This is a genomic window from Lentzea flaviverrucosa (genome assembly GCF_003350445.1).
Classification (GTDB): domain Bacteria; phylum Actinomycetota; class Actinomycetes; order Mycobacteriales; family Pseudonocardiaceae; genus Lentzea; species Lentzea californiensis.
The window spans coordinates 165,932-264,279 of the sequence record NZ_QQAU01000015.1 but is presented as its reverse complement, the minus strand read 5'-3'; the positions used below and the strand labels follow the sequence as shown (position 1 = coordinate 264,279).

The 98,348-nt window shown below is 68.4% G+C and carries 109 protein-coding genes and 1 pseudogene (1 of these 110 cut by a window edge); 49 read left to right on the top strand and 61 right to left on the bottom strand.

Annotated features, from left to right (window positions below; translation table 11 throughout):
• Window positions 1–49 precede the first annotated feature (49 nt).
• The 3 genes from qcrA to ctaE are packed head-to-tail and all read right to left on the bottom strand — an operon-like array spanning window position 50 to window position 2,647.
• Window positions 50–1,177, bottom strand: a complete 1,128-nt coding sequence (gene qcrA / locus DFR72_RS36640) for a cytochrome bc1 complex Rieske iron-sulfur subunit (protein ID WP_090071027.1) — start codon at window positions 1,175–1,177, stop codon at window positions 50–52.
• The gene (gene qcrC / locus DFR72_RS36635) at window positions 1,174–1,986 is read right to left on the bottom strand and encodes a cytochrome bc1 complex diheme cytochrome c subunit (protein WP_090071025.1); all 813 of its coding nucleotides are present in this window, start codon (window positions 1,984–1,986) and stop codon (window positions 1,174–1,176) included. The genes qcrA and qcrC overlap by 4 nt, the downstream gene beginning before the upstream one ends.
• A 52-nt stretch (window positions 1,987–2,038) precedes the next feature.
• Entirely contained in the window at window positions 2,039–2,647 is a 609-nt protein-coding gene (gene ctaE, locus DFR72_RS36630) for an aa3-type cytochrome oxidase subunit III (RefSeq protein ID WP_090071023.1), read from the bottom strand.
• A gap of 93 nt (window positions 2,648–2,740) precedes the next feature.
• On the opposite strand from ctaE, the gene DFR72_RS36625 reads away from it, so the two are divergent.
• The 4 genes from DFR72_RS36625 to DFR72_RS36610 all read left to right on the top strand — a co-directional run bounded on the left by DFR72_RS36625 (window position 2,741) and on the right by DFR72_RS36610 (window position 5,652).
• Window positions 2,741–3,142 carry a hypothetical protein gene (locus tag DFR72_RS36625; protein ID WP_090071021.1) on the top strand — a complete coding sequence of 134 codons (402 nt, stop codon included), beginning with the start codon at window positions 2,741–2,743 and terminating at the stop codon, window positions 3,140–3,142.
• Window positions 3,143–3,208: 66 nt separating this feature from the next.
• Window positions 3,209–3,619 (top strand): hypothetical protein, encoded by a 411-nt coding sequence (locus DFR72_RS36620; RefSeq protein ID WP_090071019.1) that lies wholly within the window; start codon window positions 3,209–3,211, stop codon window positions 3,617–3,619.
• A 6-nt stretch (window positions 3,620–3,625) separates the two neighbouring features.
• Entirely contained in the window at window positions 3,626–4,666 is a 1,041-nt protein-coding gene (gene trpD / locus DFR72_RS36615; protein ID WP_090071017.1) for an anthranilate phosphoribosyltransferase, read from the top strand.
• Between the two features lie 305 nt (window positions 4,667–4,971).
• On the top strand, window positions 4,972–5,652 hold the full coding sequence (locus tag DFR72_RS36610; protein WP_090071015.1) for a lysophospholipid acyltransferase family protein: 681 nt from the start codon (window positions 4,972–4,974) through the stop codon (window positions 5,650–5,652).
• 140 nt (window positions 5,653–5,792) lie between these two features.
• Here DFR72_RS36610 and DFR72_RS36605 read toward each other — a convergent pair whose 3' ends face one another.
• Together DFR72_RS36605 and ctaC are read right to left on the bottom strand one after the other, a co-directional pair.
• Window positions 5,793–6,209: a cytochrome c oxidase subunit 4 gene (locus tag DFR72_RS36605; protein ID WP_090071013.1), complete on the bottom strand. Its 417-nt coding sequence runs from the start codon at window positions 6,207–6,209 to the stop codon at window positions 5,793–5,795.
• A 14-nt stretch (window positions 6,210–6,223) separates the two neighbouring features.
• Window positions 6,224–7,156: an aa3-type cytochrome oxidase subunit II gene (gene ctaC / locus DFR72_RS36600; RefSeq protein WP_245983783.1), complete on the bottom strand. Its 933-nt coding sequence runs from the start codon at window positions 7,154–7,156 to the stop codon at window positions 6,224–6,226.
• 181 nt (window positions 7,157–7,337) lie between these two features.
• Between ctaC and asnB the strand changes: the two genes are divergently transcribed.
• Window positions 7,338–9,266, top strand: coding sequence for an asparagine synthase (glutamine-hydrolyzing) (asnB, locus tag DFR72_RS36595; protein WP_090071009.1), 1,929 nt, complete (start codon window positions 7,338–7,340; stop codon window positions 9,264–9,266).
• Between the two features lie 43 nt (window positions 9,267–9,309).
• Here asnB and DFR72_RS36590 read toward each other — a convergent pair whose 3' ends face one another.
• Together DFR72_RS36590 and DFR72_RS36585 are read right to left on the bottom strand one after the other, a co-directional pair.
• Window positions 9,310–10,074 (bottom strand): class I SAM-dependent methyltransferase, encoded by a 765-nt coding sequence (locus tag DFR72_RS36590; RefSeq protein ID WP_090071007.1) that lies wholly within the window; start codon window positions 10,072–10,074, stop codon window positions 9,310–9,312.
• Between the two features lie 7 nt (window positions 10,075–10,081).
• Window positions 10,082–11,014 carry a carbohydrate kinase family protein gene (locus DFR72_RS36585; protein WP_090071075.1) on the bottom strand — a complete coding sequence of 311 codons (933 nt, stop codon included), beginning with the start codon at window positions 11,012–11,014 and terminating at the stop codon, window positions 10,082–10,084.
• 157 nt (window positions 11,015–11,171) lie between these two features.
• Here DFR72_RS36585 and DFR72_RS45970 point away from each other — a divergent pair, with 157 nt between their 5' ends.
• Window positions 11,172–11,345: a hypothetical protein gene (locus tag DFR72_RS45970; RefSeq protein WP_170176554.1), complete on the top strand. Its 174-nt coding sequence runs from the start codon at window positions 11,172–11,174 to the stop codon at window positions 11,343–11,345.
• A gap of 108 nt (window positions 11,346–11,453) precedes the next feature.
• On the opposite strand, the gene DFR72_RS36575 is transcribed toward DFR72_RS45970, so the two are convergent.
• Together DFR72_RS36575 and DFR72_RS36570 are read right to left on the bottom strand one after the other, a co-directional pair.
• The gene (locus DFR72_RS36575; protein WP_030474606.1) at window positions 11,454–11,822 is read right to left on the bottom strand and encodes a HesB/IscA family protein; all 369 of its coding nucleotides are present in this window, start codon (window positions 11,820–11,822) and stop codon (window positions 11,454–11,456) included.
• Window positions 11,823–12,004: 182 nt separating this feature from the next.
• Window positions 12,005–13,039 carry a glycerate kinase family protein gene (locus DFR72_RS36570; protein ID WP_090071003.1) on the bottom strand — a complete coding sequence of 345 codons (1,035 nt, stop codon included), beginning with the start codon at window positions 13,037–13,039 and terminating at the stop codon, window positions 12,005–12,007.
• 42 nt (window positions 13,040–13,081) lie between these two features.
• Between DFR72_RS36570 and DFR72_RS36565 the strand changes: the two genes are divergently transcribed.
• Genes DFR72_RS36565 through DFR72_RS36555 form a run of 3 tightly spaced genes read left to right on the top strand, consistent with a single transcriptional unit; the run spans window position 13,082 to window position 15,378 of the window.
• Complete coding sequence (locus tag DFR72_RS36565; RefSeq protein WP_090071001.1) at window positions 13,082–13,708, top strand: DUF3043 domain-containing protein; 627 nt, start codon at window positions 13,082–13,084, stop codon at window positions 13,706–13,708.
• Window positions 13,709–13,725: 17 nt separating this feature from the next.
• Window positions 13,726–14,358 (top strand): class I SAM-dependent methyltransferase, encoded by a 633-nt coding sequence (locus DFR72_RS36560; protein ID WP_090070999.1) that lies wholly within the window; start codon window positions 13,726–13,728, stop codon window positions 14,356–14,358.
• Window positions 14,359–14,391: 33 nt separating this feature from the next.
• Entirely contained in the window at window positions 14,392–15,378 is a 987-nt protein-coding gene (locus tag DFR72_RS36555) for an aldo/keto reductase family protein (protein ID WP_090070997.1), read from the top strand.
• Window positions 15,379–15,384: 6 nt separating this feature from the next.
• Here the strand turns inward: DFR72_RS36555 and DFR72_RS36550 are convergent, their stop codons facing one another.
• The gene (locus DFR72_RS36550; RefSeq protein ID WP_090070995.1) at window positions 15,385–15,585 is read right to left on the bottom strand and encodes a hypothetical protein; all 201 of its coding nucleotides are present in this window, start codon (window positions 15,583–15,585) and stop codon (window positions 15,385–15,387) included.
• Window positions 15,586–15,603: 18 nt separating this feature from the next.
• On the opposite strand from DFR72_RS36550, the gene cobU reads away from it, so the two are divergent.
• Genes cobU through cobS form a run of 3 tightly spaced genes read left to right on the top strand, consistent with a single transcriptional unit; the run spans window position 15,604 to window position 17,937 of the window.
• Window positions 15,604–16,143 (top strand): bifunctional adenosylcobinamide kinase/adenosylcobinamide-phosphate guanylyltransferase, encoded by a 540-nt coding sequence (gene cobU / locus DFR72_RS36545; RefSeq protein ID WP_090070993.1) that lies wholly within the window; start codon window positions 15,604–15,606, stop codon window positions 16,141–16,143.
• Window positions 16,144–16,153: 10 nt separating this feature from the next.
• The gene (gene cobT / locus DFR72_RS36540) at window positions 16,154–17,239 is read left to right on the top strand and encodes a nicotinate-nucleotide--dimethylbenzimidazole phosphoribosyltransferase (protein WP_090070991.1); all 1,086 of its coding nucleotides are present in this window, start codon (window positions 16,154–16,156) and stop codon (window positions 17,237–17,239) included.
• Entirely contained in the window at window positions 17,236–17,937 is a 702-nt protein-coding gene (gene cobS / locus DFR72_RS36535) for an adenosylcobinamide-GDP ribazoletransferase (protein ID WP_090070989.1), read from the top strand. Before cobT ends, cobS begins: the two co-directional genes overlap by 4 nt.
• Here cobS and DFR72_RS36530 read toward each other — a convergent pair.
• On the bottom strand, window positions 17,934–19,025 hold the full coding sequence (locus DFR72_RS36530) for a branched-chain amino acid aminotransferase (RefSeq protein WP_090070987.1): 1,092 nt from the start codon (window positions 19,023–19,025) through the stop codon (window positions 17,934–17,936). The genes cobS and DFR72_RS36530 overlap by 4 nt on opposite strands.
• 92 nt (window positions 19,026–19,117) lie before the next feature.
• Between DFR72_RS36530 and DFR72_RS36525 the strand changes: the two genes are divergently transcribed.
• Complete coding sequence (locus DFR72_RS36525) at window positions 19,118–19,387, top strand: hypothetical protein (RefSeq protein WP_090070985.1); 270 nt, start codon at window positions 19,118–19,120, stop codon at window positions 19,385–19,387.
• Here DFR72_RS36525 and DFR72_RS36520 read toward each other — a convergent pair.
• Window positions 19,326–20,561: an APC family permease gene (locus DFR72_RS36520; protein ID WP_090070983.1), complete on the bottom strand. Its 1,236-nt coding sequence runs from the start codon at window positions 20,559–20,561 to the stop codon at window positions 19,326–19,328. The genes DFR72_RS36525 and DFR72_RS36520 overlap by 62 nt on opposite strands.
• A gap of 199 nt (window positions 20,562–20,760) precedes the next feature.
• Here DFR72_RS36520 and DFR72_RS36515 point away from each other — a divergent pair, with 199 nt between their 5' ends.
• Complete coding sequence (locus DFR72_RS36515; RefSeq protein WP_090070981.1) at window positions 20,761–22,233, top strand: leucyl aminopeptidase; 1,473 nt, start codon at window positions 20,761–20,763, stop codon at window positions 22,231–22,233.
• 79 nt (window positions 22,234–22,312) lie between these two features.
• Here the strand turns inward: DFR72_RS36515 and DFR72_RS36510 are convergent, their stop codons facing one another.
• Complete coding sequence (locus tag DFR72_RS36510) at window positions 22,313–22,909, bottom strand: nucleotidyltransferase family protein (RefSeq protein WP_090070979.1); 597 nt, start codon at window positions 22,907–22,909, stop codon at window positions 22,313–22,315.
• A 136-nt stretch (window positions 22,910–23,045) separates the two neighbouring features.
• Here DFR72_RS36510 and DFR72_RS36505 point away from each other — a divergent pair, with 136 nt between their 5' ends.
• Window positions 23,046–23,510 carry an OsmC family protein gene (locus tag DFR72_RS36505; RefSeq protein WP_090070977.1) on the top strand — a complete coding sequence of 155 codons (465 nt, stop codon included), beginning with the start codon at window positions 23,046–23,048 and terminating at the stop codon, window positions 23,508–23,510.
• Here DFR72_RS36505 and DFR72_RS36500 read toward each other — a convergent pair.
• Entirely contained in the window at window positions 23,507–23,833 is a 327-nt protein-coding gene (locus tag DFR72_RS36500; RefSeq protein WP_030474592.1) for an oxidoreductase, read from the bottom strand. The two genes, DFR72_RS36505 and DFR72_RS36500, sit on opposite strands and share 4 nt — an antisense overlap.
• A 179-nt stretch (window positions 23,834–24,012) precedes the next feature.
• Here DFR72_RS36500 and lpdA point away from each other — a divergent pair, with 179 nt between their 5' ends.
• From lpdA to DFR72_RS36470, 6 genes are all read left to right on the top strand, one after another.
• Complete coding sequence (gene lpdA / locus DFR72_RS36495) at window positions 24,013–25,401, top strand: dihydrolipoyl dehydrogenase (protein ID WP_245983782.1); 1,389 nt, start codon at window positions 24,013–24,015, stop codon at window positions 25,399–25,401.
• A gap of 51 nt (window positions 25,402–25,452) precedes the next feature.
• Window positions 25,453–27,204: a 2-oxoglutarate dehydrogenase, E2 component, dihydrolipoamide succinyltransferase gene (sucB, locus tag DFR72_RS36490; RefSeq protein WP_090070975.1), complete on the top strand. Its 1,752-nt coding sequence runs from the start codon at window positions 25,453–25,455 to the stop codon at window positions 27,202–27,204.
• A 156-nt stretch (window positions 27,205–27,360) separates the two neighbouring features.
• Entirely contained in the window at window positions 27,361–28,251 is an 891-nt protein-coding gene (locus DFR72_RS36485; RefSeq protein ID WP_090070973.1) for a TIGR01777 family oxidoreductase, read from the top strand.
• Entirely contained in the window at window positions 28,248–28,826 is a 579-nt protein-coding gene (locus tag DFR72_RS36480; protein WP_090070971.1) for a phosphatase PAP2 family protein, read from the top strand. Before DFR72_RS36485 ends, DFR72_RS36480 begins: the two co-directional genes overlap by 4 nt.
• A complete protein-coding gene (lipB, locus tag DFR72_RS36475; protein WP_090070969.1) occupies window positions 28,783–29,511 on the top strand; it encodes a lipoyl(octanoyl) transferase LipB in 729 nt (242 codons plus the stop codon). The genes DFR72_RS36480 and lipB overlap by 44 nt, the downstream gene beginning before the upstream one ends.
• Before the next feature lie 53 nt (window positions 29,512–29,564).
• On the top strand, window positions 29,565–30,059 hold the full coding sequence (locus tag DFR72_RS36470; protein ID WP_143086928.1) for a hypothetical protein: 495 nt from the start codon (window positions 29,565–29,567) through the stop codon (window positions 30,057–30,059).
• A 20-nt stretch (window positions 30,060–30,079) separates the two neighbouring features.
• On the opposite strand, the gene DFR72_RS36465 is transcribed toward DFR72_RS36470, so the two are convergent.
• Genes DFR72_RS36465 through DFR72_RS36455 form a run of 3 tightly spaced genes read right to left on the bottom strand, consistent with a single transcriptional unit; the run spans window position 30,080 to window position 32,320 of the window.
• The gene (locus tag DFR72_RS36465) at window positions 30,080–31,012 is read right to left on the bottom strand and encodes an LLM class F420-dependent oxidoreductase (RefSeq protein ID WP_090070965.1); all 933 of its coding nucleotides are present in this window, start codon (window positions 31,010–31,012) and stop codon (window positions 30,080–30,082) included.
• Between the two features lie 10 nt (window positions 31,013–31,022).
• Window positions 31,023–32,021 (bottom strand): CaiB/BaiF CoA transferase family protein, encoded by a 999-nt coding sequence (locus tag DFR72_RS36460; RefSeq protein ID WP_090071071.1) that lies wholly within the window; start codon window positions 32,019–32,021, stop codon window positions 31,023–31,025.
• Window positions 32,018–32,320, bottom strand: coding sequence for an antibiotic biosynthesis monooxygenase family protein (locus DFR72_RS36455; protein WP_090070963.1), 303 nt, complete (start codon window positions 32,318–32,320; stop codon window positions 32,018–32,020). Before DFR72_RS36455 ends, DFR72_RS36460 begins: the two co-directional genes overlap by 4 nt.
• 92 nt (window positions 32,321–32,412) lie before the next feature.
• Between DFR72_RS36455 and DFR72_RS36450 the strand changes: the two genes are divergently transcribed.
• Entirely contained in the window at window positions 32,413–33,189 is a 777-nt protein-coding gene (locus DFR72_RS36450) for a cyclase family protein (protein WP_090070961.1), read from the top strand.
• Window positions 33,190–33,344: 155 nt separating this feature from the next.
• Here the strand turns inward: DFR72_RS36450 and DFR72_RS36445 are convergent, their stop codons facing one another.
• The 8 genes from DFR72_RS36445 to DFR72_RS36410 all read right to left on the bottom strand — a co-directional run bounded on the left by DFR72_RS36445 (window position 33,345) and on the right by DFR72_RS36410 (window position 39,936).
• A complete protein-coding gene (locus tag DFR72_RS36445) occupies window positions 33,345–34,262 on the bottom strand; it encodes an acyltransferase domain-containing protein (protein ID WP_170176570.1) in 918 nt (305 codons plus the stop codon).
• 64 nt (window positions 34,263–34,326) lie between these two features.
• On the bottom strand, window positions 34,327–35,541 hold the full coding sequence (locus DFR72_RS36440) for a ketosynthase chain-length factor (protein WP_030474580.1): 1,215 nt from the start codon (window positions 35,539–35,541) through the stop codon (window positions 34,327–34,329).
• Complete coding sequence (locus DFR72_RS36435; protein WP_030474579.1) at window positions 35,538–36,806, bottom strand: beta-ketoacyl-[acyl-carrier-protein] synthase family protein; 1,269 nt, start codon at window positions 36,804–36,806, stop codon at window positions 35,538–35,540. Before DFR72_RS36435 ends, DFR72_RS36440 begins: the two co-directional genes overlap by 4 nt.
• Entirely contained in the window at window positions 36,803–37,531 is a 729-nt protein-coding gene (locus tag DFR72_RS36430) for a beta/alpha barrel domain-containing protein (protein WP_090070957.1), read from the bottom strand. The genes DFR72_RS36435 and DFR72_RS36430 overlap by 4 nt, the downstream gene beginning before the upstream one ends.
• A 25-nt stretch (window positions 37,532–37,556) precedes the next feature.
• A complete protein-coding gene (locus DFR72_RS36425; protein WP_090070955.1) occupies window positions 37,557–37,742 on the bottom strand; it encodes a hypothetical protein in 186 nt (61 codons plus the stop codon).
• 9 nt (window positions 37,743–37,751) lie between these two features.
• Window positions 37,752–38,687 carry an aromatase/cyclase gene (locus DFR72_RS36420; protein ID WP_030474576.1) on the bottom strand — a complete coding sequence of 312 codons (936 nt, stop codon included), beginning with the start codon at window positions 38,685–38,687 and terminating at the stop codon, window positions 37,752–37,754.
• A gap of 28 nt (window positions 38,688–38,715) precedes the next feature.
• Window positions 38,716–38,967 (bottom strand): acyl carrier protein, encoded by a 252-nt coding sequence (locus DFR72_RS36415; protein WP_090070953.1) that lies wholly within the window; start codon window positions 38,965–38,967, stop codon window positions 38,716–38,718.
• A 159-nt stretch (window positions 38,968–39,126) separates the two neighbouring features.
• Window positions 39,127–39,936: an AfsR/SARP family transcriptional regulator gene (locus DFR72_RS36410; protein WP_090071069.1), complete on the bottom strand. Its 810-nt coding sequence runs from the start codon at window positions 39,934–39,936 to the stop codon at window positions 39,127–39,129.
• A 237-nt stretch (window positions 39,937–40,173) separates the two neighbouring features.
• Here DFR72_RS36410 and DFR72_RS45965 point away from each other — a divergent pair, with 237 nt between their 5' ends.
• From DFR72_RS45965 to DFR72_RS36385, 5 genes are all read left to right on the top strand, one after another.
• Window positions 40,174–40,332: a hypothetical protein gene (locus tag DFR72_RS45965; protein ID WP_170176569.1), complete on the top strand. Its 159-nt coding sequence runs from the start codon at window positions 40,174–40,176 to the stop codon at window positions 40,330–40,332.
• On the top strand, window positions 40,329–42,587 hold the full coding sequence (locus tag DFR72_RS36400) for a TOMM precursor leader peptide-binding protein (RefSeq protein WP_090070949.1): 2,259 nt from the start codon (window positions 40,329–40,331) through the stop codon (window positions 42,585–42,587). Before DFR72_RS45965 ends, DFR72_RS36400 begins: the two co-directional genes overlap by 4 nt.
• Before the next feature lie 26 nt (window positions 42,588–42,613).
• Complete coding sequence (locus DFR72_RS36395) at window positions 42,614–43,258, top strand: hypothetical protein (protein WP_143086927.1); 645 nt, start codon at window positions 42,614–42,616, stop codon at window positions 43,256–43,258.
• A 129-nt stretch (window positions 43,259–43,387) separates the two neighbouring features.
• Window positions 43,388–45,631 (top strand): sensor histidine kinase, encoded by a 2,244-nt coding sequence (locus DFR72_RS36390; protein WP_170176568.1) that lies wholly within the window; start codon window positions 43,388–43,390, stop codon window positions 45,629–45,631.
• 50 nt (window positions 45,632–45,681) lie between these two features.
• Window positions 45,682–47,832 carry a sensor histidine kinase gene (locus DFR72_RS36385; protein WP_143086926.1) on the top strand — a complete coding sequence of 717 codons (2,151 nt, stop codon included), beginning with the start codon at window positions 45,682–45,684 and terminating at the stop codon, window positions 47,830–47,832.
• Here DFR72_RS36385 and DFR72_RS36380 read toward each other — a convergent pair.
• Both DFR72_RS36380 and DFR72_RS36375 read right to left on the bottom strand, forming a co-directional pair.
• On the bottom strand, window positions 47,816–48,823 hold the full coding sequence (locus DFR72_RS36380) for a ketoacyl-ACP synthase III family protein (protein ID WP_090070939.1): 1,008 nt from the start codon (window positions 48,821–48,823) through the stop codon (window positions 47,816–47,818). The two genes, DFR72_RS36385 and DFR72_RS36380, sit on opposite strands and share 17 nt — an antisense overlap.
• A 5-nt stretch (window positions 48,824–48,828) precedes the next feature.
• Complete coding sequence (locus DFR72_RS36375) at window positions 48,829–49,416, bottom strand: flavodoxin family protein (protein WP_090070937.1); 588 nt, start codon at window positions 49,414–49,416, stop codon at window positions 48,829–48,831.
• Between the two features lie 108 nt (window positions 49,417–49,524).
• Here DFR72_RS36375 and DFR72_RS36370 point away from each other — a divergent pair, with 108 nt between their 5' ends.
• Window positions 49,525–50,130 carry a response regulator transcription factor gene (locus tag DFR72_RS36370; RefSeq protein ID WP_090070935.1) on the top strand — a complete coding sequence of 202 codons (606 nt, stop codon included), beginning with the start codon at window positions 49,525–49,527 and terminating at the stop codon, window positions 50,128–50,130.
• A 21-nt stretch (window positions 50,131–50,151) separates the two neighbouring features.
• Here the strand turns inward: DFR72_RS36370 and DFR72_RS36365 are convergent, their stop codons facing one another.
• The 3 genes from DFR72_RS36365 to DFR72_RS36355 are packed head-to-tail and all read right to left on the bottom strand — an operon-like array spanning window position 50,152 to window position 52,488.
• Complete coding sequence (locus DFR72_RS36365) at window positions 50,152–51,369, bottom strand: NAD(P)/FAD-dependent oxidoreductase (protein ID WP_090070933.1); 1,218 nt, start codon at window positions 51,367–51,369, stop codon at window positions 50,152–50,154.
• Window position 51,370: 1 nt separating this feature from the next.
• A complete protein-coding gene (locus tag DFR72_RS36360; protein WP_090070931.1) occupies window positions 51,371–52,150 on the bottom strand; it encodes an SDR family NAD(P)-dependent oxidoreductase in 780 nt (259 codons plus the stop codon).
• A 14-nt stretch (window positions 52,151–52,164) separates the two neighbouring features.
• Window positions 52,165–52,488, bottom strand: coding sequence for a 2Fe-2S iron-sulfur cluster-binding protein (locus tag DFR72_RS36355; RefSeq protein WP_090070928.1), 324 nt, complete (start codon window positions 52,486–52,488; stop codon window positions 52,165–52,167).
• A 171-nt stretch (window positions 52,489–52,659) separates the two neighbouring features.
• Here DFR72_RS36355 and DFR72_RS36350 point away from each other — a divergent pair, with 171 nt between their 5' ends.
• Window positions 52,660–54,078: an alpha/beta fold hydrolase gene (locus DFR72_RS36350; RefSeq protein WP_170176567.1), complete on the top strand. Its 1,419-nt coding sequence runs from the start codon at window positions 52,660–52,662 to the stop codon at window positions 54,076–54,078.
• A gap of 53 nt (window positions 54,079–54,131) precedes the next feature.
• On the opposite strand, the gene DFR72_RS36345 is transcribed toward DFR72_RS36350, so the two are convergent.
• Complete coding sequence (locus DFR72_RS36345; RefSeq protein WP_090070924.1) at window positions 54,132–55,364, bottom strand: cytochrome P450; 1,233 nt, start codon at window positions 55,362–55,364, stop codon at window positions 54,132–54,134.
• 30 nt (window positions 55,365–55,394) lie between these two features.
• Window positions 55,395–56,153 (bottom strand): SDR family NAD(P)-dependent oxidoreductase, encoded by a 759-nt coding sequence (locus DFR72_RS36340; RefSeq protein ID WP_090070922.1) that lies wholly within the window; start codon window positions 56,151–56,153, stop codon window positions 55,395–55,397.
• Window positions 56,154–56,252: 99 nt separating this feature from the next.
• On the opposite strand from DFR72_RS36340, the gene DFR72_RS36335 reads away from it, so the two are divergent.
• Window positions 56,253–56,582, top strand: a complete 330-nt coding sequence (locus DFR72_RS36335) for a hypothetical protein (protein ID WP_143086925.1) — start codon at window positions 56,253–56,255, stop codon at window positions 56,580–56,582.
• Window positions 56,583–56,629: 47 nt separating this feature from the next.
• Here the strand turns inward: DFR72_RS36335 and DFR72_RS47595 are convergent, their stop codons facing one another.
• Window positions 56,630–57,643 (bottom strand): MDR family NADP-dependent oxidoreductase, encoded by a 1,014-nt coding sequence (locus DFR72_RS47595; protein WP_090070920.1) that lies wholly within the window; start codon window positions 57,641–57,643, stop codon window positions 56,630–56,632.
• A gap of 14 nt (window positions 57,644–57,657) precedes the next feature.
• Window positions 57,658–58,872 (bottom strand): cytochrome P450, encoded by a 1,215-nt coding sequence (locus tag DFR72_RS36325; protein WP_143086924.1) that lies wholly within the window; start codon window positions 58,870–58,872, stop codon window positions 57,658–57,660.
• Between the two features lie 124 nt (window positions 58,873–58,996).
• Here DFR72_RS36325 and DFR72_RS36320 point away from each other — a divergent pair, with 124 nt between their 5' ends.
• A complete protein-coding gene (locus tag DFR72_RS36320) occupies window positions 58,997–60,121 on the top strand; it encodes an epoxide hydrolase family protein (protein ID WP_090070916.1) in 1,125 nt (374 codons plus the stop codon).
• Complete coding sequence (locus DFR72_RS36315) at window positions 60,118–61,524, top strand: MFS transporter (protein WP_090070913.1); 1,407 nt, start codon at window positions 60,118–60,120, stop codon at window positions 61,522–61,524. Before DFR72_RS36320 ends, DFR72_RS36315 begins: the two co-directional genes overlap by 4 nt.
• A 46-nt stretch (window positions 61,525–61,570) precedes the next feature.
• Here the strand turns inward: DFR72_RS36315 and DFR72_RS36310 are convergent, their stop codons facing one another.
• Entirely contained in the window at window positions 61,571–62,779 is a 1,209-nt protein-coding gene (locus tag DFR72_RS36310) for a cytochrome P450 (protein WP_170176566.1), read from the bottom strand.
• Window positions 62,780–62,922: 143 nt separating this feature from the next.
• Here DFR72_RS36310 and DFR72_RS36305 point away from each other — a divergent pair, with 143 nt between their 5' ends.
• On the top strand, window positions 62,923–63,759 hold the full coding sequence (locus DFR72_RS36305) for an NAD(P)H-binding protein (RefSeq protein ID WP_090070909.1): 837 nt from the start codon (window positions 62,923–62,925) through the stop codon (window positions 63,757–63,759).
• Between the two features lie 63 nt (window positions 63,760–63,822).
• On the opposite strand, the gene DFR72_RS36300 is transcribed toward DFR72_RS36305, so the two are convergent.
• The gene (locus DFR72_RS36300) at window positions 63,823–64,215 is read right to left on the bottom strand and encodes a hypothetical protein (RefSeq protein WP_147290346.1); all 393 of its coding nucleotides are present in this window, start codon (window positions 64,213–64,215) and stop codon (window positions 63,823–63,825) included.
• A 230-nt stretch (window positions 64,216–64,445) separates the two neighbouring features.
• Here DFR72_RS36300 and DFR72_RS36295 point away from each other — a divergent pair, with 230 nt between their 5' ends.
• A complete protein-coding gene (locus DFR72_RS36295; RefSeq protein WP_090070905.1) occupies window positions 64,446–64,670 on the top strand; it encodes an acyl carrier protein in 225 nt (74 codons plus the stop codon).
• A gap of 9 nt (window positions 64,671–64,679) precedes the next feature.
• Complete coding sequence (locus DFR72_RS36290) at window positions 64,680–65,720, top strand: ketoacyl-ACP synthase III family protein (protein ID WP_090070904.1); 1,041 nt, start codon at window positions 64,680–64,682, stop codon at window positions 65,718–65,720.
• Window positions 65,721–65,781: 61 nt separating this feature from the next.
• On the opposite strand, the gene DFR72_RS36285 is transcribed toward DFR72_RS36290, so the two are convergent.
• Window positions 65,782–67,260 carry an amino acid adenylation domain-containing protein gene (locus DFR72_RS36285; RefSeq protein ID WP_090070902.1) on the bottom strand — a complete coding sequence of 493 codons (1,479 nt, stop codon included), beginning with the start codon at window positions 67,258–67,260 and terminating at the stop codon, window positions 65,782–65,784.
• A gap of 139 nt (window positions 67,261–67,399) precedes the next feature.
• Between DFR72_RS36285 and DFR72_RS36280 the strand changes: the two genes are divergently transcribed.
• Entirely contained in the window at window positions 67,400–67,873 is a 474-nt protein-coding gene (locus DFR72_RS36280; RefSeq protein ID WP_090070900.1) for a hypothetical protein, read from the top strand.
• Window positions 67,874–67,989: 116 nt separating this feature from the next.
• Here the strand turns inward: DFR72_RS36280 and DFR72_RS36275 are convergent, their stop codons facing one another.
• From DFR72_RS36275 to DFR72_RS36265, 3 genes are all read right to left on the bottom strand, one after another.
• Window positions 67,990–69,738 carry a DHA2 family efflux MFS transporter permease subunit gene (locus tag DFR72_RS36275; RefSeq protein ID WP_090070898.1) on the bottom strand — a complete coding sequence of 583 codons (1,749 nt, stop codon included), beginning with the start codon at window positions 69,736–69,738 and terminating at the stop codon, window positions 67,990–67,992.
• A 246-nt stretch (window positions 69,739–69,984) separates the two neighbouring features.
• Window positions 69,985–71,064, bottom strand: a complete 1,080-nt coding sequence (locus DFR72_RS36270; protein WP_090070896.1) for an acyl-CoA dehydrogenase family protein — start codon at window positions 71,062–71,064, stop codon at window positions 69,985–69,987.
• Window positions 71,065–71,085: 21 nt separating this feature from the next.
• Window positions 71,086–71,511, bottom strand: a complete 426-nt coding sequence (locus tag DFR72_RS36265; RefSeq protein ID WP_211335647.1) for a nuclear transport factor 2 family protein — start codon at window positions 71,509–71,511, stop codon at window positions 71,086–71,088.
• A gap of 162 nt (window positions 71,512–71,673) precedes the next feature.
• On the opposite strand from DFR72_RS36265, the gene DFR72_RS36260 reads away from it, so the two are divergent.
• Window positions 71,674–72,156: an SRPBCC domain-containing protein gene (locus DFR72_RS36260; RefSeq protein ID WP_051768599.1), complete on the top strand. Its 483-nt coding sequence runs from the start codon at window positions 71,674–71,676 to the stop codon at window positions 72,154–72,156.
• Window positions 72,157–72,233: 77 nt separating this feature from the next.
• On the opposite strand, the gene ilvN is transcribed toward DFR72_RS36260, so the two are convergent.
• From ilvN to DFR72_RS36245, 3 genes and pseudogenes are all read right to left on the bottom strand, one after another.
• Complete coding sequence (gene ilvN, locus DFR72_RS36255; protein WP_090070894.1) at window positions 72,234–72,500, bottom strand: acetolactate synthase small subunit; 267 nt, start codon at window positions 72,498–72,500, stop codon at window positions 72,234–72,236.
• A pseudogene (locus tag DFR72_RS36250) lies at window positions 72,500–74,230 on the bottom strand (acetolactate synthase large subunit); the annotation flags it as partial. The gene ilvN and the pseudogene DFR72_RS36250, both read right to left, overlap by 1 nt.
• A complete protein-coding gene (locus DFR72_RS36245; protein ID WP_030474542.1) occupies window positions 74,227–75,042 on the bottom strand; it encodes an AfsR/SARP family transcriptional regulator in 816 nt (271 codons plus the stop codon). The gene DFR72_RS36245 and the pseudogene DFR72_RS36250, both read right to left, overlap by 4 nt.
• Window positions 75,043–75,585: 543 nt before the next feature.
• Here DFR72_RS36245 and DFR72_RS36240 point away from each other — a divergent pair.
• Window positions 75,586–76,569, top strand: coding sequence for a sensor histidine kinase (locus tag DFR72_RS36240; RefSeq protein WP_090070890.1), 984 nt, complete (start codon window positions 75,586–75,588; stop codon window positions 76,567–76,569).
• Window positions 76,570–76,877: 308 nt separating this feature from the next.
• Here DFR72_RS36240 and DFR72_RS36235 read toward each other — a convergent pair whose 3' ends face one another.
• From DFR72_RS36235 to DFR72_RS36225, 3 genes are all read right to left on the bottom strand, one after another.
• Complete coding sequence (locus tag DFR72_RS36235; protein WP_030474540.1) at window positions 76,878–77,483, bottom strand: response regulator transcription factor; 606 nt, start codon at window positions 77,481–77,483, stop codon at window positions 76,878–76,880.
• Window positions 77,484–77,758: 275 nt separating this feature from the next.
• Window positions 77,759–78,442, bottom strand: a complete 684-nt coding sequence (locus DFR72_RS36230) for an SDR family NAD(P)-dependent oxidoreductase (protein ID WP_143086923.1) — start codon at window positions 78,440–78,442, stop codon at window positions 77,759–77,761.
• Between the two features lie 67 nt (window positions 78,443–78,509).
• Window positions 78,510–79,100 (bottom strand): TetR/AcrR family transcriptional regulator, encoded by a 591-nt coding sequence (locus DFR72_RS36225; protein ID WP_090070887.1) that lies wholly within the window; start codon window positions 79,098–79,100, stop codon window positions 78,510–78,512.
• A gap of 89 nt (window positions 79,101–79,189) precedes the next feature.
• Between DFR72_RS36225 and DFR72_RS36220 the strand changes: the two genes are divergently transcribed.
• The 3 genes from DFR72_RS36220 (at window position 79,190) to lipA (ending at window position 81,607) form a co-directional block, all read left to right on the top strand.
• Window positions 79,190–79,498: a hypothetical protein gene (locus DFR72_RS36220; RefSeq protein WP_090070885.1), complete on the top strand. Its 309-nt coding sequence runs from the start codon at window positions 79,190–79,192 to the stop codon at window positions 79,496–79,498.
• Complete coding sequence (locus DFR72_RS36215; RefSeq protein ID WP_090070882.1) at window positions 79,495–80,385, top strand: oxidoreductase; 891 nt, start codon at window positions 79,495–79,497, stop codon at window positions 80,383–80,385. The genes DFR72_RS36220 and DFR72_RS36215 overlap by 4 nt, the downstream gene beginning before the upstream one ends.
• A 220-nt stretch (window positions 80,386–80,605) precedes the next feature.
• Window positions 80,606–81,607 carry a lipoyl synthase gene (gene lipA, locus DFR72_RS36210; RefSeq protein WP_090070880.1) on the top strand — a complete coding sequence of 334 codons (1,002 nt, stop codon included), beginning with the start codon at window positions 80,606–80,608 and terminating at the stop codon, window positions 81,605–81,607.
• A 127-nt stretch (window positions 81,608–81,734) separates the two neighbouring features.
• Here lipA and DFR72_RS36205 read toward each other — a convergent pair whose 3' ends face one another.
• From DFR72_RS36205 to DFR72_RS36170, 9 genes are read right to left on the bottom strand one after another with little or no spacing between them, the layout of a single operon-like run.
• Window positions 81,735–82,274, bottom strand: a complete 540-nt coding sequence (locus tag DFR72_RS36205) for a hypothetical protein (RefSeq protein ID WP_090070878.1) — start codon at window positions 82,272–82,274, stop codon at window positions 81,735–81,737.
• Window positions 82,271–82,789 (bottom strand): DUF6286 domain-containing protein, encoded by a 519-nt coding sequence (locus DFR72_RS36200; RefSeq protein ID WP_090070876.1) that lies wholly within the window; start codon window positions 82,787–82,789, stop codon window positions 82,271–82,273. The genes DFR72_RS36205 and DFR72_RS36200 overlap by 4 nt, the downstream gene beginning before the upstream one ends.
• Window positions 82,786–83,100 carry a hypothetical protein gene (locus DFR72_RS36195; RefSeq protein ID WP_090070874.1) on the bottom strand — a complete coding sequence of 105 codons (315 nt, stop codon included), beginning with the start codon at window positions 83,098–83,100 and terminating at the stop codon, window positions 82,786–82,788. Before DFR72_RS36195 ends, DFR72_RS36200 begins: the two co-directional genes overlap by 4 nt.
• 2 nt (window positions 83,101–83,102) lie before the next feature.
• Entirely contained in the window at window positions 83,103–83,279 is a 177-nt protein-coding gene (locus tag DFR72_RS45960) for a hypothetical protein (RefSeq protein ID WP_089922533.1), read from the bottom strand.
• Between the two features lie 11 nt (window positions 83,280–83,290).
• Window positions 83,291–83,731 (bottom strand): Asp23/Gls24 family envelope stress response protein, encoded by a 441-nt coding sequence (locus DFR72_RS36190; RefSeq protein WP_090070872.1) that lies wholly within the window; start codon window positions 83,729–83,731, stop codon window positions 83,291–83,293.
• Window positions 83,732–83,788: 57 nt separating this feature from the next.
• A complete protein-coding gene (locus DFR72_RS36185; RefSeq protein ID WP_090070870.1) occupies window positions 83,789–84,082 on the bottom strand; it encodes a hypothetical protein in 294 nt (97 codons plus the stop codon).
• Window positions 84,076–84,423, bottom strand: coding sequence for an Asp23/Gls24 family envelope stress response protein (locus tag DFR72_RS36180; RefSeq protein ID WP_090070868.1), 348 nt, complete (start codon window positions 84,421–84,423; stop codon window positions 84,076–84,078). The genes DFR72_RS36185 and DFR72_RS36180 overlap by 7 nt, the downstream gene beginning before the upstream one ends.
• 4 nt (window positions 84,424–84,427) lie before the next feature.
• Window positions 84,428–84,970, bottom strand: a complete 543-nt coding sequence (locus DFR72_RS36175) for an anti-sigma factor (RefSeq protein WP_090070866.1) — start codon at window positions 84,968–84,970, stop codon at window positions 84,428–84,430.
• On the bottom strand, window positions 84,961–85,518 hold the full coding sequence (locus DFR72_RS36170; protein ID WP_090070864.1) for an RNA polymerase sigma factor: 558 nt from the start codon (window positions 85,516–85,518) through the stop codon (window positions 84,961–84,963). Before DFR72_RS36170 ends, DFR72_RS36175 begins: the two co-directional genes overlap by 10 nt.
• A gap of 183 nt (window positions 85,519–85,701) precedes the next feature.
• Here DFR72_RS36170 and DFR72_RS36165 point away from each other — a divergent pair, with 183 nt between their 5' ends.
• Entirely contained in the window at window positions 85,702–85,908 is a 207-nt protein-coding gene (locus DFR72_RS36165) for a CsbD family protein (protein WP_090070862.1), read from the top strand.
• On the opposite strand, the gene DFR72_RS36160 is transcribed toward DFR72_RS36165, so the two are convergent.
• The 6 genes from DFR72_RS36160 to DFR72_RS45160 form a co-directional block, all read right to left on the bottom strand.
• Window positions 85,898–86,926: a saccharopine dehydrogenase family protein gene (locus DFR72_RS36160; RefSeq protein WP_090070860.1), complete on the bottom strand. Its 1,029-nt coding sequence runs from the start codon at window positions 86,924–86,926 to the stop codon at window positions 85,898–85,900. The genes DFR72_RS36165 and DFR72_RS36160 overlap by 11 nt on opposite strands.
• A 9-nt stretch (window positions 86,927–86,935) precedes the next feature.
• Window positions 86,936–87,229, bottom strand: a complete 294-nt coding sequence (locus DFR72_RS36155; protein ID WP_090070858.1) for a hypothetical protein — start codon at window positions 87,227–87,229, stop codon at window positions 86,936–86,938.
• 86 nt (window positions 87,230–87,315) lie between these two features.
• The gene (locus DFR72_RS36150) at window positions 87,316–87,801 is read right to left on the bottom strand and encodes a GNAT family N-acetyltransferase (protein WP_090070856.1); all 486 of its coding nucleotides are present in this window, start codon (window positions 87,799–87,801) and stop codon (window positions 87,316–87,318) included.
• 13 nt (window positions 87,802–87,814) lie between these two features.
• Window positions 87,815–89,017 carry a cytochrome P450 gene (locus DFR72_RS36145; protein WP_090070854.1) on the bottom strand — a complete coding sequence of 401 codons (1,203 nt, stop codon included), beginning with the start codon at window positions 89,015–89,017 and terminating at the stop codon, window positions 87,815–87,817.
• 48 nt (window positions 89,018–89,065) lie between these two features.
• A complete protein-coding gene (locus tag DFR72_RS36140) occupies window positions 89,066–89,428 on the bottom strand; it encodes a hypothetical protein (RefSeq protein ID WP_090070852.1) in 363 nt (120 codons plus the stop codon).
• Between the two features lie 477 nt (window positions 89,429–89,905).
• Entirely contained in the window at window positions 89,906–91,264 is a 1,359-nt protein-coding gene (locus DFR72_RS45160) for a PIN-like domain-containing protein (RefSeq protein WP_143086922.1), read from the bottom strand.
• A 386-nt stretch (window positions 91,265–91,650) separates the two neighbouring features.
• Between DFR72_RS45160 and DFR72_RS36135 the strand changes: the two genes are divergently transcribed.
• From DFR72_RS36135 to DFR72_RS36105, 7 genes are all read left to right on the top strand, one after another.
• Window positions 91,651–93,384, top strand: coding sequence for a pentapeptide repeat-containing protein (locus DFR72_RS36135; protein ID WP_143086921.1), 1,734 nt, complete (start codon window positions 91,651–91,653; stop codon window positions 93,382–93,384).
• Between the two features lie 513 nt (window positions 93,385–93,897).
• Window positions 93,898–94,149 carry a hypothetical protein gene (locus DFR72_RS36130; protein WP_090070848.1) on the top strand — a complete coding sequence of 84 codons (252 nt, stop codon included), beginning with the start codon at window positions 93,898–93,900 and terminating at the stop codon, window positions 94,147–94,149.
• The gene (locus DFR72_RS36125; RefSeq protein ID WP_170176565.1) at window positions 94,146–94,760 is read left to right on the top strand and encodes a sigma-70 family RNA polymerase sigma factor; all 615 of its coding nucleotides are present in this window, start codon (window positions 94,146–94,148) and stop codon (window positions 94,758–94,760) included. Before DFR72_RS36130 ends, DFR72_RS36125 begins: the two co-directional genes overlap by 4 nt.
• Window positions 94,757–96,115: an ATP synthase subunit B family protein gene (locus tag DFR72_RS45155; protein ID WP_143086920.1), complete on the top strand. Its 1,359-nt coding sequence runs from the start codon at window positions 94,757–94,759 to the stop codon at window positions 96,113–96,115. Before DFR72_RS36125 ends, DFR72_RS45155 begins: the two co-directional genes overlap by 4 nt.
• 353 nt (window positions 96,116–96,468) lie before the next feature.
• Window positions 96,469–96,684: a hypothetical protein gene (locus tag DFR72_RS36115; RefSeq protein ID WP_090070841.1), complete on the top strand. Its 216-nt coding sequence runs from the start codon at window positions 96,469–96,471 to the stop codon at window positions 96,682–96,684.
• Window positions 96,685–97,805: 1,121 nt separating this feature from the next.
• On the top strand, window positions 97,806–98,129 hold the full coding sequence (locus DFR72_RS36110) for a pentapeptide repeat-containing protein (RefSeq protein ID WP_090070839.1): 324 nt from the start codon (window positions 97,806–97,808) through the stop codon (window positions 98,127–98,129).
• 101 nt (window positions 98,130–98,230) lie between these two features.
• Window positions 98,231–98,348, top strand: partial view of a hypothetical protein gene (locus DFR72_RS36105; protein WP_090070837.1) — the beginning only. It continues 203 nt past the right edge of the window; only the first 118 of its 321 coding nucleotides appear in the window; its start codon is at window positions 98,231–98,233; its stop codon lies off the right edge, out of view.

Sequence of the window (98,348 nt, the reverse complement as noted above, 5' to 3'; positions counted from 1 at the left end):
GCGACGCGCGCGGCGGCGTTGGCCGGCTTCGTCGGCGTGGTGATGGCACTCATGACTTCCGCTCCCAGAACGCCGGACCCACAGCCTCGATGAAGTCGCTGCGGGCTACCAAGTATCCGTCTTCGTCCACAGTGATCGGAAGCTGCGGAAGGGGACGGGTTGCCGGACCGAACCGCGGCTTGGCGTATTCGAAGACGTCGAACTGCGACTGGTGGCACGGGCAGAGCAGCAGACCGGTCTGCTGCTCGAAGAGCGACGTCGGGCAACCGAGGTGCGTGCAGATCTTCGAGTACGCGTACAGGTCACCGTAATTGAAGTCTTCCTGGCCTGCACGCTTGGTGACCGCCTGGTTCGGGCGCAGGCGGATGAGCATCACCGGCGCGTCGGCCCGCTTGAGGGCGGCGACCAGGGCGTGCTCGTCCTCGCGCTCGGACTCCCGGAACGGGAACACCGTCTCGAAACCGCCCGGCTCGACGTCCTCGGGACGCACCAGGGAGACCTCGTGGAAGTTGCCGGTGTGGCGGCGCAGGTAGACCTTCTCGCCCTTTTCGGCCTTCCAGCCGGTGTGCCACAGCGAGTTCTTGGTCTCGCTGTCCGAGTGCGGGTTCTTGATGAGCGCGCCCAGCGGAACGGCGGTGACGCCGAGACCCAGCACGCCGGCGCCGAGGCCCGCGGTGCGCTTGATCAGGCTGCGGCGGCCGATGCCGCTGCGCTCACCCGCGTCGGCGAGCTCGGCGACCAGCGTGGCGCGGTCGACCTGGGCCGACGGGCCGTCGTGGCGCTGCTGCACCGCGAGCTCGTCCGGGATGAACTTCTTGGTGTAGAGCAGCGCTCCAACACCCAGGCCCGTCACCGACAGACCCAGGAACAGGCCGATCAGCGGGTTGTACAGCATGTGCAGCAGGTGGCCCTCGGCGTTCGAGGGGGACTCGTACTGCCACGGCCAGAACAGGAACACGCCGAGGAAGGCGAGGCCCGCCACCGCGGAGATCACGAACCACAGCGCGACCGCGCGCTGGGCGCGGCGCTCGGCACGGGTGCCGGGGACCGGGAACTTCTCCTCGTAGTGGACGAGCTCGACGCCGTCCATCTTCGTGCCGAGCTTGACGAGGTCGTCCCGGCTCATCTCCGCGAGCTCTGCCTCGCTGGGCAGCTCGATCGGCTTGTCGCCGCTCATGCCTTGGCTCCGATCCAGAGGGTCACGCCGATGAGCGCGGCGATGCCCACGATGAACGCGATCAAGCCCTCGGAAACGGGTCCGAACCCGCCCAGGGGGTTACCTCCGGAGTTGTTGTTCCCGTCGGTGACCGACTTGACGTACGCGATGATGTCTTTCTTCTCTTCCGGCGTGAGCTGGCGCTCGCCGAACTTCGGCATGTTCTGCGGGCCGCTCAGCATCGCCGTGTAGATCTGCTCCTCGGACACGCCGTCGAGCGCCGGCGCGAACTTGCCGGACGACAGCGCGCCACCACGACCCGTGAAGTTGTGGCAGCTGGAACAGTTCAGGCGGAACAGCTCGCCGCCGCGGGCGGGGTTGTCGCCGCGCAGGCCCTCACCGGTTTCGGAGGGCTTCTTCGGACCCTCGCCACCGCTGGCGTCGATGTAGGCCATCAGCGCGTTGATCTCCTCGGGGGAGAGCTTCGCGGGCTTGCGGATGGCCTGTGCCTCCTGCCGCGCCATGGGCATGCGGCCGGAGGAAGTCTGGAAGTAGACCGCGGCGTCGCCGACGCCGATCAGGCTCGGCCCGCGGTCCTTCACGCCCTCGAGGGACTTGCCGTGGCAGCTCTGGCAGGTGTTGAGGTAGATCTGCTCGCCCTGGCGCACCAGGGCGTCCTGCTGCTGCGCCTGGGCGGTCTGCGCCTGGGGCGCGAAGGCGGCGAACAGCATGCCGGCGCTCAGCAGGCCGAAGCCCAGTGCGAGCAGTCCGGCGACCCGGCGGCGCAGCTTGGTGCGGGCGCCGCGGGGGCGTTTCGTCGTGGTGGTCATGGTGTGCGGCAACCCTTGCTGTCAGTTCGGGAGCTCGTGGCTGGGGAGCAGGTCAGGGCACGATGTAGATGATGGCGAACAGCCCGATCCACACGACGTCGACGAAGTGCCAGTAGTACGACACGACGATCGCGGAGGTGGCCTGTGCCGGCGTGAACTTGCTGAGCTTCGTCCGGATCAACAGGTAGACGAACGCGATCAGACCGCCGATGACGTGCAAGCCGTGGAAGCCGGTCGTCAGGTAGAAGACCGTGCCGTAAGCCGAGGACGGGATCGTGGTGCCGCTCTCGACCAGCTCGATGTACTCGCCTGCCTGCCCGCCGACGAAGATCGCGCCCATGATCAGGGTCACGATGTACCAGCGACGCAAACCGAAGACGTCACCTCGCTCCGCCGCGAACACGCCCCACTGACAGGTGAAGGACGACGCGACCAGGATGATCGTGAAGACCGACGCGTAGGGGATGTTCAGGTGCGTGGGAGGTGGAGGCCATGGCCCCTCGTTCTGGGCCTTCACCGTGAAGAACATGGCGAAGAGGCCAGCGAAGAACATGAGCTCGCTGGACAGCCAGACGATCGTGCCGACGCTGACCATGTTCGGGCGGTTCAGCGAGTGCACGCGCTGGCCGATTGAAGGCGCTGCCGTGGTCACGAGCAGCATTATTGCCTGCGCTATTTCCGTCCGCCCATCGGGTCCTGGGCAGATCATGGGTCGGCTGGGTCACACGCAGGGTCATCGCGAGGAGATCAACGAATGGGCTTGCTGAGCCGATTGCGGGACTTGCTGCACCGACAGGACGAGCCGGCGCTGTCGGTGGACGACCCGGCGCTCGTCGTCGTGGTCGAGGCGTTCGACATCGCGGAGGCCGATTCGGCCGCTCTGGCGCGTTCCCCGCAGTGGCGCGCGGACGAGCTCGCGGTGCTGCGGCACCACGTGCGCATCCCCGCTGAACAGGTAGAACGTGCGCGCGAACTGCTCACGCCGGACGGCTGGGTCCTGGTGGCCGGTGAGATATCGCATATCAGCCGGGTGCAGAAGCTGGACGCGTTGCACTGCGCCCAGGAGCGGTCGCGGATGGCCTCGCTGGCGCAACGGCTCGGCGGTGAGGCCCTGGGGTGGGACGCCCTGCAGAAGGCACCCGAACCGGCCCGATAGCATCACGGCGACCTTGGTCACTTTCTTCAGGGACCGCAGTCGGCAGTCGCAGCGGAGGATCCAGAGATGAGCACGCAGACCACGAAGATCCTGGTGTTCAGCCACCGGCCCGAGGTGCGTGAGACGATCATCACTGCGGTCGGCCGCCGCCCGGCGCCGGACCTCGCGCGCGTCGACTACGTCGAGGCCGCGACGATCGCGGACGTCCTCTACGAGGCGGACGCCGGCACCGTCGACCTGCTGATCCTCGACGGCGAGGCGCAGCCGACCGGGGGCATGGGCCTGTCCCGCCAGCTCAAGGACGAGATCACCAACTGCCCGCCGGTCGTCGTCGCGGTGCGCCGCAAGGACGACAGGTGGCTCGCGACCTGGTCGCAGGCGGACGCGGTGCTGGTGCACCCGCTCGACCCGCTGGCCGCCGCCGAGACCGTGGCCGAGGTGCTGCGGGGCTCGGCAGTGCCCGTCGTCAAGGGCTGATCGGCCATGAGCCAGCGCACCTGGCCCTCGCTGCTCAACCGCCTGCTCGACGGCGTCGACCTCACCGCGGACGACACCGCCTGGGGCATGGACCAGGTGATGTCGGGCGAGGCGACCTCGGCGCAGATCGCGGCGTTCATCGTCGCGTTGCGCGCCAAGGGTGAGACGCCGGAGGAGGTCGACGGCCTCGCGACGATGATGCTCGAGCACGCGAACCGGTTCACGGTGGACGTGCGGGCGACCGACATCGTGGGCACCGGAGGCGATCATTCCGGTTCGGTGAACATTTCGACGATGGCCGCGATCATCACGGCCGCCGCGGGTGTGCCCGTGGTCAAGCACGGCAACCGCGCGGCGTCGTCGCAGTGCGGCACGGCGGACGTGCTGGAGGCGCTGGGCGTCGCGATCGACCTGCCCGCGGACGGCGTGCGGGAGACCGTGCGCGAGCTGGCCATCGGTTTCTGCTTCGCGCCGGTGTTCCACCCCGGCTTCCGGCACGCGGGCCCGGTGCGGCGCGAGATCGGCATCCCGACGTCGTTCAACCTGCTCGGCCCGCTGACGAACCCCGCGCAGCCCACGGTCGGCCTGATCGGCTGCGCACGGGCGTCGGCGGCGCCGTTGATCGCCGGCGTGTTCGCGCGCCGCCGCAACACCGCGCTGGTGGTGCGGGGTGACGACGGCCTCGACGAGATCACCACGACCACGACGACGTCCGCGTGGCTCGCGCAGGACGGCGTGGTGCGCACGGAGACCATCGACCCGGCGGTGCTCGGCGTGAAGCCCGCCCGCGAGGAGGACCTGAAGGGTGGCGACTCGTCGGTCAACGCCCAGGTGGTCCGCGACCTCGTGGCCGGCAAGACGGGGTCTGTGCGGGACGCGGTGCTCGTGAACGCCGCGGGCGCCATCGCGGCGCACGGCGGGTTCTCCGACGACCTGCACGCCGACCTGACGGCCTCGCTGGGCCGCGCGGCGGACGCCATCGACTCGGGCAGGGCGGCGACGCTGCTGAACCGGTGGGTGGAGCTCTCCCAGGCTCTGAAGGGCTAGGCGGTGTCTGACAATTCGTTCGGTGAGAGGCGCGGGCGAGCGATCCGCGGACGGTGTCGCCGCGACGGCCTCATACCGGGCGTATTCGGGCGTTGCGGCGGCGCCGTCCGCGGATCCCTCGGCCGCCACTATCGCCCGACGGAATTGTCAGACACCGCCTAGAACGTGGTTGCGGTCACGCGTCGTCGCCGACGCGTGACCCTGCTCGCACGGCCGCCGCATCGGCGTAGTCCGAGCGAGTGATGGGCCCGAGATGCGCGCCACGTGGTAACGCCGTGGCAATCGCCACCTGGAATGCTGGGGACATGGCCCTCCTCTACCCGGTGATGAAGCACGTCGTCGCGCGCACTGCCCGTCTCGTCTACCGCCCTGTGGTGGACGGTCTGGAGAACATCCCCACCGACGGCCCCGTCATCCTGGCGGCCAACCACCTCAGCTTCATCGACAGCGTGGTCATCCCGATGGTCGTGCCGCGCCGCGTGTCTTTCCTCGCGAAGGCGGAGTACTTCACGGGCACCGGCCTGAAGGGCTCGCTGTCGCGCCGGTTCTTCTCCTCGCTCGGCCACGTGCCGGTGCACCGCGGCAGCGGCCGTGACGCCCGCGCCGCGCTCGACACGGCCGCCGAGATCCTGGCCCGCGGGGACGCCTTCGCCATCTACCCCGAGGGCACCCGCTCGCTCGACGGCAGGCTGCACCGCGGCCGCACGGGCGTGGCGCGCATGGCGCTCGAGTCCGGTGCCCCGGTCATCCCGGTCGGCATCATCGGCACCGACAAGGTGCAGCCGGTCGGCAGCAGGTTCCCGAAGATCGTCCCCGTGACGGTCCGCTTCGGTGAGCCGCTCGACTTCAGCCGTTACGACGGCATGCAGGACTCGCTGCCGGTGCTGCGCAGCGTCACCGACGAGATCATCTACCGCATCCTCGACCTGAGCGGCCAGGAGTACGTCGACGCGTACCAGAAGACCCCGGTCGCCGCGGCGGCGTAAGCCCCGCGCAAGACCTGCGAAGGCCCCTTCCCGCGACGACGGGAAGGGGCCTTTCTCGTGCGACGTGTCACGTGCTGGGCGTCGGTTTCGGAGACGACGAAGGCCCCCTCCGCAGCGGAGGGGGCCTCGGTCGTGCTGCATCAGTCGTGGTTCGGACCGGTGTGGTACTCGAACACCAGGCCACCGACCGCGACCAGCACCAGGACGATGGCGATCACGAGCAGCCACACGTGCCAGAACGCCACCGCGACACCCGTGGTCGCCGCCGCGGCGGCCAGACCGACCGGCCAGTACGAGCCGGGGCTGAAGAAGCCCAGCTCACCGGCGCCGTCGGACACCTCGGCGTCGGGGTTGTCCTCCGGCCGCACCTCGATGCGGCGGGCGACGAACCGGAAGTAGGTGCCGGTGATGAGGGCCAGGCCGCCGGTCAGCGCGAGCGCCACCGTGCCGGTGGGCTCGACGTGGCCGGTCGCCAGGTGCGTCCAGTAGCCGTAGACGACGGCCATCAGGAACGAGAAGGCCATCACCAGGTCGAATACGCGAGCTTCGATCTTCATCGCGGGGCGTGTCCCTACTTCTGGCCCGCGCCGGAGGCCTCGCGGGCCGTCCGGTCGGTGTTGAACGGGGTCGTCGTCGTGGCCAGCGGTGAGCACCACTCGTCACAGTTCACCTGAGAGAGGGCTTCGGCCGTGGTGTACGGCTTGCCCGTCTTCTCGTTGACCTGCTTGCGCAGCTCGATGTACTTCTCGAAGTCGGCTTCCTCGAGAGCGCGGACCTCGAAGTTCATCACCGCGTGGTACGAACCGCAGAGTTCGGCGCAACGACCGACGAACGCACCGGGACGGTCGATCTGGTCGATCTGGAAGACGTTGTCCTGGTTGTTCTTCTTCGGCTCCGGGAAGACGTCCCGCTTGAAGTGGAACTCCGGCACGAAGAACGAGTGGATGACGTCCGTCGAGCGCAGCGTGAACTGGATGCGCTTGCCGGCCGGCAGCACCATGACCGGGACCTCGCCCGAGGTGCCGACCGTGCTGACGACGTTGCCCTCTTCGGTCTTGTGGTCCGGGTACTGGAACTCCCAGTTCCACTGGAACGCGATCACGTCGACATTCACGTCGGGCTTGCCCGACTTGTCCGTGACGTAGTTCTGCGTCACGGCGGTGAAGTAGAACAACACCGCCACGATCACCGTCGGCACGACGATGAGCACGATCTCCAGCGGGAGGTTGTACGCCGTCTGACGCGGCAGTTCCTCCGACTTCTTGCGGTGGAACGCCACCGACCACAGGATCAGACCCCACACGATGACGCCGACGACGAGCGCGGCGATCACGGACCAGGTCCAGAGCTCGCGCATCGCCTCGGCCTGCGGCGTGACGGCCTTCGGCCATCCGAAGCGCAGCACCTCGTCCGTGGAGCAACCGGTGGCCCCGATGCCGACCAGGCTCACAAGCCCAGCGGTCTTCACCAGCCGGGATGCCCTGGTGCCCTCCTTCAGGCCCACTGCTCGCCCGCCTCCTCGTTCCATGCCAACGGATCAAGCGGGAGCGTAGCCCAGCGCAACCGCGCTCACCCCTTGGGGGCACCGCCGCTGCGGTGCAGTTTCGGTCACACAGAGCCCCTTCGGCATACTGGGGACTTCCCCGTGGTCTTCCCCTTCATGTCTTTTGAGAGGTGCGAGAGCCTTGTGCGGCCTGGCAGGACTTGTATGCCCTAGCGAGAACGAGGCCGAGAACGCGCGCCCGGCCGTGGAGGCTGCGCTGCGCTGCATGCGGCACCGCGGACCGGACGAGAGCGGCACCAGGCGGGTCGACGAGGTCGTGTTCGGCTTCAACCGGCTCGCGATCATCGACATCGAGCACTCCCACCAGCCGTTGACCTGGGGTCCGGCGGAGTCGCCGAGCCGGTACACGATCAACTTCAACGGCGAGGTCTACAACTACCTGGAACTGCGGGCCGAGCTCACCGAGAAGCACGGCGCGGTGTTCCACACCGACGGCGACACCGAGACCATCGTCGCCGCGTACCACTACTACGGGCCCGCGGCGATCACGAAGCTGCGCGGCATGTTCGCGTTCATGATCTGGGACTCCGAGCGCGAGATCGTGTTCGGCGGCCGCGACCCGTTCGGCATCAAGCCGCTGTACTGGGCGCAGGGTCAGAGCGGTGTCGCGTTCTCCAGCGAGAAGAAGATCCTGCTGGAGCTGGCGCCGTCCATCGGCATCGCGCCGAAGATGAACGTCAAGGGGCTGCAGCACTACCTCACGCTGCAGTACGTGCCGGAGCCCGCCTCGCTGCACGACCACATCCACCGCGTCGAGTCCGGCCACTCGTTCACGCTGGTACCGGGTGAGGCGCCGAAGTTCGAGCGCTACTTCCCGGCGGAGTTCAAGATCCGCACGGTCCGCAGCGAGGCCGAGGCGAACGCGCTGTACGACGAGATCACCGCCGCGCTGCGCGACTCGGTCGCCAAGCACATGCGCGCGGACGTGACGGTCGGCTCGTTCCTGTCGGGCGGCATCGACTCCACCGTGGTCGCGGCGCTGGCCAAGGAGCACAACCCGGACCTGATCACGTTCACCACCGGGTTCGAGCGCCAGGGCTTCTCCGAGGTCGACGTGGCCGCGGAGTCGGCGGCGCTGATCGGCGTGAAGCACGTGGTCCGCACGGTGAGCGCGCAGGAGATGATGGACTCCCTGCCGCTGATCACCTGGTACCTCGACGACCCGGTGGCCGACCCGGCGCTGGTGCCGTTGTGGTTCATCGCCCGCGAGGCGCGCCAGCACGTGAAGGTCGTGCTGTCCGGTGAGGGCGCGGACGAGCTGTTCGGCGGGTACACGATCTACCGCGAGCCGTTGTCGCTGGCGGGGTTCGAGAAGGTGCCGGGCGCGCTGCGCAAGGCCATGGGCAAGGTCTCGACGAAGATCCCGCACGGCGTGCGAGGCAAGGACCTGTTGCGCCGTGGCGCTTTGACGCTGGAGGAGCGCTACTACGGCAACGCGCGCATCTTCCTAGACGACCACCTGCGCCAGGTGTTGCGCACGTACGACCCGGCGGTGTCGCACATGGACGCGACGGCCGGGCCGTACCGCGAGTCGCGCAACTGGGACCCGGTCACGCGCATGCAGCACGTCGACCTGTTCACGTGGCTGCGCGGCGACATCCTGGTCAAGGCCGACAAGATGACCATGGCGAACTCGCTGGAGCTGCGGGTCCCGTTCCTCGACCCCGAGGTCTTCAAGATCGCGTCGCAGATCCCGAGTGAGTTGAAGATCACGAAGGACACCACGAAGTTCGCGCTGCGCAAGGCGATCCGCGACATCGTGCCGGCGCACGTGCTCAACCGCCGCAAGCTCGGCTTCCCGGTGCCGATCCGGCACTGGCTCAAGGACGAGATGCACGACTGGGCCGTCGACATCGTGCGCAGGTCGCAGACCGACCAGTACATCGACAAGAACGCGGTGCTGCGGCTGATCGAGGAGCACCGTTCCGGCGTGCTCGACCACAGCCGCCGCATCTGGGCGCTGCTGGTGTTCATGATCTGGCACGGCATCTTCGTCGAGGGCCGCATCCAGCCGGTGGTGCCGGAACCGCACTACCCGGTCAAGCTCTAGGTCCGACGCGTCAGGGCCCCTCCTCGGAGGGGCCCTTTCGTTTTCAGCGACGGCCTTGCGCGCTGCAGATCGCGTACGAGCTGACGACGGTCTCCGGGGACTCCATCAGCTCCAGGTAGCGGTCGAACTCGGCGTCGGTGAGCGGCAGCTTCGCGCGCACCAGGCGTGCGGTCGTGGCGAGCAGGCGGCACCCCGCGGAGCCGCCCTCCCACTCCTGCACGTCGCGGGACCCGCTGACGTCGTTCAGACCGGCGTCGCGCAGGGCCCTCTCGACACGTGCGCCCCACGCCAGCTCGGCTCCGGCGTGGTCGAGCATCGTCAGCAGGGCGTTCTTGACCCGCATGATCAGCTTCGCGTCGTCGGGAGCGGCGGAGAGGACTTCGAGCGGCAGGCAGTCGAACTCTTCGAGGACGAGCCAGCCGCCGGGCCGCAACGCGTCGCGCAGCTTGCGCAGGACGAGGTCGCGGGCGGGGAGGTAGAAGAGCACCAGGCGGGCGTGGACCAGGTCGAACGCGTTGCCGGGCAGGATGCCGGACACCACGTCGTGTTCCAGGACGGTGACGTTGTCGCGTTCCTCGAGCCTGGTGACGTCGATGTCGGTGACCGTCACGTGCCCGGCCGGGGCGACGACGTCGGCCAGCCAGTTCGCCACCGATCCCCCGCCACCTCCCACTTCGAGGCAGCGCCAGCCGTCCGAGACGCCCAGCTGCTCGACGCGGGTGAAGGTGCCCGCGTCGAGCAGTGAGCTCAGCGCGTCGAACTTCGGATCGAGCGACTCACCGGTGTCGCCGAACAGGTACGTCCCCATTGTCCGATCATGGCAGGACGGGAGCGATCTCCTCAGCGGCTTCCGCACCAAACGCGCCACGAATGCGGGCGAGCGCCGCCTCGCGCTCGATCACCCACTCCTGCGTACCGACGGTCTCGAGCACCTCGACCGCGATGAACGAGCCGAGCTGAGCTGCGCGTTCGATGCTCAGGCCCGCGGTGATGCCGGCGAGGAAGCCCGCGCGGAAGCCGTCGCCGACTCCGGTCGGGTCGGTCTTCGCGACCTCGGGGACGGCGGGGACGTGCAGCGCGAAGCCGTCGCGGTCGACGATCTCGACGCCCTTGGCGCCGAGCGTGGTGACGCGCTTGCCGACGCGGGCGAGGACGTCGGCCTCGGTCCAGCCGGTCTTCTGCAGCAGCAGTTCCCACTCGTAGTCGTTGCTGAAGAGGTACTCGGCGCCTTCGACGAACGCGCGAGCCTGCTCGCCGTCCATGCGGGCGAGCTGCTGCGACGGGTCGACGGCGAACCTGTAGCCGCGCTGACGGCACTCGTCGGCGTGCCGGAGCATGGCCGCGGGGTCGTCCGGGCTGATGATGACGAGCTCGAGGTTCTCGACTCGGTCCGCGATCGGCGCGAGCTCGATGTTGCGCGACTCGGCCATCGCACCGGCGTAGAAGGAGGCGATCTGGCACATGTCGTCGTCCGTCGTGCAGACGAACCGCGCGGTGTGCGCGACCTCGGACACGTACACGCCGGACGTGTCGACGCCGTGCCGCTCCAGCCACGAGCGGTAGTCGTCGAAGTCCTTGCCGACGGCACCGACGAGCACCGGCCGCACCCCGAGCACACCGAGGCCGAACGCGATGTTCGCACCGATGCCACCACGACGGACCACGAGGTCGTCGACCAGGAAGCTCAGTGACACGCGGTCGAGACGCTCCGCGACCAGCTGGTCCGCGAAACGACCCGGGAAGTGCATGAGATGGTCGGTCGCGATGCTGCCGCACACGGCTAGGGGCACGTCGGCTCCTCTTTTCTTGTTGCGCTACGTGACAACTCACCCGGACGAGTACCGCGGTGAAGACTACTGTTTGGTAGGGCTACCGCAGGTCAGACCGCCGTCATACGGTCGGGAGGTGACGATCCCAGAGGCGACCACGATGAGTGAACTGATCGAGGACTGCGCGCAGCTCCCCTTCGCTCTGACCCACCCCGAGCACCCCCTTCCCGCCCCGCGCGACGCCGCGCCCTGGCAGGTCGACGAGCGGTGCGCCCACCAGGTCGAAGGCCTCGCCGAATACGGTGTCTAGCGTCGGCTCACGGGTCCGTCCGGGCAATACCTGAAAAATTTTCACGTTCACACGCGGAGAGGCCGCGTTCCCGTCGATGCGGGAACGCGGCCTCTCCGCGTGTTCGCCTTAGTGGAACGAGTCGCCGCAGGCGCAGGACCCGCCGGCGTTCGGGTTGTCGATCGTGAAGCCCTGCTTCTCGATCGTGTCCACGAAGTCGATGACAGCACCCTCGACGTACGGGGCGCTCATGCGGTCGACGGCGACCTTCATGCCGTTGAAGTCGACCATCGCGTCACCGTCGAGCGCGCGCTCGTCGAAGAACAGCTGGTAACGAAGACCAGCGCAACCACCGGGCTGGACGGCGATGCGCAGGTGCATGTCATCGCGGCCCTCCTGGTCGAGCAGCGCCTTGGCCTTGACGGCGGCCGCATCGGTCAGCGTCACGCCGTGGCTGGGCGCCTCAGTGGTCGAAGCGGCATCCTGAGCGGTCGTCATGGCTCTCCTAAGAGGTCCTTTGCGGGCGGTTCACCCATCAACAACACGGGCGTTCCCCGCCTTGTTCCGCTTCCCATGGTCCCACAACGACGGCTCATGTCGCCCTAGGTGTCGACTGTCACGTAGACCACGCTCGAGCGAGCCGATATATCAGCTACACCCTCCAACCGGGTTCTCGCACCTCAGCGCGACCACTGCCGCGCCACGTGCTGCGCCGTTGCGATGAGACTTTTGCGGGCGTCCGCAATCGACTTGTGCACAGAGCCGACGTGCTCGGAGACCGAGTAGGCGGCCTGGACGCCGGCGGCGCCCATCTCACGGCGGCCGACGCTGACCTGGCCCGCGATGGCGATGCACGGGATGCCGCGTTCGGCGGCGCCCCCGGCGACGGCGGTGACGAGCTTGCCGCGCAGCGACTGCCAGTCGAAGCTGCCCTCGCCGGTGATGACGACGTCGGAGTCGTCGAGGGCGGCGTCGAGACCGGTGAGGTCGCGGACCAGGCGCGCGCCCGACGTCATCGTCGCGCCCAGCGAGAGCAGCGCGGCGCCCAGGCCGCCCGCTGCCCCGGCACCCGCCATGTCGGACACGGGCTTCAGGACGTCCATGGCGGCCAGTTTCACTTCGAGGCGTTCGACGGCTTCCGGGGACGCGCCCTTCTGCGGGCCGAACGTGCGCGCGGCGCCGTGCGGGCCGAGGAGCGGGTTCTCCACGTCGGAGGCGGCGACCAGCGCTGTGCCGGTCAGGTCCACACCCGCGTCCGACAACGCGGCGAGCATGCCGGCGCCTCCGTCGGTCGTGCCGGAACCGCCCAGGCCCACCGTTACGACATCGTTGTCAGCCGCCGCTGCCGCGATGAGCTCGCCCACGCCGCGCGTGGTCGCCGTCTCGCAGGTCTGCGGGCGGAGCTCCGCGGGGATCAGGTGGAGACCGCACGCTTCCGCGGACTCGACGTAGGCAACGCGTCGACCGTCGGCGTGCACGCTGAGCCAGCGCGCTTCCACCGGTTCGCCCAGAGGGCCGGTGACGCTGACATGCCGGATGTCGCCGCCCGTGGCGGCGTGCAGCACGTCGACGAAGCCGGGGCCTCCGTCGGCCAGTGGGCGCTCGGCGACGACGTCGCCGGGCTTGGCCTCGCGCCAGCCGGTGGCGATGGCGTCGGCGGCCTCGCGGGCGGTCAGGGTGCCGCCGAAGCAGTCCGGAGCGATGAGTACGCGCACCTCGCGAAAGGTACAGAAGAACCACTGTCCTACCCTGTCGTCGTGAGGTTCCTGCGCCGCAACGCCGCCGACACCGATGCCACGGCCACCGAGTCGACCGACGAGGTCGCCGACTCCACCCGTTCCGCGGGCAAGGGCAGGCCCACGCCCAAGCGGCGTGAGGCGCAGGGCAGGCGTTCCGGGCCCGTGCCCCCTCCTCCCCGCACGCAGCGCGAGGCGTTCAAGCGCATGCGCGGCAACAAGGTGAGCAAGGAAGAGCGCCGTGCCGCGGCCACCGAGCGCCGTCAGCGCATGATGGCGGGCGAGGACAAGTACCTGCTGCCGCGCGACCGCGGTCCGGTGAAGGCGTACATCCGCGACCTCGTCGACTCGCGGCGCAACCTCATGGGCCTGTTCATGCCGCTCGCGATCCTGGTGTTCGTGGCGCTGCTGACGCCGTCGCTGGCCGTGCAGCGGTACGCGACGCTCGCGACGACGTTCATGCTGATCGCGATGGTCATCGAGGGCATCGTGCTCGGCCGCCTCGTCACGCGGAAGGTGCGGGCGAAGTTCCCGACCGAGCCGATCAAGGGCCTGTCGATCGGCTGGTACTCGTTCATCCGCGCGAGCCAGATCCGCAAGCTGCGCGTGCCCAAGCCGCGCGTGAAGCCGGGCGACGCGATCAAGTAGCCGGTGATCGACTAGCGGTGCGCGAGAAGCAGCGCAAGCTCCAGCTGCCGGAGAAGCTGCGGTGGAACCACAACGAGTGGTACCGCCGCTGGCTGCTCCGGCAGTTGCCGTCGCGGGCCGCATCGGCGCTGGACGTCGGCTGCGGCCTCGGTGACCTGGCGCGGCGGATCAGGGCGGACGAGGTCACCGCGATCGACGCCAGCGCCCGCATGATCGAACGGGCGAGCGCCACCACGGACGAGGTCCGATGGGTTCACGGCGATGTGCTCACCCACGACCTCGGGCGGTACGACGTCGTCACCGCCGAGGCGAGCCTGCACCACCTGCCGTTGCGCGAAGGTCTCACCAGGCTCGCCGCGCTGACGAGGCCGGGCGGAACGCTGATCGTCATCGGGCTGTACATGACGGCGAGCCGGGCCGATCGGGCGATGGAGCTGGTGACGTTGCCCGCCAACGCCGTCGTCGGGCTCGCCAAGGCCCTCAACGGCACCGGCGGCACGCCGCACGACGCGGAGATGCCGGTGGTGATGACCGCGCCGACGCTGGACGAGATCCGGGCGGCGGCAGCGGAGATCGTGCCGGGAGCGCGGATCCGCCGGCGCCTGTTCTGGCGGTATTCCATGGTGTGGCACGCTCCCGAAGTTCATTAGCAGCACGAACGATTTCGGTTTAAGCTCCGATGTATGAAGTTCCGTCGACTCGGCCGCAGCGGCCTGTCCATCAGTGAGATCTCGTACGGCAACTGGCTCACGCACGGTTCCCAGGTCGAGGAGGAACAGGCCCACGCCTGTGTGAAGGCGGCGCTGGAGTCGGGGATCACGACCTTCGACACCGCCGACGTCTACGCCAACACGGCCGCGGAGTCGGTGCTCGGCCGGGCGCTGCGGGGTGAGCGGCGCGAGTCGCTCGAGATCCTCACCAAGGTCTACTGGCCGACCGGTCCCGGTGGTCCCAACGACCGCGGACTCGGCCGCAAGCACGTCATGGAGTCGGCCAACGCGTCGCTCAAGCGCCTGCAGACCGACTACGTCGACCTGTACCAGGCGCACCGGTACGACTACAGCGTCCCGCTCGAAGAGACGATGCTCGCGTTCGCCGACCTCGTCCGGCAGGGCAAGGTCCTCTACGTCGGCGTCTCCGAGTGGACCGCCGAGCAGATCACCCGCGGTGCCGCGCTGGCCCGCGAGCTGAACGTCCCGTTCGTGTCGCACCAGCCGCAGTACTCGATGCTGTGGCGCGTCATCGAGCCGCAGGTCGTTCCGGCGTGCGAGCGCGAGGGTCTGAGCCAGATCGTCTTCTCCCCCGTCGCGCAGGGCATCCTGACCGGCAAGTACCTGCCGGGCGCCGAGGTGCCGGAGGGGTCACGCCTGGCGGACGCGCGTGGGTCGCAGATGATCGCGCGCTGGATGCGGGACGACGTGCTCAACGCCGTTCAGGCGCTCAAGCCGATCGCCGAGGAGGCGGGCATCACGCTGGCGCAGCTCGCCGTCGCGTGGGTGCTGAAGAACCCGAACGTCGCGTCCGCGATCATCGGCGCGTCACGTCCCGAGCAGGTCTTCGAGAACGTCAAGGCCATCGACGTCGAGCTCGGCGACGACGTGCTCACGCAGATCGACAAGGTCCTCGAAGGCGTCATCACCGACGACCCGAGGCTCACCGCCCAGGGCTGAGCCAGCTCATTGGGCGGGGTGCAGGCTCATCGGGCCGTACACCTCGGTTTCCGACCGCAGCAGCGTGACCTGTTCGACCCCGGCGTCGAGCAGGTCACGCCACCCGGCGCTGAACCACTCCTCGGCCTCGGTCTGGTCCGCGAACATCACATCCGGGCCCGCGACGTCGCGTCCCTGTGCATCCTGGTAGCGCCAGCGGTATTCCACGGACGAAGGCTAACTCTCTTGTCACCTCGCACGCTCGTGCTCGGCGGAGCACGTTCGGGCAAGTCAGCGCACGCGGAAGGTCTGCTCACCGAGGCGACCGTGACCTACGTCGCCACCGCGCGCCGGTACCCGGACGACCCTGACTGGGACGCGCGCATCGCGCTGCACGTCGCGCGGCGCCCGTCCACCTGGCACACGGTCGAGGCGTCCGCGCCGGCCGACCTGCCCGCGTTGCTCACGGCGACGCAGTACGAGGACCCGCCGATCCTGGTGGACGACCTGTCCACGTGGCTGGTGGGCGTGCTCGACGAGGCCCAGGCGTGGGAGGGCGACGGCGCCGAGGCCATCGCGCGCGACGTCGACCACCTCGTGCGTTCGGTCGCCACGTGCCGGGCGCGGCTGGTGCTCGTGACGGCGGAGGTCGGGCTCGGCGTCATTCCGTCCACGCGCTCTGGCAGGCTCTTCCGCGATCACCTCGGTGCGCTCAACGCGCGCGTCGCCGAGGTGTGCGACGAGGTCACGCTCCTCGTCGCCGGCATCCCCCTGAAACTGCGATAGGAGCGACCAGGTGAGCACCGAGTTCCCGCCGGTTGTACCGCCGGACGAGACCGTTCTGCGCGAGGCCGAGGCCCGGCACGCGGTGCTGACCAAGCCGGTCGGCTCCCTCGGGCGGCTCGAAGAGCTGGGCAACTGGATCGCCGCCTGCCAGGGCTCCGTGCCGCCGAAGCCGTTCGTGCGGCCGCGCGTGGTCGTGTTCGCGGGCGACCACGGCATCACCGCGCAGGGCGTGTCGGCGTTCCCGAGCGAGGTGACCGGCCAGATGGTCGCGAACTTCATGACCGGCGGCGCCGCGGTGAACGTGCTCGCGCAGGTGGCGGGCGCCACCGTGCGCGTGGTCGACATGGCCGTCGACGCGGACACCCCGGCCGGCGTCAGCCAGCACAAGGTGCGGCGTTCGTCCGGGTCGATCGACCGCGAGGACGCGCTCACCCGTGAGCAGTGCGAACTGGCGATCGCGGCCGGTCGCGCACTCGCCGACGAAGAGGTCGACGCGGGTGCCGACGTGCTCGTCGCCGGCGACATGGGCATCGGCAACACGACGCCCGCCGCCGTGCTCATCGCGTCGCTGACCGGGTCGGAGCCCGTCGCGGTCGTCGGGCGCGGCACCGGTATCGACGACCAGGCGTGGATGCGCAAGACGGCGGCGATCCGGGACGCGCTGCGCCGGGCCCGCCTCGTGATCAGCGACCCGGTCGCGCTGCTCGCCACGGCCAGTGGCGCCGACATCGCCGCGATGGCCGGGTTCCTCGCGCAGGCCGCCGTGCGCAAGACCCCTGTCGTGCTCGACGGTGTCGTCGTCGGTGCCGCCGCCGTCGTCGCCGAGGAGATGGCGCCGGGGGCGCGCGAGTGGTGGGTGGCCGGGCACCAGTCCGCCGAGCCCGCGCACGCGATCGCGCTCGGGCACCTGAACCTGAAGCCGCTGCTGGAGTTCGAGATGCGGCTCGGCGAGGGGTCCGGTGCCGTGCTGGCGCTGCCGTTGCTGATCTCGGCGGTGAAGGTGCTCGCGGAGATGGCGACGTTCGAGAGCGCCGGTGTGACGAACCGCGAAGACCTGACCCGGGAAGAACCAGCCCCGGAAGACCCGGCTGAGTGAAGCTCGCGTTCTCCTGGCTGACCGTCCTGCCGCTGCGGGTCGACGACGTCGACCGCAAGGCGGCAGGACGGGCCATCGCGGCCACACCCCTCGTCGGCCTCGTGCTCGGCGCGTTCGTCGTCGGCGTGCTCGAGCTGCTCGCGGTGTCCGACGTGCCGGCGCTCGTGGCCGGGTTCCTGGTCGTCGGCGCCGTCGCCCTGGCAACGCGGGGCATGCACCTCGACGGGCTCGCCGACGTCGCCGACGGGCTCGGTTGCTACGGGCCGCCGGGGCGGGCGCTCGAGGTCATGAAGGACGGCGGCGCGGGACCGTTCGGCGTCGTCTCGCTGATCGTGGTGCTGGGTGCGCAGGCCGCCGCTCTCCCCCACGCCCACTGGGGTGTCGTGCTGCTGGCGTTCGCGACGAGCCGGGCGGCGTTCGGCATCTGCTGCCTGCGCGGCGTGCCCGCGGCACGGCCCGAGGGGCTTGGTGCGCTCGTGGCCGGGACACAGCATCCGTTGCTGGTCATCGGTACTTGGGTGTTGCTCGCCGCGGCGGCGATTCCGCTCGGCTGGCGCGCGGTCGTCGCCGTCGTCGTCGCGTTCGCGCTCGTGTGGCTGCTGGTGAAGCACACCGGAAAGCGTTTCGGCGGCATCACCGGTGACGTGCTCGGTGCTGCCGCCGAAATCGCGCTTCTGGCCGTGCTGGTGATCGCTTAGGCCTTGAGGGTCGTCATCCACCCGTGGGTGTCGGCGACGTGGCCGTGCTGGAGGCCGGTCAGGCTCTCGCGCAGCTTCTTCGTCACCGGGCCGGTGCCGCCGTCGGCGATGTCGAACTCGCCACCGGCGTGCTTGACGTGGCCTACCGGCGTGATGACCGCCGCGGTGCCACAGGCGAAGACCTCGGTGAGCTCACCGGAGGCGTTGGCCTTCTCCCACTCGTCGGTCGAGATGCGGCGCTCCTCCACGGACAGGCCGAGGTCGGAGGCCAGCGCCAGCAGCGAGTTCCGGGTGATGCCCGGGAGCAGCGTGCCGGTCAGCTCGGGCGTGATCACCTTGTCCCCGAAGACGAAGAACAGGTTCATGCCGCCCATCTCCTCGACCCAGCGGCGTTCCACCGCGTCGAGCCAGACGACCTGGTCGCAGCCCTTCTCGGCGGCCTGCGCCTGCGCCACGAGGGACGCGGCGTAGTTGCCCGCGAACTTGGCCGCGCCGGTGCCACCGGGGGCCGCGCGGACGTACTCGGTCGAGAGCCACACGCTCACGGGGCGGACGCCGCCCGCGAAGTAGGAGCCGGCGGGAGAGGCGATCAGCACGTAGAGGTACTCGGACGAGGGTCGCACGCCGAGGCCCTTCTCCGTGGAGATCATGAACGGCCGCAGGTAGAGGGACTCCTCCTCGGCCGAGGGCACCCAGCGGTCGTCCACCGCGAGGATCTGCCGCACGGACTCCAGGAAGAGCTCGTCGGGGAGTTCGGGCATCGCCATGCGGCGGGCCGAGGCGCGGAAGCGCTCGGCGTTGGCCTCAGGGCGGAAGGACGCGATCGAACCGTCGGGCTGCCGGTAGGCCTTGAGCCCTTCGAAGATCGCCTGGCCGTAGTGCAGCACCATTGCCGCGGGGTCCAGTGCGAGGGTGGAGTACGGGCCGACTTCAGCGTCGTGCCAGCCCTTCTCGCGGTTCCAGCGGATCGTCACCATGTGGTCGGTGAAGTGCTGCCCGAAGCCCGGCTTGGCAAGTACCTCCGCTACGCGCTCCGGGGTCGCCGGGTGCGGGTGGGGAGTCCGGGTGAAAGGCAACTCGCTCGTCATGGGAGCACGGTAACCCGCAGGTGGGGATACGGAAAATCCTCTTCCCAAAACTCGGACGTCCTACTAGTTGAACCTCGATAGAGTCCCCGGCCATGACCGCGCCGGAAAGATCTTCGAAGGGTGCTGACGTCCGCACCGTTTTACAGGCCGCACTGCTCGTGCTGGGCACCGGCATGACGTTTCTCGACGGTTACGTGCTCTGGGGTGGCGGCGGCATCGTCACGGCGGTGTTCGTGGCCGGGATCTTCCTGTTCTGCTACTGGTCGATCACCAAGGAGAAGCCGTCCACCAACGGCCGCATCATCGGGCTTGCCGTGTGTGTTGCCGTGACGCTGCTCGTTTTCCTCTCAGTGACGCTGTAAGCCCGATCAGACCCGTGCCGACGCCCAAGCCCGCGATCGAGACGAGCATCGCGGGCACCGGCAGGCTCATGGCGAGCAGCACCGAGAGGCCGAGCCCGAGACAGGCCGTGCGCATGGGCCACGTGCGGTCGTTCTGCAGCAGCACCCGGGCCGACGCGTTCGTGAAGGCGTAGTAGAACAACGTCCCGCAGGCCGCCACGCCCAGTGCCAGCCCCAGCGGCATCAGCACCACGGCGAGCACCGAAGCGACGACCACGACGAGCGACAGCGCGCCGGGCTTGAGGCGAGTCGGCAGGTCGCCGTCCTCGGCCAGCCCGGTGAGCGTGCGGTGCGCGGACGCGAGGACGAAGTGCAGCGCGGCCACGCCGGCCACCGCCGCGGCGACCTGCACCAGCGGCACCAGCGCGGCCGAGTCCGCCGCGACGAGCGCGTCCCGCAGCGGGGCAGGTGACAACGCCAGGCGCGCACTGCCGAGCTGGCGGAGCACACCCGCGCCCACGGCCAGGTAGACGGCGAACGACAGTCCGACCAGGACCGGGATCGCGATCTTCAGCACGGCCGGTGAGTGCGGCTGCTCGCCGCGGTGCGGTGCGGTGACGCGTTCGAAGCCGGCGAACGCCATGAACATCAGGCCGGCGACGCCGACGAGCTCGTTGACGGTGCCCGCCTCCCCCGCCGACGGCACGGGCGCGATCGAGAAGCTCGCCGCGACGACCAGCGCCAGCACGCCGAGCAGGACCACCGACACCAGCACGCTGACACCGGTGGTGAAGCGGAAACCGGCCGCGCCGAGCAGCGCCGTCGCGACGACGAGGGCGACCGCGCCGATCATCGGCTGGTCCGGCACCACGTACGCGCCGAACATCAGTGCCACGGCCGCGGCCATGGCGCACCGGCCCAGCAGGTGCGCACTCGCCGTCATCCTTGCGGGCCACACGCCGAGCTGGGCTCGTACGTATCCGTAACCGCCGCCGATGTCCGGATAGGCCCGGGACTGGTCGGCGGTGGAGAAGGCGCAGCACAGGGCGGCGAGCGCGGAGATGGCCAGCGCCGGGAGCACCCACCAGCCCGCAAGGCTTGCGGCTGGGGCGAATCCGGCGAAGACCCCCGCACCGAGCACCGCGGGGAGACCGAGCGCGACCGTCGTGACGATCTCGCGAGGCGTGTGGGTCACGGGTACACGTTCTCAGATGCGGCATCCGGCCGTAACCACCCGGTCGACTGACGCGTGAAACGGGCGAATCGCCACTGTGCGCAACTGTCAACGTCACGGATTGCGGCGATCGTGGCGGGGCTGGGCATTGGTGGGACAGTCCGACCTTTAGCATGAGTCACGATTCCGAGCCCCGCCCGCAACAACCCTGGAGCAGCACGTGACAGCCCCGAAGCTGGCCCTCACCGAGGGTGACCTGAGCACCACCGCCGCGGACGCAGTCGTCGTGGGCACCCTGCAGGGTGCGGACGGTCTGGAGCTCGCACCCGGTGCCGAAGCTGTCGCCGCCGCGTTCGACGGCGCGCTGCTCGACGTGCTCGGCACCCTGCGCGCGTCCGGCAAGGCCGACGAACTGGTGAAGGTGCCGACCTTCGGCAAGATCACCGCCCCGCTCGTGCTGGCCGTCGGCCTCGGCAAGACCGCCGGCGAGGAGCAGGTGCGCCGCGCGTCCGGTGTCGCCGCCCGCGCGCTGGGCGGCAAGAAGCGCGCGATCAACACGCTCGCCGCCCTGCACGTCGGTGCCGCCGCCGAGGGCACGCTGCTCGGCGCCTACTCGTTCACCGAGTACAAGTCCGACAAGGGCGAGGGCCCGGTCGTGAAGGTCGACCTGCACGCCGCCGGTTCCAAGGAGAACAAGGCCGCACTGAAGGCCGCCGTCGCGATCGCCGAGTCCGTCGCCATCGCGCGTGACTTCATCAACACGCCGCCGAACGACCTCTACCCCGCCTCGTTCGCCGCCCGCGCGGAGAAGCTCGCCACCGCGGCCGGCCTCGACGTCGAGGTCCTCGACGAGAAGGCGCTGAAGAAGCAGGGCTTCGGCGGCATCCTGGGCGTCGGCGTCGGTTCGACGCGCCAGCCGCGCCTCGTGCGCATCTCGTACAAGGGCACGAAGGCCGTCAAGAAGGTCGCCCTGGTCGGCAAGGGCATCACGTTCGACACCGGCGGCATCTCGATCAAGCCGGCCGCGGGCATGGACGAGATGACCTCGGACATGTCGGGTGCCGCCGCGATCGTCGCCACGATGGTGCTCGCCGCGAAGCTCAAGTACCCGCTGGAGATCATCGCGTCGATCCCGATGGCGGAGAACATGCCGTCCGGTGACGCGTACCGCCCCGGCGACGTGCTGACCATGTACGGCGGCAAGACCGTCGAGGTGCTCAACACCGACGCCGAGGGCCGCCTGATCCTGTCCGACGCCATCGTGCGCGCGTGCGAGGACAACCCGGACTACCTGATCGAGACCGCCACGCTGACGGGCGCGCAGGTCGTGGCACTGGGCAAGCGCACCTCGGGCGTCATGGGCTCGGACGAGTTCCGCGACCGCGTGGCCGCCATCGGCACCGCCGTCGGCGAGTCGGCGTGGGCCATGCCGCTGCCCGAGGAGCTGCGCGCGGACCTCGACTCGCGCCTGGCGGACCTCGCGAACGTCACCGGGCACCGCTGGGGCGGCATGCTCGCGGCCGGCCTGTTCCTGCGCGAGTTCGTGGCCGAGGGCGTGCAGTGGGCGCACATCGACATCGCCGGCCCGGCGTTCCACACGGGCGGCCCGTACGGCTACACCTCGAAGGGCGGCACCGGTGTTCCGGTGCGGACCATCGCGGCCGTGCTGGCGGACATCGCGGCCAACGGCTGAGTCCTGCTTTCGACGGCTGAGTCCTGCTCTCGGCGGAACGGGCGGAGATCCTTCAAGGGGTCTCCGCCCGTTCGGCGTTTCAGGGCCACGGGAGCACGGTCAGGGTCGGCCATTGGGCTCGCCACCTGGACGTTTTGGTCTCGTAGACGTGGCGGGGAGCCAGCACGGGGTTGGGTCGCACGACGAGGTTGAACACGTCCGCGAGACCATGCGGCGCGTAGACCCGCCACCGCCCATCGGGTTCTGACCGGATGCCGACGCAACACGTGGTGGCGGCGAACGAGTCGATGGCCGCCTCAGTCGAGTCGTGGGGCGGACAGGGCACCCCGAACTTCTCCTCGTACCAGAGGTGGACGCGCGCCTCGTTGCGGATCTCGACGGTCGCGGGCACTCCGGCGAACCGCTCCCGGCCGGCCTGGATGACCGCGTCCTCGGCCTCCCAGGACAGGTCGGACGCGTCGAAGTAGAACAGGTCGTAGTCGAGGACGCCCTCGGCCGCGGGCCGGCCGGTCACGACGTTCCACACCGTCTGGAACACGCATCCCGCCGTCAGGTACCAGCCCGGCAGGCGCAGTCCGGCCGCTCCGGCGAGGACGTCGGTCAGCACCTCGTTGCGCCCGAGGACGGCCCGCAACGCCTCGACCTGTTCGTCGACGGGCAACCGGCCGGGTCTCATCGCAGTCCCAAGTAGACGACCATGGTGCACAAAGGAGCGTTCATCCGAATTCCTTGTTCCACGAAGGGAATGATCCCCAAATCCAAGTCCTATGTGGACTGTTGCCGACAGCCCGGAGAGAGAGGAGGATTTCCACATGGGGACGCATCACTACGAGGCCGACGTCGTGTGGACTGGCAACACCGGGAGCGGCACTTCCGGGTACAACTCCTACGAGCGCGCGCACGAGGTCCGGATCGAGGGCAAGGAGACGATCCTCGGCTCGTCCGACCCGTCGTTCCGGGGCGACCGCAGCCGCTACAACCCCGAAGAACTGCTGGTCGCGTCGCTCTCGCAGTGCCACATGCTCTGGTACCTGCACCTGGCGTCGACCAACGGCGTCGTCGTGACCGGCTACCGCGACCACGCGACCGGCACGATGGCCGAGCACCCGGACGGGTCCGGGCGGTTCACCGAGGTGCTGCTCAACCCCGTCGTGACCGTCGCGGACCCCGCCACCAAGGAAACGGCGCAGGCGTTGCACGAGAAAGCGCACTCGCTGTGCTTCATCGCGGCGAGCGTCAATTTTCCCGTGCGGCACGAACCGACCGTGGAGTTCTAGAGATCGCCCGAGGCTTTCTTGCGCGCGGTGTAGTCGCGCATGCGCTTCGGGTAACCCACGATGCCCGCGTCGTAGATCGGCATGCCGAGTTTGCGTGCGAACGACCTCGCGGCGTCCGGTGACGCGACCCGGCGGCGGGTCCACTCCCCGTCGTGAGCGACCAGGACCACAGTGGTCTCGGTCACCGTGGTCTTCGGCTCCACATAGGCCTCGACACCGTGCCGGCTCTTCGTCCACTGTTCGAGATGGCTCGTGTCCTGGCCTGAGGCGGTGCGTAGCACACCTGGGCGTGGCTTCCTGCGGAAACGATCGAACAGCCCCATCGAGCACCTCCTGTGCTTCCCTCCACCATGGTGCCAGGTAAGGGTGTTATGAGTAGGTGAATGATCAGCATCGGGCATGGTGTCGGATGCCGGATCACCACGGTCCGGCAACTAGTGACAAGATGGCCGCGTACCTCGCGCGCACCCGCGCGTAGTAAGTAATCCCGAGGAGATCCGAAGTGACTTCGCCGGAACTGGAGTCGGCCACCAACGCCGATCTCGTCATCCTCGGCGGTGGTTCAGGTGGCTACGCCTGCGCGTTCCGCGCGGCAGAGCTCGGCCTGTCCGTCGTCCTGGTCGAGAAGGACAAGCTGGGCGGCACCTGCCTGCACCGCGGCTGCATCCCGACCAAGGCGCTGCTGCACGCGGCCGAGGTCGCGGACAACGCTCGCGAGGGCGACCAGTTCGGCGTGAAGAGCTCGCTCGAGGGCATCGACATCGCCGGTGTCAACTCGTACAAGGACGGCGTCGTCTCGCGGCTCTACAAGGGTCTGCAGGGTCTCGCGAAGGCCAACAAGGTCACCTTCGTCGAGGGCGCGGGCACGTTCGTCGGCCCGAACACCGTCGAGGTGAACGGTCAGCGCTACGTCGGCAAGAACGTGGTCCTCGCGACCGGTTCGTACGCCCGCAGCCTCCCCGGCCTGGAGATCGGCGGCCGGGTCATCACCAGCGACCAGGCGCTCAACCTGGACTTCATCCCGGAGAAGGTCGTCGTCCTCGGCGGCGGCGTCATCGGCGTGGAGTTCGCGAGCGTGTGGCGTTCGTTCGGCGCCGAGGTGACCATCGTCGAGGCCCTGCCCCGCCTGGTCCCGGCCGAGGACGAGTACGCCTCCAAGCAGCTGGAGCGCGCGTTCCGCAAGCGCGGTATCAAGTTCAAGACCGGCGTGAAGTTCACCGGCGCCACCCAGTCCGACTCGGGTGTGTCGGTCACTCTGGAGAACGGCGACGTCCTCGACGCCGACCTGCTGCTCGTCGCGGTCGGCCGCGGCCCGAACAGCGCGGGTCACGGCTACGAGGAGGCCGGCGTCAAGATCGACCGCGGCTTCGTCGTCACCGACGAGCGCCTGCGCACGAACCTGGAGAACGTGTACGCCGTCGGCGACATCGTTCCGGGCCTGCAGCTCGCGCACCGCGGGTTCCAGCAGGGCATCTTCGTGGCCGAGGAGATCGCCGGCCAGAACCCGAAGGTGATCGACGAGGCGGGCATCCCGCGCGTCACCTACTGCAAGCCCGAGGTCGCCTCCGTCGGTCTCTCCGAGGCCGCCGCCAAGGAGAAGTACGGCTCCGCCGAGGTTTTCGTCTACGACCTCGCGGGTAACGGCAAGAGCCAGATCCTCAAGACCGCCGGTGGCGTGAAGCTCGTCAAGGCTCCCGACGGCCCGGTCGTCGGCATCACCATGGTCGGCGAGCGCGTCGGCGAACTCATCGGTGAAGCACAGCTGATCTACAGCTGGGAGGCTTACCCGGAAGACGTGGCTCCGTTGATCCACGCCCACCCGACCCAGACTGAAGCCCTCGGCGAGGCGTTCCTCGCCCTGGCCGGCAAGCCGCTGCACGTGCACGGCTGACCGTTCCCCACACAAAGTCAGCCACACGAGAGCACGAGGAGTCAGCGAACAATGGCCTTCTCCGTCCAGATGCCCGCACTCGGTGAGAGCGTCACCGAGGGCACGGTCACCCGGTGGTTGAAGCAAGAAGGCGACCGGGTCGAGGTGGACGAGCCGTTGCTCGAGGTGTCCACCGACAAGGTCGACACCGAGATCCCGTCCCCGGCGGCCGGCGTCCTGCAGAAGATCGTCGCGCAGGAGGACGACACCGTCGAGGTCGGCGGTGAGCTCGCGGTCATCGGTGACGGTGACGGCGGTTCCTCCGGCTCGGCACCGGCTCCTGCCCAGGAGTCCGCGCCCGAACCCCAGGAGGAGCCCCAGCAGACGCAGCCGTCCACGGAGCTGCCCGCCGAGGAAGAGCAGGAAGCTCCGGCACCCGCGCAGTCCGGTGGGTCGGCCGAGGGCACCGACGTCACGATGCCCGCGCTCGGCGAGTCCGTCACCGAGGGCACCGTCACCCGCTGGCTCAAGCAGGTCGGCGACAGCGTCGAGGTCGACGAGCCGCTGCTCGAGGTGTCCACCGACAAGGTCGACACCGAGATCCCGTCGCCGGTCGCGGGCACGCTGCTCGAGATCAGCGCCGGTGAGGACGAGACCGTCGAGGTCGGCGGCAAGCTCGCCGTCATCGGTTCGGGCAGCGCGGCCTCGGCCGCCGCTCCCGCGCAGGAGTCCAAGCCCGAGCCGAAGCAGGAGTCCGCTCCGGCCCCGGCTCCGAAGCAGGAGTCCGCACCTGCTCCGCAGCAGGCCGCCCCCGCGCAGCAGGCGGCTCCGGCCGCTCCGGCTCCGCAGGCCGCGCAGTCCACTTCGGACGACGCGAACGGCGCGCCGTACGTCACCCCGCTCGTGCGCAAGCTCGCGTCGGAGAACGGCATCGACCTGGGCTCGCTCAAGGGCACCGGCGTCGGTGGCCGCATCCGCAAGCAGGACGTGCTGGCCGCCGTCGAGGCCAAGAAGGCCCCGGCTCCCGCGCCCGCCGCCGCTGCTCCGGCCGCCGCTCCCGCCTCGCGCACCTCGGCTCCGGCCGCGGTCGACAACTCGGGCAAGCGCGGCACCGTGCAGAAGCTCCCGCGCCTGCGTCAGATCGTCGCGCAGCGCACGCGTGAGTCGCTGCAGGGCTCGGCCCAGCTCACCCAGGTGTTCGAGGTCGACGTGACCAAGATCGCCCGGCTGCGCAACCAGGCCAAGAAGGCGTTCGAGGCTCGCGAGGGCGCGAAGCTCACGTTCCTGCCGTTCTTCGCCAAGGCCGCCATCGAGGCCCTCAAGGCCCACCCGGTGCTCAACGCGTCGATCGACGAGGAGCGCAAGGAAGTCACCTACCACGGTGCCGAGCACCTCGGTCTGGCGATCGACACGGAGCGCGGCCTGCTCAACGCCGTGATCCACAACGCCGGTGACCTGAACCTGTCGGGCATCGCCCACAAGATCGGTGACCTGGCGGCGCGCGCCCGCTCGAACAAGCTCACGCCCGACGAGCTCGCCGGCGGCACGTTCTCGCTGACCAACCTCGGCAGCAACGGCGCGCTCTTCGACACCCCGATCATCCAGCAGCCGCAGGTCGGCATCCTGGGCGTCGGCGTCGTGAAGAAGCGCGCGGTCGTCCTGACCGACGAGGACGGCAACGACACCATCGCGATCCGCTCGATGATGTACCTCGCGCTCACCTACGACCACCGCCTGGTCGACGGTGCCGACGCGGGCCGCTTCCTCACGACGGTCAAGAACCGTCTCGAGGAGGGCGCGTTCGAGGCCGATCTCGGTCTCTGAACGCCTGAGCAGGACTGATGTCCGATATGTCGGACATCAGCAGAACGTGTGACCTGAAGGCCACCCCGGTTTGCCGGGGTGGCCTTCGGCACATCCTGGGTCGGATGTACCGGGAGTGGCTGTGCACGCGGTGCGTGAGTGGGGAACGATCTACCTATGCGAGTCGTCATCGCGGGATCGTCGGGCTTGATCGGAACGAGCCTGGTGGCGTCCATGCGCGCCGCCGGCCACGAGGTGCTGCGGCTGGTGCGCCGCAAAGCCGCCGCGCCCGACGAACGCGGCTGGGACCCCTACGCCGGACGCATCGACGACGGAACCTTCGAGGGCGTCGACGCCGTCATCAACCTGTGTGGTGCGGGCATCGCCGACAAGCGGTGGGACGACGCGCGCAAGCAGGTGCTGCACGACAGCCGGGTCGTGCCGGCCGAGGTGCTGTCGGCGGCCTGCGTCGAGCACGGGGTGCCGGCGCTGGTCAGCTCGTCGGGCGCCCACTTCTACGGCGACACCGCGTCGCGCCTCGTGGACGAGGACGCGCCGGGCGGCCACACCTTCATGTCGCGGCTGACCCAGGACTGGGAGGCGGCGACGTCCGCGGCGCGGGAAGGCGGCGTGCGCGTCGTGCTCATGCGCACCGCTGTCGTCATCTCTCCGTCGGGCGGTGTGTTCGGCCGGTTGAAGCCGGTGTTCCAGTTCTTCCTGGGCGGCAAGCTCGGCAGTGGTGAGCAGTTCTTCCCGTGGGTGTCGCTGGACGACGTCGTGTCCGCCTACCGGTTCGTCGTCGAGCACGAGGAGGTCAGCGGGCCGGTGAACGTCGCGGGCCCGGCTCCGGTGACGAACGCCGAGTTCACCAAGGCCGTCGCGACGGCGCTGAGCCGGCCGGCACCCTGGACGGTGCCGGCGTTCGCGCTCAAGACGTTGCTCGGCGGTGAGATGGCGCAGGAACTGCTGCTCAGCGGTCCGGGCCTGACGCCGAAGGTGCTGGAGCGAAACGGGTTCCACTTCCTGCACCCCACGCTGCCGGCGGCCCTGAACGCGGCGGTCGCATGACGCGAGCGGTGGCGGCGGTCCTGGTCATCTCGTGGGTCCTGCTGGGGCTTCCCGAGATGACGAGCCTCGACGTGTGGGTGCACGACGGGCTGCCGCGGCCCGAGTGGCTGCGGGCGACGGCGTTCGTGGTGAGCCTCGTGCTGGGGCCGACGATCGGGTGGGCGTTCGCGGCGGTGCTGTTCGTGCTGGCCTGGCGGCGGCGCGACCCGCGGTTGTGGAAGGCCCTGGCGTTGCACGCGCTGTGCTGCGCGACCTTGCTGACGCGGTTCCTGTTCGACCGCGTCCGGCCCGTCGAGTACCACCTGCCGAGCTATCCGAGCGGGCACACGGTGGCGGTCGCGTCGGTCGGTTTCACGATGGTCGTGCTGCTGAAGCGCGGTGTGCTGTGGGCGGTGCTCGCGGTGCTGGTGGCGGGGTTCGCGAGGATCGTCCTGGAGATGCACTGGGTCACCGACGTCGTCGGCGCCGTGCTGGGTGTGACGGGCGTCGGACTCTTGGCGGCCATGCTCCTGGGGTTGGTAACGTCGGGTCGTGAACTCGTGCCGGACCTCGTCAGACCCCGTCGTCATCCGTGAGCTGGGGCTCATCGACTACATGGCGGCGTGGGACCTCCAGAAGGAGATCGCGGAGGCGCGCGCGGGCGGCACCAGCCCGGACACCCTCCTGCTGCTCGAGCACCCGCCCGTCTACACCTGCGGCCGGCGCACCCTCGACGAGGAGCGCCCGCGCGGTGGCGACACCCCGGTCATCGACGTCGACCGCGGCGGCAAGATCACCTGGCACGGTCCGGGCCAGCTGGTCGGCTACCCGATCGTCAAGCTCGCCGATCCGATCGACGTCGTGGAGTACGTGCGGCGCGTCGAGCAGGGCCTGATCGACGTGTGCGACCGGCTCGGCGTGCACACCGGCCGGATCGAGGGCCGCAGCGGCGTGTGGCTGCCCGCCGACGACCGGGGCCCGGAACGCAAGGTCGCCGCCATCGGCATCCGCGTGCAGCGCGGCGTGACCATGCACGGCTTCGAGATCAACTGCAACGCGAGCCTCGACGCGTTCGGCGACATCATCCCCTGCGGGATCAAGGACGCGGGCGTCGCTTCCCTCTCGCACGAACTGGGCCGCGACGTCACCGTCGCCGAGGTCCTGCCGCTCGCCCGTGACGCTGTGCTCGCGGCGCTCGACGGAACGCTCCCCCTGACGGACCGCACTTTGGCCCGCACTGGCCCCGTTGCTCCGGGTATCACCTTCGCTAGCATTCCGTAGCCCCGCGGCGGGACCAGCGGCGTCTCCCGGGGGAATTCGGAGGAGGGTGCGTCGTGAGGTTGTCCCGACGCCAGTTGTTCACGGCGGCCGGCGTAACGGCGCTGGCAGGCGTGACCAGTTCGACCGGGTCGGTGGCGGCGGCCGCTCCCGTGCGGACGTGGAGCGGTGAGATCCAGGTCAGCGACTGGGAGCAGCACTACCTCGGACTGGACGGCGGAGCGCACCAGAAGGCACTGAGCGCGCTGGGCATCGCCCATCGCGACGGAGTTCGTGCCGACGAGCAGTACCTGCTGGTGCCGGTCGAGTCCGTCCGGCGGGCCGCGCTGGAGTTCGGCGACCACGCGGCCGCCGACGTGCTGCGGGCCCGCTTCGACCTCGACTCGCCGTCGATGCTCGGACGCGGGTTGAAGCTGGTGCTGGGGCAGGACGGGCTGGAGAAGCGCTACTTCGACGAGCCCGGCCTGCAGCTGCGCTACATCGGATACCGGCGGCGGTTCGCGAACCACGTCCTGCCGATGCCGTCAGCGGTGCGCAAAGCGCTCGCCTGACATCCGAGACTTCAGTTCGGTCAGGCCAACTGCGGTGCCACGTCCGACGCGATCTCGGTGATGTGGTCGAGGTCGGCCAGGTCCAGGGTCTGCAGGTAGACGCGCTGGACGCCGGTCGCCTCGCGCCACGCGCCGATGCGGTCGGCGACCTCCGCCGGGGAGCCGGCCAGGCCGTTCTCCCTGAGTTCGGCGACCTCACGGCCGATGGCGGCGGCACGGCGGGCGACATCGGCGTCGGTGCGGCCCACGCACGCGACGAGCGCGACCGAGCGGATGAGTTCCTTCGGATCGCGGCCGATCTCCTCGCACGCGGCGTCGACGCGGGCGAACTGCTCAACGGCGGCGTCGATGCCGACGAACGGCAGGTTGAACTCGGTGGCGTAGGACGCGGCCAGAGCAGGCGTCCGCTTGGCACCCATGCCGCCGATCAGCACCGGGACGCGCTCCTGCGCCGGCTTGGGCAGCGCGGGCGAGTCGGTGAGCGTGTAGTGCTTGCCCTCGAACGAGAAGGTGCCGCCGACCGGGGTCTCCCACAGGCCGGTGATGATCGCGACCTGCTCCTCGTAGCGGTCGAAGCGCTCCCCCAGCGACGGGAACGGGATGCCGTACGCGTTGTGCTCGGCCTCGTACCACCCGGCACCGATGCCGAACTCCACGCGGCCGCCCGACATCTGGTCGACCTGGGCGACGCTGATGGCCAGCGGCCCGGGGTGGCGGAACGTCGCGGCGGTCATCAGCGTGCCCAGTCGGATCGTCGACGTGTCGCGGGCCAGCCCGGCGAACGTGATCCACGGGTCGGTCGGGCCGGGCAGTCCGTCGCCCGAGCCCATCTGGAGGTAGTGGTCGGAGCGGAAGAAGGCGCCGTAGCCGGCGTCCTCGGCCGTCCTGGCCACCCGGAGCAGGTCGTCGTAGCTCGCCCCCTGCTGGGGCTCGGTGAAGATGCGCAGTTCCACGAACCCGAATCTAGTCCGAGGAAAAGCGCGGTGCAGGAACGGCCGCCCCTTCGGTGGTGAACACCCCGCGGGCGACCAGGTGCGGATGTGAGGCCGCCTCCTCCAGACTCAGCACCGGGGTCACACAGGCGTCGGACGAGGCGAACACCTCCGACCACTCGTCGCGCGTGCGGGTCAGGAACGCCTCGGCGAACGTCTTGCGCAGCAACGGCCAGGAGTCCCGGTCCATCTGCTCGGGCAGGTCCGCGGCGGTCAGCCCCAGACCGGCCAGCAGCAGGGCGTAGAACTGCGGCTCCAGCGACCCCACCGCGACGGACCGGCCGTCCGCGCACTCGTAGATCGAGTAGAACGGGCACCCGCCGTCGAGCAGGTTCGAGTCCGGCGCGTCCTCCCACACCGACTGCGCCTTCATCGACCAGATCATCTGCGCGAGCGAGGCCACCCCGTCGACGATCGCCGCGTCGACGACCTGGCCGAGGCCGGTGCGCTGCCGTTCCCACAACGCCGCCAGCACGCCCAGCACCAGGTAGAGCGAGCCACCGCCGAAGTCGCCGACCAGGTTCAGCGGCGGTTTGCCGATCGCGTGCAGCACGCCGGTGACCGACAGGTAGTTGATGTCGTGCCCGGCGCGCTGGGCCAGCGGACCGTCCTGGCCCCACCCGGTCATCCGCGCGTAGATCAGGCCGGGGTTGACCGCCAGGCAGTCGGACGGCCCGAGCCCGAGCCGTTCCAGCACGCCGGGGCGGAAGCCCTCGATCACCACGTCGGCCGACGAGACCAGCGCCAGCACCGCGGCCCTGCCGTCCGCGGACTTCAGGTCGGCGGACACCGAACGCCTGCCGCGCAGCAGGAAGTCGCGGGAGGCGTCCGGCACCACGGACAGCCCGCCGGACGGACGTTCGACGCGCACGACCTCCGCGCCGAGGTCCGCCAGCAGCATCGCGCCGTGCGGGCCGGGACCGATGCCGCCGAACTCGACGACCTTCAGCCCGTCGAGCGGACCCATCAGGCTTCTGCGGAGGCTTCGAACGACAGGCGCGGGTTGAAGATCGCGCCCGTGGACTCGGCCAGGCCGCGCATGGCCTTGGCGTGGTTGCCGAAGTCCGGGTGGGCCAGGGCCGCGCGCAGGGCGTCGGCGCTCTCCCACAACGCGATGTTGATGTACGACGCCGGGTCGTCCAGCTGCCGCGAGAGCGTGTACTGGATCAGGCCCGGCTGCTCGCGCAGGAAGGCGGCCGTCTCGTCGAAGGCCTTCTCGAACTCCTCGGGGTCACCGGTGAGCGTGAAGCGGTTCAGGAAGGTGATCATGAGAAAGCTCCTCAAAACGGTGTCAGACTGGGGAAAACTCTGCCCACCGCCTCTTGAGACGTGCTCAAGGAACGCCCGCCAAGCTCTGCTGCATGCGCATCATCGATCTGTCTTCCCACATTGACGCATCCGCGTACGAAGCGGACCCGGTGACGCACGAGGTGCTCACGGCCGCCCAGGGTGCCGAACACATGGCCGAGCAGCTGAGGGCGCGGCTCGGCATCGAGTTCGACGTCTCCGTGCTCCGGGACTCCGAGTTCCTCACCCTGGACCGCATCAGCCTCACCTCCCACACCGGAACGCACGTCGACGCGCCGTCCCACTACGGCTCGAAGACCACGTACGGCAACGGAATCCCCCGCCACATCGACGAGATGCCGCTGGAGTGGTTCCACAACCCCGGCGTGAAGCTCGACGTCCGCGGCCACGGCACCGGCGTCATCGGCGTGGAGGTGCTGGAGAAGGAGTTCGCCCGCATCGGCTACACGCCGAAGCCGATGGACATCGTCATCCTCGACACCGGCGCCGCCGAGCACGCGGGCACCCAGACCTACTTCACCGACTACACCGGACTCGACGGTCCCGCCACGAACTTCCTGCTGGACCTGGGAGTCAAGGTGATCGCCACCGACGCGTTCAGCCTCGACGCGCCGTTCCCGGACATCGTCAAGCGCTACCTGGCGACCAAGGACGAGAGCGTGCTGTGGCCCGCGCACTTCGCCGGCCGCGACCGCGAGTACTGCCAGATCGAGCGCCTGGCGAACCTGGAGGCGTTGCCGGACTTCGGGTTCACCGTCGTCGCGTTCCCGGTCAAGATCAAGGGCGCCGGCGCGGGCTGGACGAGGGCCGTCGCCCTGCTCGACGACTAGGTCTCAAGTGAGAGCTGAATCACCGTACTTACCTTCGTAGGTATGGAAAACAGCGATTGGCCACCGGAGAACGAAGACCACATCGTCCGCGGCATCGACTAGAAGCAGTTAAAGGGCCGCCCTCCAGGAGAGGGCGGCCCTTTTATATCTCCCGGTCACACCAGACGAGCACGGGCGGCGTCGACGGTGTCCGAGGAGTCCAGCAACGGCAACACCTGCGAGGCACCGGACCGCACGGCCTTGGTGCGGCGCGCGAACGACGTCAGGGTCTGGCCGGGTCCGGCCTCCACGAGCAGCACGTCGTACATCGCCACGAGCTCGTTCAGCGCCGGTCCGAAGTAGACGGCGTCGGTCAGCTGCCGGGTCCAGAAGCGCGCGGACAACGCGTCCTCAGGAGTCATCAGCTTGCCCGTGTAACCCGAGTACAGCGGCATCTGCGGCGTACGGGGCGAAGCGCTCCACGACGCCAGTGCCTCGTCCACGGCGGGCTGCATCGCCGGGCTGTGGAACGGCGTCGACGCCGGCACCGTCACGACGATGTACTCGTCGGCCTCCAGCCGCGCCCGCACCCGTGCCAGCGGCTCGTCGGAGCCGGCCAGCATCGTCTGCCGGGCCGAGTTCACCGCCGCGATCGCCACATCGCCTTCCAGGTACGGCAAGAGGTCGGCCTCGGAGGCCGCGACGGCCAGCATGCCGCCGGAAGGGATCGGCACGGCGGACAACACCCGGTCCCGCACCAGGGACACGGCTTCCTCCAGCGTGAACACCCCGGCGAGCGTCGCCGCGACGACCTCCCCCGCGGAGTGCCCGATCAACGCGACGGGCTTGACGCCCCAGGACAGCACGGTGCGCCCCAGCGCGTAGTCGATCGCGAACAGCAACGGCTGCGCCCGCGACACGTGATCGACGTCGGCCCCGGACAGCCAGTCCTCGCAGGCGAGGGAGCCGACCTCGCCGAACAGTTCGAACACCTCGTCGATCACCGAGGTGAACACGGCATCCGTGCCGTACAGGGACGCCGCCATCCGCGGGTACTGCGATCCCTGGCCCGGAAACATCAGTGCTACGTCCACAACACGCCTCCAGAAACGGCTCAAGGCCGTGAAGGGAACACCTTCACGGCCTTGAGGCATGACATCACCTGTACTCGCGGACCACCATGGCGGAGTTGTAGCCGCCCTTGCCGCGACCGAGCACGAGAGCGGCCTTGATCTTGCCGTGCCGCGCCTCGTTCATCACGAGGTCGAGCTCGTACTCCGGCACGAGGTTCTCGACGTTGACGGTCGGCGGGATCGCGCTCCAGTAGATGGAGAGGATCGCCGACGCCACGTCCAGGGAGCCACCACCGGCGAACAGACGCCCGGTCATGGTCTTCGGCGCCGTCACCGGCACGCCGTACGGCCCGAAGATGCCCTTGATCGCCTCGGCCTCGGCCTTGTCGAGCTCGGGGATGCCCGCCGCGTCGGCGAACACCACGTCGATCTCCGAGGCGTCCATGCCGGCGTCGCGCAGCGCCAGCTCGGCCGCCCGCTTCAGACCCGGTTCCCGTGACGGCATCTTCGAGTCGAACGTCGCGGCGTACCCGACGATCTCACCGTAGATGCGCGTACCCGGACGTCCCGCCGCCGACTCCGGCGTCTCGACGACCATGATCGCGCCGCCCTCTCCCGCGACGTACCCGGAGGCGTCGCGGTCGAACGGCAGGTAGGCGCGCTTCGGGTTGTTGTTGCGCGACAGGCAACCCGACGCCTGGTGCGCCACCCAAGCCCACGGGCAGAGCGACGAGTCCATGCCGCCGGTGAGGGCGAGCTGGACACCCTTGCGCAGCTGGCGCCGGGCGTGACCGATGGAGTCGATGCCACCGGCCTGCTCGGACACCACCACCGCGCCGGGACCACGCGTGCCGTGCCGGATGGAGATCTGGCCGGTGTTGACCGCGTAGAACCACGCGAACGACTGGTACGCCGAGACGTACTCCGGACCCTGGTGCCACAGCTTCTGCAGTTCGCGCTGCCCGAACTCGTACCCGCCGGCGGTCGCCGCGGTGATCACCGCGATGTCCGTGTCGGGGATGTCGTTCGGCTGCACACCCGCACCACGCAACGCCCAGTCCGTGCCGACCAGTGTCAGCCGCGTCATGTGGTCCGTCTGCGGCAGCAGGCGACCCTGCAGGTGCCGCCCTGCCTCGAAGCCAGGCACCTCACCGGCGATCTTCGCCCAGTAGTTCGCGCTGTCGAACCGGGTGATCGGCTTGATCGCCGCCTCCCCGTGCAGGGTCGCCCGCCAGTACGCGGTCGGCCCCAAACCGTTCGGCGACGCAATGCCGATTCCCGTCACCACCGCCCGAGTCACCGGCCTGCCCCTTCCACCTTTTTGAGCACCATCGCGCTCTGGAATCCACCGAAGCCACTGCCCACGGTCAGGAGGGTGTCGACCTTCTTCTCACGCGCCACCAGTGGCGTGTAGTCGAGGTCGCACTCGGGGTCCTGCTCGTGGAGGTTCGCCGTCGGCGGGATCAGGTCCTGCTCGAACGCCAGCAGCGAGCCGACGATCTCCAGCGAACCGATCGCGCCCAGCGAGTGCCCGATCATCGACTTGAAGCCGGAGACCGGGGTCTTGTAGGCGTGCGCACCCAACGAACGCTTGAAAGCCGCCGTCTCGTGCAGGTCGTTCTGCTTGGTGCCCGACCCGTGCGCGTTGATGTAACCGACGTCCGTGGCATCCGCACGCGCCTGCTTCAGCGCGATGTTGATGGCGTCGGACATCTCGATGCCCTCGGGGTGCAGGCCCGTCATGTGGTAGGCGTTGCACCGCGAGGCGAAGCCGGCGACCTCACCGTAGATGTGGGCACCGCGAGCGCGGGCGTGCTCCAGCTCCTCGAGCACGATGATCGCGCAACCCTCGCCCAGCACCAGGCCGTCGCGGGTCTTGTCGAACGGCCGGCACGCCGTTGTGGGGTCGTCGTTGCGGGTGCTGGACGCACGGATCACGTCGAAGCACACCACGGTGATCGGGGAGAGCGGGGCCTCGGTGCCGCCGGTGACGACGACGTCCGCGGAGCCCTCCATGATCAGCTCGGCGGCGTAACCCACCGAGTCGAGACCCGAGGTGCAGCCCGTGGAGACCACGGAGACCGGTCCTTCGGCGCCCACCGTCCACGCCAGCTCCGTCGCCATCGAGGACGGCGTGAAGTAGTCGTAGAGGTGCGGGACGGCGTAGGACTGGTCGACCTCCCAGTACTTGCCCCGGTCGGAGCCGACGATGAACTCGCGCTCCAGCGAGGTCGTGCAGCCGACCGCGGTGCCGAGCGAGACACCGATGCGGCCTGGGTCGAGCTGGTCGAACTCGATGCCGGAGTCGGACATCGCCTCACGACCCGCGACGACCGCGAACTGCGCGGCCCGGTCGAGACGGCGGATCTCCTGCGGCGTCAAGCCTTCGCGCACTGGATCGAAATCTGCTTCCCCCGCCATGCGGGAGCGGTACGGAGACGCGTCGAAGTGCGTGATGTTGCGAGTCGCCGTACGCCCTTCGGACAGCAGTTTCCAATACGCCTTCGTTCCGATGCCACCAGGTGCGACCACGCCCACCCCGGTGATGACGGCGCGACGACTCATCGGACACCTCCAATCGCCTTCTGTGCGGACACGGTCTGCTCCAATCTCGGACAGGGCACGGGAGCGATACCTGTCTCTGCCGAATGAACCGATGGTGAATCGGCCCGATCGAGGCCACCTCGAACGACGGCGTAGGACCCCTGTACGAGTCCCGCCCCCGCATCGGCAGCGAACAGCTGTTTCGCGGCCGTTCCTCCGTCGTCGTGACATCCAAATCCAAGGGGTACACCGGTTTCCGCGACCGACTCGACGATCTCGCCGATCTGGTCCGGCCACAGCTTTCCCGCTGTGTCGTGCAGCAACACGGTTTCCGCCCCAGCCTCCGCGGCTGTCAGCACGACCTCCAAAGCGTGTTCGGGGTCGATCAGCCAGCCGTCGAAGAAGTCCCGCGCCTCGACGACCACTCGTCGTTCGGCGCGCACGAGTTGACGCACGGCTTCCCGGACCATCGAGATGCCGTGCCCTTGGACGACTACCGCCACCGCGGGGGTTTCCGCGGCCAGCAGTGCGGTCAGGTCCTCCGCACCGCCCGAGGCGATGAGGGTGGCGACCCGCAACCGGAGTTCGATCGCCGCCCTGCCGAAAAATCCTCTGGGGTAGAACGACCGGGCGGGCCTGCCTCCGTCGACGAACGCGACTCCGAGCGCGTCGAGGCGCCGCGCCGCGACCAGTCTGTCCGAAATGGACAGGCTGGTGCGACGCAGCGAGATGTCGTAAAGCTTCATCTGCGAACCCCTCGCGCTTCGACGTTCAGAAGCCCGACAGCAGCACTCGGGAAGCCTCGATCTCGTAAGCGCAGTGCCCCACTTCCGAGGGACACCCCTTGCGCTGGTGCTCGACCGCGGCTTTCTCCAGGTACATGGAGACCACGTAAAGTCCGTTGCGGCTTGCAGCGCGTGCCGCGGCGGTCAACAAGTCCGCGCCACCCAACCCCATCGCGTCACCTCATCCGTTCTCGGCGAATTCCTTGGCGTGCCGGAGCGTCGTGAGGCTGTTGGTGCCCAGCGCGTGACGGATGAGCTCGCGAGCGCGCTCGATCGTCCCGTCCGCCCCCAGGACGTCGGGGATGACCTCGGGCCGGATGACGACGGTGTGGTGCGACGTCGCCTCGATGCCGGCCTCGATGCCGTCGCCGATGTCCCTGAACGTCCACCGGCCGACGTGCGCCGCCATGATCGGCGGTGTGTGCGTCTGCTTGTAGACGATGCCGTCGTACGGGGTGCAGACCCTCACCGAGTGCGTGGTGTGGATCGACCCGTCCGGGCTGCGCGTGTCCATCTCCATGGACTGCACGCCGGTGACGGCTTCCGTGAGGTCCAGCCGCGCGACGTGCGGCAGGCGTTCCGGCCACAGGTCGGAGCGGTACAGGAACTCGTAGACGTCCTTGCGGCTCGCGTGGATCGTGATGCTGTCCGAGAACGACAGCACCAGCTTGTCGTAGTCGTCGCCGTACTCGGCCGCCCGCTTGAGGGCGGCGAGCTCGGCGTCGCTGTTGTTGTTGACGGCGTTCAGGATGAGGTCGACCGCCTCGGGCTGCGCCGCGGTGAAGTGGTGGAGCAGATCGACCCGGGTCGCCGAATCGGCGATCGGGACGATCCGCCACTCCCCACCCATCGTCTTCACCGGGGCAGCCGAACGCTCCTGCTCGAACTTGATGTGCAGGTTCGCCGGGTCGAGCTCTCGCCGGGACGTCCACGTGCGCACGTCACCGTTGGCGAACGCGTGCAACCGCAACCGCTCCGTCGAGCCGTCCCGTTCGAACACCTCGGCCTGAACCGTGGGTCCGAAGATGTACGGCCAGGTCGTCACGTCCGCGACCAGGTCGTACACCACCTTGGCGGGAGCCCCGATCATGACCGTGTGCGTGGTGGTGTGCGTCATGTCCGTCTCCGTATCCGAGTCGCCGGCGTCAGGCCGCGATCTGTCCGTTGACCTTGTCCAGCAGCTGACGCGGCGTCTCGATGTACGCCAGCTCGTCGTCGGAGATGGCGGCACCGTGCTTGCGCTTGATCAGCGCGACCGTCTCCAGCAGGGCGAGGGAATCGAAGCCCAGCTCGAGGAACGGGAGGTCGAGAATGTCCTGGCCCGGCTTGAACGAGTCGTCGTCGCCCGCGGCCTCGTTGAGGATCTCTTTGAGGCCCTCGATGGTCAGTGCGCTCACGGCTAGCTTCCTTTCCTCCAGCGGGCGGTTTCCGCGCGCCCACGACTGAGGTTGTCACCGCGCACCTGTAAGCCACTGGAGAGATTCTCGAAGAAACCGTTGCCCGACAAGCAAAAACGGCCCGCGCCACAGTGTGGCGCGGGCCGTTGGAGCATTGCTTCAGGCGAGAAGGCGTTGCAACTGACGGGTTTCGGCGCTGTCGAGGCGCGGATCGGACGTCAGGATCGCGTGCTGCAGCGACTGCAGGCGCGACGACGGCTCGACGCCGAGCTCCTCGATCAGGGTGTTGCGCAGGGCCTTGAACGAGTCGAGCGCCTGCCACTGCCGGCCCGCGCGGAACAGCGAGATCATGTACTGCGCGCACAGGTTCTCGTTCATCGGGTTCTGCACGGTCAGCACCGACAGCTCGCTGAGCAACGCCTTGTGCTTGCCCATCCGCAGCTCGGCGTCGATGCGTGCTTCGAGCACACCCAGCCGTGCCTCCTCCAGGCGCACGATCTCGATGCCGAGCGGCATGCCGGGCCGCACGTCCACGACCGCGGCGCCGCGCCACATCTCCAGCGCCTGGCGCAGCAGCCGGGAGGCCGAAGCGTAGTCCTCGACGTCGTAGGCCTGCTGGCCCGCGCGGGAGAGGCGTTCGAACTCGTGCACGTCGACGGCCTCCGGCGGCACGTCGAGCAGGTAGCCGCCGTACCGGGTGACGAGCACTTCCTTGGCCTCGCCCTCACCGGACGTCGCCAGCGCGTCGCCGATGAGCTTGCGCAGCTGCAGGATGTAGGTCTGCAGGGTGGTTCGGGCGCTGCGCGGCGGGCGGTCGCCCCACAGCTCCTCGATCAGCGTGGGAACGGACACCACCTGCCCGGAGTGCAGCGCGAGCAGCGCCAGGATCTGCCGTGGCTTGGCCGCGGTGGGCGTCACCGAGCGACCGTTCACCTTGGCCTCGACGGGCCCCAGGACCTTGATCTGCATCGCGACCCCTCCTTCGGTTCCGAGCACGGGATTAGTCTGCTCGGCCCAACGGCGCGGCGTTAGTGCACAGGCCATCGATGTCAGGTGAGTTCTGCCCGTGCCGGGTATGAAAACTTCATACGAAGGCGCATTAGCCGGTAACTACCGATCCATTAGCGCTGGTCCGCATCATTACCCACAACAAATCACACGCAAACATCGGAGCTGAACATGTACCCCACCGTCACCGTGGAGCACTTGTCTTCCGTCACCACCGCCACAGACGACTCCGACGACATGAAGATCTACCAGTTCGACCGTGAGGCCTCGATGGACTGGCTGTTCCCGTGGGGCTGGTGCACCACGACCGGTTCCGGCCAGGGCTGCGTGGCCTACGACGAGGTCCTCGCGGCATGAGACCCGAACTGGCCGAACCCGGCGAACAAAGAATTGGGTTCAAACGCCATCTCCGCCCGCAGATCGTGCACGGCGAGGCCGTTTACCTGATCGGCGAGTCAGGGGTCACCGCGATCCAGGGCTCGCACGTGGAGGCACTGGCACCGCTGCTCGACGGCACCAGGGACCTCACGGCCCTGCTGCGGGACGTGCCCGCCGGCCTGACCGCGGACAGGGTCGAGCGGATGCTCACCCGGCTCGCCGCGGCCGGCCTGATCGGCAGGCGCGGCACGGAGGACGGTTCGGCCACGACCGAGGCCTCGCTCGCGTACTGGGACGCGGCGGGTCTCGACCCCGCGGACGCGGTGGCGGCGACGACGACGTCGCTGGTCTCCGTCGTCGCGATCGGCGACATCGATCGCGACGCGCTCGCGGAAACTCTGCACCGCAACGGACTCACGGTCGCCTCGGGGAGTGGTGACCTGACGGTCGTGGCGTGTGCGGACTACCTGGAGCCAGAACTCCGTGCCATCGACGAGGCCCACCGCGCGTCCGGCACACCGTGGTTGCTGGTCAAGCCGGTCGGCGCGCAGGTCGCCGTCGGCCCGTTCTTCACCCCCGGCGACGGCCCGTGCTGGCGTTGCCTCGCCACCCGCCTGTCCGCGAACCGGACGGCGGAGGCGCACGTACGGGCGCGGTGCGGGCAGAAGGGCCCGGCCCCTCGCCCCCTCATCGGCCTGCCGTCGCTGCACGCGATGGCGGTGGAGATCGCGTCGGTCGAGGCGGCCAAGTGGCTCGCCGGCCTCCGGCACGAGACACAGCGCTCCATCTGGAGCTACGACAGCCTGAGCATGAAGGTCACCCAGCACGAGGTGCGGCACCGTCCGCAGTGCGGCGGCTGCGGTGACCCGGAAGTTGTCGCGCGCACGGCGTTCGAGCCGGTCGAACTCACGAGTCGCGTGAAGCGCTCCTGCGACGGCGGCGGGCACCGCGCGTCGCCGCCGCAGGAGATGCTCGACAGGTACCGCCACCTCATCGGCCCCGTCACCGGGGTCGTGCGGGAGATCCGCCGGGCGGAGGGTCCCGCGTTCTTCAACTCCTACCGCTCCGGCGCGAACATCGCGGCGGGCGGCGAGGGCCTCGAGGGTCTGCGTTCGGCGTTGCGCGCGGACACCGGCGGCAAGGGCGTGACCGCGCTCGACGCCGAGGTCGGCGCGCTGTGCGAGGCCGTGGAACGCCGCAGTGGCGCGTTCTTCGGCGACGAGGCCCGCGTCAGCGGCAGTTTCACCTCGCTGGCCGAGAGCGCGATCCACCCCGACTCCGTGCAGCAGTACCACCCGCGCCAGTTCGAGACCCGCGACGAGTGGAACTCCGAGCACGCCGACTTCCAGTACGTCACCACGCCGTTCGACGAGCACGAGGTGATGGACTGGACCCCGCTGTGGTCGCTCACCGAGCGACGCCACAAGTTCCTGCCCACCGGCATGGTCTACTTCGGCGCCCCCTGTCCGCCGAGCATCGTGTCGAACTCCAACGGCTGCGCGGCCGGCAGCAGTCTCGAAGACGCGGTCCTGCAAGGGTTGCTGGAACTGGTGGAACGCGACGCCGTCGCGATCTGGTGGTACAACCGCACGCCGGTGCCCGGTGTGGACCTCGACTCGTTCCACGACTCGTGGATCCGCGAACTGCGCCAGGTGCACGCGGGCCTCGGCCGCGAGGTGTGGCTGCTCGACGTCACGTCGGACCTCGGTGTGCCGACGATGGTCGCGATCTCGAGGCGGACCGGCGGCGAGCGGGAGGACATCATGCTCGGCTGCGGCTCGCACCTGGACCCGCGGCTCGCCGCGCGCCGGGCGCTCACCGAGCTCAACCAGTGCATGCCGATGGTGTGCGGGCCGATGGACCTCGGCACGTTCGACGTCGACATGCGGCGCTGGTTCGAGACGACGAAGCTGGCGGAGCAGCCGTGGCTCGCGCCCGACCCGTCCGCGCCACCGCGGGACGCGTTCCACCACGGCTACCTGTTCCGCCAGGACCTGACCGACGACGTCCGCGCGCTCCAGCACGTTCTGGAGCAGCGGGGCATGGAGGTTCTCGTGCTCGACCAGACCAGGCCCGACATCGAACTTCCGGTCGTGCGGGTCGTGGTGCCGGGCCTGCGGCACTTCTGGTCGAGGTTCGCTCAAGGGCGCCTCTACGACGTGCCGGTACAAATGGGGCGACTGACCCGCCCCAGACGTTACGAAGAGCTCAACCCGATCCCGCTGTTCATGTGATGCTCACCTGCCAGAGCGGAGGCGCCGTGGTGCCCACGCAGTCGCACATCCCGGCCGGCCGGCCGCTGTGGTCGTTGCTGGAGGACGCCTTCGTCGACGAAGGCGTCGAGCACCTGACCGTGCACGGCAGATGGGGTGCGATCGAGATCGCGGACACGAGCCCGCTCGTGCGCGAGGCGTTGCACCGCATGAGCCTCGGACCGGTGGCGCTGGAGAACATCTCCGCCCTGCACGAAAACTTCGTGCGGTGGAAGACCGGCTCCGGCCCGTGCCTGATCTGGCGCAAGCTCAAGAACACGCTCGACCAACTGGGTGGTTGTGTCGTGCCCTCGCTCGGTCTGAACGACGGAGCCGGCCCGATCCTCTCGGTCGTCGCCGTCACGCGCGACGCCGTGTTCGCGTTGCCGCACGTCGAGGAGGGCACGGTCGTCAGCATGCGTCCGCGCACCGAGATCGAGCGCCTCAACGGCGACCAGGCACTCGCCTGTCCCGGCCTTTCCTACCAGGTGATCCTGCACGGCGCGCCTGCCACCGAGATAGCGAAGTCGTTGCTGCACACCGAGAGCACGATCGCACAGGTGTCGGAGTCGTTGCAGGTGGAGAAGACGCTGGTCGGAGATGTCATCGCTTATCTCGCGGGGGCGGGACTCGTAGTCGTCCGGGAGTGTTGAGCCGTCGCCATGTTGCTCCGATCGCGGATCGCAAAACGCGAGAATTCCCAGGATGCGCCCGTATCATGGCCGCGTCCCGACCCTCGCGTGGGAGCTGCTGCTGTGACGCAACGACAGGAACGCTCATCGGTGTCCCGTCGTTTGGCGTACGTCGTGATCAGCGTGGTGTTCGCCAACTACCTCGGCAACGCCTTCTTCTACGTGCTGCAGGTGTCGGCCACGCTTCCCCGGATCGTGTCCTCGCTCGCCTGCCTGCTCACGATCGGGTTCCTCCAGTTGCGGGTGTTCTCGCGGCCGGGAGCGGACCTCCGTTCGGGCCGGGCGTACCTGGCGCTGGGCGCGATGGCGGCCCTCGTCTACGTGCCGATGTACTTCTTCCCCGCCGCCTGGCCGGGCATGCCGGGCTTCCTCGCGGGCAGCGCGCTGCTGGTGCTGCCGAACCGCGTCAGATGGCTCGCGTTCGCCCTGGTGGCGCTCAGCAACAGCCTGATCCAGACGTTCTACCAGCCGGCTTTGCCGTTGCTCGGCCAGATGTACTACGTGGTGACACCCATGGTCGCCGGCCTGGTCGTCTACGGCCTGTCGCGGCTGCCGTCGCTCGTGCTGCAGCTGGAGACGGCCCGCTCGGAGCTCGCCGAGCTCGCGGTGTCGCAGGAACGGCTGCGATTCGCCCGCGACCTGCACGACCTGCTCGGGTTCAGCCTCTCGGCGATCACGCTGAAGGTGGAGCTGGCCCGCAGGCTGATCGGTGAGCACACCGACAGGGCGTTGCGTGAACTCGCGGAGATCCTCGGTATCGCCCGCGAGGCCCTGACGGACGTTCGTGCGGTGGCTTCGAGCTATCGCGAGCTGTCGCTCACCGACGAGATCGAGTCCGCGCGGTCCGTGCTCACGGCCGCGGGTGTCGGCACGACGATCGAGACGGACCACGCCGACCTGTCGCCGCGGTCGAGGACCGCGCTCGCCACCGTGCTGCGCGAGGGCGTGACGAACCTCCTGCGGCACAGCGACGCGACCCGGTGCTCGATCACGATCAGCGGCACCGACCAGTTCGTGTCGATCGACATCGTCAACGACGGCGCGCCTGCCGAAGTCGGTACCGAGCGCGGCAGCGGCCTGGCGAACCTCGCCACCCGCACCACCGCGATCGGCGGCTCGCTGCTCGCGCAGGCCAACCCGGACGGCACCTACCGCCTGCACGCCGAGGTGCCGGTCGACCCGGTGCCGGAGGAACCTTCGGGACGGCGCCGGCGCCTGGCGGGCCCGACGATCGCCACGAAGTTCGCCCAGGTGCTGGTCACGTCGGTGGTGGTCGGCTACGTCATCACCACGGCCACGCTCGTGCTCAACGAGTACGTCCGGATCGGCACGACCGGCATCGTGCTGGCGTCGGCCGGTGTCGCCGGCACCGCGGCGCTCGTGCTGGGTCTGGTGAGCCGTCCGCGCGTCCGGCTGAGCGTGGCCAGGCGCTTCGGGGTGCTCGCGGCGCTCGCCGTGTGCGTGTACGTGCCCCAGGTCGTGTACGGCAATCCGTACCTCGGTCTGCCGGGCTTCCTCGCCGGCTCCGTGGCGCTGATCCTGCCGATGCGCGCGGGCTGGCCCGCCGCCATCGCGGTGGTCGCCGGGCAGGGCGTCATCTTCGGCGCCTACGGGTTCGGCGCGGTGGACATCGCCTACGGCGTCATGGCCACGACGAACCACGGCCTGGTGCTGTACGCGTTGTCCCGGCTGCGGTCGATGGTGACCGAACTGCACGAGGCCCGCGAGGAGCTGGCGGCGGCGGCGGTCACGCAGGAGCGGCTGCGGTTCGCGCGCGACCTGCACGACCTGCTCGGCTACAGCCTGTCCGCGATCACGTTGAAGAGCGAGCTCACGCACCGGCTGGCCTCGATCGACCCCGGCCGGGCCCGCCAGGAGCTCACCGAGGTGCTGGAGATCTCCCGGCAGGCGCTGGCGGACGTGCGGTCGGTGGCGTTGAGCTACCGCGAGCTGTCGTTCGACGAGGAGACCCAGTCGGCGCAGGCGCTGCTGTCCGCGGCCGACATCGCGGTGACGGTCCGCATCGACGCGTGCGACCAGCTGCCCACGGACGTGAAGGTGACGCTCGCGACGGTGCTGCGCGAAGGCGTCACGAACCTCCTGCGGCACAGCAAGGCCGAGCACTGCGAGATCGTGCTCTCCAGCTCGAGGCACCTGGTCACGATGGACATCGTCAACGACGGGATCCCCTCGATCGAGCGGAGGTCCCGTGACGGCAGCGGGATCGGCAACCTGACCACGCGCGTCCGCGCCCTCGGCGGCGACCTGCACGCCGGGCTCACGCCCGAGCACACCTACCGGCTGCGCGCCGAGATCCCGCTGCCGTTCAACTGAGGCCCCTGCGGAACGGGTGAATCCGCAGGTCGCGGGCCTATCATGCCGCCGTGGCACGAAGACCGGAGCACTCGGCGGTGTCCTCCCGGCTGGCGTACGCCGTCGTGAGCGTGGTGTTCGCGAACTACCTCGGCAACGCGTTCCTCTACGTCCTGGAAGCCGGTGCCACGCCGGTGCGGATCGCGAGCTCACTCGCGGTCCTGCTCGCGATCGCCTGCCTGCAGCTCGGGGTGTTCTCCCGGCCGGGCACGAACCTGCACTCCCCCTGGGCGTACGCGGCACTGGGCGCGCAGGCACTGCTGGTGTTCGCGCCGGTGCCGTTCTTCCCCACGGCGTGGAGCGGCATGGTGGTGTTCCTCGCGGGCAGCGTGCTGCTGGTCCTGCGCGGCGGCACGCGGTGGTTCGCGTTCGCCGCCGTGTCGGTGGCCAACCCCCTGAGCAAGACCTCGTACGACATCCCGCCGAGCGTGTTGGGCTACTACACGGCGTCCTCGCTGACCGCGGGTCTCGCCGTCTACGGCCTGTCCCGGTTGCCGTCGCTCGTGGCCCAGCTGGAGACGGCCCGCTCGGAGGTCGCCGACCTGGCCGTGACGCAGGAACGGCTCGGGTTCGCCCACGACGTGCAGAACCTCCTCGGTCTCAGCCTCGCCGCGATCGCGCTGGAGGCCGGACAGGCCCGCCGGATGATCGGCGACCACACCGGCCGGGCGCTGGAGAAGACCGCGCGGATCATCGCCGCCTCCCGCGAGGCGCTCACGGACGTGCGGGCCGTGGCGTCGAGCTACCGCGGGTCGTCGCTGGCCGACGAGATCGAGTCGGCCCGGTCCGTGCTGACGGCGGCCGGGATCGTCACGACCATCGAGTCGGACGCCCCAGAGCCGTCACCGAGGTCGCGCACCGCGGTCGCGACGGTGCTGCGCGAGGGCGTCTCGAACCTCCTGCGGCACAGCGGGGCGACCCGCTGCGAGATCACGATCAGCGGAGACGGCCGGACGGTGACGATCGACGTCGTCAGCGACGGCACGTTCCGGCTGCACGCCGAGGTGCCGGCCACGACGGAACCGGCGCGGCGGCCGTTGTTCGCCGGTCCGCCCATCGCGACCCGGTTCGCGCGGGTGCTGCTCGCCGCGGTGGTGGCCGGGTACGGCGTCATGGCGACGCTGCTGGCCGCGTACTACCTGCCCGCGATCGGCTTCGGCGGGATCCTGGTCTGCGCGGTGAGCGGCGCGGTGACCGGGGCCCTCGTGCTGGGCTTCGTGAGCCGCCCGCACGTCCGCCCGGCCCTCGGCCACGCGGCGCTCGCCGGGATCGCCGTCTGCGTGTACGTGCCCCAGTTCGCCTACGGGCACCCGTACCTGGGCGGTGTGCCGGGCTTCCTCGCGGGCGCCGCGGTGCTGCTCCTGCCGCGATGGGCGGGCTGGGCCGCGTTCGCCGTGGTCGTCGCAGGCCAGGGAGTGCTGCAGGCCGTGTGGGGCTACCCCCAGAGCGACGTGGTGTGGGCGCTGATGGCCACGACCAACCACGGACTCGTGCTGTACGCGCTGACCCGGCTGCGGTCGATGGTGACCGAACTGCACGAGGCACGGGAGGAGCTCGCGACGGCGGCGGTGACGCGGGAACGGCTGCGGTTCGCGCGCGACCTGCACGACCTCCTCGGCTACAGCCTCTCGGCCATCACGTTGAAGAGCGAGCTCACGCACCGGCTGGCCTCGATCGACAGCGGCCGGGCCAGGCGGGAGCTCGCCGAGGTCGCGGAGATCTCCCGGCAGGCGCTCGCGGACGTCCGGTCGGTCGCGCTGAGCTACCGCGAGCTGTCGTTCGACGAGGAAACCGTTTCGGCACAGGCGTTGCTGTCCGCGGCCGACATCGAGGTGACGGTCCGGATCGACGCGCACGAACTGCCCGGCGACGTGCAGGTGACGCTCGCGACCGTGCTGCGCGAAGGCGTCACGAACCTACTGCGGCACAGCAAGGCCGAACACTGCGAGATCACGCTGTCGTCGTCACCGGACCTCGTCGCGCTGGACATCACCAACGACGGAATCCCCGCCGTTGAAAGGAAGTCCTCCGACGGCAACGGGATCGGCAACCTCACCACCCGCGTCCGCGCGCTCGGCGGCGACCTGCGCGCCGGTCCGACCCCCGAGCACACCTACCGGCTGCGCGCCGAGATCCCGTTGCCCGTCACAGCATCTCGATGACCGCGCAGCCCCAGCTGTAACCGGCGCCCACGCCGAACATCACGATCCGCTGACCGGACTTCGCCTTGCCGGTCTGCACGAGGTGGTCGAAGCTCGCGAACTGGTCGCCGGCGCCGAGGTGCCCGACCGTGCGGCTCCAGCTCCACGTCGTGCGCTCCGGCTCGATGTCGTACGGGCGCAGGTAGTTCACGTCCAGGCGGCGGCGGCCGAAGTGCGGCAGGATGATCCAGTCCGCGTCACCGATCTTCATGTCGGCGTCGGACAGCGCCTGCTCCACGGCGAGCGCCTGGCCCGCGTTGGCCTTGTTGATGCCGTAGGAGAGCCCGAACTCGCGGCTGAACGTGTGCTTGGCCTCCTCGAAGTCCACCGGGATGCGGTGCGAGAACGGCGCGAGGCCGAACGGCACGTCGCCGCGGTGCAGCGGCTCCAGGTCGGAATCAGCGTTGATGGCCAATGAAAGCAGTTTCGCGTAGCCGCCGCGGGTGGACAGCACGAGAGCCGACGCACCGTCGCCGTAGGGCGTTCCGGGGTCGGTCCTCCAGCGGTCGATCCCCGGCAGGCAGAAGCGGTCGGAGGACGTGAGGAGGGCGTCCCTGCCGGGACGGGCGATCAGGTAGGACACCGCGAGGTCCATCGCGGCCAGGCCGCCGTTGGACATCTGCCGGATCTCCAGCGCCAGGCACGAGTTCCGCACCGTCTCGCGCTGGATGTAGGAACCGACCGGCCAGAGGTCCTGGCCCTGGTGGTAGGTGGTGGCGTGCAGGATCAGGTCGACGTCGTCGGGAGCGGATCCCGCCCGTGCCAACGCGACCCGTGCCGCCTCGACCGCCATCTCGGCCGCGGACTCGTGCGGGGACACGGACACGGACTCGACGTCCGTGCGCGCGACGAGCTTCGGCTCGCAGTCCCCCGACGCGATCGCGTCCGCGACGTTCAGCGTCGAGGGCAGGCGCACACCGCTGCCGTTGACGAAAACATCCTTCACTCGCACCGCGGTCAGACCTCCTTCAGCGCGCGTGCCACGCGCACGACGCGTTCCGCCTGGATCTGGGCCGCCTGCAACGCGATCTCGTCGACCGGCACGTTGCCCGCGCCCAGGACGTGAGAGGTGCCGTAGGGGTTCAGGTCTCCTCCCGGCGGCACGATGATCCCGCCGAAGTGGCAGACCATGTTGTAGATCGACACGAGCGTGGTCTCCATGCCCCCGTGCAGGCTGCCGCCGGAGGTGAAGGCGCTGTACACCTTGTCGGCGAGCAGGCCGCTGAACCAGGCGGGCCCCAGCGTGTCGATGAACTGCTTGAGCTGCGCGGACACGTTGCCGAAGCGGGTCGGCGTGCCGAAGACGACGGCGTCGGCCCACAGCACGTCGTCGACCGAGGCGATGGGGACGTCCGCGGTCTCCTCCAGGTGCGCCGCCCAGGCCGGCCGGGACCGCCACGCCGCCTCCGGAGCCAGCTCCGCAGCCCGTACCAGCCGCACCTCGGCGCCGTGCTTCTCGGCCGCCTCGGAGATCTCCGTGGCGATCCGGTGAATCGTTCCCGTCGAGGAGTAGTACACGACTGTCACGTTGACGCTGCGTTCCATGACGCATCCCTTCGCGAGGCAGCTCGGTTCACCCTTGCCGGGCCGCCTTGATGTGGCGTGGAGCGCGACATGAACGTTGGGAGATATGGTGTCGCGCGGAGGGGCGCGATGATCAGGGTTCTGCTCGCGGAGGACATGCACATGGTGCGCGGTGCTCTCATCGCGCTGCTCAACCTCGAACCGGACATCGAGGTCGTGGCCGAGGTGAGCTCGGGCGACAAGATCGTGCCGGCCGCTCGCCAGCACGGTCCCGACGTCTGTGTGATCGACATCGACCTGCCGATCCTCGACGGGCTGAGTGCCGCGTCGACGATCCGCGAGACGATGCCGCAGGTCAGGACGTTGATGCTGACGTCGCTGGGCCGTCCGGGGACGTTGCGCAGGGCGTTGGCGGCCCGCGTGGACGGGTTCCTGCTCAAGGACGCGCCGCCGACGGAGCTCGCCGACGCGATCCGCCGGGTCGCCGCCGGGGAACGCGTCGTGGACAGCCAGCTCGCCCTGGCCGCGTGGGACCGCGGCGAGTGCCCGCTGACCGACCGCGAGCTGGAGGTCCTCCGGCTCGCGGCGAACGGCGCCGACGCGCCTGACATCGCTGTCGCGCTGTCGCTTTCGGTCGGGACCGTCCGCAACTACATGACGACGATCATGACCAAGCTCAACGGGCGCAACCGGGTGGACGCCATCCGCATCGCCGAGGAAGCCGGCTGGCTCTGACGGCTCTGCGGACGGCATCTCTCAGGCTGCCTTCTGCTGGCTGGCGCGCAGGTCGAAGCCCGGCTGGGCGACGATCTCAGGGGTGAGCGAGTTGCCGCCCTCGAGGATCCGGCGCCCCATCAGGAAGTCGATCGGCCGGTTGTAGGCCTCGATTCCAATCAACCTGTCATTTTTGAAGCAGAACACCGAGAACCGGCCCTCCGCCGGGTCGCCGACGGTGACCGTGCGGTCGTGGCCGTTGGTGAGGCCCGCGGTCTGCAGCTTCACGTCGTACTGGTCGCTCCAGAACCACGGCAGGGCGGTGTAGGGCTCCGCGCTGCCCATGATGGCCGCCGCGACCGTGGTGCCCTGGTCCGTGGCGTTCTGCACCGATTCCAGGCGGATGAGGCCGCCGGCGTGCGTGCTGGCGAACCGCGCGCAGTCGCCGACCGCGTAGACGCGCGGGTCGACCGTGCCGAGGTGCGCGTCCACGACGATGCCGTTGTCGACGGAGAGCCCGGCGCGCTGGGCGACCTCGGTGTTCGGGATGACGCCGATGCCCGCGACCACGAGGTCCGCGACGAGCACCGTGCCGTCCGCCAGTTCCACCAGGCCTTCCCTGACGGCGGCGACGCCCGTTCCGGTGAGGATCTGGACGCCTTCGCTGCGGTGGCGGCTGACGAGGTGCTGGGCCGTCTCCGCGGACACCGCCCGTTGCATCACCTGCGGCTGCGCCTCGACGACGGTCACCTCGTGGCGCAGCTTCCGCACCACGGCGGCGAACTCGAGCCCGATGAACCCGCCGCCGATGACGACGACGTCGAGCCCGATCTGGCCGTCGAGCCGCTGCCTGATCGCGTCCGCGTCGGCGACCGTGCGCAGGTTCAGCACGTGCTCGGCACCGGGGATGGGCAACGGCCGCGGCCGCGCTCCCGTCGCGAACACCAGGTGGTCGTAGCTGATCGTCCGGGCACAACCCAGCACCGCCACCCGCGCCTGGCGGTCGACCCCGATCACCCGCTCGCCGCGCACGAGCTTGATGCCGTGGTCCTCGTAGTACGAGTCCTGCCTGAGCACCAGCCCGGCGAGGTCGGTCTCCCCCGCCAGGTAGGCCTTGGTGAGCGGCGGCCGCTGGTACGGCGCCGCCTGCTCGTCACCGATGAGCGTGATCGGTCCGCGGTGTCCCTGCTCGCGCAGGGACACCGCGACCTGGCAACCCGCCTGCCCGGCCCCGACGACGACTACCGACTCGCCGCGCATGTCAGTAGTTGCCCAGCCCGCCGCAGACGTTGAGCGCCTGTGCGGTGATCGAGGACGCGGTGTCCGTCGTCAGGTACGTCACGAGACCGGCGACCTCTTCCGGCGTGCTGTACCGACCCAGCGGGATCTTGGCGTTGAACTTCTCGAGGACCTCTTCCTCGGTGACGCCCCAGTGGTTCGCGTACCCCTGGCGCACCCGGCTGGCCATCGGCGTCTCGACGTAGCCGGGGCACACCGCGTTGACGGTGATGCCGGACTTCGCGAGCTCGATGCCGACGGCCTTCGTGAAGCCGACGACGCCGTGCTTGGACGCCGAGTAGGGCGCGGCGAACACGACGCCCTGCTTGCCGCCGGTGGAGGCGATGTTGATGATCCGGCCCCAGGTCTGCTCGACCATCTTGCCGGTGGACAGCACCTCTTTGGTGAAGCGGAAGACACCGTTGAGGTTGGTGTCGATGACGTCCAGCCAGAGGTCCTCGTCCAGCTCGGCGGTGATGCCACCGCCACCGCGTCCGGCGTTGTTGACGAGGATCTCGATGGGCCCGAACACGTCCACGGCCTTCTGCACCGCGGCGCGGATCTCCTCCGTGGACGTCACGTCGGACGACGCGCCGTCCGCCTCGATGCCCTCTTCACGGAGCTGCTTCACCGTGGTCTGGACGTTCTCGGCGTTGCGGGCCACGACGAAGACCGCGTGCCCCTCCTTGCCGAGGCTGCGCGCGACCTCGAGACCGATTCCACTGGTGGCGCCCGTGACCAGGGCGACCCGTCGCTGGCTCATGCTTCTTCTCTCCCTCAGAGTTGCTTCTCAGGCATGTGCACGACGAGCCCGTCCTGCTCCTCGGTCACGGGGATCTGGCAGCTCAGCCGGCTGTTCTCCTTGCGCTCACAGGCCGTGAAGTAGAGGAGCTCGTCCTCGACCTGGTGCATCTGCGACAGCGGCTTGGTGTTCTCGGGGTCGACGTACACGTGGCACGTGCCGCACGAGGCTCCACCACCGCACTGGGCGACGATTCCCTTGATGCCGTTGAGAACCGCGCCGCGCATCACGGTGTCGTTCTGGGCAACGTCGACAACGGTCTCAACCCCGTCGTGCGCTACGTAAGTGATCTTTGGCATGGCAGTTCTCCCACGGATCTGCGGCTCGCCGGACGAGGTTCACCTTGAACGGCGGCGCTTTGCACGTGGTGGAGACCACCTTGAGCGTTGTGCCCGTGCTGCTCCGCTGGCATTCGAGCCCTTCTTGCGACTCTGCGGTGTCGGCGTACACCCACACGCGGAGGTTCCACCGTGCCCCTCAAGGAGTTCTACGACCAGCAGGTGAACTGGTCACCGCCGTTCGAGGACGGCCTTGAACGCGCGACGGTCGTCGTGCCACGCGACTATTCCGACCCGGACGGCCCGAAGCTCACCATCGCCGTCGCCCGCCTCAAGGCGACGGACCCGTCGAAGCGGCGCGGCGTCCTGCTGGCCGTCAACGGCGGACCCGGCGGTGACGGTGGCGACGGCCTCGGGCTGATCAAGCGCCTCGGCAAGCGGGTGCGGACCGCCTACGACCTCATCGGGTTCGACCCGCGCGGCTACGGCGAGTCCACCAAGCTGTACAGCGAGGTGACGATTCCCAAGGCGCCCTTCGACTCCCGGCCGCCGGACTCGTTGTTCGAGCAGCTGGCCGAGGACATGCGGCTGCGCGAGCTCGGCTGCGAGAAGGGCGGCGGTGAGCTGCGCCCGCACATCACGACGCGCAACACCGCCCGGGACATGGACCTGATCCGGGTCGTGCTGGGCGAGGAGAAGATCTCGTTCGTCGGGTACGCGTACGGCACGTACGTCGGCGCCGTCTACGGCACGATGTTCCCGGAGAACCTCGACCGCACGGTCCTCGACTCGTGCATCAATCCACAGTGGACGTGGCGCGAGCAGTTCGTCACGCAGGCGGAGGCGGTCTACCGCAACGTCGCGCTGTGGGCGGAGTGGACCGCGCAGCGCGACGGGCACTTCCACCTCGGCACCAGCTCCGAGCAGGTCATCGCCGAGATCGAGGCCGTCGTCGAGAAGCTCGAGGAAGGCGACCAGATCCAGCTCCGCACGCTGTTCGACGGCGCGGTCGGCACGCGGTCGACGGACCGGGCGCAGTGGGACTCGCTGGGCTACCTCATCGGCGACCTCCGCACCACGTTGCAGGACGCCAACTACGACAAGGCGCGGTCGCTGATCGTCGGGCAGGCCACGTGGCGGCCGCAGGACTCGGAGGGCGACCTGCGGGTCGGCGTGCTGGAGGCCATCACGCTGGAGACCTACTGGCCGCAGGACCTGGAGGTCTACTACGCCGACGTCCGCAAGCACCGCGCCCAGCACCCGTACGGCTACGGCGTGCTGCGGGCCCAGCCGTGGGTCGGCGCGTTCCGGACGTTCGAGAGCCTGGAGCCGCCGACGAAGCTCGCGCAGCCCGGCTACCCCAAGGGTCTCGTGGTGCAGGCCGACGGCGACCCGATGGACCGCGTCGAGGGCGGCATCGAGCTGGCCGCGCTGCTGGACCACCCGCTCGTCCTCGTCGAGGACTCCGGCGACCACGAGGTGTACGGGCTGGCGGGCAACGAGGTTCTCGACTCGCTGGTCGACGACTACCTCGTCGACGGTGCGCTGCCGGCGAGCAAGCACACCAGGGTTCCCGGGCACGTGCAGCGCCCGAACATCCCGAAGGACTGACGGCACAACGCAAAGGGGCCCCGCACCGAGGTGCGGGGCCCCTTTCGCGTTCTCTAGTCCTCGGCGGGGAGGTCCCAGGTGACCGGCAGCTCCCAGAGGCCGTAGATCACGGCGCCCTCCTTGCGCGGGATCTCCAGGAACGGCTTCGCCAGGCGCAGCGACGGGATGCGCTGGAACAGCGTCGACCACACGAGCTGCATCTCCAGGCGGGCGAGGTCGGCACCGATGCAGTGGTGCAGGCCGTGGCCGAACCCGAGGTGCTTGCGGGTGCCGCGCTCCAGGATCAGCTTCTCCGGCTCCGGGAAGATCTCCGGGTCGCGGTTGCCGTTGAGGCCCAGGCACAGGATGCCGTCGCCGGCCTTGATGGTCTTGCCACCGATCTCGATGTCCTCCAGCGCGACGCGCGGGATGGCCGTGTCACCGATGGTCGCGAGGCGCACGAGCTCCTCGACTGCGGGCTCGATCATGCCCTCGGGGTCGTCCAGCAGCAGCTTGAGCTGGTCGGGGTTCTCCAGCAGCGCGGCGGTGCCGAGCGACAGCATCGAGGCCGTGGTCTCGTGGCCGCCGTTCATCAGGAGGCGGATCATGTTGAACAGGTCGCGGCGCGTGTACTCCTCGCCGGACGCGGCGTACTCGGCCATCGCGCGGCTGAGCAGGTCCTCGCCGGGCTCCTGCTCCTTCTGCGTGATCAGCTTGTCGACGTAGGCGTTCACCTCGACGATCGCGGCCTGGCGCTGCTCGGGCGTCGAGTGACCGCCGAGCAGACACGTGCCGTGCTCGATGAAGAAGTCGTGCTCGTCCTGCGGGATGCCGAGCAGCTCGCAGATGACCGTCATCGGCACGGCGAGCGAGAACTCGCGGTGGAAGTCGATCGGCGGCGTCATCGTGAGGATCTTGTCGATGTACTCGTCGACGATCTCCTGGATGCGCGGGCGCAGCCGCTTCACCTGGCGGTTGGTGAACGTCACGGCCGCCTTGCGCCGGGTCTTGGTGTGCTCCGGGTTGTCGTAGCCGATGAACGACGTCTCGGTGCGGAACTCCGGCGGCGCGATGAAGTAGAACGGGAAGTTGTCGTGCTTGCGCGAGGCGCTGATCCGCGGGTCCGTGAGGAGCTGCTTGATCGTGTGGTAGCCGCTGATCGTCCAGATCCGGAGCCCGGAACCGGTCAGCGTCACCTCGACGACGTCTTCCTCGGCCATCTCGGTGTACTGCGCGGGCGGCGTGAACGGGCATGTGCGCTTGTACGGGAACGTGTCCACACCTGGCTCGGTGGCGCTGCTGGTCATCTGGGTCTTCCTCCTAGTCGAGAAGTTGGCTCACGCCAGGTCAGCGCCGCCATCGAGCGTGATGACTTGACCGGTGACCCACGAGCTCGCGGGCTCGGCGAAGCGGGTGATCCACGGAACGACGTCGTCGACCTCGCCGGTGCGCCCCAGCGGCGTCTGCGAGGCCTGGAAGCCGAAGTAGCCCTCGACCTCCTCGGGGCTCAAACCGTTGGCGGAGTAGACCTCCGTGCGCACCGCGGCAGGGGCGACCGCGTTGACGCGGATGCCCTGCGGGGCCAGTTCGAGGGCCCAGCTGCGCACGAGGCTGTCCACGGCAGCCTTGCTGGCGCCGTACACGCCACCGCCCGGCACCGCGATGTGCCCGGCGTTGCTCGAGACGAACACGATGCTGCCGCCCGGCGAAGTCAGCTGCGGCAACAGCTTGGCGGTCAGCACCAGCGGGCCGACCAGGTTGGTCTCCAGCACGTCGCGCGCGGTGGCGAGGTCGAAACCGGCGACCGGCGTGAAACGGAAGATACCGGCGTTGTGCACCAGCACGTCCACCTTGCCGCCGCCCAGTTTCACGGCGTCGGCGACCTTCTGGGCGCCTTCGTCCGTCGTCACGTCCGCGACGACGGCGGTGATGGCGGGGTGCAGTGCGACGACCTCGGTGAGCCGGTTCTCCCGGCGGCCTGTGATGATCACGTTCCCGGCGCCGAGGTCGGCGAACGCCAGCGCCGCCGCGCGGCCGATGCCGGTTCCCCCACCCGTCACGACGACCTGCTGTCCGGCAAATGGTGCGTCCGACATGACGCCTCCAGCTTCTTTCCACTCGGTAGGGCAGTCACCGTCAACCCTGCTGGTTGAACCTTGAGTCCAGGTCTAGCTGGGGCGGAAACCCTGGGGAGCATGGGAATTCTTGCGGTGGGCAGGTGGCGCGCACGGGTCGGCAGACCCGGCGGCGACACGGAGAGCGAGTTCGAGTTCGCGCGCGACGGCACAGCGGCGCTGGTCGTGGGCGGAAAGGGAGCCGGGACGTGGACCCAGACGGGTCCCGACACGTTCAGCTACCGGATCCAGGAGGAGCTGACCGAGGCTCCGGGCACGATCGAGATCGCACAGGACGCCGTGCTGCGCGGCGACGAGTTCGTCAGCAACGGCAACGCGGTGGTGCGCCTCGCGAACGGCACGACAGCACGTGAGGCCGCGATCCGGATCACGGCGCAAAGGCTCGGATGACCTCGAAGGGGGCGCCAGTGAAGGCGCCCCCTTCTACAACACGCGCGTCAGGAGCACTTGACCGTCACGTTGCCGGTGTACTTGCCCGCCAACAGCGACAGCAGCGCCTGCGGCGCGGTCTTGACCCCGCCCTCGTCGACGATCGTGTGCGGGAAGACGAACTTGCCCTCCTGCAACCACTGTCCGAAGTGGACGACCCAGTCCTGGATCTGCTCCGGCAGGTGGTAGCAGGCGAACGGGCGGATCTCCAGGTGCTTGGTGATCGCCGTCATCAGGTCGATCCGCGGGTGCTCGGCCGTGCCGTCGTTCTGGTTGGCGAGCGCGCCGCACAACGCGAAGCGGGCGTGCGGGCGGGCCGCCTGGATGGCTGCCTCGAACTGCTCGCCGCCCACGTTGTCGAAGAACACGCTGATGCCGTCGGGAGCGAGCTCGCGCAGCCGGTCGGCCGCGGGGCCGTCCTTGTAGTTGAACGCGGCGTCGAAGCCGAGCTCGTTCACCAGCCAGTCGACCTTCTCCTGGCTGCCGGCCGAGCCGATCACCTTGGCGCCACGGGCCTTCGCGATCTGCCCGGCGAGCGACCCGACGCCACCGGCGGCACCGGTGACGAACACGACGTCACCCTCGCCCGCCTGCGCGATGGTCGCCATGCCGTAGTAGGCCGTCGGCCCCTGCGACAGGAAGTAGACCGGAGAAGGCACGTAGTGCGGGTTCTGCTTGATGAACTGCTGCGCCGGCCCGGACCAGTACTCCTGCCACGGCCCGAACGACTGCACCAGGTCCCCGACCTCCAGGTCGGGGCTGTTCGACTTGACCACGGTGCCCACGCCGCCGGCACCGGCCGGCTCGCCGACCTTCCACGGCGGCACACCGGGGATCTGGCAGTCGGACCTCATGAACTCCTTGAAGGCGGCGGCCACCGACACGTAGTCGACGCGCACCAACACCTCACCGTCACCGGGCTCGGGGACGGCCACCTCGACGACGTCGAAGTGCTCGAGGGTCAGGTCGTCCTCGACGTGCTTGGCGAGCCTGACCTCCCACTGCTTCTCGGGGATGCTCATGGCTCTCCTTCTGTCTATCCCCAGGTGACGGGGAGGCTGACGAGTGAGTGGTTGATCTCGCCCTGGTGCCACACCAGGTCCTCGTACGGCACGGCGAGCCGGAGGTCCGGGAACCGGCGGGTCAGGCCTTCGATGGCGATCGCCATCTCCATGCGCCCCAGCTGCTTGCCGAGGCAGTAGTGCACGCCGTGCCCGAACGCGATGTGCGGGTTCGAGGCGCGGTCGATGTCGAGCTGCTGAGGGTTCTCGAAGACGTCCTCGTCGCGGTTCGCCGACGACAGCACGAAGAACACCGCGTCGCCCTTGGCGATCTTCTGCCCGCCGAGCTCCAGGTCCTCCGCCGCGATGCGGTGGAAACCCGTGGTGTCGGTGGCGAAGAGGTTGACGTGCCGCAGGAGCTCCTCGACGGCCGCGGGGATCAGCGACGGGTCGGCGACGAGCCGCTGCCACGTGTCCGGGTGGTCGTGCAGCAACGCCAGCACCGAGTTGGAGATCTGGTTCGCGGCGGTGTCGAAGCCGGCGCCGATGAGGGTGAACGCGAACGTCACCAGCTCCTGCTCGCTCAGCTTGTCGTCGTTGTCCCGCGCGGAGATCAGGTCGGACAGCATGTCCTGGCCGGGCTTCTCGCGCTTCTGCGCGATCAGGCCCATGACGTACCCGGCGAGCCGCCCGAACGCGCGCATCGGCGCCTCGGGGTCGTTCTCGTCGAACGTCGCGAACGCCCGCGCGTCCGTCTCGAAGATCTTCAGGTCGTCGGTCGGCACGCCGAGCAGGTCGCCGATGATCGTGAGCGGCAGCGGAACGCACAGCGCTTCGACGAGGTTGACCGGCGCGCCCTTGAGCTCGATCGCGTCGAGCAGCTCGTCGGCCACCTTCTGCACGCCCGCACGCATCGCCTCGACCTTGCGGACGGTGAACGCCCCCATGACCAGCTTGCGCAGCCGGGAGTGCTCGGTCCCGTCCAGCGAGATGATCATCTCGGGCGTGGTGGTCATGGCGCCGCCGACCTGGGGAGCACCCTCGACGCACGTCAACGCGCGGCTCAGCCTGGAGTCGGCGAGCCCGGCGCGAACGTCCTCGTACTTGGTGATCACCCAGGTCGGCGTGCCGGAGTTGGTGGGTACCTTGGCAACGGGGCACTCGGCGCGCAGCTCGTCGTACTTGGGGTCCGGGCCGCGGTAGGAGGAACCGCTGAACGGGAACTCCTCGTCCAGTTCAAGGGGCAGCACGCAGAACACCTCCGGGGATCACTGTCGGCCTGGCCTCGCGCCGAACAGTGCTACGCGCACCTCGAAGGCGGCTCGAAACCTGGATGTCGACCGGGATTTGAGCCCCCGTACCTACCTTCGCGCCATGGACACTGCACTCGTGCCGTTCCGGGTCGAGGTTCCCGACTCCGAACTGGCGGACCTCACCCGGCGGCTGGCAGCGACCAGGTGGCCGGACGCGGAGACCGTGGACGACTGGTCGCAGGGCATGCCGCTGGCCTATGCCAAGGAACTGGCCGAGCACTGGGCAGGCGTCTACGACTGGCGCGCCACGGAAGCCCGTCTCAACGCCATCCCCCAGTTCAAGACGGAGATCGACGGCGTCGGCATCCACTTCCTGCACGCGAAGTCGCCGCACGCCAACGCGAAGCCGTTGCTGCTCACGCACGGCTGGCCGGGGTCGGTCGCGGAGTTCCTCGACGTCATCGAACCGCTCACCAACCCGCCGGACCCGGCCGACGCCTTCCACGTCGTCGCGCCCTCGTTGCCCGGCTACGGTTTCAGCGACAAGCCGACCGGGACCGGCTGGACGCTGGAACGCATCGCCGCGTCGTTCGTCACGCTGATGGGCCGCGCCGGCTACGACAGGTTCTACGCGCACGGCAACGACTGGGGCTCGTTCATCACGGGCATCCTCGGCCACATCGCGCCGGACCACGTCGAGGCCATCCACCTCGTGATGCCGTTCGCTCCGGCGCCCGAGGCCGAAGTCCAGCTGACGCAAGAGGACTACAAAGGACTCGGTGCGCTCAAGGAGTTCGCCGCCAAGGAGTCCGCCTACGCGGCGGTCATGAACACCAAGCCGCAGTCGCTGGCATACGGCCTGACCGACTCCCCCATCGGTCAACTCGGCTGGGCCGGCGAGAAGTACTGGTCGTGGAGCGACCACGACGGGGACGCGGAGAAGATCATCTCTCGCGACCGGATCCTCGACATGGTCTCGGTGTGCTGGTTCACCGCCACGGCCGCGTCGTCGGGCCGGTTGTACTGGGAGAGCTACAACAAGTCGCCGCTGACCCAGGTCGGCGTGCCGACCGGCTTCTCGGTGTTCCCGGCCGACGCGCGGATGCCCAAGGCGTGGGCGGAGCACCGTTTCACCGATCTGCGCTACTGGAAGGAGATGCCGTCCGGCGGCCACTTCCCCGCGCTGGAGAACCCCGTCGTCCTCGTCGAGGAGCTGCGGACGTTCTTCCGCCTGGTGCGCTCATGACGGCCACCCTCGACAAGCCGGGCACGAAGCTCGGCCTCGTGCTGGCCGTCTGCTGCCTGGCCCAGTTCATGAACGTGCTGGACGCGTCGGTCATGAACGTCGCCCTGCCCTCGATCTTCGAGGAGCTGAGGTTCGAGCGGCACGACCTGCAGTGGGTCAACAGCGCGTACACGATCGCGGTGTGCGGCTTCCTGCTGCTGGGCGGACGGCTCGCCGACCTGTTCGGCCAGCGCCGGGTGTTCCTCTTCGGTGCCGCCCTGTTCACGGTCGCGAGCGCGGTCGGCGGCATGGCGACCTCGCCCGGCGCCCTGATCGCGGCCCGCGGGTTCCAGGGCCTGGGCGCGGCCGTGATGGCACCGGCGTCGCTGACGGTGCTCGGCACCACGTTCCGCGATCCCACCGCCCGCGCGAAGGCCTTCGGCTGGTGGAGCGCGGTGTCCGGCACGGGCGGGGCGGCCGGCGTGCTGCTCGGCGGCATCGTCACCGAGTCCCTCGGCTGGCGCTGGGTGCTGCTGATCAACGTGCCGCTCGGCATCGCGCTGGTGGCCATGATCCGCGGCGCCGTGCCGGAGACCCCGAGCAACGGCGGGCGCAAGGCCCTCGACGTCCCCGGCGCATTCACCGTGACACTCGGCCTGATGGCGCTGGTCTACGGCATCGCGCAGTCGCACGAGCTGGGCTGGAGCTCCTGGCAGGTCGCCGGTTCGCTGACGCTGGCCGTGGTGCTGTTCGCGTTCTTCCTGCGCCAGCAGACGGTGTCCGACCACCCGCTGATGCCGCTGGGCATCTTCCGCAACCGCGCGGTGACGGCGACGAACATCGTGGCGTTCTTCGCGATCGCCGCGCTGTTCAGCACCTTCTACTTCCTGACCCTGGTGCTGCAGCAGGTGATGGACTTCAGCGCGCTCCAGACCGGCCTCGGCTACCTGCCGCTGTCGATCGGCATCGCGCTGGGCGGCTTCGGCGTGGCGAGGATCGTGCCGAAGATCGGCCCGCGGCCGGTGCTGATCGCCGGTCTGCTCACGGCGACCGTCGGCCTGCTGTGGGTGTCCACAGCGGACGAGAACTCGACGTTCCTGGGCTCGATCCTGGTGCCGACCACCCTGCTGGGCCTGGGGATGGGCGCGGTGCTCAACGCGACCACGAACGCCGCCACCTCCGGTGTGCCGCGCGAGCAGGCGGGCCTCGCGTCCGGTCTGCTCAACACGATCCGCCAGATGGGCAGCGCGATCGGCCTGGTCGTGCTCGCGACGATGTCGTCGGCCCGCGCGGACTCGTTGCTGGCTCAGGGCGAACCGCTGCGGCACTCGCTCGGCTCCGGCTACGGGCTCGCGTTGCTCGGCGCCGCCGCCTTCACCTTCTGCGGCGCGCTGGCAGCACTCGCCGTGCCCCGCAAGAAGTAGTCCGCACGGTAGAAGGCCCCCGGTCGTCCCGGGGGCCTTCCGCGTTTCAGAAACCCTTGCCGTGCAGGTCGACCGGCAGTGCGACGAGCCGGTGGTTCATGTCGGCCTGCTGCCACTGCAGGTCCTCCTCGGCGACGGCGAGCCGCGCGGCCGGGAAGCGCCGGGTCAGTTCCTCGAACGCCGTGGTCAGCTCGATGCGCGCGAGCGGGGCGCCGAGGCACCGGTGGATGCCGTACCCGAACGCGAGGTGCGCGTTGTCGGTCCGCGTGAAGTCGAGCGCGTCGGGATCGGTGAACAGCGTCTCGTCCCGGTTCGCCGAGTTGGTCGACACGAACACCGCGTCGCCCTTGGGGATCGTGACCCCGAACAGCGTCACGTCCTCCGTCGCGATCCGCGGCAGGCCGGTCGTGTCGTTGGTGGACAACGTGATCCACCGCAGGAGCTCCTCGACCGCCGCCGGCACCTCCTCCGGCCGCTCCCCCAGCCGCACCCAGGTGTCGCGGTGGTGCCCCAGCAACGTCAGGACCGAACTGGCCAGGTGGCAGGCCGTGGAGTCGCCGCCGGCGCCCAGCAACGTGTATCCGAGGCCGATGAGTTCGCCGACCTCCAGCTTGTCGTCGCCGATGCGCGCCTCGGTCAGCGCCGACAGCACGTCGTCACCGGGTGCCGCCATCTTCCCGAACACCAGCCCGGCCATGAACTCGCCGAGCTGCTCGCCCGCCGCGGCCGCCAGTTCCGGCGCGTCGACGGCGGCGAACTCGCGGATCAGCCGTGCGAACGTGTCGCGGTCGCCGGCGGGCACACCCAACAGGTCGCTGATCGCGATGATCGCCAGGGGGAACGTGAACTTGCCGAGCAGGTCGACCGGTCCCTCGAGGGCCTCCTCGTCGGCCTGGTCCAGCAACGCTGCCACCAGCTGCTCGATTCTTGGTCGCATGGACTCGATGCGGTCGGCCGAGAACGCCTGCGAGACGAGGTCGCGCAGTCTCGTGTGGGCGGGCGGGTCGAGCGAGATGATCATTCCGGGCGGCGCCTGGAACAGTCCGGGGAAGGTCGGCGCCGCCGGTTCGTAGGACGCCGCACGGGAGAACCGCACGTCGTCGAGCACCACGCGGACCGCGTCCTGCGTGGTGGCGATCCAGCAGTGACCACCGCCGTTCGCGGGCAGGCGCACGACAGGGCTCGACGCGCGGAACCCGGCGAACTCCGGCGCCGGACCGCGGTAGCTGGATCCGGGAACGGGAAAGGAAACCACCGTGCGCTCCTCGCGACTCTGGGGAATGTTTCCGCAGGTTAGGAGCCTTGGCCTGAAGCCCGATCTAGTGCCGTTCGAGTGACCGGGTGAACGCTGAGCGTGATCGCCCATTCCAGGCGACCCACCCAGTCCGGGAGATTCACATGACCATCCTCGTCACCGGGGCGCGCGGCAACGTAGGCCGTCGCGTGCTCCAGCGGCTTTACGCGGCGGGTCACAGCCTCCGCGCGTCCGGCCGGAACCCCGCGGAACTCGACGTCCCAGAAGGTGTGGAGACCGTCGCGCTCGACCTCAACGACCCGGAGACGTTCGTCGCGGCCCTCGCCGGTGTCTCCAAGGTGCTGCTCTACGCGGAGCCGGACGGCATCGTGAAGTTCCTCGACGAGGCCGAGAAGGCCGGCGTCGAGCAGATCGTGCTGCTGTCGTCGAACACCGTCGGCCTGCCGGGCGCGGACCAGGACCCGCTGGCGCACCACCACGTGCTCGTCGAAGAGGCCGTGGTCGGCTCGGGTCTGAACTACACGATCCTGCGGCCGGGCGCTTTCATGAGCAACGCGTTCGGCTGGAGCTACTCGCTGCAGCAGGGCGACACGATCGACCAGGTCTTCCCCGAGGCGCAGGTGGCCCCGGTGCACGAGGACGACATCGCCGACGTGGCCGTGGTCGCGTTGACGGAGAAGAAGCTGCAGGACGAGATCGTCGACCTCACCGGTCCCGAGTCGCTGACGTTCCGCCAGGAGCTGGAGATCGTCGGCGAGGTGCTCGGGCGCAAGCTCGTGATCAACGGGCTGACGCGCGAGGAGGGCGAGGCGCAGATGAGCAACTTCGTGCCGCCGCCCGTGCTGACCTCGCTGCTCAACCAGTGGGAGGCCGCGGTCGGCGTCGTCGCGGACACCAGCGCCACGGCGGAGCGGATCACCGGCAAGCCGGCCCGCACGTTCCGCCAGTGGGTGGAAGAGCACGCCTCGTTCCTGGTGTGACCCGCGCGGACCAGGAGTCGGGACGAGGGCGGCGGACCCGTCCCGACTCCGTCCGCGCGTGCGCTAGACGCGAGCCATCGTGAACGTGATGTTCGAGGTGCCCAGGTTCGTGCCGTCCGCGAGGAAGAACGTGGACGGGCCGGAGCTGGTGAAGTTGTTCGGTCCACTTTGGACGGCGTCCTGGTCGAAGTCCACGTACGCGAAGTAGGCTCCGTTCTCGTCGTAGACCTTCTCGCCGCGGAACTTGTAGTGGAACGTGTTCACGCCGGTCGGCCACCAGGTGCCCTGGGTGGTGGTGTTCTGCTCATTGGTGACGAACACCTTGCCGTTGGCCTTGAACTGCAGCTTGGTCGGGTGGTCCCCGTCCGTCCGGGTCACGTACCCGGTCCACGTGCCGACCGGTGTGCAAGTCGCGTGCGCCGCGGTCGTCATGCCCGTCAAGGCGAGCAGGACCACGGCTGTGATCGCTCCTGTGCGTGCGAAGGCCGAACGTTTCGGAGTGAACGTCTGCATCTGCGTGGCTCCTGATCCGGGTTGCGTGCGACGGACGCGCGCTACCGTGGGCGCCCTTCCTCGACGCAAACTTCAGAACGGCTCGAACGCGCGGTTTTCCGTTGCGGCCCAAGCTCATCTCGACTCGGGTAACGCAAAGTTTTCGTTACTCATGAGCTGACAGGGAGGACGCCGTGGCCGAACGCGAGACAGAGCTCTGCGATCTGTTCGGGGAGGTGCTCGGGGTACCGGGGATCGAGCCTGACGACCACTTCTTCGATCTGGGAGGCCATTCGCTGCTTGCGTCGAAGCTGGTCAAGCAGGTCCACGAGCGGTACGGCGTCCGCGTCCCGTTGCGCAGCTTCTACGAGGACCCGACGGCGCGCGCCGTCGCCAAGCAGCTGGACCAGGCAGCCTAGGAGTTCGAGATGCGATGGAATGACCTGTACATCGCCGGTGTGGGCACATATCTGCCCGAGCAGGTCGAGACGGTGGACGACGCCATCGCGGCCGGCCGGTACACAGAAGAGAAGAAGGCCATGAACGGCTACCGGGAGCTGCGGGTCGCCGCTCCCGGTGAGACCGGGCCCGTCATGGCCGCGAAGGCCGGTCTGGAAGCGGTGGAGCGCTCCGGCCTGAGCCCGCTCGACTTCGGCCTGACCGTGCACGCCTCCCTGTCCCACCAGGGCCTCGACCTGTGGACGCCGGCGAGCTACGTGCAGGCCAACACCGTCGGCGGCACCGGACCGGCCTTCGAGGTCAAGCAGGGCTGCAACGGCTTCATGGCCGCCGTGGACCTGGCCGCCTCCTACCTCTCCTCGCACCGGGACCTGCCGGCGGCGCTGGTGACCGCGGGCGACGCGTTCCACCTGCCCTACTTCGACCGGTGGGCCTCGGAGGAGCAGAACGTCAACGGCGACGGCGCGGGGGCGTTCGTCCTGTCGAACCGTTCCGGCTTCGCGCGGATCCGCTCGATCCACTCGCACGCCGACTCGACGCTCGAGCAGATGTCGCGCGGCTACCAGGAGTGGACCACGGGGCCGTTCGCGGACGGCCAGACCCTGCAGCTCAACAGCGGCGTCGAGGACTTCCTGCAGAACGCCGACGTCGACCTCGACGACATGATCGCGCGCATCGGCGGCGGAGTGCGGCACTCGCTCAAGATGGCGCTGTACGAGGCGGAGATCGAACTCGCCGACGCACGTTTCTTCCTGCACCAGCAGCTCGCGGAGACCATCGTCACGCACGGCATCTGCGGACTGCTCGGCGTCGACCGCGCCTCCACCACGTACGACTGGGCCAAGCAGTACAGCATGGTCGGTACCGCGGACATCGCCCTGGGACTCGACCACGTGCTGGCCGAGCGCGACCCGCGGCCGGGTGACCTGGTCGTCCTGCAGTCCTCCGGCGCGGGGTACGTCTGGACCGCGGCCGTGATCGAGATCCTCGAAGTTCCCTCCTGGGTCTAGAGAACGCGGAAGGGGCGGGCTCGCAGAGTTGTTCCTGCGAGCCCGCCCCTTCGGCGTGGGTTCAGACGTAGAGCGACTTCGAGCTCCAGTCCGGTTCCGGCAGCGCCTTGCGGTCGGTCTTGCCGTTGCTCGTGATCGGCAGTTCGTCCACGACGACGAACCCGGCCGGCACCATGTGTTCGGGCATGGTCGCTCGCATGTGGGCCTTGAGCGCCCGCTTGTCCAGCTCCTCACCCGACTTCACGACCCACGCGATCAGCCTGCGGTCCCCGCCGGGGTGCGTGCGGAGGCTGACCGCGGCGGTGCGGACCTGCGGGTGCTCGGTCAGCGCGTTCTCGACCTCACCCGGTTCGATCCGGAATCCTCGCAGCTTGAACTGGTCGTCGATCCGGCCGAGGAACTCGGCCACGCCGTCCGCACGCATCCGCCCCTGGTCGCCGGTGCGGTAGTAGCGCTCGCCGTTCCAGCTGCCGCGCACGAACTTCTCGTCCGTGAGGTCCGGCCGCTTCCAGTAGCCGCGCGCCACCTGCGCGCCGCCGATCCACAACTCCCCCGGCGTGCCCGCCGGTGCGGGCTTCCCGTCCGCGTCGACGACCACGACCTCGACGTTCTGCAGCGGCGTGCCGATCGGCACGGCGCCGCCCAGGTCCTCCTCCGCTCCGATGCGGTGGCAGGTGGCGAACGTCGTGGTCTCGGTGGGCCCGTAACCGTTGACGACCTGCAGCTCCGGCACGGCTTCCCGCAACTGCCGCACGTGCGGGACGGAGACGACGTCCCCGCCGGTCATCACGGTGTGCAGGCCCTTGAACGCGGCCACGTCGACGTCGATCTGCCGGTGGAACAGCGCCGCGGTCAGCCACAGGACGCTGATCTCGTTGGACCGCAGCAGGTCGCCGAGCTCCTCCGCCTGCACCACGCCGGGCGGGGCGAGCACGACGCGGGCGCCGTTGAGCAGCGCGCCCCAGATCTCGAACGTGGCGGCGTCGAACGCGACCGGCGCGAGCTGCAGGATCCGGTCCTCGGCCGTGATGTCGACGTAGTTCGGGCCGGTGACGAGGTTGGTGATGTTGCGGTGCTCGACCATCACCGACTTCGGCCTGCCCGTCGACCCCGAGGTGTACATGAGGTAGGCGAGGTCCTCCGGCGCGACCACGGGAAGCTCCACAGTGGACCGGCCCGCGGGCGGTGGCACCCTGATCGTCGTGAAGCCGGCGAAGAACTGGCCGATCACCAGCGACACGTCGGCGTCCGCCAGCATCATGGAGACCCGTGACTCGGGGTCCTCCGGGTCGATCGGCACGTAGGCCGCGCCGGCCTTGAGCACTCCCAGCAGCGCGACGACGAGCTGCGGCGACCGTTCCAGGCACACCGCCACCCGGTCCCCGTGCCGCACCCCGGACTCGACGAGCTCACCGGCCAGGGCGTCCGACCACCTGTCCAGCTCGGCATAGGTCAGGGACCCCTGTTCCGCGGACAGCGCCACCGCGTCAGGCGTTCTGGCCGCCCGGCAGCGGAACGCGTCGGTCACCGTTGCAGACATGCGCCAGCTCCTCTCATTTCGCCCATCCTCCGCAACCCGCCTCGAAACCAGCTCGGGTCACAACTGGCGCTACAGGGGTGTTTGAGCTGCTCGAACAACACTCAGGCGTCCGCTGCCCACCTCACCGGAGGCATCCCCCATGAACGTCCGCAAGAAGGCAATCGCCGCCGTGGCCGCCTGCGTGCTGGCCGCCCCCGTCGTCGCCGCCGCTGGTGCCACCGCGAAGCCCAACTACGACACGGCACTCGTCGGCCGCTGGGACCTCACCGTCACCATCCACATCGAGGAACCGCCGCTGCTCACACCGCTGTTCTGCGACTTCACCGCCGACTACCAGCTGCACTGCGAGACCAAGCCCGGTTACCCCGACCACCTCGAGGGCCGGGGGATCTGGACGATGGCCAAGGACGGCCAGTTCAGCTTCTGGATCACGCACCACGCCCACCGCGACGCGAACGGCAACCCGGTCGGCTCGATCAACGCGAGCCACCTCGGCAAGATCAGCACCAACAAGAAGAAGTTCAGCACCAAGGCGCACACCTACATCGACATGAACGACGGCACCCCGTGGCAGGGCCCCGTCGACATCGAGGGCGCCGCGTTCCGCATCTGAGCGTCCACACCCCAGAAGGCCCCTCGCAGTCCGCGAGGGGCCTTCTGGGGTGCCGGGGACATGCACCGGGGCCCCAGGCGGATCGCCTGGGGCCCCGGTGTTCCAGCTGGGAGGAACTACGCCTTGGCGGTCTCCTCGGAACCCTCCTCAGAGGCTTCCTCGGCCGGCGCGCCCCACTCCTCCTGCTTCAGCCAGCGAGGCAGGAAGGAGGCGAGCAGCAGCGCCAGTGCGGCGAAGCCGAAGCCGACGTACAGCGTGGTGCTGAACGCGTCCGTGAAGGACTGGCCCGCGGCCTGGTGCGTGTACTTGTCGGCGATCGCCTTGGCCTGCGCGTCGTTCTGGACCGTCGCACACGCCGCGGCCTCGGGCTTGCCGGCGAACGTGCTGGCGGCACAGGACTGGAAGGCACCCGCGAGCTCGGTGGCCTTGGCGTCGGCGACACCGGCGGCCACCAGTTCCTGGCGGACCTGCGGTGCCAGCGACTCCGCGTTGCTCGCGCCGTTGGAGGCCAGCGGTGCGAAGAACGCCAGGGTCACGATCGAGATGCCGACCGCGAAACCGAGCTGCTGCTTGGTGTTGATCAGGCCGGATGCCGCACCCGCGTCCTCGTGCGGCACCTCCTGCAGTGCGAACAGCGCAATCGGGGTGGCCGTCATGCCGAAGCCGAGACCGATCAGCAGCAGCCCGGGCACGAGGCCCCAGCTGGTGACGTCGGGGCTGATCGTCAGCAGCATCACCGCGACACCGACTGCGATCACGACGGCACCGACCTGCAGGACGGCGCGGCCGAACTTCGGCACCAGCGCGATGACCGAGGCCGACGCGGTGATGAAGGCACCGATGCAGAACGCCAGCAGCGTGACACCGGTCCGCAGCGGCGAGAAGCCCAGACCCTCCTGCAGGTACAGGTAGAGCGCCAGCATGAACATGCCGGTGAAGCTGAACATGCCCAGCATCAGCGCGAGGGCCGCGGAGAAGCTGCGGGACTTGAACAGGCTCAGCGGCACGAGCGGCATGCCGTCCTTGCGCTGCTTGGCGCGCTCGTAGGCGACGAAGCCGATGAAGCCCACCACGGAGGCGGCCATCAGCACGAAGCCCCACGCCGGCCAGTCCATCTCACGGCCGAAGGTCAGCGGGAACAGCAGGGCCGTGAGGCTCAGCGTCGCGATGACGACACCGATCAGGTCGAGCCTGATGCGGCTCGGCGCCTTCGACTCGTTGATGTACTTCCAGCCGAGGACGTAGCCGATGATCCCGATCGGGACGTTGACCAGGAAGATCGTCCGCCATCCCCAGTCGAAGACGTTCGCGGCGACGAGCACGCCACCGACGAGCGGTGCGATCGTGGCGGCGAGACCACCGATGGTGCCCTGGATGGCGAAGACCGCGCCCTTCTCCTTGTCGGGGAAGGTGACGTGGATGATCGACATGACCTGCGGGACCATCAGACCGGCCGCGAGACCCTGCGCGAGGCGGGAGGCCACGAGCATCTCGGGGTTGGTGGCGATACCGCACAGGAACGACGTGACGACGAAGCCGAGCACGCCGAGCTGGAACATCTTGCGACGTCCGTAGATGTCGCCGAGTCGGCCACCGGTGATCAGCGTGAGCGCGAACGCGAACACGTAACCGGCGGTGATCCACTGCAGCTGCACGAAGCTCGCGCCCATGCCGTGCTGGATCGCGGGAAGCGCGACGTTGACGATGCTGCCGTCCAGCATGTCCATGAACGTCGCGACGGTCATGATGATGAACGCGATCCAGCGACGCGGATCGGCCGCCGGCGCGTCAACGACCGGAGCCGCCTGCGCGCCGGCAGTCGCCGACGGCGACTCCAGGTCGTGGTTGGTGTTGGTGGAGGTCACGATTTCTCCTCAGAGGACTTGATTTCGCTGCGCACGACAGGCGATGGCTCAGGACTACTCGTTGTGGCGGAATGCCGGTCGAGTTGAACGAGGTCCCACCTCCTGCCTGAAAAAACGACTGCCGGTCGATGCCCCCAGGGTGATCCCCTCCGCTTGAGTCCCGGTCAGGTCGCGGCGGAGCGTTTCGGGCGCATGCCGAAGGCCCTGGTGCCGGGGAGGTGGGCACCAGGGCCTGTCGATTCCGGGTCAGCCGTACAGCGACGCCGGATAGGTGCGCACGGACGCGGTCTCGTACCGCAGCGCGACGTGGCTGGAGCAGCTCACCACGTCACGCCAGAACCGTTGCAGCGCACCGCCTTCCGCGAGTCCGCTGGTACCGGCGGCCCGTACCAGGCCGCCGGCCGCGTCGACCAGGACCTCGGCCGCGTAGGCGACGTTGCGCTCGTTGCGCGCCATCGCGGCCGGGGTGAACTCGCGGTCGTCGAGCACCTTGGCGTTCTGCTCCACGAGCAGCTTCGCCGACTCGATCTGGCCGGACGCGCGGACCAGGTCGACCGCGGACGTCACGGACTGCTTCTTCCCCGACAGCACCGCGACGCACGCGTCAAGTGCCCCCATCGCCGCACCGACGGCCGGAGCGGCGAACGTGAGGCCGCCGACCGCCTGGAACGGGACGTTGTGGCTCGGCACCGGTGACCAGCTGGTGCCCGTGATGAGATCCACCCGGTCGAACGAGAGGTGCGCCGGCACGAAGACGTCGTCCACCACGACGGAGTGGCTGCTGGTGGCCTTCATCCCGACGCTGTCCCACGTTTCGAGGACGGTGAAGTCCTTGCGCGGCAGCGCGAAGAAGCGGCCTTCGGTGCCGATCATCCCGCACAGCAACGCCCAGTCGGCGAAGTCCACGCCACTGACGTAGGCCCACCGGCCGCTGAGCCGGTGCCCTCCGTCCACGACGGTGCCCTTGCCCATGGGCGGCTGGCCGGTCACGACGAACGTGTCCGGGCCGTCCGCCCAGATCTCGTCGTGGCCCTGCTGCGGCAACAACCCCGCGAACCGCGACGACAAAGCCGACAGCGACGCGCACCACGCCGTGGCCGAACAGCCCTGGCCCACGGTGAGGACGGCCTCGGTCAGTTCCGCGAAGGTCCCTTCCGAGCCACCACGCCCGGCGGCGACGAAGTGCCGCGCGAACCCGGCTTCGCGCAGTGCCTCCACGACCTCGGGAGCCAGCCTGCGGGTGGCGTCGGCCTCGGCCGCGTGTTCCGCGGCGATCAGCTTCACCTTCTCCGCGGCTGCGGCCAGCCCGGTGTTTTGAGCAGTCACCTCGTCACCTCCTGATGAGCTTCACGCAGCCTGAACAGGCAGGTCGCGGTGAATCGTGCGGGACTTGGTGTAGAGCTCCCCGTCGATGCGCACGAGCACGTCCTCGATGGAGAAGGTCGGCTCGAAGCTGACCACGCCCTCGGCGGTCGTGCGGGTGACGAGCGACGCGTAGCTCACGTTCAGCGTGTTCTCATCGACCTCTTCGATCAGGTAGTGGTCGTTCCAGTGCCGCACGGCGACGCCCTTGTAACGGGGCAGCGCGGCGCTGGCGCCGGCGATCAGGGCCGCCCGGCCCTCGACCTTCTCGCTCCGGTGGGCGTGGTCGGTGACCCCGTCCTCGGTGAACGTCTGGGCGTAGCCCTCCACGTCCAGCGCGTCGAGCAGCCGCATCTGCTGGGCGTAGAACGTCTGGACCTCGATGTGGACCGCAACATTGACTGGGGGCACGACAACTCCTCGGTCTGCCGGTTTCGCTACCCGCGAATATGGGTGCGGCCGCTGGACATCCGGTCGAGCCGTCCTGGTTCGACCGCGGTTCCAGGTGGGGTTGAGACAAAGCGGGCACGGTCTTGCGAGACATCTCCCTTTCTATTTCGCGAGGAGGGCCACATGGCCTCAACTCCCGATGTCGCCAAGTCGGTGACGGTCGAGGCGACGATCGAGCAGGCGTTCGCGATCTTCGCGTCGAAGCCGATCGAGTGGTGGCCGGAGTCGCACGTGTTCGTGAAGGACCGGCAGGCCATCACGATCGAACCGTTCGTCGGCGGGCGCTACTTCGAGCGCGGCGCGGACGGCGAGGAGATCGCCTGGGGCACCATCACCGAGTGGGACCCGCCGAAGCGCCTCGTCATGACGTGGCGGGTGGGCCCCTACTGGCAGCCGATCTTCGACGACGAGAAGGCCTCGTTCATCAAGGTGGACTTCGAGGTCGTCGGCCCGACGACGACGAAGGTCACGCTGACCCACGCCGACCTGCACCGCCACGGCGACATCGCCGAGGGCATCCACAAGGCGCTGGACGGTCCTTCCCCCGGCGAGACGCTGGAGACGTACGCCCGCGTCATCGAGAAGCACATCCCGAAGGCTGCCTGAGCAACCCCGGAAGTTCCTCAGGCGAACAGAGAATCGGCCGCCCCAAGCCTCCGGGGCGGCCGATTCTTCTTGCGTTCCTAAGCTCCGAGTTCGAGAGCCTCGTCGTGCGTGCGGTCGACGACGTTCTTGACGTCCACGACCCGGCCGAGCTGCTTGATCAGCTGGACGACGGTGCGGCCCGGCTGCAGGTCGACGATGACGTCCAGGCGGGAGAGGTCACCCCGTTCGGCCGGCGCGAGGCTCAGCGACTCGACGTCGACGCCCCGGCTGGAGAACAGCACGACGATCCGTGCCAGCGCGCCCGGTTCGTTGCGCAGGAGAAGGGAAAGCGAATGTCTGGTCATCACTCTTCCTCGTCGAACAGGGGCCGGATGCCCCGTGCGGCCATGATCTCGTCGTTGCCCGTGCCCGCGGCGACCATCGGCCAGACCAGGGCGTCCTGCCCCACCACGAAGTCCACGACGACGGGCCGGTCGCGGACCGCCATCGCCTCCAGGATGGTGCCGTCCACTTCGGACTGGTCCTCGCACCGCAGCCCGACGCAGCCGAGCGCGTCGGCCAGCTTCACGAAGTCGGGGTGGCGCTGGTGCGTGCCGAGCCGGGTGTTGGAGTACCGGCCCTCGTAGAAGAGGGTCTGCCACTGGCGGACCATGCCGAGGTTGCCGTTGTTGATGATCGCGACCTTGATCGGGATGCCTTCGGCGGCACACGTCGCGAGTTCCTGGTTGGTCATCTGGAAGCAGCCGTCACCGTCGATGGCCCACACCGTGCGGTCCGGTGCGCCGGTCTGCGCGCCCATCGCCGCCGGCACCGCGAAGCCCATCGTGCCCGCGCCGCCGGAGTTGATGAACGAGCCGGGGCGTTCGTACTTCACGTACTGCGCCGCCCACATCTGGTGCTGGCCGACACCCGCGGTGTAGATGGCCTCGGGACCCGCGAGCTTGCTGATGCGTTCGATCACGTACTGCGGCGCGAGCATGCCGTCCGCCGGCCAGTCGTAGCCGAGCGGGTAGGTCGTGACCAGGCCGCCGAGGTAGTTCCACCACTCCGTGAGGTCGGTTTTCCGCGTTATCACCGCTGAGAGCGCTGCCATGACGTCGCGGCAGTCGCCGACGATGCCGACGTCCGCCTTGCGGTTCTTGGAGATCTCGGCGGGGTCGATGTCGGCGTGGATCACCGCGGCGTGCGGGGCGAACTCCGGCAGCAGACCGGTGACCCGGTCGTCGAACCGGGTTCCGAGCGCGATCAGCAGGTCGGCCCGCTGCAGTGCCGCGACGGCGGGCACCGTGCCGTGCATGCCGGGCATGCCCAGGTGCAGCGGGTGCGAGTCGGGGAACGCGCCGCGGGCCATGAGCGTGGTGACGACCGGGATCCCGGTCCTCTCCGCGAGTTTCCGGAGCTCCTGCGCCGCGCCGCTGCGGATCACGCCGCCGCCGACGTAGAACACCGGCCGCCGGGACGACCCGATGAGCTGGGCGGCGTTGCGGATCTGGACCGGCGAGAGCACCGGCCGCGACGGCAGGGCGAGCTTCGGCGGTGTGTAGGTGGTGGCGGTGGCCAGCATGTCCTTGGGCAGGTCCACCAGCACCGGGCCCGGCCGCCCCGTTGACGCGAGCATGAACGCCTCGGCGATCACCCGCGGAATGTCGGCCGGGTCGTGCACCTGGAAGCTGTGCTTGGTGATCGGCAGCGTGATGCTGCGGATGTCCGCCTCCTGGAAGGCGTCCGTCCCGATCACCGACCGTGCCACCTGGCCGGTGATCGCCACGATCGGCACCGAGTCCATGTAGGCGTCCGCGAGAGGCGTCACCAGGTTTGTGGCTCCTGGCCCCGATGTCGCCATGCAGACGCCCACTCGTCCGGTCGCCTGCGCGTACCCCTGGGCGGCGTGCCCGGCGCCCTGCTCGTGGCGCACCAGCACGTGCCGGATCTTCGAGTCGAACAGCGGGTCGTACGCGGGCAGGATCGCGCCCCCCGGCATCCCGAAGATCACCTCGCAGCCGACGTCCTCGAGCGCCTTGATCAACGCACCTGCACCGGTGGTATCCACGGTTGCTCCCCGAACGGATCTCAGCCCGCGAGCTGGCGCTCCAGCTGGCGAGGCGACAACGGCTTGTCGAGCGACGGCTCGGAGCTCAGGATCGCCCGCTGCAACTGACGCAGCCTTTCGGACGGCTCAAGCCCCAGCTCTTCGATCAGCGTGTCGCGCAGCGACTGGTAGGCCTCCAGCGACTTCCACTGCCGTCCCGCCCGGTAGAGCGCGAGCATGTACTGCGCGCACAGGTTCTCGTGCATCGGGTGCTGCGCGGTGAGCACCGACAGCTCCGACAGCAGCGACTGGTGCTTGCCCAGCTGCAGGTCGGCCTCGATGCGGGTCTCCAGCACGCCGAGGCGGCTCTCCTGCAACCGGGTGACCTCCATGCCGAGCCGGACGCCGATCTGCACGTCCACGAGCACCGGTCCGCGCCACACCTCGGCGGCGCTGCGCAGCAACCTGCTGGCCGACTCCAGGTCGCCGATCTCGAACGCCCGCTGACCCGCACTCGCGAGCCGCTCGTAGCTGCGGACGTCGACGCTCTCCGGCGGCACGTCCAGCATGTAGCCGCCGTAGCGGGTCACCAGGACGTTCTTCGCGACACCGGGACCCTCCCCCGGCATGGCCGCCTCGATGCGCCGGCGGACCTGCAGCACGTACGTCTGCAGAGTCGTGAGTGCGCTGCGTGGCGGTGTCATTCCCCAAAGCTCTTCGATCAGCGTCGGGACCGTCACGACGTGTCCTGCCTGCAGTCCGAGCAGCGAGAGCACCTGCCTGGGCTTCACCGCGCTCGGCGCGATCGAGACGCCGTTCTCCCGTGCCTCCAGCGGTCCAAGAACCTTGATCTCCATTGGAGCTCCCCTGCTCAGCGGCGGACGACTTGGTCGTGCCACCAAGTTCACCTGAGCGGGGCTATCGAACGCCACGTATGCGGGCATGACTCTCGGATGGCGAACTACTGCGCCCGGCGTGAGATATTCATATACTCGGACGAACCCAAACCGTCCCGGCCGGTAATCGCATGAACACATGCCGTGACCGTTAGTCAGAAATACTCGTCCATTGGCGTGAAATTGAGCGGCGAGTCAATGCGAGTTCGCATTCTGAACCGATTCAGTTGCCGTCCCGAACTGCCTTCGCATGTCTAGTATTCGGCCTGGGCGCGCGCCGTGCGAGGTCTTTGACCGGCGTTGACTCCCAGAGTTTGCTCTGGAGCGGTTGCTCTTGGGGGGCACGTGAATGCTTCGCCTGCGATACCGAGATACCGCGCGATCATCGTCGCGGTGTTCGCCGCGGTCTGCCTGACCGACCTGACCCGCGCGCTACTTCTCGCAGGCGAAGTCACCGAATTGGCGGTGTCGGTCATTGATTTAGCGGTACTTGTCCTGCTGCAAGTGTCGTATTTCCGGCCTCTGAGCGCACTGCGCCGGCACCTCGCACTGGCCGCCCAGGCGGCACTGCTGGTCCTGCCCTACGTCCTCTTCGGCCATTCCTGGGCGGGCGTCGCGGGCCTGGTGGCCGGCAACGCCCTGCTGGTCCTGCGCCCGGTCTTCGGCTGGTCGATCTTCGTCCTGACGGTGGTCGCCACCGGCCTGGCCCAAGCCGTCCACGGCGAGGCGATGATGGCCACCGCGGCCACCGCGCTGCTCCTCGCGGGCCTGGCCACGGGCTTCGCGACCCACCGCGACTGGCCCGCCGCCCCCGGCCTCGCGCCGTCCCCCGCTCCAGCCGCCCCGGAGATCGCCGTCCCGGACATCACGGTCACCACGACCGCGGCCGTGACCGCCGAACGCGTCCGCGTGGCCCGTGACCTGCACGACCTGCTCGGCTACAGCCTCAGCGCCATCAAGCTCAAGAGCGAACTGGCCCACCGGATCGTCGCCGACCGCCCGGACCACGGCTGGGAGTTCATGCAGGAGCACATCACCGACATCCTGGACATCACCCACCACGCCCTGGCCGACGTGCGCTCCCTGGCCCGCGCCTACCGCCCGCTGTCCCTGGCGGACACCTCGGACTCGGCCAAGGCGATGCTGGCGGCGTCGAACATCGACGTCCGCGTCGAACTGGCGCACGACCCGCTCCCGGAGCCGATCGAGACCGTCCTGGCCGCCGTCCTGTGCGAGGCCGTCACGAACGTCCTGCGCCACAGCGACGCCAGCACCTGCACCATCGGCGTGCACCAGCTGGGCGCCACGATCCTGCTCGACGTCATCAACGACGGAGCCGCCGCCCGCCCGGTCTCGGCCGACTGCAACGGCGTCCGCAACCAGGCCGAACGCGTCAAGGCGGCCGGCGGCACCTTCACGGCCCGCCACATCGGCGACGGCTCGTTCCACGTCCACGCCGCCATCCCGGCCGCCGCCCCGAAGCCTTAGGGCGTGTCCCGTAAGTCTCATCCGCGACAGTCGCGGTCGAGGGCCCGGAGGCGGTGCCGCCGCAACACCCGGATACGCCCGGTATGAGGGCGCCGCGGCGGCACCGCCTCCGGGTCTCTCGACCGTGACTCTCATCGAACGGACTTGCGGGACACGCCCTAGCTCCCAGGGCTCCGCCGCCGTTCACCCCGAAGACGATCTTCGCGCAGCCTTCTGACCTGGTCCTTGGCAATGACTCTTTGGACTTCGTCGGCAAAAGAGTCGTTGCAAGGGTCAGGTGAAGACCAGGACGGGCGGCACGAGCGGGGTCAGAACCAGCCGGACTTGCGGGCGATGCGGACCGCGTCGACCCGGTTGCGGGCGTCGAGCTTGGCCGTCGCCGCCGTCAGGTAGTTGCGGACCGTGCCGACCGACAGGAACAGCGTCGTGGCGATTTCCATGGCGTCCGCGCCGTCCGATGCGAGTCTCAGCACTTCGAGTTCGCGAGGTGTCAGCGGGCACTCGTCGGTGTCCCAGGCGGAAAGCGCGAGTTGCGAGTCGATCACGCGCCGCCCAATTGAGACGCCGCGAATGGCGTCGGCGAGTTCTCCGACCGGAGCATCCTTGAGGATGAACCCGTTGACTCGTGCGTTGAGCGCACGGCGCAGAGTGCCCGGTCTGCCGAGGCTCGTGAGAATGAGAGTGCGCGTCTCCGGTGCGGTGTCGTGGATGACGGTGGCGGCGGAAAGGCCGTCCATACCGGGCAGGTCGATGTCGAGCACCGCCACGTCCGGTTTGTTCTTCTCCACTGCGGAGATGATTTCGTCACCCGTCGCGACGGACGCGACGACCTCAATATCCGGTTCGAGATTCAACAAGGCGACCAAAGCACCGCGGACCATTTGCACGTCCTCGGCTAGTAGCACTCTGATCATCCGACCCCCTTGCTTGCCCCCAGGTCACCATTTTGAGTCTTACACTCGGTGACCATGCAGGACAAGCATTGAGCCCGGCTGCGCCCAGCGTTACTCCGAATGCGCTAGGAGCAATTAATAAGCGCAATCGGCGGATGACTTGGGGTCACCGCGCGCTCACAGATTGCTCAGGGACCGAATCGGGAACCGGGACGGCTCGAGCAGTACCCGAGCACAAAGCGGTACAAGCGATTCGGTCCCTGGAGCGAGCTCCGGAGCTTGCGCGGTGACGCGACTCAGCGCGTCTCGCCCCACCGCTCCAGCAGTTCCAGACCGCCGTCGACGGTGATCACCTGACCCTGGATCCACGCGGCTTCGTCGGTGCAGAGCAACGAGACGGCGTTCGCGATGTCCTGGGGGACGGTGACGCGACCCGACGGGCTCTTGATCGCGAGCCGGTCGACCAGGTCCGGGTCGATGTTCATGGGGCCGTTGTCGACGACGGTGGTGACGACGGCGTTCACCGCGACCTTGTACCAGGCCATTTCCAGCGCCAGTGTCCGGATGACGCCGTGGACAGGCGTCACCGTGTAGCCGGCGATGACCACGCGGCCGCCGTCGACGAGGGCTTTGGCGAGTGGCTCCACGATGTTGAGCAACGGCGTGAGGTCCGGCGACACGGCGTGGTGGACGAACACGTCCAGCTGGCCGCGCTCTTCCTTGACCCGGTCGAGCAGGAGCCGGACCGAGTGCTCGTCGTGGATGTTGAGCTTGGTGACCGCCACCGAGCCGGGTTTGCCCGCGAGCACGGTCTTCGCGCGCTCCAGGTCGACGTTGTCGTCGTCGGAGGTCGTGAGGATGACGTGGGCGCCGTTGTCGCAGAGCTTGCTCGCGATGGCGAGACCGAGCCCGTGCGTTCCCGACGTGACAACTGCGATCTTGCCGTCGAGTCCCAGGCGCGTGTTGACAGGTTCGATCATGATGCCGACCACCTCTGTTGTCCGCGTGGTGATCGACGTTGCGCCGGACCGCTAGGGCCGAACTCGACTACTTCTTGCGCAAACCTTCCAGCACACGCAGGATCGCTCGTTCGACCTCGCGCCCGGTGCGCTTCGGGTCGGACGAGCTCGCGATGGTGCTGGCGCCCGCGGACAGCGCACCGAACAGCAGCCGGGCCATGATCTCGACCGGTGCCTCCTCGATCTCGCCCGCGTCGACCAGCAACTGCACGGCCGTGCGGAGCAGACCGAAGCTGAACTGCTCTTCCGCCTCACGCCAGCGTTCCCAGCCCATCACCACCGGCGCCTCGTGGACGATGATCCGCTGGTACTCCGGCTCCAGGCACTTGCGGACGTACGCGCGCAGGCCTCCCACCGCGGTCTCCCACGGGTCGCCGTCCGCCGTGATCAGCGCGGTCAGCGAGGAGATCGACTGGGTCTCGACCTGGGTGAAGGCCGCCTCGAACAGGGCCTGCTTGCCGCTGAAGTGGTGGTAGAGCGCACCTTTCGTCACGCGGGCGCGTTTGACGACCTCGTCGAGCGAGGTGCCGGCGTAGCCGCGCTTGGTGAACAGGTGCACTGCGCTGTCGACGAGCGCCTGCCTGGTCGACTCCGAGTACTCGGCGCGTCGTGTTCGCACACACGAAACGTATCTCACATACCGCCGGTACGTACCGGTGGTATGGTCGTGTCATACCGACAGTATGCGAGAGACCGGGGGTACGAGACATGGGCTGGGCAGACCACTACCGCCGCCGTGACGCGCTCGACGCCGTCCTGAACGACGCTCGCCGCGACCCGTCCGCGCCGCTGATCGTGGATCCGGACGTCTTCGGCTCGCTGCACGAACTGCTGCTGGCGCTCGACCACCGCTGGCAGAACAAGCTGACCGCCCGCATGGAGAGCGCCCGGCTGGACGGCAACGTCGACGAGGACCGCGTCACCGCCGAACTCGCCGCCGAGGAGCCGGTGTTGCGAGCAGTACTCGACGCACACCTATCGCTCAGCAGTTACCGGACGGTAGGAATGACTCCATGAGTCGTTGGACCGAAGCCGACATCCCCGACCAGACCGGCCGCACAGTCCTGGTGACCGGTGCGAACTCCGGCCTGGGCCTGCGCACCGCCCAGGTGCTCGCGGCCAGGGGGGCCCACGTGATCATGGGCTGTCGTTCGGTCCAGCGCGGTGAGACCGCGCGACGCACGGTCAAGGGCTCGGCCGAGGTCCTCGAACTCGACCTCGCCGACCTCTCCTCCGTGCGCACCGCCGCCGAACAGGTCGAAGCGCTCGACGTCCTCGTCAACAACGCCGGCATCATGGCCGTCCCGAACGGCCGGACCGTCGACGGCTTCGAGCGCCAGTTCGGCACGAACCACCTGGGCCACGCCGCTCTGACGTGGCTGCTGCTGCCCGCGCTGAGGCAACGCCCCGGCGCACGCGTCGTCACCGTCTCGTCGCTGATGCACCGGGCCGGCCGCATCGACTTCGACGACCCCAACTGGGACCGGCGGCCGTACAGCCTGCAGGGCTCCTACGGGCAGTCGAAGCTCGCCAACATCCTCTTCGCACGGGAGCTGGAACGCCGGTCGCCGGACGTGACGTCCATCGCGGCGCACCCCGGCATGACCGCCACCGAGCTCACGAACAACATGGCCGACGCGCACAAGTCCGCGGTCATGAAGATCGGCGGCAGGATCGGCGGCCTGATCTCGCAGCCGGTGGAGATGGGCGCGCTCCCCCAGCTCTACGCGGCGACGTCACCCGAGGCACGCGGCGGCGAGTACTACGGCCCCGGCGGCTTCAAGGGCCTGCGCGGCCACCCCGCCGCCGCGCGGATGACCGCCGCCGCGCGCGACGACCTCGCCGCGAACCGCCTCTGGGAGCTCACGATCAAGCTGACCGGAATCGCTCCAGATCTTCCGTAGGGGTGTCGGCGCCCTCACCGCGGAGGGCGCCGACGGGCCCGGTCGTCACCTCCGGGCCGGGAACATCTTCGGCCCTGCGGGGTTGTTCATGTTCGACGTGACCTGCGTCGACAACAGATCGTGAACAACGAGCGCTCCAGCGGGAGCCCGGTTCCGGCACTTAGTCTGACCTGGGAGTGCGTGACCCCGGACACTTGAGCGCGCAGCGTAGGGTGGGAACGTGACTGTGGTGCCAGAGGGTCGGAAGCTGCTGCGGCTCGAGGTCCGCAACAGCGAGACGCCGATCGAGAAGAAGCCCCCGTGGATCAAGACGCGGGCGAAGATGGGCCCCGAATACCGGGAGCTCAAAGGTCTGGTCAAACGCGAAGGCCTGCACACGGTCTGCGAAGAGGCCGGCTGTCCCAACATCTACGAGTGCTGGGAAGACCGCGAGGCCACGTTCCTGATCGGCGGCGAGCAGTGCACCAGGCGCTGCGACTTCTGCCAGATCGACACGGGCAAGCCCGCCGACCTCGACCGCGACGAACCCCGCCGCGTCGCCGAGTCGGTCCAGGCGATGGGCCTGCGCTACTCCACGGTCACCGGCGTCGCCCGTGACGACCTGGAGGACGGCGGCGCGTGGCTGTACGCCGAGACCGTGCGCCAGATCCACGAGATGAACCCCGGCACGGGCGTCGAGCTGCTGATCCCGGACTTCAACGCGGTCCCGGAGCAGCTGGCCGAGGTCTTCGAGTCGCGTCCCGAGGTGCTCGCGCACAACCTGGAGACCGTCCCGCGGATCTTCAAGCGCATCCGCCCGGCGTTCCGCTACGAGCGTTCCCTCGAGGTCATCACCAAGGCCCGCGAGTTCGGCCTGGTCACCAAGTCGAACCTGATCCTCGGCATGGGCGAGACCCCCGAGGAGGTCACGGAGGCGCTCAGCGATCTCCACGACGCGGGCTGCGACCTCATCACCATCACCCAGTACCTGCGCCCGTCGCCGCGGCACCACCCGGTCGAGCGCTGGGTGAAGCCGGAGGAGTTCGTCCAGCACAAGGAGACGGCCGAGGAGATCGGCTTCCTGGGTGTGATGGCGGGCCCGCTCGTCCGCTCCTCCTACCGCGCCGGCCGCCTCTTCGCGCAGGCGAAGCAGAAGCGCGGCGAACACCTCCCGGAGAACCTCCAGCACCTGCTGACGGTGTCGGCGTCCCAGGAGATCACGAGCCTGCTCGCCCCGCGCTAGGCGGCGTGAACGGCGGAGCAACCGAAACACCAGCTGGTCACCCATCGTGGGTGACCAGCTGTTTTGTCATCGGATGCAAAAAACGATTGCGGGACGTCCGCAATCGTTTTTTACAACAACCGGCAAATCAGTGCGTTCGGGCGACGGCCTTGGAGGCCGACATCCGGAACTCCACGGTGGCGTGGAGATCGGGTGTGCCGAGCGCCTCGCGAAGGCGAGGAAGGCCCTCGTCGTCGATGCGGCGGCGGATCCCCCGCAGATCGGCGTCGCCGTGGGCGCGGACGACGAGGGCCAGGCGTGGGGCGGTGTGCGGACCGGTCAGCGCGGCCTCGACCTTGCGCACACCGGGGTAGGTGGTGACCTCTTCGGCGAACGGCGCGGCGGCCGTCGCGGTGGTGATGCGGGTGGTGCCGGCCTCGTCGGCCCAGCGCCAGGACGCGACCTTGCGGCGCGGGATCTGGGCGGCGAGCCAGCGCAGGCACAGGAGCGCGATGACGACCGCCGCGGCGGCGACCACCCACAGCACCCATGCAGGCGGCAACGCGGTGCCGGGCAGCACCGGGGCGTTGCGGTCCACCTGGGGCACACGACCCAGGTGGACGGCGACCGCGGCGCCACCCGCGACCAGCAGGACGAAGCCCAGCAGACCTAGTGAGAACCGGTTCATGACGCGCTCCTGAGGGCCTTGACCCGCACCACGACCTGTGGCGGCCGGGCGAGGGCGAACTCGCTGACGCGGCTTTCCAGCGCGGTGCGGACGGCGTCGTCGAGACCGTCGGCCACGGAGCGCCGGGTGCGCACGACCGCGCGGACCCGACGGCGGCGCACCTTCACCGCCGCCGACTCGACGCCGTCCACCTGGGCGGCGGACCGCAGGGCGTTGCGCAGGCCGCGCACCGACACGGCGGTGTGCTCGTCCAGTGCCGCGGTGCGCGCCTTCCCGGGCACCACCGCGACGAGGAGCAGCAGCAGTCCGATGGCCGCGACGACCCCGCCCGCCACGCCCACCTCCCGCGCCGTCCACGTCGTGTCGTGCAGCGAGCCGACGAGGGAGTCGTAGGGCAGCAACGGTCGTTCGCCGAGCGCGAGCTGGATCGCGCACACCGCGACCAGCACCGACACGGCCAGCAGGACGAACGCCGTGAGCGTGGCGGGCAGGGCCCGGCGGGAGCGGCGGGTCACAGGACCCTCCTCACCGGGACCACGTCCGCCCGCAGCACGCCGACCGACACGTCCACCACGGAGACCTGCAGTCCGGTGAGCGCGGCCACCCGTGCGACCAGGTGCGCACGCACGCGGGCTGCGGTCGCCGCGACCGGTGCCGGGTAGCGCAGGTCGAGGCTCGCGTCGAGCGTCGCCACTCCCCCGGTCACCCTCGCGGTGACGGCGCAGTCGAGCACGTCCGGGACCTCCATGGCGGCCCGTCCGGCGATGCGGCCCACCGCGCGGTCCGCGACGGTGGTCAATCCAGGCTGTGCGGTGAGCGTCGTCATCGTCAGTCCCGATCCCTGCCCAGCAGCTGCGCGAGGTCGAGCTTGCCCTCGGCGACCCGGCCCGCGATCAGGCCGAGCGCGCCGAAGACGAGCACGAGCAGGAACGCGCTGAAGCCCCCGAACGCGGCGGCCAGGCCGAGCGCGAGCCCGGTCAGCAGGCCCAGTGCGGTGGTGCTCATGGCGTTTCCCCTCACTGCACGCGGGCGGTTTCGGGCTCTTCGCCCTCGGTGTCGCTCGGGATGTGCACGTCGTTGACGTTGATGTTGACCTCGACGACCTCGAGGCCGGTGATCTGCTCGATGGCGGTGATCACGTTGGTGCGCACCGACTTCGCGAGGTCCGCGATCGGCACGCCGTACTCGACCACGAGCTCCAGGTCGACGGCCGCCTGCTTCTCGCCGACCTCGACCGACACGCCCTGGCCCGCGCTCGCGGTGGCACCGGGGATGCGGTCGCGCAACGCGCTCAGCGCACGGGTCGCGCCGCCGCCCAACGCGTGCACGCCGCGGATCTCCCGCGCCGCGAGGCCCGCGACCTTCTGGACCACGACGTCCGCGATGGTCGTGGATCCCTTGTCGGTCACCAGCTTCCCGCCCGTGACACCGTTCTTCTCCGCAGTCTGCGTGCTCATCGCAATTCCTTCCTTCGAAGCGTCCACAACAGAGAGACATCGGCCGAGGACGAAACGTCACGACCCGTTCAGGTGATCGAGGGCACGTTTGTCCACATCGGTCACAACGATGCGCACGACGGCGCTTTCCCATTGCGTGCCAAGGAGAACGGAACGCAGTGCCGCGCCCGCCTCCTCGATCGCCAGCGGGAGGCGGGTGGCGACGACCCGGACGCACACCAGGCCGTCCTCGACGTCGACGGCCAGCGCGTCGACGTCCCAGGAGATCCAGGAACGCGCGGGCTCGGGCACCGACGGCCGCAGTCCGTCGACCTTCTCCAGCGCCTTCAACAACTCCGCCACGATCACCATGCGACGTCCACCACCGTGACGACAACGGACTCCACCGCGACACCGGTCAGTTCCGGCACAAGCGCCTGCACCGACCGTTGCACGGCACGAGCCACGGCCGCGGCCTGGTCCTGGCCCGAGATCACCACGTCCACCTCCAGCGCCACGGCGGCACCGGACCACCGCACCCGCACACCTTCCACCGGCGCCGGCTGCAACCCCTTGATCTGCTGCCGCGCCGCGCGCACCACCGAACTCACCAGGCCCGCCACGCCGGGCTGCACCCGCACGCCCGCGACCCGCTCGGCCGCGTGCACCGCGACCGCCGCCACCGCCGGGGCGGACACGACTGTTTCGATCACTCGCTCATCCTTCGAGAACGTCGGCCACGACGAGGTCCAGGCGGGCGAGCCGCACACCGATCCGTGCGGAGGCCGCCGCCAGCACCCGGCGCCGCACCTCGTCGTACGCCTGGTGCGTGACGAGCTCCGCGGTGATCGCGATGGTCAGCTCGACCTCGATGACCGGGTCCGACACCGTCGACTCCGGCGCTTCCGTGACACGGCACGCGCGCGCTCGCACGCCGTCCACGCCGTCCGCCGCGTACCGCAGCACCGCCGCGACGGCGCGTGTGCTGATCCGGGCCAGGCCATCACCGGGCAGCGGCACGACGTCGGAACGCCGCGCATCGGCACGGACAGCGGACATCACACGGCTGACCAGGTCGAACGGTGGTTCGACCTCTTCGCGCACCAGCTCGTCGGTGGCCGCGCGCAACACCAGCAGGCTTTCCCTCACGGCCGCGCAGTGCGGGCATGAGCGCGTGTGCTCGTCCGAGAGGTCGATCGCCTCCCAGACTTCTTCGACGTCCCGCCCGCACGGCAGGACGTAGTCGGACGTCACCGCCACGGCGCCATCACCTCCGCGAGTTGTGCCCGTGCCCGCGCGAGCCTGCCGCGCACCGACTGCTGGGTCGTGCCGATCGCCTCGGCGATCTCGTCGTACGACCGGCCGTGGACCTCGCGCAGCACCCAGCACGCCCGCTGTTCCGGCGTGAGGCCGCGCAGTGCGGCATGCAGCGCGTCGAGCTGCGCGTTCACCTCCACCGCGCGTTCGGGCCGGGTGCGCGGTGCCGCCGACTCCTGCTCGTCGAGCTCGGTGTCGGCGTGCGGTTTGCGCTTGCGCAGCACGTTCAGGCACTGGTTGGTGGTGGTGCGGTAGAGCCAGCCGAGGAACGCACCGTCGTCGTTGAGCTGTCCGAGCCGCCTCCACGCGGTCAGGAACACGTCCTGCACCGCGTCCTCGGCGTCACCCCTGCTGCCCACGATGCGCAACGCCAGCCGGTACATCGGCCCCTGGTAACGCCGAACAAGCTGCTCATAGGCACGCATGTCACCGTCACGAGACCTCGCCACCAGCGTGGCATCGTCGAGTGCGGCTGCCTCGGCCACGCTCATGCACACCCCCGCCCACATTTGCTTCGTCACCTGAAGGACACGTTCGACCGCGGAATGTCACGCGGTTCAACGATTCCCCGCTCGTGAGCACGCTCACCTGTTTTTCACCCGACGGTGGCATGACGAAAGCGAAGCGACGGGTATCGAACTAGCGTCAGACGAACTCAAGCCCAGGAGGACGCGATGTCGCTGTCGGACAAGATCGGCAACAAGGCGGAGGAACTCGGCGGCAAGGCCAAGGAGACCGCGGGTGAGGTCACCGGCGACGAGCAGCTCGCAGGCGAGGGCCGCGCCGATCAGGCGAAGGCGGCCGTGAAGGACGGCGTGGAGAAGGTGAAGGACGCTGTCGGCGGAGTCGTCGACAGCGTCGCCAAGCACCTCAAGAAGTGAAGCGGACCTCACTCGCGACGACGCCGTCGAGCTCGCGCACGAAGCCGGCGCCGAACGCGCTGGACGGCGTGTGCGAGCCGGGCGTCACGCCGTCGATCTTCGCGACGGCGCGGAGCACGGAGTCCGCGGTGAGGCTGTAGGCGTTCGGGGTGGTGATCGCGCATTCGACCTTCGTCTGCGCGTCCCACGCCTCGCCGAACACCTCGGCCCTGGTGTTCGCGCGCTTGCGCTCGTCCGGGCCCTTGACCTTGCCGGCGACGGTCATCGCGACGTTCTGCACCAGCGATGTCCGCAGCACGGGCGCGAACAGCTGCTGCAGCTGACCGAGCATGCCCGGCACGGTGGTGAACGTGGTGATGTTCGGGATGCCGGTCGAGCGGTAGGCGGTGCTCACATCGCCCCACGGGATGCTGCCGACCTCGCGCGGCCCCGACCGGAAGTGCGCGGTGCGCCTGCGGTGGCCGATGCGGACGCTCCGCAGTTCGCCGTTCACCCGGATCCGCCCGCCCACCGCGGCGCCCTCGACGGACGTCTTGGTCGTGCCCGCGCTCGCTCCTCCTCCGACGACGAACGCGAGGTCGAGGTGCGTGGCGGACGGCAGGGCGTTCTTCAGGATCGCGGCGAGGCAGTCCGTGGGCACGACGTCGAACCCCGCACCGGGCAACAGCACGATGCCCGCCTTGCGCGCGTCGGCGTCCCTCAGCGCGACGGACTCGAAGACGTCGATCTCACCGGTGATGTCGAGGTAGTGGGTGCGGGTGTTCAGGCAGGCGTCGACCATCGCGCCGGACGTGCGCGAGAACGGTCCCGCGCAGTGCACGACGGCCTCGACGTCCTCGAGGTTCGCCCGTGCCCGGTCCAGGTCGAACGCACGGTGCTCGAGCCCCAGCGCGGCGGCGATCGGCTCGACCTTCTCGAGCGAGCGACCGGCGAGGATCGGCCGCTCCCCGCGCTGGACCGCGAGCTCGGCGATGAGACGTCCGGTGTAGCCGTTGGCGCCGTAGACCATCCACGTCATGCCGCGACCTTACCGGCGAGTAGCCCGTCGGGAACCGACCAAAGAGCCGATCAGCAGCACCGCGCCGAGCCCGGCCACCGGCACCCCCCACAGCAGCCGCCGCTGCCGCAGGTCGGCGCAGATGTCCACATAGGCCGGACCGGCCGCGGACACCGCCGGCTCCTCGAACCCGATGCCCAGGCCGTTGCCGCACGGGATCAGCGCACCGCTCGGCGCCTCGACGGCCAGCATCACGAGCAGGATCGCACCCCCGCCGAGCAAGAACGCGAGACCGACCACCACGGCGAACGTGCGCACTGACATGAGCAAAAGTTACGTCTCAAATGGACTTTGGGATAGCCCTGGTCAGACGCATTGGGGTTGATCCCCTAATCCCCCGCTGAACGCTCTCACACCCCCGGTTCCCACGATGCGGGCGAAAACGCGTACCGCTGCTCCACCCGGCCGTCACGCGGATGCGGCACAGGGTGGCCGACCTTGATCCACCCAAGGCGTTCGTAGAGCCGCACGCCCCGGACGTTGTCGACGTAGACCATCAACTCCGCCCTCTCGTATCCATTCTTGATCAACACTTCGGGCAACGCCCGCAGCAACGCCTCACCGACGCCCTTGCCCCACGCGTCGGGGTGCACGCCGACGTAGTTCACGAACGCGGTGTTCGTCTCTTGTGGACCCCCGGCGAGGAAACCCACCGCCCGGCCGCCTTCCCGGGCGAGCAGCAACAGCGAGGGCTCCTTCGCGAGAGCACTCTCCAGACCAGGCCGCGCCAGTGCGAGCGACGGAACCTCGTCGTAGCCGTCCCTCGCGGCGACCGCGTGCGCCCAGAGCAACGCGGCCGTGTCGACGTCTTCGGGTCCCCCTTGAACGATCTCCATGCGAGCCAGCCTGTCAGCGCATGAGCACGACCGGTAGCGATTTGAGGCTGGCCATGATGTCGTTGTGCGTCACCTCGGGCTGCTCGCCGCCCGCGTAGACGGTGCGTGGGAACCGGCTGGTCAGATGCCGCAGCACGGTCTCGGTCTCCAAGCGCGCGAGCGCCGACCCGAGGCAGAAGTGCGGGCCGTGCCCGAACGTCGCGTGGCCGGTCGTCTCCCGGTCCAGCCGGTACTCGTCAGCCTTCTCGTGCGCCTGCGGGCAACGCCCGGCGGCACCGAGGTTGATCAGCAGCAGCGTGTTCTCGGGGATCGTCACCCCACCGATCTCGACGGGCTCGGTGGCGATGCGATGCGTGGCGCTGCGGACGGGCGAGTTGTGGCGCAGCGTCTCCTCCACGAGCCGCGGCACCAGTTCGGGATCTTCAGCGGCCTTCCGCCACAGCCCGTTGTCCAACGCGTCGTGCGCAACGTTCGCGATGAGGCCCGCCGACGTCTCATGACCGGCGACCACGAGCAGGAACGCCATCGCCATCAGCTCGTCGTGGCTGAGGTGGTCACCATCGTCGTCGGCAGCCGTGGCCAGCACACCGAACAACGACCGCGAATCCAGCCCATTGCTCGTGAGCAGCCCGTGGAAGTAACCGCCCAGCTCGTCACTCGCCGGCTGCGACACCGCGGGTTCCATCGACATCATCGTCTCGATCAACGTGCGGACGCGCGCGCGATCTTCGGCCGGCAGCCCGAGCACCTCACCGATGACGTGCATGGGCATCGGCACGGCCAGCTCCTTGACGAGGTCGATCTCCTCGCCCTCGGCAAGCCCGGTGACCAGTTCCGCACTGATCTCCTCGATGCGAGGCGCGAGCTGCTGCACCGCCTTGCCGTTGAACGCCTTCACCGCGAGCGCCCTGAGCCGCGCGTGCTGCGGGTTGTCGCTGTTGAGCATGCTCGGCCCGAACAGCCCGGCAAGGTTCTCCTGCGCACTCCCGCGTTCGGCGAGCTGCCGCTTGATCTCGCGCTGCAGCTTCGCGCTGTCCTTGGAGAGCCGCTGGTCGGTGAGCAGCTGACGGGTGAGCTCAAGCCCGACCGTGACCACCTGCATCCTCACACCGTTGGGCAACGTCACGAGGTGCAGCGGACCTTCTTCGCGTGCGTCGTCCTCAATCCGATGGTGGTCACGTGCGCGCAAGTCGCCGCCGGTCAACAGGTTCGACATGGCCGGTCTCCGCCTCCGTTTGGATTCGACTAAGACCGTTCTACCGGGCTACTGCAGCGCGTCCAACGCCCTGATCGTCTCGACGGAGGGCAACCGAGGCGGCTCGGCGGCAATGGCCTTCCGCCCGAGCACCCACTCCGGCAGGTGGTGCCGGAGCGCGGCCCGGCCCTGCGCGGTGATGTCGACGGGCGCGGCCATCCCGTGGTCCACGCGCTGTTCCCAGGTGATCCAGTCGCGGAGCCGCATGATCTCCAGGTCGTCCGCGTCCCACTGCTTGGCGGGCCGGTGCTCCAGGTACCAGCTCGTGGCGCCGCGGTGCACGCCTCCCTGTTCCACCAGCGCGAGCAGCTTGACCTGCTCCTGCGTGACCGTGGTGGTGTCGGGCTTGGCGGCCTTGGACTTGCGTCTCACAGGTGGCGTCCTTCGGAGCTGGCGGGTCCAAACGTCCCCGACGAACTCGAACAAGGTACGGCACGACCATTTCGGATGCCACGCAACTGCTGACGTGTCCGGCGCCCGGCCGGACGAACGCGGTGGTGGGCCGTTCACACCACGTGACCACCGCTGGGGGTCCGGGGGCGAAGCCCGCCGGGCGGGGTCTGGGGGTTGCACCCCCAGAAAGCACTGAGGCGACGTGGTCTGCGCTGTCCGCAGACACACGTCGCCCGAGACGAATGGGCGCGACAGGGTTCGAACCTGCGACCGCTCGGGTGTAAATCAGGTGGTTCACTTGCTCTACGTGCACATCTGTCGAACGACACCGTCCTGTTATGACCACAGAACACCAGGTCAGTTCACAGCCGTTCAGACCCGTTGATGTCGAGCGCTGATGTCAGCAGCCATCCGACTGCGGCCACACTCGTCACAACCATTCCCTCGACCGAACAGCTAGAAGGGGAAGGCCAGACCTGCCGATGACGCACCCGCAGTTCCCAACCACACACGGTCCCGCCAAACAGATATGAGATTATTAGCCGCCGTCAATTTTTGGACCCGAACACCGGGATCTGAGCTAAAAACTAGAACGACTCTGTAATCTTCATCCGCAGCCTGTAGGAATTCTGACAGCTCACCGACCATCCATCTATCAAATAGCTGATCCGAGAAATATTTCGGAACAAAGGAAATTCGGAAACTTCTTCCCAGGCTCGGCTTCGACGCTCGCAAATCAAAAGGGCCGCCGGGAGGCATCGCATGCACCTCAAAGCCCATACTCCTCAGAAAGATCGCATAATCATACTCAAGGCGTGAGTCAAACTCATTTTGCACATAGATTTCCTGAGCAGGAAAAGCGATATCCATTGATCGGCTGACACTGACTGTCGCCACATCTGTAAGCGACTCCGGCTGAACCGGCACGCTGTAGATTGCCCGCACCTTTTCGAGAAACTCCTGAGGCACCAACATGCGCAACTTCTTTTCTGTGCGAAGCAACGCCTCTTCATATAGCTCGACACGCGGCCCTTTGGGGCGCTTCTTTTCGTCTGTGCGCCACCAGTCAGGTTTAACGTCGCCCGTCACAATTAAGATGTCGCGAGAGATCTCCTTAGCCCGCAAGAGAATCTGCTCCCAAACGAGGTAGTCGCCAACCTGTCGATCACCCGGCTTCTTGAAGTCTTCATAACCAGGCGGAATGTTTGCCGCGACTCTTCTCTGCCCCTCCTTTAGAGCCTTTGCATGAGCTTCCGCTGACAGCGGCGAACCGACGCGCCCGCGCAGAAGTATATCTAGCTCCGCAAGCACGGGGTCTGCGGTGATGTCCACCACGACAGCATGGTCTACGTCGCGAAGTTTTTGCATTTTTTCAGCCACATTTTCGACCGCGCTTTTGAGCACAGTCTCCAATCTCTCTTTTTGCGCACCGGAGAGAGAGACTCGATTTGCCCAGGTGTTGAGCGCCGTGATTTGGTTCTCGTAAGCCTTCCAGAACGCCGTCGTCGCCTGAGTGGTAGCCCTATCGAAATCAGCTATCGCAGATTCACGATTCCGCCAAAACTCGACCGCTACCTGTTGTGGAACCCAGATCTGATTGCGCACTGCTTGCATGACCGAAAAGAAGTCAGCCCTGGCTTGAGGCGTATATCGATACAAATTCAGAAGGGCATTGGTATCGAAAACGATGAGGCCGGTGTCGAGGAGTTCTGAGTATTCACTGGTTTGGACCATCTCGTACGCAGCGAACCCGTCACGAAGACCACGTAGCGGCGAACCTTCTTCGACATTCTGCACAACGGCCTCATCACTCATTCGCCGATCCTACGGCTAGTGCAGATATACCTTCGACGATCCGTCATGGACGTCGGCTCTAGCAGCCTGATATCAAACTTGCTCTACGGCGTTCAGGGATGCACGGTCGAACACATGGTCGATCCGAGCGGACGTAGGTGTCGTAGCTGTGGGCACACCTGCGATCTGCTTGAAATCGCCTGGGTTGATCTCTGCTGAGTGTCTCCTGGACGTCACTTCCCTGTCTGCGTCGGGACGCCTCACCGCATCGCGTAGGCCCGTCCGGCTGCCGATCGCGGCGGCGGTAACACAGTGCATGTGTTCACGATGCCGTGTGCGTGACGACTGCTACGACATCGCCCTCTCCTGATCGCCCTGCTGGACGGGTGGCCAGTATCCGAGGGGCGGTGACCGGACGACGTGGACTGGGGGTGCTGGCCTGGCTGCTGGCCGCTGCGGGCCTGGGTATGGCGGTGTGGATGGCGAGATCCTGGCCCTGGTGGTCTGCGGTGTGGGTGTGGCTGAGCCGGTGGTGGATGGTGCCAATCTCGGTACTGCTGCTGGTCGCCGCGGCAGTGCTCGGAGTACTGCGGTCTCGTCACCCGGTCTCGCCACCCCGCCCGATAGCTGAGCCGGGGACGGAGGTGATGCCGGCGTTGACACCGCGGGCGATCCTGCTCGGCGCGCTCGTACTGCTGGGCTTGGGTGTCACCGCGGCGGTGCTGCTGCTGGTCAACTTCTCCGGTACCGAGCCACGCGACCGGTTGGACGCGATCCGGACCGCGGCCACGCTGCTGGTGGGCACCGGCGGCGGCGCCGCGCTGCTGCTGGCCGCCCGCCGTCAACGCGCGGCCGAGCTGTCCCTGGCCGTGCAGCACAAGGCCGCTGCAGACACCGCGCACGACGCGGCGGCGCGACGGATCACCGAGCTATATCTGAAGGCGGTCGAGCAGTTGGGCTCGGACAAGGCCGCAGTCCGCCACGGCGGCCTGTACGCACTGGAACGCGTCGCCCAGGACAACCCCGACCAGCGTCAGACCGTGATCAACGTGATCTGCGCCTACCTACGCAGCCCCTACACCCCGCCCTCTGAGCGGCCTGCCGCCAGCCGGACCGGACTGTCCGCGGCCACACGCCGCAGCAGCGAGTCCGACCGCGTCGCTGCTCGCACTACGGCCGTGCGCCATATCGGCCTCAGACCACCCACACCGACTGTCGCGTCCGAACAGTTGCGGCAGGAACGCGAGGTCCGGCTCACCGCGCAACGCATCCTCACCGCCCATCTATGCCTCGGCCCCGACAGCACCACTGGCCAGCCGTCCAATTCCCGCTACTGGGCTGAGGACTACGACCTCGACCTCACCGGTGCCACTCTCATCGATTTCCACGCCGCCGGCCTCATGGTGCGACAAGCGACCTTCACCGAAGTGCACTTTTCCGGTGACGCGCGGTTCAGCGGGGCGGCGTTCACAGGTGACGCGCGGTTCAGCAGGGCAACGTTCACCGGCCGCGCGTGGTTCAGCGGGGCGACGTTTACACGCCGCGCGTGGTTCGACGACGCGACGTTCACCAGCCGCGCGTGGTTCAGCAGGGCGACGTTCACCGGCGACGCGCGGTTCAACACGGCGACGTTCACCGGCGACGCGTGGTTCAACACGGCGATGTTCACAGGCGCCGCGCTGTTCGACGGAGCTAGGTTCGCCGACACGTGGTTCAGCAGGGCGACGTTCACTGGCTCCGCACGGTTCAGCAGCGCGACGTTCACACGCCACGCGTGGTTCAACGACGCGACGTTCACCGGCCGCGCGTGGTTCAGCGGAGCGACCTTCACCGGCGGCGCGCGGTTCAAAAGGGCAACGTTCACCGGCGGCGCTTGGTTTGACGAGGCGACGTTCACCGGCGACGCGTGGTTCGTCGAGGCGACCTTCGCCAGCAGCGTAGTGATGGCGGGAGCTGAGGCTGCATCCACCCAGTCATCCGTGTGGCCGACAGGATGGACGGTTGACGATCATCACCAGGGACATGCGGTACCTCGTGATGCACCTGACATGCTGCGGCTGGTGCCCGTACCGGCGGTGCTGGTTGGACCCGAACCGAGCAACGGGTGTGGGAGTGATCGTGGCGGCAGCCGGCCGAAGTGAACACTCGTAGTGTCTTCCCATACTCAGTGGCCGTTCGGCGGTGCTATGTCAACTGCGTTCCGCCGCCGGTGACTGGCCATGCCCTCGCCTGTGTTGATCTGGCCGAGTCGGCCGTTTTCTCGGTCTCCCACAGGCTTGCGCCTTCCACGCTTTCGAGGTCTGCGAGTGACTCACCGCCCAAGACCACCAGTGAGGTTTTGCCTGTTCACCGATACCACGCGGTCCCCTGTACACGCCTCCGAGCACCGGCGAATGCCACCGGGACTGCAACCGCGCGACTCTGAACGCCGTGCCCCGAAGCCCAGCAGAGCTGTGCGATCTACTCTGTGATTACCGGGGGCAGTCGTTCACCGAGTTCAACACGGCCTGGCGCTACGGTCGCATCCCGAACATCAACACCTTCAGGACCTATCGTGAGCCACGTCACACGACTGTGACTGGTCTTGTCCTTTCAACTTCGGCGGCCACGTCTACGCACAGAGTGAAGCCCCCCGACTTGCAAGGAGCAGCGCCGTGACGTTGGACCCGTTCTCCCTCGGTCTCGAAGACGAAGTCACCGCCGCGCCGCGGCGGCTGCTCAACCTCGCCGAGACCGCCTTGCTCGCGCGCAGGGATGTTCGGCTCACCGCCGAAAGAGGCAGGACCATGGCTGAGCTTGCCGAAACTCTGTCCACCCAGGACCGTTCTGCGACGGTCATCGCGCGTGAGGCGAACGGCACTGAATGGACCCTCAGCGTCGGGACTGTGGAGGCCGCGCAGCCGTGACCACCCATCCCGACGAGCTTCCCGCTCAGAATCGCGGGGAGCTCCAACCTGAGGACTCACATGCTGATGTCCTCGCGTCCAATGCGGCAGTGCTGCGTTGGTTTACGAGTCGCGTCGCCAATCGAGAAATAGCCTGGGACCTCACTCAGGCAAACTGGGAGGCGTACCAGGTATGGCGCGCGAAGAACCCCTGCACACCCGTAGATAGCCTGACGGGATTCCTCCTTAATCTCGCGGAGTGGACCCGCAAAGACTACTACAAAAGGGCTTACAAGACCCTTAAGAGAGAAGCTCAGGCAGGCGGCCCCAAAGACATGGTCGCGCTGGAGGACATGAAACTGCTGTTGGCCGCCGACCTTCCTTCTTCGCTCGCCTCTGTCGTGCACAGCATCGACCTTGGACTTGCGCTCGCGCGCTTGAAGGAGCGAGACGAAGATAAGCATCGAGCACTGATGATGCGCTACATCGACCAAATGAACACAAAAGAAATTGGAAACGTACTGGGAGTCACCCCCCAGCGCATAAGCCAGATGGTCGGCGACGCAATACAGCTCCTTAAGGGTTCTCGGCACCTGGCTAACTACGGAGTCTCCAAGGGAGGGCATCAGTGAACCGCGACCAGCACGACCGCGACCAAATCGATATGGCGAAAATCGCGGCGATGGTCGACGAGACCAAAAAACGACTTCCGGCGCTCACTCCCGAGGAAAGTGCCCGACTTCTAGAAATCGCCGAATCCGCCACAAAGAACCGCACACTCAATATCGAGCGAGAACTAGACGAAACACGATACCTGAACCTCTCGTTCCTGGGAGTAGACGGCGATTCTTCTGATGTCGATTCGGCGCTTTCCGAAAACATGATGGAAGTAGCACGAGTCGCCGCCGAAGAAATCGTAGCCGAAGCCAAGGCGCGAGCAGCCATACTTATCGCTGACGCGCAAGACCAGGTACATCAAGCGAAACTGAATGCCCAGGTGAAGCTACGCAGGGCTCAAGAAGATGCCGATGCAATCCGCATCGACGCACGGACTCTTCATTTCTCGGCCGAGACAGAGCTGCACCACGCGCGACAAATCCGACTTGCCGCCGAACTTGAGGTCGAGCAAATGCGCGAACAGACCGCGCAAGAGCTGATGCAGCAGCGTGAGCGAACGGCGCGCTACGCAGCTCGAACTTTGCAGCTAGCCGAGGAGATCAAAGAAGCTGCTGAAATTGAGGCGCAAGCCAGGGCAGCCACCAGGGTCGAGACGCTGGAGCGCACCAGCTTTGGTCAATCTGGGCCGGTCGTCCAGTACCCATCCCAACACACAAAGATGGACTTCCTTCCAGTAGCCGCACTCCCCTCACTCGATTTTCCCGAGAGCCTAGAATACAGTTGGCTTCAAGCTCCCACCAGCGAAGATCCAGACGGTTTCAGCGAGTACCGTGAATTCGATTTCGAGCGGTTCCAGTTTAAGCATGAGTTCACCCTCGTCGTTTGCACCGAACAACACCTTGATCTCCGCTCCCCGAAAACGCTCACACAGGCCGGAGATTTCGTAGCGGTACCAAGTCAGCCAGCAAGGAAGACTGCGCGGATAACACAGTTCGAGCTTTGCACCACGACATTGGCAAGGATAATCAAGAACCTGGGAAGCTCCGCTTCTCAATGGCGCCCCATCGGTCAGCATCTATCGCCAGAGGCCGTGTCTGCCCTTATAGAGAACGAGCTTTCTCCAAGGGCACACTCTGCCGCCATTGCCCACCTAGAACTATGCGAATCGTGCGCAGACGAGGTTGCCACACGTCAATTTCTCGCAGATCTACACAGCGCCAAAAATGTCGCTCTCTTGTCGCACTTTGAGCAAAGAATCCTTCACACAGACTTCGTCGTTGCGCGGTCACTTAATGCAATACCACCTGCCGTAGTCGATGTCATCCAAAGCGCAGATACTGAGCCCGGAGTTTCAATCTCCACCGGCTGAATTACTGACCGTGACCTGCGGGCTGCGCCACCGCCATGACGCAGCCCGCAGGTCTATGACAAGCGCATCGACCGCGGAGAGCTTCGTCGCTCGGGACGCGCTGCATAAGCGGATGCCAGATGAAGACGAACCGCCGTTCTAGCCCAGAACTGCCGCACACTGAGGCTATCGCCGAAAGTGAACGAGTACGCCAGCGTCCCTCCCCCGCTTTCAAGGAGCTGGCATAACCGTTCAGGCATGTTCGCCGACGTTCTTCGTGCTGGTCACAGGCTTCTCGAGTCAGCGGCCAGACGGTTATGAACGACCATGTATGAGACTGCCCTTGAGACTGCTAAGTCCATCGTGGACGGTTGATGGACGACGAGGGCGCCCAGCTTGGCTGGGTGTGGACGAACGGGGTCGACGCCGCAGGCTGGCAGCCGGACGACCCGCGCCCGACCTCGGCGCGCGCCGGCGCGTTCGTGTGGCGCGTGCTCCAGGCCGCTCGCGGCCGCGGTGATCGCGCTGAGGTCGTGCTCGATCCGAGGTGGCACGCGCCGCTTTACGTGCTCGGTGAGGTCATGGACTGAGCGTTGCTCTCAGCCTGGCACCCGGTCGGTGTAATTAGTGCGATGATGCGATGACGCAAGCCTGTGACCTGCGGTTTCTTTGCGGGCGGGCTTGCGTATCGGTCCTCATATGTACATAACCGGTGTACAGTCATTCCGGCTGAGTGCGGCGCGGCGCTGGACGCGCCGCACCGCACTCAGGAACGGGATCAGGTACCGGAGAGCCAGGTAAGGAACTCGATACCGATCCTCAGCAATCCGACGGCGCGGGCTAGGTGGGCAATCACGGTGGAGCCTCTACTCCACCATGATCGAGCCACCGGCCTGCGTCTCGGACCCTTCTCGCGACGCACTGAGCGCCGCCTCTCGTTGCGACGCTTTGAGCGTCGCTTCCGTGGCGCGGTCACGCTTGCTCCCTTCTGTTTCACCAGAAGGGCAGACGACATGTCTGCCCTGCAGGAAGCAGACATGCGAGTCACGAGCTGACCGTCCTCGGTGCGGATCGACCGACGCCGACCCACTTCGAGAAGCATAGGGCGGGGGTCTGACAGTTTTGCGCGGCGTTGTCAGGCCTCTGACCTGCACAGATACATGCTCACCGTGACGTTTCCGCAGGTAGAGGGCACACGCGGCGAGAGACAGGTGAATCTCAGGCTCACATTAAGACAAGTGCCTTGACCTGCGATTTCATGGTTCCAAATCACTCAATTGAAATGTGTTCAGTCGACTCTCATAAGGGTGTACTGCGACAGCTTCGATACGACGAAGGGCCCCGTCAACCGACGGGGCCCTTCGTCGTGAGAACGGCTAGGGGGCTGGTTCGCGTGAACGTCAGCCGAGCAGCTTGTCCAGCTCCGCCTGGTACTTGGGCCGCTCGGCCTCAGGCGTTCGTGCCGCCGCGTAGTACAGGACGACAAGCCCGTTCCGGTGCGCGTTCTCCTTCGCCGTGTCCGCGTACTTCTCCGCGGCTGCTTCGTCCTTGAACGACAGAACGGTGATCGCGTCCGTCGTGATCTGCTGCTCGCACCCGGCGAGCTGCAGTTGGCATTCGTTACGCGCCCGCCGCCGATCGTGGCTGCGGTAACACAGTGGGTGAGTTCACGATGCCGTGTGCGTGACGACTACCGCTGCTTCGCCCTCCAATGAACGCCCTCACCGGCGACGTCGATTTCATCAGGGCAAAGTTCATCGGCGACACTTGGTTCGGCGAGGCGACGTTCACTGGCTACGCGTGGTTCGGCAAGGCGACCTTCACCGGCGACGCGGTGATGGCGGGAGCTACGGCTGCGCCCACCCAGTCGTGTATGTGGCCGACAGGATGGACGGTTGACGATCGCCCCCAGGGAACTGCGGTACGTGGTGATGCACCGAGCACGCTGCCGCTGGTGCCAGTACCGGTGGTGCTGGTTGGAGCAGAAGTGAGCGACGGGTTGCAGAGTGGGCATGGAGGCAGCCGACCGGGGTAAGTACTCGTCGTGTCTCTTCACGCTCGTTCACAACGTGGACCGCCACTGCGACCGCTCGAGTGTAAATACGCGTTCGGCGTCCATGCCCGGCCGAGACGGGGTTGCCGTTCAACCTCGGCGCGGCTGAGGTGCGCGACGACCTGCGCAACACCTTGTCGACGTGGGTCCGCGAACTGTGGGAGACGCACGGGCCGCGCCGTGCGGTACCGACCGGGGAGA

Bases quoted from the DNA above. Each gene is read 5' to 3' on its own strand.
- DFR72_RS36155 (WP_090070858.1), bottom strand. From the start codon at position 87,229: ATGTCAGTGCGCACGTTCGCCGTGGTGGTCGGTCTCGCGTTCTTGCTC.
- DFR72_RS36605 (WP_090071013.1), bottom strand. From the start codon at position 6,209: ATGAAGATCGAAGCTCGCGTATTCGACCTGGTGATGGCCTTCTCGTTC.
- DFR72_RS36450 (WP_090070961.1), top strand. From the start codon at position 32,413: ATGCGCATCATCGATCTGTCTTCCCACATTGACGCATCCGCGTACGAA.
- DFR72_RS36335 (WP_143086925.1), top strand. From the start codon at position 56,253: ATGGGAATTCTTGCGGTGGGCAGGTGGCGCGCACGGGTCGGCAGACCC.
- trpD (WP_090071017.1), top strand. From the start codon at position 3,626: ATGAGCCAGCGCACCTGGCCCTCGCTGCTCAACCGCCTGCTCGACGGC.
- DFR72_RS36555 (WP_090070997.1), top strand. From the start codon at position 14,392: ATGAAGTTCCGTCGACTCGGCCGCAGCGGCCTGTCCATCAGTGAGATC.
- DFR72_RS36145 (WP_090070854.1), bottom strand. From the start codon at position 89,017: ATGTCGAACCTGTTGACCGGCGGCGACTTGCGCGCACGTGACCACCAT.
- DFR72_RS36400 (WP_090070949.1), top strand. From the start codon at position 40,329: ATGAGACCCGAACTGGCCGAACCCGGCGAACAAAGAATTGGGTTCAAA.
- DFR72_RS36430 (WP_090070957.1), bottom strand. From the start codon at position 37,531: ATGAAGCTTTACGACATCTCGCTGCGTCGCACCAGCCTGTCCATTTCG.
- DFR72_RS36480 (WP_090070971.1), top strand. From the start codon at position 28,248: ATGACGCGAGCGGTGGCGGCGGTCCTGGTCATCTCGTGGGTCCTGCTG.
- DFR72_RS36280 (WP_090070900.1), top strand. From the start codon at position 67,400: ATGAACGTCCGCAAGAAGGCAATCGCCGCCGTGGCCGCCTGCGTGCTG.
- DFR72_RS36420 (WP_030474576.1), bottom strand. From the start codon at position 38,687: ATGACGCACACCACCACGCACACGGTCATGATCGGGGCTCCCGCCAAG.
- DFR72_RS36435 (WP_030474579.1), bottom strand. From the start codon at position 36,806: ATGAGTCGTCGCGCCGTCATCACCGGGGTGGGCGTGGTCGCACCTGGT.
- DFR72_RS36485 (WP_090070973.1), top strand. From the start codon at position 27,361: ATGCGAGTCGTCATCGCGGGATCGTCGGGCTTGATCGGAACGAGCCTG.
- DFR72_RS36150 (WP_090070856.1), bottom strand. From the start codon at position 87,801: ATGGAGATCGTTCAAGGGGGACCCGAAGACGTCGACACGGCCGCGTTG.
- DFR72_RS36625 (WP_090071021.1), top strand. From the start codon at position 2,741: ATGGGCTTGCTGAGCCGATTGCGGGACTTGCTGCACCGACAGGACGAG.
- DFR72_RS36425 (WP_090070955.1), bottom strand. From the start codon at position 37,742: ATGGGGTTGGGTGGCGCGGACTTGTTGACCGCCGCGGCACGCGCTGCA.
- DFR72_RS36245 (WP_030474542.1), bottom strand. From the start codon at position 75,042: ATGGAGATCAAGGTTCTTGGACCGCTGGAGGCACGGGAGAACGGCGTC.
- DFR72_RS36160 (WP_090070860.1), bottom strand. From the start codon at position 86,926: ATGACGTGGATGGTCTACGGCGCCAACGGCTACACCGGACGTCTCATC.
- DFR72_RS36340 (WP_090070922.1), bottom strand. From the start codon at position 56,153: ATGTCGGACGCACCATTTGCCGGACAGCAGGTCGTCGTGACGGGTGGG.
- DFR72_RS45960 (WP_089922533.1), bottom strand. From the start codon at position 83,279: ATGAGCACCACCGCACTGGGCCTGCTGACCGGGCTCGCGCTCGGCCTG.
- qcrA (WP_090071027.1), bottom strand. From the start codon at position 1,177: ATGAGCGGCGACAAGCCGATCGAGCTGCCCAGCGAGGCAGAGCTCGCG.
- DFR72_RS36185 (WP_090070870.1), bottom strand. From the start codon at position 84,082: ATGGTGATCGTGGCGGAGTTGTTGAAGGCGCTGGAGAAGGTCGACGGA.
- DFR72_RS36205 (WP_090070878.1), bottom strand. From the start codon at position 82,274: ATGAACCGGTTCTCACTAGGTCTGCTGGGCTTCGTCCTGCTGGTCGCG.
- DFR72_RS36235 (WP_030474540.1), bottom strand. From the start codon at position 77,483: ATGATCAGAGTGCTACTAGCCGAGGACGTGCAAATGGTCCGCGGTGCT.
- DFR72_RS36585 (WP_090071075.1), bottom strand. From the start codon at position 11,014: ATGCACTTCCCGGGTCGTTTCGCGGACCAGCTGGTCGCGGAGCGTCTC.
- DFR72_RS36315 (WP_090070913.1), top strand. From the start codon at position 60,118: ATGACGGCCACCCTCGACAAGCCGGGCACGAAGCTCGGCCTCGTGCTG.
- DFR72_RS36410 (WP_090071069.1), bottom strand. From the start codon at position 39,936: ATGCAGATCAAGGTCCTGGGGCCCGTCGAGGCCAAGGTGAACGGTCGC.
- DFR72_RS36285 (WP_090070902.1), bottom strand. From the start codon at position 67,260: ATGTCTGCAACGGTGACCGACGCGTTCCGCTGCCGGGCGGCCAGAACG.
- DFR72_RS36610 (WP_090071015.1), top strand. From the start codon at position 4,972: ATGGCCCTCCTCTACCCGGTGATGAAGCACGTCGTCGCGCGCACTGCC.
- DFR72_RS36360 (WP_090070931.1), bottom strand. From the start codon at position 52,150: ATGAGCCAGCGACGGGTCGCCCTGGTCACGGGCGCCACCAGTGGAATC.
- DFR72_RS36165 (WP_090070862.1), top strand. From the start codon at position 85,702: ATGTCGCTGTCGGACAAGATCGGCAACAAGGCGGAGGAACTCGGCGGC.
- DFR72_RS36170 (WP_090070864.1), bottom strand. From the start codon at position 85,518: ATGAGCGTGGCCGAGGCAGCCGCACTCGACGATGCCACGCTGGTGGCG.
- DFR72_RS36510 (WP_090070979.1), bottom strand. From the start codon at position 22,909: ATGAGACCCGGCCGGTTGCCCGTCGACGAACAGGTCGAGGCGTTGCGG.
- DFR72_RS36525 (WP_090070985.1), top strand. From the start codon at position 19,118: ATGACCGCGCCGGAAAGATCTTCGAAGGGTGCTGACGTCCGCACCGTT.
- DFR72_RS47595 (WP_090070920.1), bottom strand. From the start codon at position 57,643: ATGAGCATCCCCGAGAAGCAGTGGGAGGTCAGGCTCGCCAAGCACGTC.
- DFR72_RS36355 (WP_090070928.1), bottom strand. From the start codon at position 52,488: ATGCCAAAGATCACTTACGTAGCGCACGACGGGGTTGAGACCGTTGTC.
- DFR72_RS36260 (WP_051768599.1), top strand. From the start codon at position 71,674: ATGGCCTCAACTCCCGATGTCGCCAAGTCGGTGACGGTCGAGGCGACG.
- DFR72_RS36290 (WP_090070904.1), top strand. From the start codon at position 64,680: ATGCGATGGAATGACCTGTACATCGCCGGTGTGGGCACATATCTGCCC.
- DFR72_RS36220 (WP_090070885.1), top strand. From the start codon at position 79,190: ATGGGCTGGGCAGACCACTACCGCCGCCGTGACGCGCTCGACGCCGTC.
- DFR72_RS36115 (WP_090070841.1), top strand. From the start codon at position 96,469: ATGGACGACGAGGGCGCCCAGCTTGGCTGGGTGTGGACGAACGGGGTC.
- DFR72_RS45160 (WP_143086922.1), bottom strand. From the start codon at position 91,264: ATGAGTGATGAGGCCGTTGTGCAGAATGTCGAAGAAGGTTCGCCGCTA.
- DFR72_RS36575 (WP_030474606.1), bottom strand. From the start codon at position 11,822: ATGACGACCGCTCAGGATGCCGCTTCGACCACTGAGGCGCCCAGCCAC.
- ctaE (WP_090071023.1), bottom strand. From the start codon at position 2,647: ATGCTGCTCGTGACCACGGCAGCGCCTTCAATCGGCCAGCGCGTGCAC.
- DFR72_RS36590 (WP_090071007.1), bottom strand. From the start codon at position 10,074: ATGGGGACGTACCTGTTCGGCGACACCGGTGAGTCGCTCGATCCGAAG.
- DFR72_RS36455 (WP_090070963.1), bottom strand. From the start codon at position 32,320: ATGATCACCTTCCTGAACCGCTTCACGCTCACCGGTGACCCCGAGGAG.
- DFR72_RS36375 (WP_090070937.1), bottom strand. From the start codon at position 49,416: ATGGAACGCAGCGTCAACGTGACAGTCGTGTACTACTCCTCGACGGGA.
- DFR72_RS36370 (WP_090070935.1), top strand. From the start codon at position 49,525: ATGATCAGGGTTCTGCTCGCGGAGGACATGCACATGGTGCGCGGTGCT.
- DFR72_RS36230 (WP_143086923.1), bottom strand. From the start codon at position 78,442: ATGATCGAACCTGTCAACACGCGCCTGGGACTCGACGGCAAGATCGCA.
- DFR72_RS36195 (WP_090070874.1), bottom strand. From the start codon at position 83,100: ATGACGACGCTCACCGCACAGCCTGGATTGACCACCGTCGCGGACCGC.
- DFR72_RS36500 (WP_030474592.1), bottom strand. From the start codon at position 23,833: ATGGGGCTGTTCGATCGTTTCCGCAGGAAGCCACGCCCAGGTGTGCTA.
- DFR72_RS36305 (WP_090070909.1), top strand. From the start codon at position 62,923: ATGACCATCCTCGTCACCGGGGCGCGCGGCAACGTAGGCCGTCGCGTG.
- DFR72_RS36345 (WP_090070924.1), bottom strand. From the start codon at position 55,364: ATGACCAGCAGCGCCACCGAGCCAGGTGTGGACACGTTCCCGTACAAG.
- ilvN (WP_090070894.1), bottom strand. From the start codon at position 72,500: ATGACCAGACATTCGCTTTCCCTTCTCCTGCGCAACGAACCGGGCGCG.
- DFR72_RS36505 (WP_090070977.1), top strand. From the start codon at position 23,046: ATGGGGACGCATCACTACGAGGCCGACGTCGTGTGGACTGGCAACACC.
- DFR72_RS36620 (WP_090071019.1), top strand. From the start codon at position 3,209: ATGAGCACGCAGACCACGAAGATCCTGGTGTTCAGCCACCGGCCCGAG.
- qcrC (WP_090071025.1), bottom strand. From the start codon at position 1,986: ATGACCACCACGACGAAACGCCCCCGCGGCGCCCGCACCAAGCTGCGC.
- DFR72_RS36110 (WP_090070839.1), top strand. From the start codon at position 97,806: ATGAACGCCCTCACCGGCGACGTCGATTTCATCAGGGCAAAGTTCATC.
- DFR72_RS36320 (WP_090070916.1), top strand. From the start codon at position 58,997: ATGGACACTGCACTCGTGCCGTTCCGGGTCGAGGTTCCCGACTCCGAA.
- DFR72_RS36365 (WP_090070933.1), bottom strand. From the start codon at position 51,369: ATGCGCGGCGAGTCGGTAGTCGTCGTCGGGGCCGGGCAGGCGGGTTGC.
- DFR72_RS36215 (WP_090070882.1), top strand. From the start codon at position 79,495: ATGAGTCGTTGGACCGAAGCCGACATCCCCGACCAGACCGGCCGCACA.
- sucB (WP_090070975.1), top strand. From the start codon at position 25,453: ATGGCCTTCTCCGTCCAGATGCCCGCACTCGGTGAGAGCGTCACCGAG.
- DFR72_RS36530 (WP_090070987.1), bottom strand. From the start codon at position 19,025: ATGACGAGCGAGTTGCCTTTCACCCGGACTCCCCACCCGCACCCGGCG.
- DFR72_RS36190 (WP_090070872.1), bottom strand. From the start codon at position 83,731: ATGAGCACGCAGACTGCGGAGAAGAACGGTGTCACGGGCGGGAAGCTG.